At 48.8% G+C, this 115,343-nt stretch carries 114 protein-coding genes and 1 tRNA gene (2 of these 115 only partly in view); 33 read left to right on the forward strand and 82 right to left on the reverse strand.

What is annotated here, in order from left to right:
• On the reverse strand, nt 1-788 hold the 5' end (the start) of the coding sequence (locus OIR97_RS18035; RefSeq protein ID WP_169543588.1) for an autotransporter domain-containing protein. The gene continues 805 nt to the left of window position 1, outside the view; 788 of the gene's 1,593 nt are visible here — the first part of the coding sequence; the start codon lies at nt 786-788; the stop codon falls past the left edge of the window.
• A gap of 252 nt (nt 789-1,040) precedes the next feature.
• Between OIR97_RS18035 and OIR97_RS18040 the strand changes: the two genes are divergently transcribed.
• Nucleotides 1,041-1,117 (forward strand) — tRNA-Arg (locus tag OIR97_RS18040).
• Between the two features lie 88 nt (nt 1,118-1,205).
• Nucleotides 1,206-2,192, forward strand: a complete 987-nt coding sequence (locus OIR97_RS18045) for a tyrosine-type recombinase/integrase (protein WP_169543589.1) — start codon at nt 1,206-1,208, stop codon at nt 2,190-2,192.
• Between the two features lie 37 nt (nt 2,193-2,229).
• On the opposite strand, the gene OIR97_RS18840 is transcribed toward OIR97_RS18045, so the two are convergent.
• The 3 genes from OIR97_RS18840 to OIR97_RS18055 all read right to left on the reverse strand — a co-directional run bounded on the left by OIR97_RS18840 (nt 2,230) and on the right by OIR97_RS18055 (nt 4,280).
• Entirely contained in the window at nt 2,230-2,430 is a 201-nt protein-coding gene (locus tag OIR97_RS18840; protein WP_169543590.1) for a YjzC family protein, read from the reverse strand.
• A complete protein-coding gene (locus tag OIR97_RS18050) occupies nt 2,423-2,623 on the reverse strand; it encodes a hypothetical protein (RefSeq protein WP_169543591.1) in 201 nt (66 codons plus the stop codon). The genes OIR97_RS18840 and OIR97_RS18050 overlap by 8 nt, the downstream gene beginning before the upstream one ends.
• 172 nt (nt 2,624-2,795) lie before the next feature.
• Nucleotides 2,796-4,280, reverse strand: coding sequence for a DNA sulfur modification protein DndB (locus OIR97_RS18055; RefSeq protein ID WP_169543592.1), 1,485 nt, complete (start codon nt 4,278-4,280; stop codon nt 2,796-2,798).
• Between the two features lie 270 nt (nt 4,281-4,550).
• On the opposite strand from OIR97_RS18055, the gene OIR97_RS18060 reads away from it, so the two are divergent.
• A complete protein-coding gene (locus OIR97_RS18060) occupies nt 4,551-4,841 on the forward strand; it encodes a tyrosine-type recombinase/integrase (protein ID WP_169543593.1) in 291 nt (96 codons plus the stop codon).
• A 97-nt stretch (nt 4,842-4,938) separates the two neighbouring features.
• Here the strand turns inward: OIR97_RS18060 and OIR97_RS18065 are convergent, their stop codons facing one another.
• The 3 genes from OIR97_RS18065 to OIR97_RS18075 form a co-directional block, all read right to left on the reverse strand.
• Entirely contained in the window at nt 4,939-5,532 is a 594-nt protein-coding gene (locus OIR97_RS18065; RefSeq protein ID WP_169543594.1) for a plasmid pRiA4b ORF-3 family protein, read from the reverse strand.
• 101 nt (nt 5,533-5,633) lie between these two features.
• Nucleotides 5,634-6,755, reverse strand: coding sequence for a M48 family metalloprotease (locus OIR97_RS18070; RefSeq protein ID WP_169543595.1), 1,122 nt, complete (start codon nt 6,753-6,755; stop codon nt 5,634-5,636).
• A gap of 48 nt (nt 6,756-6,803) precedes the next feature.
• Nucleotides 6,804-8,105 carry an RES family NAD+ phosphorylase gene (locus tag OIR97_RS18075; protein ID WP_169543596.1) on the reverse strand — a complete coding sequence of 434 codons (1,302 nt, stop codon included), beginning with the start codon at nt 8,103-8,105 and terminating at the stop codon, nt 6,804-6,806.
• Between the two features lie 130 nt (nt 8,106-8,235).
• Here OIR97_RS18075 and OIR97_RS18080 point away from each other — a divergent pair, with 130 nt between their 5' ends.
• From OIR97_RS18080 to OIR97_RS18100, 5 genes are all read left to right on the forward strand, one after another.
• The gene (locus OIR97_RS18080) at nt 8,236-10,623 is read left to right on the forward strand and encodes an argonaute/piwi family protein (protein ID WP_219821599.1); all 2,388 of its coding nucleotides are present in this window, start codon (nt 8,236-8,238) and stop codon (nt 10,621-10,623) included.
• Entirely contained in the window at nt 10,620-11,831 is a 1,212-nt protein-coding gene (locus tag OIR97_RS18085; RefSeq protein ID WP_169543597.1) for a PD-(D/E)XK nuclease domain-containing protein, read from the forward strand. The genes OIR97_RS18080 and OIR97_RS18085 overlap by 4 nt, the downstream gene beginning before the upstream one ends.
• Before the next feature lie 90 nt (nt 11,832-11,921).
• A complete protein-coding gene (locus OIR97_RS18090; protein ID WP_169543598.1) occupies nt 11,922-12,812 on the forward strand; it encodes a DUF4365 domain-containing protein in 891 nt (296 codons plus the stop codon).
• A gap of 147 nt (nt 12,813-12,959) precedes the next feature.
• The gene (locus OIR97_RS18095) at nt 12,960-14,096 is read left to right on the forward strand and encodes a Fic family protein (protein ID WP_169543599.1); all 1,137 of its coding nucleotides are present in this window, start codon (nt 12,960-12,962) and stop codon (nt 14,094-14,096) included.
• A gap of 3 nt (nt 14,097-14,099) precedes the next feature.
• Nucleotides 14,100-14,303: a hypothetical protein gene (locus OIR97_RS18100; RefSeq protein ID WP_169543600.1), complete on the forward strand. Its 204-nt coding sequence runs from the start codon at nt 14,100-14,102 to the stop codon at nt 14,301-14,303.
• Between the two features lie 65 nt (nt 14,304-14,368).
• On the opposite strand, the gene OIR97_RS18105 is transcribed toward OIR97_RS18100, so the two are convergent.
• The gene (locus tag OIR97_RS18105) at nt 14,369-15,661 is read right to left on the reverse strand and encodes an amidohydrolase family protein (RefSeq protein WP_169543601.1); all 1,293 of its coding nucleotides are present in this window, start codon (nt 15,659-15,661) and stop codon (nt 14,369-14,371) included.
• A 391-nt stretch (nt 15,662-16,052) separates the two neighbouring features.
• Between OIR97_RS18105 and OIR97_RS18110 the strand changes: the two genes are divergently transcribed.
• Nucleotides 16,053-16,394, forward strand: a complete 342-nt coding sequence (locus OIR97_RS18110; protein WP_169543602.1) for a hypothetical protein — start codon at nt 16,053-16,055, stop codon at nt 16,392-16,394.
• Nucleotides 16,395-16,396: 2 nt separating this feature from the next.
• On the opposite strand, the gene OIR97_RS18115 is transcribed toward OIR97_RS18110, so the two are convergent.
• From OIR97_RS18115 to OIR97_RS18130, 4 genes are all read right to left on the reverse strand, one after another.
• Nucleotides 16,397-16,753 carry a plasmid mobilization protein gene (locus tag OIR97_RS18115; RefSeq protein WP_169543603.1) on the reverse strand — a complete coding sequence of 119 codons (357 nt, stop codon included), beginning with the start codon at nt 16,751-16,753 and terminating at the stop codon, nt 16,397-16,399.
• 2 nt (nt 16,754-16,755) lie between these two features.
• The gene (locus OIR97_RS18120; RefSeq protein WP_169543604.1) at nt 16,756-17,481 is read right to left on the reverse strand and encodes a nucleotide-binding protein; all 726 of its coding nucleotides are present in this window, start codon (nt 17,479-17,481) and stop codon (nt 16,756-16,758) included.
• A gap of 315 nt (nt 17,482-17,796) precedes the next feature.
• On the reverse strand, nt 17,797-18,537 hold the full coding sequence (locus OIR97_RS18125; RefSeq protein ID WP_169543605.1) for a replication protein RepA: 741 nt from the start codon (nt 18,535-18,537) through the stop codon (nt 17,797-17,799).
• On the reverse strand, nt 18,527-18,781 hold the full coding sequence (locus OIR97_RS18130; protein WP_169542756.1) for a helix-turn-helix transcriptional regulator: 255 nt from the start codon (nt 18,779-18,781) through the stop codon (nt 18,527-18,529). Before OIR97_RS18130 ends, OIR97_RS18125 begins: the two co-directional genes overlap by 11 nt.
• 994 nt (nt 18,782-19,775) lie before the next feature.
• Between OIR97_RS18130 and OIR97_RS18135 the strand changes: the two genes are divergently transcribed.
• The 6 genes from OIR97_RS18135 to OIR97_RS18160 all read left to right on the forward strand — a co-directional run bounded on the left by OIR97_RS18135 (nt 19,776) and on the right by OIR97_RS18160 (nt 25,885).
• Entirely contained in the window at nt 19,776-21,797 is a 2,022-nt protein-coding gene (locus OIR97_RS18135; RefSeq protein WP_169543606.1) for a B12-binding domain-containing radical SAM protein, read from the forward strand.
• Nucleotides 21,798-21,805: 8 nt separating this feature from the next.
• On the forward strand, nt 21,806-22,522 hold the full coding sequence (locus OIR97_RS18140; protein WP_169543607.1) for an SDR family NAD(P)-dependent oxidoreductase: 717 nt from the start codon (nt 21,806-21,808) through the stop codon (nt 22,520-22,522).
• A gap of 24 nt (nt 22,523-22,546) precedes the next feature.
• On the forward strand, nt 22,547-23,356 hold the full coding sequence (locus tag OIR97_RS18145; RefSeq protein WP_169543608.1) for an SDR family NAD(P)-dependent oxidoreductase: 810 nt from the start codon (nt 22,547-22,549) through the stop codon (nt 23,354-23,356).
• A gap of 43 nt (nt 23,357-23,399) precedes the next feature.
• A complete protein-coding gene (locus tag OIR97_RS18150; protein WP_169543609.1) occupies nt 23,400-24,308 on the forward strand; it encodes a LysR family transcriptional regulator in 909 nt (302 codons plus the stop codon).
• 126 nt (nt 24,309-24,434) lie between these two features.
• Nucleotides 24,435-25,217: an SDR family oxidoreductase gene (locus OIR97_RS18155; protein ID WP_169543610.1), complete on the forward strand. Its 783-nt coding sequence runs from the start codon at nt 24,435-24,437 to the stop codon at nt 25,215-25,217.
• Between the two features lie 125 nt (nt 25,218-25,342).
• Complete coding sequence (locus tag OIR97_RS18160) at nt 25,343-25,885, forward strand: CARDB domain-containing protein (RefSeq protein WP_169543611.1); 543 nt, start codon at nt 25,343-25,345, stop codon at nt 25,883-25,885.
• 81 nt (nt 25,886-25,966) lie between these two features.
• Here the strand turns inward: OIR97_RS18160 and OIR97_RS18165 are convergent, their stop codons facing one another.
• Together OIR97_RS18165 and OIR97_RS18170 are read right to left on the reverse strand one after the other, a co-directional pair.
• Nucleotides 25,967-27,202 (reverse strand): methyl-accepting chemotaxis protein, encoded by a 1,236-nt coding sequence (locus OIR97_RS18165; protein WP_169543612.1) that lies wholly within the window; start codon nt 27,200-27,202, stop codon nt 25,967-25,969.
• Nucleotides 27,203-27,724 carry a PAS domain-containing protein gene (locus tag OIR97_RS18170; protein ID WP_169543613.1) on the reverse strand — a complete coding sequence of 174 codons (522 nt, stop codon included), beginning with the start codon at nt 27,722-27,724 and terminating at the stop codon, nt 27,203-27,205.
• Nucleotides 27,725-28,022: 298 nt separating this feature from the next.
• On the opposite strand from OIR97_RS18170, the gene OIR97_RS18175 reads away from it, so the two are divergent.
• Nucleotides 28,023-29,756 (forward strand): ATP-binding protein, encoded by a 1,734-nt coding sequence (locus OIR97_RS18175; protein ID WP_169543614.1) that lies wholly within the window; start codon nt 28,023-28,025, stop codon nt 29,754-29,756.
• A 29-nt stretch (nt 29,757-29,785) separates the two neighbouring features.
• On the opposite strand, the gene OIR97_RS18180 is transcribed toward OIR97_RS18175, so the two are convergent.
• The 19 genes from OIR97_RS18180 to OIR97_RS18270 form a co-directional block, all read right to left on the reverse strand.
• Nucleotides 29,786-30,565 carry an enoyl-CoA hydratase/isomerase family protein gene (locus OIR97_RS18180; RefSeq protein WP_169543615.1) on the reverse strand — a complete coding sequence of 260 codons (780 nt, stop codon included), beginning with the start codon at nt 30,563-30,565 and terminating at the stop codon, nt 29,786-29,788.
• A gap of 41 nt (nt 30,566-30,606) precedes the next feature.
• Nucleotides 30,607-31,782, reverse strand: a complete 1,176-nt coding sequence (locus OIR97_RS18185) for a CaiB/BaiF CoA transferase family protein (RefSeq protein WP_169543616.1) — start codon at nt 31,780-31,782, stop codon at nt 30,607-30,609.
• A gap of 15 nt (nt 31,783-31,797) precedes the next feature.
• The gene (locus tag OIR97_RS18190; protein ID WP_169543617.1) at nt 31,798-32,691 is read right to left on the reverse strand and encodes an HpcH/HpaI aldolase/citrate lyase family protein; all 894 of its coding nucleotides are present in this window, start codon (nt 32,689-32,691) and stop codon (nt 31,798-31,800) included.
• On the reverse strand, nt 32,688-33,143 hold the full coding sequence (locus tag OIR97_RS18195; protein ID WP_169543618.1) for a MaoC family dehydratase: 456 nt from the start codon (nt 33,141-33,143) through the stop codon (nt 32,688-32,690). The genes OIR97_RS18190 and OIR97_RS18195 overlap by 4 nt, the downstream gene beginning before the upstream one ends.
• A 52-nt stretch (nt 33,144-33,195) precedes the next feature.
• Nucleotides 33,196-34,392 carry a CaiB/BaiF CoA transferase family protein gene (locus OIR97_RS18200; RefSeq protein WP_169543619.1) on the reverse strand — a complete coding sequence of 399 codons (1,197 nt, stop codon included), beginning with the start codon at nt 34,390-34,392 and terminating at the stop codon, nt 33,196-33,198.
• A 10-nt stretch (nt 34,393-34,402) separates the two neighbouring features.
• Complete coding sequence (locus OIR97_RS18205) at nt 34,403-34,795, reverse strand: Zn-ribbon domain-containing OB-fold protein (protein WP_219821600.1); 393 nt, start codon at nt 34,793-34,795, stop codon at nt 34,403-34,405.
• Nucleotides 34,792-35,964, reverse strand: a complete 1,173-nt coding sequence (locus tag OIR97_RS18210; protein WP_169543620.1) for a thiolase domain-containing protein — start codon at nt 35,962-35,964, stop codon at nt 34,792-34,794. The genes OIR97_RS18205 and OIR97_RS18210 overlap by 4 nt, the downstream gene beginning before the upstream one ends.
• Before the next feature lie 42 nt (nt 35,965-36,006).
• On the reverse strand, nt 36,007-37,173 hold the full coding sequence (locus tag OIR97_RS18215; RefSeq protein WP_169543621.1) for an acyl-CoA dehydrogenase family protein: 1,167 nt from the start codon (nt 37,171-37,173) through the stop codon (nt 36,007-36,009).
• 35 nt (nt 37,174-37,208) lie between these two features.
• A complete protein-coding gene (locus OIR97_RS18220) occupies nt 37,209-37,982 on the reverse strand; it encodes an SDR family NAD(P)-dependent oxidoreductase (protein WP_169543622.1) in 774 nt (257 codons plus the stop codon).
• A 226-nt stretch (nt 37,983-38,208) separates the two neighbouring features.
• Nucleotides 38,209-39,552, reverse strand: coding sequence for a TRAP transporter large permease (locus OIR97_RS18225; RefSeq protein WP_169543623.1), 1,344 nt, complete (start codon nt 39,550-39,552; stop codon nt 38,209-38,211).
• Nucleotides 39,552-40,106, reverse strand: coding sequence for a TRAP transporter small permease (locus OIR97_RS18230; RefSeq protein ID WP_169543624.1), 555 nt, complete (start codon nt 40,104-40,106; stop codon nt 39,552-39,554). Before OIR97_RS18230 ends, OIR97_RS18225 begins: the two co-directional genes overlap by 1 nt.
• A complete protein-coding gene (locus OIR97_RS18235; RefSeq protein ID WP_169543625.1) occupies nt 40,094-41,164 on the reverse strand; it encodes a C4-dicarboxylate TRAP transporter substrate-binding protein in 1,071 nt (356 codons plus the stop codon). Before OIR97_RS18235 ends, OIR97_RS18230 begins: the two co-directional genes overlap by 13 nt.
• Nucleotides 41,165-41,299: 135 nt before the next feature.
• Complete coding sequence (locus OIR97_RS18240; RefSeq protein ID WP_169543626.1) at nt 41,300-42,079, reverse strand: IclR family transcriptional regulator; 780 nt, start codon at nt 42,077-42,079, stop codon at nt 41,300-41,302.
• A gap of 126 nt (nt 42,080-42,205) precedes the next feature.
• On the reverse strand, nt 42,206-43,003 hold the full coding sequence (locus OIR97_RS18245) for an enoyl-CoA hydratase/isomerase family protein (RefSeq protein WP_169543627.1): 798 nt from the start codon (nt 43,001-43,003) through the stop codon (nt 42,206-42,208).
• A gap of 33 nt (nt 43,004-43,036) precedes the next feature.
• On the reverse strand, nt 43,037-43,897 hold the full coding sequence (locus OIR97_RS18250; protein WP_169543628.1) for a MaoC/PaaZ C-terminal domain-containing protein: 861 nt from the start codon (nt 43,895-43,897) through the stop codon (nt 43,037-43,039).
• Between the two features lie 930 nt (nt 43,898-44,827).
• Nucleotides 44,828-46,867, reverse strand: a complete 2,040-nt coding sequence (locus OIR97_RS18255; protein WP_169543629.1) for a hypothetical protein — start codon at nt 46,865-46,867, stop codon at nt 44,828-44,830.
• A gap of 23 nt (nt 46,868-46,890) precedes the next feature.
• Nucleotides 46,891-47,631 (reverse strand): glycosyltransferase family 2 protein, encoded by a 741-nt coding sequence (locus OIR97_RS18260; RefSeq protein WP_169543630.1) that lies wholly within the window; start codon nt 47,629-47,631, stop codon nt 46,891-46,893.
• Between the two features lie 32 nt (nt 47,632-47,663).
• Nucleotides 47,664-48,236, reverse strand: a complete 573-nt coding sequence (locus OIR97_RS18265; protein WP_169543631.1) for an SIS domain-containing protein — start codon at nt 48,234-48,236, stop codon at nt 47,664-47,666.
• 24 nt (nt 48,237-48,260) lie between these two features.
• Nucleotides 48,261-49,202, reverse strand: a complete 942-nt coding sequence (locus OIR97_RS18270; protein ID WP_169543632.1) for an NAD-dependent epimerase/dehydratase family protein — start codon at nt 49,200-49,202, stop codon at nt 48,261-48,263.
• A 200-nt stretch (nt 49,203-49,402) separates the two neighbouring features.
• Between OIR97_RS18270 and OIR97_RS18275 the strand changes: the two genes are divergently transcribed.
• From OIR97_RS18275 to OIR97_RS18285, 3 genes are read left to right on the forward strand one after another with little or no spacing between them, the layout of a single operon-like run.
• The gene (locus OIR97_RS18275; RefSeq protein ID WP_169543633.1) at nt 49,403-50,254 is read left to right on the forward strand and encodes an SDR family NAD(P)-dependent oxidoreductase; all 852 of its coding nucleotides are present in this window, start codon (nt 49,403-49,405) and stop codon (nt 50,252-50,254) included.
• Complete coding sequence (locus tag OIR97_RS18280; RefSeq protein WP_169543634.1) at nt 50,251-52,029, forward strand: thiamine pyrophosphate-binding protein; 1,779 nt, start codon at nt 50,251-50,253, stop codon at nt 52,027-52,029. Before OIR97_RS18275 ends, OIR97_RS18280 begins: the two co-directional genes overlap by 4 nt.
• Before the next feature lie 48 nt (nt 52,030-52,077).
• Nucleotides 52,078-52,938 (forward strand): FkbM family methyltransferase, encoded by an 861-nt coding sequence (locus OIR97_RS18285; RefSeq protein WP_169543635.1) that lies wholly within the window; start codon nt 52,078-52,080, stop codon nt 52,936-52,938.
• A 20-nt stretch (nt 52,939-52,958) separates the two neighbouring features.
• Here the strand turns inward: OIR97_RS18285 and OIR97_RS18290 are convergent, their stop codons facing one another.
• The 10 genes from OIR97_RS18290 to OIR97_RS18335 form a co-directional block, all read right to left on the reverse strand.
• Complete coding sequence (locus OIR97_RS18290; RefSeq protein ID WP_169543636.1) at nt 52,959-53,453, reverse strand: hypothetical protein; 495 nt, start codon at nt 53,451-53,453, stop codon at nt 52,959-52,961.
• A gap of 1 nt (nt 53,454) precedes the next feature.
• A complete protein-coding gene (locus OIR97_RS18295; protein ID WP_169543637.1) occupies nt 53,455-53,958 on the reverse strand; it encodes a hypothetical protein in 504 nt (167 codons plus the stop codon).
• Between the two features lies 1 nt (nt 53,959).
• Nucleotides 53,960-54,949, reverse strand: a complete 990-nt coding sequence (locus tag OIR97_RS18300; RefSeq protein ID WP_169543638.1) for a lysylphosphatidylglycerol synthase transmembrane domain-containing protein — start codon at nt 54,947-54,949, stop codon at nt 53,960-53,962.
• A gap of 21 nt (nt 54,950-54,970) precedes the next feature.
• A complete protein-coding gene (locus OIR97_RS18305) occupies nt 54,971-56,020 on the reverse strand; it encodes an alpha-ketoacid dehydrogenase subunit beta (protein ID WP_169543639.1) in 1,050 nt (349 codons plus the stop codon).
• Nucleotides 56,017-57,024 carry a thiamine pyrophosphate-dependent dehydrogenase E1 component subunit alpha gene (locus tag OIR97_RS18310; protein ID WP_219821601.1) on the reverse strand — a complete coding sequence of 336 codons (1,008 nt, stop codon included), beginning with the start codon at nt 57,022-57,024 and terminating at the stop codon, nt 56,017-56,019. Before OIR97_RS18310 ends, OIR97_RS18305 begins: the two co-directional genes overlap by 4 nt.
• Complete coding sequence (locus OIR97_RS18315) at nt 57,009-57,668, reverse strand: class I SAM-dependent methyltransferase (protein ID WP_169543640.1); 660 nt, start codon at nt 57,666-57,668, stop codon at nt 57,009-57,011. Before OIR97_RS18315 ends, OIR97_RS18310 begins: the two co-directional genes overlap by 16 nt.
• Nucleotides 57,669-57,701: 33 nt before the next feature.
• Entirely contained in the window at nt 57,702-58,694 is a 993-nt protein-coding gene (locus tag OIR97_RS18320) for a GDP-mannose 4,6-dehydratase (RefSeq protein ID WP_169543641.1), read from the reverse strand.
• A 95-nt stretch (nt 58,695-58,789) separates the two neighbouring features.
• Nucleotides 58,790-59,629 (reverse strand): nucleotidyltransferase family protein, encoded by an 840-nt coding sequence (locus OIR97_RS18325; RefSeq protein ID WP_169543642.1) that lies wholly within the window; start codon nt 59,627-59,629, stop codon nt 58,790-58,792.
• 7 nt (nt 59,630-59,636) lie between these two features.
• Nucleotides 59,637-61,127 (reverse strand): PfkB family carbohydrate kinase, encoded by a 1,491-nt coding sequence (locus OIR97_RS18330; RefSeq protein ID WP_169543643.1) that lies wholly within the window; start codon nt 61,125-61,127, stop codon nt 59,637-59,639.
• A 4-nt stretch (nt 61,128-61,131) separates the two neighbouring features.
• Nucleotides 61,132-62,184 carry a zinc-binding dehydrogenase gene (locus OIR97_RS18335; RefSeq protein ID WP_169543644.1) on the reverse strand — a complete coding sequence of 351 codons (1,053 nt, stop codon included), beginning with the start codon at nt 62,182-62,184 and terminating at the stop codon, nt 61,132-61,134.
• A 200-nt stretch (nt 62,185-62,384) separates the two neighbouring features.
• Here OIR97_RS18335 and OIR97_RS18340 point away from each other — a divergent pair, with 200 nt between their 5' ends.
• Nucleotides 62,385-63,512 carry a THUMP domain-containing class I SAM-dependent RNA methyltransferase gene (locus tag OIR97_RS18340; protein ID WP_169543645.1) on the forward strand — a complete coding sequence of 376 codons (1,128 nt, stop codon included), beginning with the start codon at nt 62,385-62,387 and terminating at the stop codon, nt 63,510-63,512.
• On the opposite strand, the gene OIR97_RS18345 is transcribed toward OIR97_RS18340, so the two are convergent.
• The gene (locus tag OIR97_RS18345) at nt 63,503-64,468 is read right to left on the reverse strand and encodes a GlxA family transcriptional regulator (protein ID WP_169543646.1); all 966 of its coding nucleotides are present in this window, start codon (nt 64,466-64,468) and stop codon (nt 63,503-63,505) included. The genes OIR97_RS18340 and OIR97_RS18345 overlap by 10 nt on opposite strands.
• A gap of 96 nt (nt 64,469-64,564) precedes the next feature.
• Here OIR97_RS18345 and OIR97_RS18350 point away from each other — a divergent pair, with 96 nt between their 5' ends.
• Complete coding sequence (locus tag OIR97_RS18350) at nt 64,565-64,879, forward strand: DUF1272 domain-containing protein (protein ID WP_169544348.1); 315 nt, start codon at nt 64,565-64,567, stop codon at nt 64,877-64,879.
• Nucleotides 64,880-64,939: 60 nt separating this feature from the next.
• Nucleotides 64,940-65,734 (forward strand): glycosyltransferase family protein, encoded by a 795-nt coding sequence (locus OIR97_RS18355; protein ID WP_169543647.1) that lies wholly within the window; start codon nt 64,940-64,942, stop codon nt 65,732-65,734.
• Here the strand turns inward: OIR97_RS18355 and OIR97_RS18360 are convergent.
• From OIR97_RS18360 to OIR97_RS18370, 3 genes are all read right to left on the reverse strand, one after another.
• Complete coding sequence (locus OIR97_RS18360) at nt 65,731-66,678, reverse strand: UDP-glucuronic acid decarboxylase family protein (RefSeq protein ID WP_169543648.1); 948 nt, start codon at nt 66,676-66,678, stop codon at nt 65,731-65,733. The two genes, OIR97_RS18355 and OIR97_RS18360, sit on opposite strands and share 4 nt — an antisense overlap.
• On the reverse strand, nt 66,665-66,826 hold the full coding sequence (locus tag OIR97_RS18365) for a hypothetical protein (protein WP_169543649.1): 162 nt from the start codon (nt 66,824-66,826) through the stop codon (nt 66,665-66,667). Before OIR97_RS18365 ends, OIR97_RS18360 begins: the two co-directional genes overlap by 14 nt.
• A gap of 152 nt (nt 66,827-66,978) precedes the next feature.
• Nucleotides 66,979-67,854, reverse strand: coding sequence for a LysR family transcriptional regulator (locus OIR97_RS18370; RefSeq protein WP_219821603.1), 876 nt, complete (start codon nt 67,852-67,854; stop codon nt 66,979-66,981).
• Between the two features lie 94 nt (nt 67,855-67,948).
• Here OIR97_RS18370 and OIR97_RS18375 point away from each other — a divergent pair, with 94 nt between their 5' ends.
• The 3 genes from OIR97_RS18375 (at nt 67,949) to OIR97_RS18385 (ending at nt 71,785) form a co-directional block, all read left to right on the forward strand.
• Nucleotides 67,949-68,911, forward strand: coding sequence for an NAD-dependent epimerase/dehydratase family protein (locus tag OIR97_RS18375; protein ID WP_169543651.1), 963 nt, complete (start codon nt 67,949-67,951; stop codon nt 68,909-68,911).
• 128 nt (nt 68,912-69,039) lie between these two features.
• Nucleotides 69,040-69,993 carry a TAXI family TRAP transporter solute-binding subunit gene (locus OIR97_RS18380; RefSeq protein ID WP_407696687.1) on the forward strand — a complete coding sequence of 318 codons (954 nt, stop codon included), beginning with the start codon at nt 69,040-69,042 and terminating at the stop codon, nt 69,991-69,993.
• A 25-nt stretch (nt 69,994-70,018) separates the two neighbouring features.
• Entirely contained in the window at nt 70,019-71,785 is a 1,767-nt protein-coding gene (locus OIR97_RS18385) for a TRAP transporter permease (RefSeq protein ID WP_169543653.1), read from the forward strand.
• A 66-nt stretch (nt 71,786-71,851) separates the two neighbouring features.
• Here OIR97_RS18385 and OIR97_RS18390 read toward each other — a convergent pair whose 3' ends face one another.
• A complete protein-coding gene (locus tag OIR97_RS18390) occupies nt 71,852-72,397 on the reverse strand; it encodes a CARDB domain-containing protein (protein WP_169543654.1) in 546 nt (181 codons plus the stop codon).
• 152 nt (nt 72,398-72,549) lie between these two features.
• Here OIR97_RS18390 and OIR97_RS18395 point away from each other — a divergent pair, with 152 nt between their 5' ends.
• Nucleotides 72,550-72,978 (forward strand): YqaA family protein, encoded by a 429-nt coding sequence (locus tag OIR97_RS18395; protein WP_169543655.1) that lies wholly within the window; start codon nt 72,550-72,552, stop codon nt 72,976-72,978.
• A 56-nt stretch (nt 72,979-73,034) separates the two neighbouring features.
• On the opposite strand, the gene OIR97_RS18400 is transcribed toward OIR97_RS18395, so the two are convergent.
• From OIR97_RS18400 to OIR97_RS18465, 14 genes are all read right to left on the reverse strand, one after another.
• Nucleotides 73,035-74,006: an NAD(P)H-dependent flavin oxidoreductase gene (locus tag OIR97_RS18400; protein ID WP_407696688.1), complete on the reverse strand. Its 972-nt coding sequence runs from the start codon at nt 74,004-74,006 to the stop codon at nt 73,035-73,037.
• 70 nt (nt 74,007-74,076) lie between these two features.
• Nucleotides 74,077-74,481 carry a RidA family protein gene (locus tag OIR97_RS18405; RefSeq protein WP_169543656.1) on the reverse strand — a complete coding sequence of 135 codons (405 nt, stop codon included), beginning with the start codon at nt 74,479-74,481 and terminating at the stop codon, nt 74,077-74,079.
• On the reverse strand, nt 74,478-74,897 hold the full coding sequence (locus tag OIR97_RS18410; protein WP_169543657.1) for an acyl-CoA thioesterase: 420 nt from the start codon (nt 74,895-74,897) through the stop codon (nt 74,478-74,480). Before OIR97_RS18410 ends, OIR97_RS18405 begins: the two co-directional genes overlap by 4 nt.
• Before the next feature lies 1 nt (nt 74,898).
• Nucleotides 74,899-75,588: an ABC transporter ATP-binding protein gene (locus tag OIR97_RS18415; protein WP_169543658.1), complete on the reverse strand. Its 690-nt coding sequence runs from the start codon at nt 75,586-75,588 to the stop codon at nt 74,899-74,901.
• A complete protein-coding gene (locus OIR97_RS18420) occupies nt 75,585-76,349 on the reverse strand; it encodes an ABC transporter ATP-binding protein (protein WP_169543659.1) in 765 nt (254 codons plus the stop codon). Before OIR97_RS18420 ends, OIR97_RS18415 begins: the two co-directional genes overlap by 4 nt.
• Entirely contained in the window at nt 76,342-77,331 is a 990-nt protein-coding gene (locus tag OIR97_RS18425) for a branched-chain amino acid ABC transporter permease (protein WP_169543660.1), read from the reverse strand. The genes OIR97_RS18420 and OIR97_RS18425 overlap by 8 nt, the downstream gene beginning before the upstream one ends.
• Entirely contained in the window at nt 77,324-78,244 is a 921-nt protein-coding gene (locus tag OIR97_RS18430) for a branched-chain amino acid ABC transporter permease (protein WP_169543661.1), read from the reverse strand. The genes OIR97_RS18425 and OIR97_RS18430 overlap by 8 nt, the downstream gene beginning before the upstream one ends.
• Nucleotides 78,245-78,325: 81 nt before the next feature.
• Nucleotides 78,326-79,468 carry an ABC transporter substrate-binding protein gene (locus OIR97_RS18435; RefSeq protein WP_169543662.1) on the reverse strand — a complete coding sequence of 381 codons (1,143 nt, stop codon included), beginning with the start codon at nt 79,466-79,468 and terminating at the stop codon, nt 78,326-78,328.
• 96 nt (nt 79,469-79,564) lie between these two features.
• A complete protein-coding gene (locus OIR97_RS18440; protein ID WP_169543663.1) occupies nt 79,565-81,187 on the reverse strand; it encodes an AMP-binding protein in 1,623 nt (540 codons plus the stop codon).
• A 38-nt stretch (nt 81,188-81,225) separates the two neighbouring features.
• Entirely contained in the window at nt 81,226-82,371 is a 1,146-nt protein-coding gene (locus OIR97_RS18445; protein WP_169543664.1) for an acyl-CoA dehydrogenase family protein, read from the reverse strand.
• A gap of 2 nt (nt 82,372-82,373) precedes the next feature.
• A complete protein-coding gene (locus OIR97_RS18450) occupies nt 82,374-83,186 on the reverse strand; it encodes an enoyl-CoA hydratase family protein (RefSeq protein ID WP_169543665.1) in 813 nt (270 codons plus the stop codon).
• Complete coding sequence (locus tag OIR97_RS18455; RefSeq protein WP_169543666.1) at nt 83,183-83,689, reverse strand: MarR family winged helix-turn-helix transcriptional regulator; 507 nt, start codon at nt 83,687-83,689, stop codon at nt 83,183-83,185. Before OIR97_RS18455 ends, OIR97_RS18450 begins: the two co-directional genes overlap by 4 nt.
• Complete coding sequence (locus tag OIR97_RS18460) at nt 83,686-84,447, reverse strand: SDR family NAD(P)-dependent oxidoreductase (RefSeq protein WP_169543667.1); 762 nt, start codon at nt 84,445-84,447, stop codon at nt 83,686-83,688. Before OIR97_RS18460 ends, OIR97_RS18455 begins: the two co-directional genes overlap by 4 nt.
• Before the next feature lie 3 nt (nt 84,448-84,450).
• The gene (locus OIR97_RS18465; RefSeq protein ID WP_169543668.1) at nt 84,451-86,745 is read right to left on the reverse strand and encodes a bifunctional salicylyl-CoA 5-hydroxylase/oxidoreductase; all 2,295 of its coding nucleotides are present in this window, start codon (nt 86,743-86,745) and stop codon (nt 84,451-84,453) included.
• Nucleotides 86,746-86,928: 183 nt separating this feature from the next.
• On the opposite strand from OIR97_RS18465, the gene OIR97_RS18470 reads away from it, so the two are divergent.
• The 6 genes from OIR97_RS18470 (at nt 86,929) to OIR97_RS18495 (ending at nt 92,445) form a co-directional block, all read left to right on the forward strand.
• Complete coding sequence (locus tag OIR97_RS18470; protein ID WP_169543669.1) at nt 86,929-87,420, forward strand: DUF2059 domain-containing protein; 492 nt, start codon at nt 86,929-86,931, stop codon at nt 87,418-87,420.
• 58 nt (nt 87,421-87,478) lie between these two features.
• Entirely contained in the window at nt 87,479-87,796 is a 318-nt protein-coding gene (locus OIR97_RS18475) for an ArsR/SmtB family transcription factor (RefSeq protein WP_169543670.1), read from the forward strand.
• A 53-nt stretch (nt 87,797-87,849) separates the two neighbouring features.
• Nucleotides 87,850-88,917: a permease gene (locus tag OIR97_RS18480; RefSeq protein ID WP_169543671.1), complete on the forward strand. Its 1,068-nt coding sequence runs from the start codon at nt 87,850-87,852 to the stop codon at nt 88,915-88,917.
• 137 nt (nt 88,918-89,054) lie between these two features.
• Nucleotides 89,055-90,836, forward strand: coding sequence for an acyclic terpene utilization AtuA family protein (locus tag OIR97_RS18485; RefSeq protein WP_169543672.1), 1,782 nt, complete (start codon nt 89,055-89,057; stop codon nt 90,834-90,836).
• A gap of 6 nt (nt 90,837-90,842) precedes the next feature.
• Nucleotides 90,843-91,658 (forward strand): enoyl-CoA hydratase/isomerase family protein, encoded by an 816-nt coding sequence (locus tag OIR97_RS18490; RefSeq protein ID WP_169543673.1) that lies wholly within the window; start codon nt 90,843-90,845, stop codon nt 91,656-91,658.
• A 4-nt stretch (nt 91,659-91,662) separates the two neighbouring features.
• Complete coding sequence (locus tag OIR97_RS18495) at nt 91,663-92,445, forward strand: GntR family transcriptional regulator (RefSeq protein ID WP_169543674.1); 783 nt, start codon at nt 91,663-91,665, stop codon at nt 92,443-92,445.
• A gap of 12 nt (nt 92,446-92,457) precedes the next feature.
• On the opposite strand, the gene OIR97_RS18500 is transcribed toward OIR97_RS18495, so the two are convergent.
• The 6 genes from OIR97_RS18500 to OIR97_RS18525 form a co-directional block, all read right to left on the reverse strand.
• A complete protein-coding gene (locus OIR97_RS18500; RefSeq protein ID WP_169543675.1) occupies nt 92,458-93,078 on the reverse strand; it encodes a glutathione binding-like protein in 621 nt (206 codons plus the stop codon).
• A 24-nt stretch (nt 93,079-93,102) separates the two neighbouring features.
• On the reverse strand, nt 93,103-93,588 hold the full coding sequence (locus tag OIR97_RS18505) for a PAS domain-containing protein (protein ID WP_169543676.1): 486 nt from the start codon (nt 93,586-93,588) through the stop codon (nt 93,103-93,105).
• Between the two features lie 100 nt (nt 93,589-93,688).
• Nucleotides 93,689-94,279: a hypothetical protein gene (locus OIR97_RS18510; protein ID WP_169543677.1), complete on the reverse strand. Its 591-nt coding sequence runs from the start codon at nt 94,277-94,279 to the stop codon at nt 93,689-93,691.
• Between the two features lie 143 nt (nt 94,280-94,422).
• Complete coding sequence (locus OIR97_RS18515) at nt 94,423-96,201, reverse strand: methyl-accepting chemotaxis protein (protein ID WP_169543678.1); 1,779 nt, start codon at nt 96,199-96,201, stop codon at nt 94,423-94,425.
• Between the two features lie 26 nt (nt 96,202-96,227).
• The gene (locus tag OIR97_RS18520; protein WP_169543679.1) at nt 96,228-96,680 is read right to left on the reverse strand and encodes a cache domain-containing protein; all 453 of its coding nucleotides are present in this window, start codon (nt 96,678-96,680) and stop codon (nt 96,228-96,230) included.
• A gap of 139 nt (nt 96,681-96,819) precedes the next feature.
• The gene (locus OIR97_RS18525) at nt 96,820-97,755 is read right to left on the reverse strand and encodes a tRNA dihydrouridine synthase (protein WP_169543680.1); all 936 of its coding nucleotides are present in this window, start codon (nt 97,753-97,755) and stop codon (nt 96,820-96,822) included.
• Between the two features lie 200 nt (nt 97,756-97,955).
• Here OIR97_RS18525 and OIR97_RS18530 point away from each other — a divergent pair, with 200 nt between their 5' ends.
• A complete protein-coding gene (locus OIR97_RS18530; RefSeq protein WP_169543681.1) occupies nt 97,956-99,449 on the forward strand; it encodes an AMP nucleosidase in 1,494 nt (497 codons plus the stop codon).
• On the opposite strand, the gene OIR97_RS18535 is transcribed toward OIR97_RS18530, so the two are convergent.
• The 14 genes from OIR97_RS18535 to OIR97_RS18600 form a co-directional block, all read right to left on the reverse strand.
• A complete protein-coding gene (locus OIR97_RS18535; RefSeq protein WP_169543682.1) occupies nt 99,450-100,337 on the reverse strand; it encodes an alpha/beta fold hydrolase in 888 nt (295 codons plus the stop codon).
• A gap of 108 nt (nt 100,338-100,445) precedes the next feature.
• Nucleotides 100,446-100,766, reverse strand: coding sequence for a thioredoxin TrxA (trxA, locus tag OIR97_RS18540; RefSeq protein ID WP_169544350.1), 321 nt, complete (start codon nt 100,764-100,766; stop codon nt 100,446-100,448).
• Between the two features lie 99 nt (nt 100,767-100,865).
• Nucleotides 100,866-104,282: a double-strand break repair helicase AddA gene (addA, locus tag OIR97_RS18545; RefSeq protein WP_169543683.1), complete on the reverse strand. Its 3,417-nt coding sequence runs from the start codon at nt 104,280-104,282 to the stop codon at nt 100,866-100,868.
• Nucleotides 104,275-107,271, reverse strand: a complete 2,997-nt coding sequence (gene addB, locus OIR97_RS18550) for a double-strand break repair protein AddB (RefSeq protein ID WP_219821604.1) — start codon at nt 107,269-107,271, stop codon at nt 104,275-104,277. Before addB ends, addA begins: the two co-directional genes overlap by 8 nt.
• A complete protein-coding gene (locus OIR97_RS18555) occupies nt 107,268-107,996 on the reverse strand; it encodes a nucleotidyltransferase family protein (protein ID WP_169543684.1) in 729 nt (242 codons plus the stop codon). The genes addB and OIR97_RS18555 overlap by 4 nt, the downstream gene beginning before the upstream one ends.
• On the reverse strand, nt 107,993-108,964 hold the full coding sequence (locus tag OIR97_RS18560) for an aminoglycoside phosphotransferase family protein (protein WP_169543685.1): 972 nt from the start codon (nt 108,962-108,964) through the stop codon (nt 107,993-107,995). The genes OIR97_RS18555 and OIR97_RS18560 overlap by 4 nt, the downstream gene beginning before the upstream one ends.
• Entirely contained in the window at nt 108,961-109,434 is a 474-nt protein-coding gene (gene tsaE, locus OIR97_RS18565) for a tRNA (adenosine(37)-N6)-threonylcarbamoyltransferase complex ATPase subunit type 1 TsaE (RefSeq protein ID WP_169543686.1), read from the reverse strand. The genes OIR97_RS18560 and tsaE overlap by 4 nt, the downstream gene beginning before the upstream one ends.
• Before the next feature lie 7 nt (nt 109,435-109,441).
• The gene (locus OIR97_RS18570; RefSeq protein ID WP_169543687.1) at nt 109,442-111,529 is read right to left on the reverse strand and encodes a PAS domain-containing sensor histidine kinase; all 2,088 of its coding nucleotides are present in this window, start codon (nt 111,527-111,529) and stop codon (nt 109,442-109,444) included.
• Between the two features lie 179 nt (nt 111,530-111,708).
• Nucleotides 111,709-113,004 (reverse strand): adenosylhomocysteinase, encoded by a 1,296-nt coding sequence (ahcY, locus tag OIR97_RS18575; protein ID WP_169543688.1) that lies wholly within the window; start codon nt 113,002-113,004, stop codon nt 111,709-111,711.
• A 166-nt stretch (nt 113,005-113,170) separates the two neighbouring features.
• Nucleotides 113,171-113,452, reverse strand: coding sequence for an HPr family phosphocarrier protein (locus tag OIR97_RS18580; protein ID WP_169543689.1), 282 nt, complete (start codon nt 113,450-113,452; stop codon nt 113,171-113,173).
• Between the two features lie 21 nt (nt 113,453-113,473).
• On the reverse strand, nt 113,474-113,878 hold the full coding sequence (locus OIR97_RS18585) for a PTS sugar transporter subunit IIA (RefSeq protein ID WP_169543690.1): 405 nt from the start codon (nt 113,876-113,878) through the stop codon (nt 113,474-113,476).
• Nucleotides 113,879-113,932: 54 nt separating this feature from the next.
• The gene (gene rapZ / locus OIR97_RS18590) at nt 113,933-114,835 is read right to left on the reverse strand and encodes an RNase adapter RapZ (RefSeq protein ID WP_169543691.1); all 903 of its coding nucleotides are present in this window, start codon (nt 114,833-114,835) and stop codon (nt 113,933-113,935) included.
• The gene (locus OIR97_RS18595) at nt 114,828-115,289 is read right to left on the reverse strand and encodes an HPr kinase/phosphorylase (RefSeq protein WP_169543692.1); all 462 of its coding nucleotides are present in this window, start codon (nt 115,287-115,289) and stop codon (nt 114,828-114,830) included. Before OIR97_RS18595 ends, rapZ begins: the two co-directional genes overlap by 8 nt.
• Before the next feature lie 51 nt (nt 115,290-115,340).
• Nucleotides 115,341-115,343, reverse strand: the 3' portion of a protein-coding gene (locus OIR97_RS18600; protein ID WP_169543693.1) for a sensor histidine kinase. It continues 1,722 nt past the right edge of the window; only the last 3 of its 1,725 coding nucleotides appear in the window; its start codon lies beyond the right edge, outside the window; it ends in the stop codon at nt 115,341-115,343.

Raw genomic sequence — 115,343 nt, forward strand, 5'->3', positions numbered from 1 at the left:
GCAACGCCCGTGAGCCAGGCATCGCTCAAACGATAGTCCATCCCCAGATTATAGCCCCACACATGACCATTTAACCGATTGTCCTCAGTCACGTTATTCCGATCATTCTCCAGCGAGAGATAGCCTCCCTGCCCCCAGATGGTCAACGGCTGCGAGGAGAGCAATCGACCCCTCTGGCCTGACCGGTTGAACGGATCGCCTGCACTCCCGTCTCCGCCCCCCAGCGCGAGCGAAATTTCGGATGTATCAAAGGACATCATGCGGGCAAAGTCGACGGGTGAAAGCGCGCGACTTTCAGACCTGAACGGATCGTTGAAATCGACCGCTTGAAACGGACTGTTCCTGCCTGAATTGGCCGGTGTGGTCGGAACGCCAGGGGCCACGGTTCTTGTAAACCCACCGCCTGCATTGAATTTCTGAAACCGATATCGGACCGTTTTAACATTAAAGGCTATCTGGGTATTGGACGCCGCTTGGGTAACAGCTTGTTCCTGTTTATCTTGTCTCGCCTCTTGCCCTGCGTTTGTATCGATCAAATCCAGACGGAGGGTGTCTTCCTTTGCAATACCGTAATCTTGCAATGTTTGGCCGTCGACGAGGGTTGTTCCGCCGAAGGTCAATTTTTGCTGGTCTGGGGTATATCCTTCTTTAGCCTGAACTTTACCTCTCACAATGTCGATGCTGTCAGTAGCATTCACATCCAAAGTAATTGTTTTGGTATCAAAGACATTAACGAAAATCTGGAAGGCCTGCACCTCAGACGCCGTGACAAGCATGAGGTAAAGCATAGCACAGCTGACTGTTAGAATAGAGAGCAGGTGTGATAATCGAGAAATGAAGTAACGCATAAGAGAGACTTTGCAGGTATGGTAGGGCTTTTCCCCCACTGTTATCATTTTCTGCGAGAGTGAGACAGGTTTTTTTAAAGCGGGACAGACCCGATGGACAGGTTGCAAAAAGCACCCGCGCGACCGTACGCTCCGTCCTCACTTTCCCATTGCACTTTTTACAATGATCCTTTATAGCATACCTCTCCTTAAGCACCCGTAGCTCAGCTGGATAGAGCGCTGCCCTCCGAAGGCAGAGGTCACACGTTCGAATCGTGTCGGGTGCGCCAATTTTTTCAATGACTTAGCATCTACCAATATTCCCAATTTGCTTTTTTGGGACACTGAGCTTCGGATTTAATGTTCGGAGTTACAAGAATGGCAACTATATCCAAACGCGGTGCCTATCAGTGGCAAGCAAAAGTTCGCAAACAGGGCAAGCCCTTCCAAACAAAAACTTTTGATACTAAGCGAGAAGCCGAAGCTTGGGCCACAATCATTGAGTCCGAAATGACAAGAGGTGTTCATGTCGACCGATCGCTGTCGGAGCGCGAAACCCTGGAAGATGTGATCAAACATTACAAAAAAGAAATCGCCCCTAAGCATAAGGGCGGCGATATGGAAATCACGAGGCTGGATCGGTTTCTGCGGGATGAGAAGTTCCTGTGCCAATACTCGATGGCATCGTTGAAGCCTGAGCATTTTGAGGATTATCGTGATCGCCGCCTTAAGGATGGCAAAGCACCCGGTACGGTTAAACGGGAACTTGGACTACTTCACAGCGTGATCGAAGAAAACCGTCGCCGTCTGGGCTTACTTGAAAATCCGATAGCACATGTCAAAAGACCGCGAGTGAATGATAACCGCGTCATGCGCTTCCACGGAGATGATGAACAGCGCTTAATGACTGCGTTAGATGATTGTCGCAATAGCTGGGTAAAACCAGCTGTTATTCTGGCTCTAGAAACCGCTATGAGACGCGGTGAATTGCTGAGCTTGCAATGGGAATATGTAAACCTAGATACCTGCGTCGCCCACCTCCCAGACACAAAAAACGGTGAAGCGAGAGACGTCCCTCTATCCAGCACTGCCATAAGGACCCTAAAAGCCCTTCCTCGTGCCATTAACGGGGCTGTTTTACCAACAACCCCAGAAGGCCTCAAAAATGCCTTCGAGCGTGCCCGCAAACGTGCGGACCTCGAACACTTCAATTTTCATGACCTTCGTCATGAATCGATATCTCGATTATTTGAAGCGAGTTGGAACGTAATGGAAGTGGCTGCAGTGTCGGGCCACAAGGATCTGCAGAGTTTGAAACGGTATACAAACTTAAAAGCAGCAGATTTGGCTAAGAAGATGGGATGAAATATAAAAGCCCCATAAGATACACCATATTGATATCCTATGGGACTTTAAGTCTCGTTTTACGGTGTTTGGTTAAATCCGAAAGGCGGTATTTCTGCTCCTTGCTTTCGGGAGGCGGCAATGGTTCACCCCGAGTTATAGTACGCTCCACTCCGGTCTTTCCACCTCGTGGACCGGTGATCTCATATTGGCCGGAGCGAGGAGCTTTTTCTCCTGGTTTGAAGAGCTTTTCAGGCATGATCTAGATCTCCAGTCTTTCCAATCCGTAACGCAGGCGGAACATGCTCAAATCGCTTTCCCTTCGCGATTTCACTTATCCGTCCCTGATTTAAATCATAATCAGCGGCAATTCGGTGTTGATAGTCTCCTCGCTTGAGTCGAGTCTTGATTTCCGACACATCTTCATGTGTCAGATGGGTTATAGAAGCCATTAGCTTTCTCCTTAGCGCAGAAAAAATATTGCTTCCAAACTTCATTTAAGTTAAACGTCATTCGTCAAGAAGTACGTTGGAAGTTTGGAGCTATTCCGGTATGGGTGCGCCAAACCTAGCGGAAATCATATGAACGGACCCTATTGGGTCCGTTTTTTGTTACCGTCGAATGTTACAGCAAACCATCTAACCCAACCTCAATGTGCGAATGTCGGCTGGGCAATCCCACCTGCCAGCGGATCATATCTCCCAGAATGGGGAAAATATCGTTATGCTTCGCGCCAAACCTCATCAAACCACTCTGAAATGACCCAATGTCCCTATTAGCACTACCTTCACTTGAAGGAAGCCATTGAAGCAACCCTGACAATCCAAATTCATCCCTCTCCTCGTCTGAGAGCTCATAGAAGCGCCACACAGGATTAGAATGAGAGAAATCGACATCTTCTATCTTATCCAGTAATTGATCAAACTGAACTGCACCATTGTCAGGTCGGCGATTGCTAAAATTTAGATCAAACGTAAGTTTTGCTAAAGCCTTCAAAATTACCGGTTGGGCAGCGACGGTTTGCTCTTTAGCCCGCGGACTGCCGAAGCTTTGAATTTCGGCAATCTGCGACCACAACCGTTGGACAATTTCATACCTTGGCTCAACTACAGCTGGCGTAGCCCCTGAAGCATTTGACTTGTTTAGAAACGCCAAAGAGGTTATTGCAACCACATCTTTCATCGGCAACTGACCTGTATCTTGAGCCCAGTCCCTAACTTCACTGTCACTAATTTGAACAAACCCATCAGCAACAATGTTTGATTTTATAAATTGTGTCACAGGATTAGAACTATCAAACTGAAGTGCTAGGCTTGAGTTTATTTTCTTTCCTAACTTGTTCAAGTCATGGAAGAGTTGTCGCTCCTGTGCAATATCAAGCCCTAAATGAACTTCTATAGTGAGGGTGGCATAAGATCTTGCCGCCTCAAAAGTTTCGTTCCAAACCTTCATCTCTTCGGAAGTCACTTCACGGCCTTTGTCAGGAAACAGCACTGGAGCTTTTCCAGGGTATTTTCCGGTTTGTCGCACAACTTGGAGAAAACTCATAACCATCTCAGCTGCAGCTCTACGATGTTGACCATCAACAACCCATAGAATGTGCCTTTCTGAAAGAAAGACACGAAAGGCTGCAGTCTCACCACGATCTGTTTGAAGACGAAGGCCTCTTATTCCACCATCGCCGTTGCCACCGTATGGCACATTCCGTATATTACAAACAATGGGCTGAAGTGAAAAGTAAGGCTGATTTCCGAGACTATCTAAAATGGTCTCGAACGCAACCGAGCCCTCCTTACCTTGAATGCTCCGACGAAGCATGGCTGCAGACACAAGGCCGCGCAGCATATATTTTGCTAAATTTCTGGCATGGTTTGCATCCAACGGGCGCTGGGCAACCGGACCAGCCTCCCTATCATTTGCAACATCAGACAACTCGAAAAATTGTCGAAATGGTATCGACATGGTGAAGACACGGTGACCCAGATTATGCCCAATAAAAACATTAAATGGGATCTCATTAATATTTCCAGAAGAGTCCAGATTATCCAAGTCATCAAGAGCTTCATGGCTTGTGATCGGTTGAGGTAGGCCGTCCTGTGCGGGATGCATATGTTTATTCCTATTTTCAATATCCAATAGAAATAATATATACATGAATAAACACTGAATGTAAAGTATATTTATATTCCTGGACAATTAAATATGCGCTTTAAACACTCCTGGGTGATTTTATAAACGTTTATCTAGAGAATTTTTGGCGATCATTGAACCGGCAGTCCTAAGGTGATTTGAAAATTCCTAATCTTTTTTATAAAGCCTAAGCTCTGTTGAGCACGAACAGTGTAATATCATTCCTAGCCGGAGTATTAGAGGCATTGGATGATAGTACAAATCATGAAAGCTTTCCCGGCGGTATATAAGTGGCATTTCCCCAGCCGCCAAAAGCACAGCCGAAGGCCCAAAAATATCTTCGAACGGGCCCATACACGAGTCAAATTGGAATTTTCTAATTTCCACGATCTACGCGATGAAGGCATTTCACGTGTTTTTGAAACTGGCTGGAATGTGATGAAGGTTGCCGCTGGGTCGAGACACGAGGATCTTCAAAGTTTAAAACGATATACTAACCTAAAAACAACAGATTTAGCTAAACAACAATATATCGACTGAATAGATCAATAGCACTACAATATTCTGCGTAATTTAGAGCGTTCGACATAACTCAGTGCCAGAATACAGAGTATATTTGTACTCAAAATTTGGTGCTCTAATCCAAAAAACCAAGACCTCTGTCTCGATACAAAGCGCACGTGGCGTGAATTAACAATGTACTTTGATTTACAGAAAATTCTTTTTTGTCAAAACGTCCGCACCATTCAATCAACCTTTCATGATCGGGGTGATTTTTGTTTTCCAACGCCATTAAAAACCCAGGATACTTATAACTCCCACCACTGTCTTCAGGAGGACAAGAATTCGCGCCTTCAGTACAAATTGGCCAGTGCATCCTTCTGGGTAGTATTGTGTTAGGTTCTTCAATTTCCACTAGATGCTCCCAGTCATCACCAAAATCATAGATATAGGTAAAACTCTGTAGATCAATTAGTACATCTCGAAGTGAAAAATTTCTTTCATCAAAATAATCTTCGTTTGAATCACAACTGCCGTCCTCCGGAATTTCGAATCTTTTTCCTCCAATTTCAAAAGCATGGAGATGGCTGTCTTGCCATCCCATCGCTCCTTGTAAAACGGCATGAAGTTCTACTAGAGACAAAGTGTTTGGAACAATTACTCTACGCCATATTTCCGGTTTAATATCCAGAAGTGAAATTCTCAATTGAATAAGACCAGCAACATTCATAATTTACTTCTCTCTAGAATTTAACTTGTTAAGGAAACACGAAACTTAGTCACAATAATAAAATGGGTAGCCGCGAAAACATCTACTAGCGCTGCATATACTTAATTAGACCCGAATTTGAGTGAGTTCGCAGTTTTTAAGATATCTGGAGGTAACTCGCTAAAGGAAGCAAGCAGCTCTAACCCTACTACTTCTAGAACTCTATGACAGACTAGGCGAAAGTTTTTTAGAGAAATAAATTCTTCAGGCTTCATGATGGAAACTGTATCAAAGCGATCTATTCGCGCTAGTATATTTGGATGCGTTTTTGAGCTTTTTGACGTCTCATTACCTAAGATATTTTCGATACTTTTAAGTATGTCCAAAGCCAAAAGTAATGCGACTCCACCTGCGCCAGAAGAAAGATAAGGATTTGGTGCGATTAGAGGAGAATTTTCAACCTCATAGCAGATTTTCAACGCAAATTGGTCTGCCTGGAACTCTTCGAAAAAGGGTTCGCTCAGTACTTCCTTACCATGTTCAAAGTGATGATGACCATATTCATGAGAGATAGCGAAGATCTCCATCGACCTTGCAACTTGTTCAAATGGCAGCAACTCAAATCTATTAGCAGGTAAGTATGGAACAAAAGTATTCGTTCCGGATACAGCGTAAGATAAAAATATTCTCATCCAATAACACATAATTTCTGGCGAACGTTGTAATTGGTTTCGAGCTTTATTTTTACAGTAACTTTCCGAACTCCAAAAATCGAGATTTGTATTTAGGGTCCGTGTAAATGCTCTAGCAATCAAACCACAAAATCGGAATAAATGAGAACCAACCGTAATAATGCTTTCCTCTGTCATGATTACGTTTATTTTTGAAGCAAAAGGCCCTACACGCGGCTCAATTCCCTTAGTCACTCTTTCATGAGAATTTAACTTTAGCCTTTCCATAGCCGCTTCAATATCATTGCATAAAACATCGAAAGCTGTTTCTACAAAAGGACTGACCCTTGGACTAGTGCCTGGTGCCGCTTGCAAAATTTTTCGCGTTAAATTTTTTCTAAATTGAATATCGCCATCTAACCAGCCTGCTTGCTTTAAGCCGGCGGCCATTTCAATGTCATCCTCAGAAGGGTCATAGTCAGAATTCCATATCGTAGCGTTTTCTTGCTTAGAAAGGTTTGAGAATATCTGTTCCCACAATTGAATGGCGCTATCATTCTTCTTATTTACCATTTAAGTGTTCCGCCCATTAGTCGGTATTGTGTTGAATTCATCAGAATCTCAAAAATCTGAATCCTCAGCATCAAGGTCTTGATCCCCTATTATTGAGCTTGCGAACTCAGCACTAATTACGCGATGTGCCTCTAAAGAGTTGCTGACAACACGCAGTCCGGGAGTTTTTGATTCCGACGTATCTTGTAGAAACGTCTCAATGAAATCTGGAAAATAACTACTGGAGCCTAATTTTTTTTGTTTTTTTGATATCGAGTTTGCGGGATTTTTTACGCAAGCGGCTTCCCCTAACAAGACAATATTTCGGCCTGCAGAATATTGCGCCGATTGAAAAATGATGGCTTCAATTTTTGCATCCTTTCCATTTCGTTTGAACATATGATGATGAAGAAGGTACTCCGCTACGGCTTGCGTAGGAATGTAGCCTAAATGCTCTTCATATTTCGAAATAGGCTTAGCAATTTCACGCCTAAAATCTTGCATAAAAATCCATTGCTGGAGGCGTATTAAGTGGTTTTTGGAAAATAGACTGATATGCTTAATAGGCGCTTGAAAACGAGTTGTGTCTAATACATGAATTGGGCGTGCCAATTCAAATTTAGCTCCCAAGACAGTGCTTCCTACATCTGGCCTAAGTTCAGCATTACATGTCGCTATATTATAAGCCCCATAAAAGCATGTAATACCAGAGGGGTTCATCCTTCCAGCCGTCCTCAGTTTTTCTGGAGGTGGACCTAACTCTGTTGCAGGATTGGATGCAATTTTGCTTTGCGCAGTTTGTTCATCGGCAATACGTGCTCGATAGAATTCTCCCTGAGGGTCACCTGGTTTGATTTCGTAGATCGGTGATTGTTGACTATCGTTACTCTGAAAATGAATTCCTTCGAAAATCTCAGCTATTAACGATTTTGCGCTCGCGTTAAAAAAACGTTGTCCGTGCAATATGCTTTTGCAAAACAACTGCCATAGATAGCTGTGATGATCTAAATTTGGCTGGCATTCAGAATAAACTTGATCATCTGCATAGAAAGAATCTCCATCATAGTAGTTCTGATTCTCTTCAAGCTCTCTAGCTAGGGACATAGCAATTTCGTCATCCTCGACCTCAGTTAGGGTTGCAATGCAGCCGTAAAGAGTGTCCCCCTCTTGCTCTCCTCTGTAGGAGTTCCATTCCCCAACCTCATAGTAATTTCGAAAAACTTCATCAATGATATCAGCAACATCTTTTGCAGGTATGCCTTTAAACGTTGGATGAAATGAACATTTTTCATTTGGAAAAGATGGCCTGATTTCGACGATACGTTTTTTAAGGCCTTCATCCCCAAAACAATGCGGGCACAAATAAGTCATGAATAATATTTTGTTCCTTCATCAATTTGTCGCGGAACGCAGGAATTGCTAACGACTTATTCACCATAAAGAATATTTTTATCATAAGAGAATAAAATTGTTAATATGAAATGCCTGATTGTGTATTGTCATGAAGATCGGTTCGTTAGTTGCTAATAGCATTGAATTCGATTTAGCTGCTTTGATGCTTAAAATAAACGAGTTAGAAGTTTTTATGGTTAATTCCAAATTAAGTTTGAATTTCGCGCCCGTTACGCTGACCGGAAATACTGTAACAAATGTTGGTTACCAAACATATGATGCTGACCATTTGCGTGATTTGAGAGCTGAATTTGGAAAGACGCATATATTTCGTCGTGATGGTCGTAATAATACCATTATTGACGTGCCTATTGTTAAGGGTTACGAACCAATCTCCACTAAAACTGAAGAGATTGATTTAGCGAAAGAGTATCACCTGTGGCCTGCGCTCCTAGACGCGGCTCTTATACGAGTCTTCGAGAAAAAGCGGGACATCATTCGCGATTATCCCGTTCAAATCCTTGGAAACGAGAAGCTCAACCTCATTTCTAATCCAAGCCTGCCTGACTGGATTCAAAAACGCTCGTTGCAGGAATTTTCCTCACGCACGCTGTTTAATGAAGCGGGTAAACCTGTCTTTGGGTTGGTCTGTGATGTGCGAGTAAGAAATATTCTGAATGCCTCTTGTGCTGAGCTTTTAAACAAGGGTATTCACATTGTTGGTCATTATGTTGTTATTGACAAGCCCGCGTGGGATGATCGATTGCAGCCACGGCCCCTATCAATAGGGCGCGTCAAACATGTTAATGGCGATACTCTCATCTTGGAAGACCATCGTGAGGGCTTTGAAACTGTCAAAGCGAATGAAGCTCGATTACAGCCACGCGGGGAAGTATTTGATTTATGTATCCAACAACTTCTGGGAACTCAGGCACAAAGAGTTCTAAATGATGCCAAGTCAAATGAGGCGGAACTCCATTCCGGTCCTGGACGGCTTCATGCCATTCAAAACGTCCTAACCTTCCTTCGACAACAAAATATGGAAGCCGTTCCTGGTATAGGGTTTAAAATTGAAGATCTTCTAAACAGTAGCAGCACCAGATTTCCAGTTACTGAGATAATAAAAAAGCCAGCATTGGTGTTTGACCCGGCGGGATCACGGACAGACATATGGAATCAGCGTGGAATTAAAAGCTTTGGTCCCTATGATCATCATACTTTTTCACCAAAGCGTTTAAATATTGCGGTTATCTGCCAAGCCCGCCATGAAGGCCAAGTGGAAAAATTTGTTGCAAAGTTTCTAAATGGTATGCCGGACGCTATGACTGGCTATGGAAACAAGAAGCAAGCACCATATAGTGACGGTTTCCTACGGCGCTTCAAACTTGAACGCGCGAATGTTCAAATATTTTCAGCTGAGACTCCAAAGTTTGATGATTATGTCAATGCGTGCGGCAATGCACTCAAAAAAGCTACTGAAGAAAGCATGAAGTGGGATCTCGCATTAGTTCAAATTGAGGAAAATTTTAAATCTCTGCCAGGCGATCGCAATCCTTATTATGGTACGAAAGCATTGCTACTTAAAAACCATGTAGCAGTTCAGAATATTCGACTTGAAACCATGAAACAACCAGACACAAGCCTAGTTTATTCAATGAACCAAATGAGTTTAGCGTGCTATGCCAAACTAGGAGGGCAGCCGTGGTTGTTAAGCGCTGAACAGACAGTGGCACATGAATTAGTGATTGGAATTGGGTCACACATGTCTTCTGACAGTCGGTTTGGAGGAGGACAGCGTTATGTCGGGATTACTACGGTATTTTCGAGTGACGGCGGTTATCAAATGACCGAACGTACAAATGTAGTCACGTTTGATGAATATACAGAAGCGCTAAAAGAAACACTGAAAGCAACAATTATCAGGGTTCGAGAACAGGATAATTGGCGAAATACTGACCGAGTTCGTTTAATCTTTCACATGTTCAAACCCGCAAAAGACATGGAGGCTGAAGCTGTCAAAAAAGCCGTTGACGCTCTCGAACTCGATAATGTCACATATGCCTTTTTACACATTGCCACCCAACACCCCTTACTTGTATTTGATGAAAATCAGCGAGGTATTTCAGTTTATAATCAGGAGGCCAAAAAGGGCGCTCTTGGGCCCAGTAGAGGTCTACACGTTAAACTAAATGATTATCAATCTTTAGTAGTGTTTTCTGGAGTTTCGGAATTAAAACGGGTAACCGACGGTATGCCTCGAGCATGCCTGTTGAATTTACACCGAAATTCTACGTTCAAGGATATGACCTATCTAGCACGTCAGGCATTTGATTTTACAGCACATTCATGGCGGATCATGTCACCAGAAGCATTCCCGATTACAATAAAATACTCTGATTTGATTGCTGAGCGTTTGACTGGCCTGAAACAAATCAAGTTCTGGGACATTGATGCCGTCAAGTATCGAGAAATCGGTCAGACCCCTTGGTTCCTATGATGAATATCCAGGATCTCAAAAACACTATTACTCAAAACATGAATGCTATCGAAAAAGAACCCATTCATGTGGAAGCTTTTTGTGCCTTTCTAAATTCATGCAGACGTACCCGATTGCAAGAAATTGGGACTTTAGAAATGGAATCCAATGTATCTCAAAGACCATATGTTAATGTAGCTGCTATCGGATATGCATTGGCTGGCAAAATTTATGACAATGATCTTGTCCAGCTATTTATTTCTGAAACCACCCAATTGAGTGGTAGAACTTTTTTTGGAAGAGGCCGCACACTTCGCTTTGAAATTGATGGTATTGCCCTTTTTGGTGTTGCTCTTGGCTTTTCAGAAATTGCGGCGACAAGTGATCAGACAGAATGGCTCCTCAATCTACTAAACCTTTCTGCTAACGTACTAAAATCAGACGATCAACAATTGGCTTTGGTGTTAGCTGCTACTGCAATCTTAGAGAAAGAAGATTTTGCCACCGTTCCGAATGTGGAATTACGGGTTGCCCTTTCGTCTGCTTGCGGTTTCGTTGTAAAGGAAGAAGACAAGCAGCTTGCATGGCAAAGTATTATTGAAACAGTTTCGTCAAATGCCAATGGAATTCAACTTTCTACAGCAAAAGCAGTGTTCGACTTTTCAGTATCAGCACTCGCATCGCTTTCCGTGACTGGATCTGGTGTTAACGAACTATCTAATCTGCTAGGCAACCTGTCGGCTGGAATGTCCCATTGGACCTTTGAGAACACTCCGCGGGTAAAAAACAGACCAACTCGGAAGTGGCATATCGACAACGAATATCATGTTCAGAACTTACTTTGGGCGATTCTGAAACCAATTTTTCCAGATCTAGTTGATGAAGAAGCGCTCCCTAAGATTGGGCACAAATCAACGCGATATGATCTAGGCATACCATCCCTTCAAACAATTATAGAAGTGAAGTTTATGAGGAGATCAGGCCAAGCTGCCTGTACAAAAATTATAGACGAACTAGCGGCAGATACTGCCCTCTATTTTAATAAGTCTAGTGAAACGGGTTATAAACGCATGATCGCATTTATTTGGGATGAGTGTCGCCAAACAGAAGAATACGACATGATAAAAAGAGGATTAGAAAGCCTCAATGGGCTGGAAAAAGCAATTATTTTGCCTAGACCAGAACGCATGGGCGAGCAGACTAAATCGGACAATAAATCCGCTTCGTAGAACTTCATACACTGAAAAGTAATTTGACTAATTGAAAGCTGCTATGAAACTACCAAAACGTCCAAATACCCACATTGTTGAAGCTGCTTCATGGAAGGTTTTACAGAATCTAGCCCAACAGAGTGGATTGTTCGAGAGGTCTCTGAGAGAGACTATGGAATTGATGCATATATTGAGCAAACAACCAAGGAAGGATATGTCACAGGCAACCTAATGTCTGTTCAACTAAAAGGCACCAGTTCGCTTTCCTGGAAAATGTCAAGTGATGGCATAATGACCACAAGATCACCTTCTATAAAAACGACTACTGCTAACTATTGGCTTTCTATGCCTGTCCCAGTGTTTTTGTTTGTAGCTGATCTTTCTGAAGGCAACATTTATTATCTATCTGTAAAAAGTGCCCTTAGGTCTCAATTTGATAACTTAGAGTCTCAAGACAGCATCAGCTTCCAAATGAAAAATGCATTGAACATTAAATCTACAGATGGATTGCAGATATTAACTGCTCTTTACCGCCGTGAAAGACTACATGATCATTTTTCATTCCACATAACTAATTTAATAAACCAAATAAGCGCATTTGGTGAATTTATTTCCAGCAATCAAAATCTTGACAGTTTTATGGAAGTGGATACAGAGAAGCACATACAATTTAGGGTACTTTATAAGACTTGCTTAATGGCTTCACTATGTCTTGGAGAAAATTGGCCTCTGGAATCTTTAGAAAATTTGTATAAAAAAGATAAAAAGCAATGGAAAGCCCCATACATTGATTTACATGAAATGACTTTGGATACTGCGCTCCAAGAAATCGAAAAACTATTCCCTACGTTAGTTGAAAAGGCTATTAGGCTGGTTACAGCTACTCAATCTGCCTATTGGTTCAGGAAGGATCCTATCTTTCATAGATTATGTAGCAGTGGTGACCTAGATTTCACACTAAGACAAATTAGGGCAGATTTTGATCTTCATGCAAAATGATGGTCGCTCGGAAAAAGAAGTCTAAATTCTGACACATAAGTTTATCTATATCAGAAACTACGGGTACATTTGAATTATAACTTGTACTTTGATCTGATTTTGACATAAAAAAATACATAATTCAAAAATTGGAGAGATTTCTGACATATGGATATTCAGGATTTTCAAGCCGGACAGCATGAGGACCTTTACGAGTATCGTGCCTTTGTGCCTTCCAGCATTTACCAGGAATGGGTCAGTGCGGATGCTGAGCTTGCTGAGCTTTTAGGTCGTGCAGACCGTGCCTTGGGTGAATTGAATGCTTTTTCTCAACTAATCCCGGACATCGACTTTTTTATCCGCATGTATGTGGCGAAGGAAGCCACACAATCAAGCCGCATTGAAGGCACCCAAACCAATATTGAAGATGCCTTCAAGGACGCAGATGACCTAAACCCAGAAGAAGTTGATGATTGGGCTGAAGTCCAAAATTATATTCGGGCAATTAACAGCTCCATTGACGCTTTGGAAACCCTCCCCTTCTCTAACCGCTTATTGAAGCAAACCCACGCGATTTTGATGGAAGGCGTGCGGGGGGAAAATAAAATGCCGGGTGAATTTCGGCAAAGCCAGAACTGGATAGGTGTCAGCCTTAAAAATGCGACCTTCGTACCGCCTCATCACGAGCGCGTAGCGGATTTAATGAGTGATATGGAAAAGTTCCTTCATGCCCAGGATATCCGTGTTCATCCCCTATTGCGAATTGCTATAGCTCATTATCAGTTCGAAACCATTCACCCTTTCCTGGATGGTAATGGACGGTTGGGACGACTTATGATCTCCCTCTTTCTTGCATCCGAAGGTTTACTCAGCAAACCCGCCCTCTATCTGTCAGATTATTTTGAACGTAATAAGACGGCATATATTGATCACCTCATGGCAATCCGGGGCGGGAACCACTTGCGGGCATGGTTGATCTTTTTCCTACATGGGATAGAGGAGACAGCCCGCGCCTCAGCAGGGGTCTTCCGTTCCATTCTGGAGATCAAGGGTCAGATTGATCAATCTGTCCTGCCACGGTTCAGCTCTCGCCGACAGGATAATGCCCAAAAGATCATGAGAGCCCTCTATGCCCGCCCAATCATTGATGTGAAGGCAGTAAAAGAGCTGACCAGCAGCACCACAAATACGGCTGCGGCATTGATATCGGATATGGTTGAGTATGGTGTCTTGAAAGAAGTAACAGGGCAGCGCCGCAACCGGCTTTTTGCGTTTAACGACTACATTGCACTCTTCGGGAGATAATTAATGGAAAAGTACTTTCCTTCTTTAGAGGGCATCGAAAATGATCCATCCACCCCCGCCGCCGATTTATTGGCGAAGGGTATATGCGTTTACTATGGCGATGATCGTTATCATGATCCAGATCTAATTGTTGAGGAAAGTCCAGATGCTACAAAAACTCTTCCGCGTTTCAATGGCGCCGATTTCGATATATTGAAAACACTATAAAAGCCTAATTATCTGGAACTAGAATTTCAAAAGAAATACATCTCATTGTCAATGAGTTTCCACAATCAACTTACTCCAAAAAGAGCTTTTGCGTTTTCCCTTAAAACCCCAACCTTAAATGCTCTTTCCTTCTCTTTATCCTCTAACAATTTTAATCGCTTGAAAGCTTCAATCTGCCATTGCGGTGAACCATACCAGACAGAGTCGGTCCCCCACAGGACACTACCCGGTCTAGCATCAAGGAGTGGCTCCACAAATCGTTTCAAATCAAGAGGATTATTTAACCGACAAACCAAACCCGAAAAGATCGCACCAATTTCAATGAAAACATTTTCATATCTTTTCGTTATATCCGCTAATACTGAGTGTTGATTATATCCACCGTGAAAAATTACAAAATTCATGTCTTTATTTCGTTCAGCCAAATGAACAATATTCACTACCTGCGCATATTCTGACCGTTCCAAATCGTTCCCGGAACTTCCTAACAATGTATCATCATGGTTTTTTGCCCAATGTATGCAAATTACATTCGAGATATCACCGAAACTACGCAATTTATCAAAAGCACCGCCAGTTCCATTGGGAGGTGTCCCTCCAGCCCCTAACGCACAAAGCCATTCAGTATCCGTCGCATTCCAATTTGAACCAGAATAAATTTTCCAAAACCTCATTTTCTTAGCTTTTTCTTCACTGTGTGGATCCAGCCGAAATCCATTCGTACTCCCGGAATTAGAACCGATCAATATCCGTCCCGCAGAATACAGTTTTCCATGAGATTGAATTCTATTTGCTTTTGCGCACACATCCTGAATCTCATCGGCATCAATCAACCAGTTTTCTTCAATAGGATCAGTTGAAGGAGGAGCTGATGTTAATATCGCAATATTTGTATCTTCCTTCGCTCCAAACATATCTTCAATATATTGACCACTTGTAAAAGCCGTACCTAACAATCCCTGGGTATGAGCCTGTGGAGAGATACCATTTGTCTCTTCTATAAATCTAAACCTCTCAGGGCAAAACCACCAAAACCCACCCATACGAAAATATCCAGCTCGATCCTGCATAGAATGACTATCACGTACACAATGTGTGTGAATATCGATAACTGTTCCAAATTCATGCGGCCTTTGAGCATCTTGCCAATTTTTGGATACTCTATACAGCTCACTTAAAGGGATATTGAGATGTTTTGAGAACACATGACTCAAAGCCCAAAATATGAGATCGAAGCCACCTGAACTGTGTAGAAAGGATACGATGTCTTTTGCGGCTAATTTAGTCTTATTGGCTTGGTATTCCCGATAAATCAAAGCACCAACTTCTTCTCTCAATTCAACATTGTTCAACCCCATAGTCCTCTCCTTTTTCTACAAGCTCACAACCCCAATAAGTATATTTATATATTATTTTTTTCTATTATAATGAATGAGGCTGGCACTTAATAGCCTCAAAATTCCATGAATAAAGCTGTCTCTTATTCGTGGGCTAAAACTCATGACTTATATCGTATAAGTTTTAATTCTGTTGAGCATCGAAGATGCGAATAAAGCACCGGCAGGAGGAAAGTGGGCCACTTTACATGTCCTGCCCTCCTACTAAAATGTGAACTTCGTTCAAGATCATTTATTTGATAGCATTACGTTTAGGAATTTCTCTTACCTTTAGTGGTGCCTCAAAACTTTCTTCAATCTTTGCGCTATCAATAATAGAATCTGCGTAAGAAAAATTTTCAGGAGTAGTATTATGGCGCGTTGGGGACAGACTAATATTGAGGTTATTGCCGCTGGAGATTATATCACCGAGGAGCTCAGGCAAGGTATTCCTATGCAGCGAATATATGATGCGCTTTTCGATAAGCAATGCGTCACTGTCAGCTATAACAGTTTTCGCCTGAAGGCACGTGATCTGAAAGCGCAACAATCTTCCACGGTCAATGAAAATCATCAATCTGACCCTTTGGTTCAGAAACCTCCTCCAGCAACCGAAGAATGCCCGCAAGAAGAAAAGCCCGCAAATCACTCACCGGATGAATTTGTGTTTAATCCGATCAGTGATTTGAGGCGCTTCAATCGAGGTGAAGAATAAGCCTAGATCGCCTTTTTAAACTCAAGTACCTGTTGTTTCAGTTTCTGTTGAGTTTCTCGTATCCCTTCAAACAGTTTGTCCAAGTCATCCGTGTATCGTTGCAATTGTATATTCTCCTGAGACTCATCGAGAGCAAGAAGCAATAATTTTCCAAGCCGTGCCAAGTCGGCATTTACACCAATAAGCTCTAGCAGTGACTTGGCATCGATAATAGATCTGGGAATTCGGTAATTTATGATGATATTCCGGATGTAGTCAGAATTCGTCATATTCACCGATCTCGCCCGTTTTACAATCTCTGCTTTTTCATTAACTGTCACATGCGTTTTAAGTGACTTTGTTCTGATTGGATCTGTCATAGCTAAATATTCAACTGGCTGATTTTCGTATCCAATTTACGCCACCCCATTCTAAGTCGACTTTTCGTTATTATGAAGTAGTTGGATGTCGTGGTTGCCTCCTTGAAGGTCAGACGATCAGCAAGCATTCGGTTGACATCATATTTCAACACCTCATTTCTGGATGGGCCAAACTGAACAATGCCACGTATGCGATCTACATAATCTTTAAAAAAACGAGTATGCTCAAACGTTTCACCATCAATTCTAATGTCTCCGAAATAGTCATTCAGCCATACAACTACGGGCACATTGGGAAAATTATCCATGAGTGCTTTAAAGCTGCTGAGTGTCTCTTTACATGCCGCTCCTCCCACAATTACTGAATGCAGAAACGGCATTTTTCCATATGTTACGATCTCATCCATATAGTCATTTTCTTTCAATGAACGACACATCGTTAGAAAAGAAGTATTACTGCAGTCGATAACAATTTCGCCATCTTTGTCAGTGGATTGAATAGTGTTGAAAAGTGATTTCATAGAGTTTGGACTTGTTGGATCCTCACATAATATATCAATGTGCTTTGTGCCAAGCGCGTCATATTTTACAATCCCAGTCCCCATCGGATCTGTATCGATGCACTGAACTATTTTTCCTCTGGAAAGGTAATACTGTGCCAGCAAAAATGCCGCAAAAGATTTTCCAATTCCGCCTTTGCCGCTTAAGAAAAAGTGAGTTTTCCCCATTATTAATCTCCAACTACAGGTAAGTTTTATAAAGGTGTTATAGGTATGGGCGACCAAACGACCGTGGATTTTGCGGAATAACGCGACCAAATGACCGTAGGTGCGCGACCAAACGTCTGTGGATTATTTAAAGTTATACGGTATTGGGGGCGGGCTTTTTCTGATCCGTATCCCCTGGCTCATACCCGTTTCACTGAATATCTCAGCGACAAGAGCATTTGGGTAAATTTTTTTGACCACATACAGGGCATGGAGAAATTTGCGCCTGAAATCTCTAAGCCTTTTATACCCCCGGCCAAACTGCTTCCAAAGGATCTACCAATACACAGTGTATGGCTGCGTCACCCTATGTAAACGTTGTGTCAGCCAAAGGTAGATATCCATGGCAATTGATGAATACGATATCGCTGTCAAAGCGTTCAGGTCTACTGGAACTGCCTGTTCTTGAAGAGAGGACCAATACTCATTGGACAGAACGAATTCTGATGGCCACAACACCCGCGACTTTTCCAGTTTGAGCCACATCAGATCAAAATCAGAAACAATATGGGATTGAGTTTGTCGCTCTCGCGTCGCCAACCTTATTGTTGCTGTTCCGAGGGCAGACATCTGATACTTGAACTCAGATATATCCTGGCCGTTTGGATCCCTGTTCAAGATCTTTTTTAGGAACGAAGTCATTGATCGGTTGGGCTTGATCACGGGCGATTGTTGCCTAACAGCCTCCGTGCTCAAATGGATCAATGCAAGTCTGGCTCTACTACCACTGGGAAGCGGTAATTCTCGCCACTGTCTGTTATCTGGATTAAATGCAGAACCTGCTTCAATTTGCAGTGAAGTTTGTCCATTCGAACACTCCCATACGCGCGTGCTCTCTGATAAGCGTCTGGATGGCAAAAAGGTCTGACACATAGCGCTATGAAGAAAACCGATATTGTCACCGGGCCCCGACATCATGTCATTTGCCACTCTGAGAACTCTACTCATCCGAGCGTCAAATAAACGATCCGAGTAATCCTGACCACCAATTACGACCTTTACATTCCTATTGGTCATTATCGTTCGCCACCAATGATTTTTGTCTTTTCTTGCTCTTTCTAGGACGCCCACGCCGCCCCTTGGTCGGCTCAATCACCTGCTGCTCTAACCAGGCTTCTATATCGTCAACTCTATAAACAGCGTTCTTCCCGATAATCCGATATCGGACCCCTCGTCCTTGATGGGCAAGGTGCGCCAAATTCGAAAAACTGATGGGATAACATTCTGCTACTTGCTTACGGGTTAAGTATTTACTACTCATTCAAACTTCTCCTAATCAACTGTGGCGTATGCTGATTAGGTTGAATGAACTCGAATCCCGACTGCAACAAATTTCATTTTACCCAATTTTTCAGAAAAATGGATGTTTTAAAATTGGTTGAAACAATTCTACCTATAGAGGATACTCATGACAATTTAATCAAAACTATTCAATAAGTTAGACAAAATAAAACAGTAACAGTGAAATTATCACTACTATAGAGTGCAATATTTGTTTTCCAATAAAAATTTTTCACTTTTACACAACTATGGCGAACTATGACGAACTATGGCGAAAACCATAGGTTGATATTTGGCAAATTCCGAATCAATCGAATTACCAAAAATTTTCATCCATTGAATTCAAAACTTATTATAGATTCTCATTACCATTTTTTGGGACAATTTTGGGACACTGAATATCAATTTGATAGCATTTCACTTGATTTGTATAAATCGGAATGTATAATTGAATCAAAGCACTAGATAAAATTCTCTTGCATTACAATAACTTATTTAGGCCCTCCGAAGGCAGAGGTCACACGTTCGAATCGTGTCGGGTGCGCCAATTTTTTCAAACTTTAGATAATTATCGACGCCCCCTATTTGTTAAGGGAAACGCTGTACCTTGGATATGCGCTGAATAAAAGCGCGACGGCAGATTTTTTGACTTTAAAGCAGGTATTAATCGCCTGACATTGTCTGTTGGTCCGGTTGGGCTTTGTCCATTTTTCGGGCCATCAATAAGACATGACCCAACGGGGGCCGTGGCCGTTTGTAAATGGGTTGTCTGTGCGCTCCAAAAACCCGATAGGGGCTCTGTAGGGGCTCTGTTTTTTTTGGCTAGAAAAATGTCATTTCCGAAGCAGAAACGTCGCTCATTGACACAGACTTTGACATCCGTCATGTTTGCCCTCAAAATCGAGGGGAATTAATCGGGTTAAAACGCTGGCAAAATGCCTGTTTCCGCCCTTTAAACTGGATGAATTTGATTGATGCCAAAAGCCAAAATATACCTTGCTGACCTCACTCATAACGGCCTTGTCCTATCGTCAAATGTTTTTCCCCTGTCCATTGGGCTCGTCGGTGCGTATTTACTGGATAGAAAACCGGATGAAGTCTCGCTGGAACTGTTCAAATATCCAGAAGATTTAAGTCAGGCCCTTGAAACTGAGGTGCCCGATATTGTGGGCTTTGCCAATTATTCCTGGAATTATGATCTGGCGCGGCAATATGCCAAAACCATCAAAAAGCTTTGGCCTGAAACTGTGATTGTTTTTGGCGGGCCAAATTATGGCCTGACGGATGAAGAGATTGCCGCCTTTTGGAAGCGCAATCCGGATATCGATTTCCATGTCGCCCGCGAGGGAGAAGAAGCCTTTTGCCTTCTTCTGGATGCCCTTGTCGCGGCTGACTTTGATGTGGCAGAAATTAAGGCTCAACGGCAGGAAATTGGGAATATCCATTACGCGATTGGCGATGAGGTTATTCAAGGCCCCCTATTGCCCAGATTGAACCTGGAAGATGTTCCCTCTCCCTATCTGATGGGGTTAATGGATAAGTTCTTTGATGAAAATCTCGGCCCGATGATTCACACAACACGGGGCTGCCCTTTCTCCTGCGCCTTTTGCACGGAAGGCACAAAATACTACAATCTGGTAAGCCAGCGTGAGGGCCAGTTGGAAGCTGAAATGACCTACATCTCTGAACGGGTTCGCGGCCCGCGGGATTTGTACATTTCAGATGCCAATTTTGGGATGTTCAAACAGGATTATGAAAAAGCACGCATCATCGCGCAGTGTCAGGAAAAATATAACTATCCGAAATATGTCCATGTTTCGACCGGCAAAAACCAGAAAGAACGGGTTGTCGACATTGTGAAAAGCCTGAACGGGGCCGTCAGTATGGCCGCGTCCTTGCAGTCCACTGACGCAACGGTTCTTGCAAATGTAGCGCGGTCCAACATATCCGTCGATAAATTGTCAGAAGCGGGCAAAATGGCGAATACCAACGCCACAGGCACCTATTCCGAGCTTATTCTCGGGCTGCCCGGCGATTCAATCGCGGCCCATAAACAATCTTTACGCGACACGGTCGAAATGGATTTCGATAACATCCGGATGTATCAACTTATCATGTTGCCGCAAACCGTCCTCAACACTCCCGACAACCGGGTTAAATATGACATGCGGACCAAACACCGGATCATGCCGCGCTCCTTCGGACGTTACGCACTTGCCGGCGAAGAAATTGTCTCAGTGGAATCTGAAGAAATCCTGGTCTCCAATTCCACACTACCATTCGACGATTATGTAACCTGCCGTGAAATGGACCTAACCATCGAGATCCTGCATAACGGCAAGGTCTTTGCGGAGGTTCAGGGGCTTTGCAAAGCCTATGGTCTTTCCTGGTTCGACTTCATCATGCGCTTCTTTGACCGCCGTCGGGAATTTTCTGACGATATCACGAAGATGTATGATGACTTCAGGGTCGGCACATCGGACCGTCTTTGGGACAGCGCAGAAGAGTTGGGCGATACTGTTCGGCGCGATATTGACCGTATGCTGGTTGATGAACGGGGCACGAACGAAATGTCGACCGGTAAAGCAACGGCGTTCTTCGTTCTGTTTGATCAAATGAACACGGTCATTTTTTCGGTTCTCGAAGACTGGCTTGCTGAGCTTGGCAAACTGGATAACCTCACAAGCGCTTATTTGAAAGAACTCCAGCGGTTTAGTCGGATCAGAAAACAGGCTCTGCTTTCCGAAAAAGCGGACTATAACGAAAGCTTCTCCTTTGACATGGAGAAAGCAGAGCAGAACGCTTTTCAGATCCTGCCTGAACAGCTTTCCATCAACAGCGCACAGATTTATTCGCTGACGCACAACTCGGTTCAGCGCGAGCTTATTGAAAATTATGCAGATGAATTTGGCGATAGTTTCGATGGGTTGGGAAAATTGCTGATGCGCTATCCGCATATTCATCGATTGTTTAGAAAGCCTGTTGCAGCAGCGTAAGGACCAGCATGGCCGATCAGAACCCGTCTTCATTAAACTGTGTCGTGACAGGCGGATCTGCCGGGATCGGCTTTGCAACAGCAGACCATCTGTTGGCTGAGGGACATTCCGTTTTTATCTGTGCCCGCACGGCCGCCAACCTTGAAAACGCATTGAAAACGCTACAGGATAAGCATGCGAAGGCCGTTTTGCATGGGGCCGTCTGCGACATTCGCCGCTATGAAGATGTCACGAAAATGATGGCTGAGGCCGCATCGGCCATGGGACAGATTGACGTTCTGGTCAATAATGCCGGCGTTGGGAAAATTGCCTCCATCATTGATCTGTCGATCGATGATTGGCAGGCCATGATTGATACCAATCTGACGGGCGTGTTCAATTGCAGCAAGGCGGCCCTTCCAGAACTCATGAAATCAAACAATGCCCATATCATCAATCTGGGCAGCCGTTCAGGACGGTATGCGTTTGCTGGTGGCACCGCCTATAGTGCAACAAAATCAGGGATACAGGGCTTTACAGAAGCGTTATTTCTGGATTTGGGTCAACATAGCATCAGCGTCAGTCTTGTGGCGCCCGGGACAGTGGCAACCGAATTTGCCGATGTGGAAAAACAGGACTGGCAAATCCAGCCTGAAGATATAGCTCTGGTCATCGGCAATATTCTCAACACCCCGAAACGGGCCAATATAAACTGGGTCGAGATCCGCCCGGGGCTTCCGCGGTAATGGATCAACAATAGGAACCTAATCATGCGTCATACAGGCCAAATTGCATTGGTGACCGGTGGTGCCCAGGGAATTGGACAGGGCATCGTTGAAACCCTGCATCAAAACGGCGCCAGCGTTGCCATTGTTGATATCCAAAAAGACAAAGCAGGGCAGGTTGCTCAAAAACTCTCGACGAAAGACGCGCCGGTCATAGCCATCGAGGCAGATATCATGGCGCCTGAGGGATGTAAAAAAGCCATCCAGCAGGTTGAAGCCTCTTTAGGCGGCCTTGATATCCTCGTCAACAACGCCGCCGTGGCCCGCAAAAAAGAATATATTGGAAAACTGGCAGGAACAGACTGGAATGATCACAGCAAACTGGTTCTGGAAGCGGCCGTTCATCTTGCGGATTACGCGACACCCCTGCTTAAAAAATCCGGTCATGGCGCAATCCTGAATGTATCCTCTGTAACCGCGCTTCGGATCGCCCATCAACAAACCAGTTGGGCATATCATGTCTCGAAGGCCGGTTTGGAACAGCTTACTCGGTATCTGGCGGTTAAACTGGGACCTGATAACATTCGGGTTAATGCGGTCGCTCCGGGACTGGTCAATCGAAGCGAAGGCGTCAAATTAACAGACTTTCCGGAAAATGTGCGCATTGTCGAGCAAACCGTTCCCCTTCGCCGGGTTGCATCGGCCTCTGATATTGGGAGAACGGTTTCGTTTCTTTGTTCTGACGAGGCCTCCTATATTACCGGGCAGGTGCTGACCATTGATGGCGGACTTGGGCTCACCGAAACATTTGGAACCGGCCTTGCGCTGTCACAGGCTCTGGCGTCCTCTGACTAGAATAAAGATTGCGCCCTGTTAAATACTTGCATATTTTGCATGAATGAATTTTGACAGCCTGCAGATCTTTCTGGAAGTCGCCCGAAAATTAAACTTTGCTGCGGTGGCAGCAGATCGGGATGTTAATCCATCTTCCATTTCCAGGTCAATCAGCCAACTTGAAGATGAACTGGGCATTCGCTTGCTGCAACGAACGACCCGCAGCATGTCGCTAACCGAAGCGGGTCACCATTTCTTGCAAAGAGCCATCACCCTTCTGGAAGAACTGGAACAAACGAAAGAAGAACTCCGCCCTTCGGAAAAAGGTCCCAGCGGGACCCTGCGACTAACGGCCTCAGTCGCTTTCGGTGAGATTGTTCTCATGCCCTTGATGGCCGCGTTCAAAAAACAATATCCGAATATTAAGCTTGATCTCATTTTTACCGACACCGTTGTCGATCTGATCTCGGAAGGGATCGACTTGGCCATTCGGTTGCAACCGTCGGACCATGCAGATCATATCACAACCCGATTGATGGACACCCGCTACTTCTTATGCGCGACACCAGGTTTTTCCCAGTCAATCGGCGACTTGAACACGCCTGACGCAATGAAAAATGTAAACTGCATTACCCATTCCTTGCCATCTTATCGGACAGATCTTTTTTTTCAAAACACAGAAAACCCCGCCGAAACAAGCCGAATTCCCATACAGGGCGATATGACCGTTCAATCAGCCCTTAGTGTAAAAACAGCGATCCTTGAAGGTTTGGGTGCCGGGCTTCTCGCTGACTGGCTTGTTCGGGACGATCTGAAAAAGGGAACCCTGATTGATCTTTTTCCGCATTATTCCGTGACAGCAACCAATTTTTCAACGGCCGTCTGGGCGCTTTATCCCAGTCGGCACTATGTGCCCGCTAAAGTACGGGCAATGCTCGATTTCCTGCGCAGAAAAATCGGAACGGTGACCTGACATATAATCAAGATTATTCCTATTAATGTTTCTATTGCATTAATATAATGCAGATTGGCTACTTTATTCCGCTGGGACCGATTGTTACCTGTTGCTTTCTTCAACCAATGCACAGGAAACAGCTTCATGACACAAATACGCCCGCAGGATTTCACAGGAAAAACAGCTTTGATCTTCGGCGCAAGCCGCGGGATCGGATTGGCCACGGCCTTTAAACTGGCGGAGTACGGTGCCGAAGTCATCCTGACAGCGCGCGACCAAAACGACGGAATGCAGGCAGCGGATGATATTCGTGCAAAAGGCGGAATAGCCCATTTCAAAAGATGTGACGTCAGTGACTATGAGTCGGTTTGCTCCGCTGTTCAATATTGTCAGAAGGAAACCGGACGACTCGATATCGTTGTAAACAATGCAGGGGTCATAGAACCCTTAAGTTATTTGGCTGACAGCGACCCTGAACTGTGGTCCGCGGCCGTCGACATCAATCTCAAGGGCATCTATTTTTCGATGCGTTCCGCCATACCGATCATGCGGGCGCTTGGCGGCGGTATCATTGTTAACCTGAGTTCCGGAGCAGCGAACAGCGCGTTGACCGGGTGGAGTCATTACTGCTCTACAAAAGCGGCAGGCAAAAAACTCACCGAAATTGCCCAATTGGAAGTCGCCGGGCACAATATTCGGATCGTCGGGCTATCACCGGGCACCGTATCAACCGGCATGATGGATAAAATCCGAAAGGCCCAGATCAACGCGGTCAGCAATCTTGACCCCTCTGTTCACATCCCCGCTGAATGGGCCGCCGAGGCTGTTGCGTTTCTTTGTGGGCCGGGCGGTGTTGAATTTGCAGGAAGTGATTTTTCGATCAAAACCCCGGAAGGCCGCGACCGTGTAGGTCTGCCAAGTAATTAAAATTGGCCATCCAAGAGACGCACCGCAATGGCATCGCCTGCCAGTCGAGAAAAAATTTTTATTTTTGAACCTCAGCGCATGGACCGACGACAAACAGGTATTACACTCTGAAAAAGGAACCTGTTATGAAAATCTCTACGCTTTCTACTCTATTAACCGCACTCGTAATTTCCACCGTCGCGTCCAGCGCAATGGCCAACAACCCAAACGGGCCGAAACCCAAATGTCCCCTTGGTCAATTGCCTGTTCTGGAAAATGGCGCATATCATTGCGAAGACGCGAAGATAAAAAGCAATTCAGCCCCCTCTCGGTCAATGACTGCGCCGAAACGGGTAAAAGCGAAAGTCGCATTGCCTGATTTTAAAATCATGGGCGCGAAACGGAAGCCTGGCTCTCAAAATACCTTTCAGGTGAAAATCCGGAATATGGGAGCTGGCCCCGCACCACAAGGCGTTTTATTTGGTCAGCATTTTCTGGCAAATAACCAGTCTTGGGGGGCGGATGCGATTATTCCTCCCATCGCCTCCGGGCAAACAAAGCTGGTCACGATTACGATCCCGCCTGAAAATTATACGCGGGGTGATCGTCTTCTTTTCACAGCCGATTATTTTAAAAAGATCACGGAAAGCAATGAGACAAACAACAGCTACGGCATGAATTATCAATAACCTGACCCCGTATTTGACAAAAAAGGCCCGAACTGATGGGTACGGGCCTTTTTTATTCTTCAGGAATGCTGATAATGCCTCTTATGCTACTTTGATCACCTGCAAAAATTCTGCTGATTGTTTTTTTAAAGACAGAACCGTCGCGTTCAACTGAGACGCGGCCGCATCCAGTTCATCGGCTGATTTCAATGTACTCGTCGCAGAGTCATAAACTTTACTGATATTAACCGCGACTTCATTGGTGCCCTGGGAGGCTTCCTGAATATTCCGACTGATTTCAAGGGTTGCCGAGGTTTGCTCTTCAGTAGCAGACGCGATCGACGACGTGATTTCATTCAGCTGCAGGATCGAATCTGCAATTTTCTGGACGGCCAAAACCGTACTTTCTGTACTGCCCTGAATGGATTGAACCTGCTGATCAACTTCACCCGTTGCGTTGGTGGTCTGCTGGGCAAGGCTTTTTACCTCAGAGGCCACAACCGCAAATCCTTTACCCGCTTCGCCGGCTCTTGCCGCTTCAATCGTGGCGTTCAGGGCCAGCAGGTTTGTTTGATCTGCAATGTCTTTGATCAGGCCAACCGTCATGCCAATATTTTCAGACGCGCCCTTTAATTGCTGGATGGTTTCCGAAGTTAAGGTTGCATCTTCTGATGCAGAAGAGGTTCTCGTCGAAGAAGCGGCCACCTGCCGGGCAATTTCCTGCACAGAAGCGGAAAGTTGTTCAGACGCGGCACTCACTGTCTGCACATTAACGGTCGCTTCTTCCGCCGCGGCGGCCACGGTTGAGGCAAGATTTTGATTTTCCGTTGCATATTCTTTCAGTTGCAAAGATGTACTCGCGACCTGAGAAACGGTCGCGCTTAAGATCTGAACAACTTCACCAATACTTTGCTCAAAGGCGTCACTCAGGTCATTCCGCTGGCGAATTTTATCGGCGTTCATTTGCTGCATGGTTTCAATCGTGGAATTCATCTGTCGGGCGCCATCGCCAAAACGACCCCGCATACCGGTATCCAGAAACCTGCGATAATAAATCCCGGCTGTCGCCGCAGAAAGGGAGGCCGTTGATTCCCGAATAAACGAATCCGTGAGATCAAGGGTCTGATTAAAACCGGCGAGAGTTGGCGACAGGTCACCATGACAATCCCAGTCAATAATCCTGGCTTCCATATCCCCGCGCTGCACCCGCTCAGTAACCTCCTGCAAGGACGCAAAGGCTGCTTTATAGGCCTCCAGTTCCGCTTTCAACAGGTCGATAGAAGAAGCCTCAGCTGTTTTTTCGTCAGTCTTTTCTTTTCCGCCAAATAATCCAAACATTCAGGCCACCATCTTCCAGACAAATTCATCATAATTTTCTGCCGCTGCCTGAACTTTGGCATTCAAAAATTCATACCCCGCGTCCGCTGCCGCTTTCGGGTTTGTATGCTTGTTTTCTTCTGCGAGGGCGTCTGCATATAACTTCGAAATTTCCCGAACCATTGCCGTATCCGGTGCCCGTCTGTTGGAATGATAACCAATGACGGCCCCTTCTGCATTCCAGGATGGCGTGACATGCGCAATAACCCAGTAAAATTTCCCGGTAGCAGACATATTTTTCACATAGGCGAAAATTTCTTTTTCCTGATGCAGGGTTTCCCATAGAAGCTTGAACACGCTTCTTGGCATATCCGGATGGCGGATAATATTATGTGGCTTACCGATCACATCGGCTGTTTTCATTTCCGCAACCCGGCAAAAGACATCGTTCGCATAGGTTATCCGGCCTTTCAAGTCCGTTTTGGACACAATGATTTCATCAGGCGAAAATTTAATTTCCGTATCAACAGGGGTGATGTGCATGGAAGCCTCAGGGATGTACGTGTTACGCAGGTATTTGGGTTCTCGATTAGGCGTTCTAACGTACAAATAATTAAAAAAGGAATAACTTAGACACGCACATGTTAAATTAGTTCTTTTTGTGTATTTTTTTTATTTTTTTTCTAAGACTATAGATATATAGCATGATAGTATATCATCAGGTAATTTCTATGGGTCCGGCAAGGGGGCAAAGGCTTATAAAATCCTTATCGTTTTGTGAAGCACTTTTTGATACCCTATTACTTCTTAAAGTGCCTTCTAGGTAGTATGGAGTAGTTTGTTGATCGTAGGCCTTGTTAAAGAAGTAACTCTGTTATTAACCCTTGCACTCATCCACAAGTATATCATCAGAGAATTACAAGATCGATCAAACCTGATCCTGCCTGCGCTTGGTCTCCTGTTCGGCTTAATCAGCATTATTGGTATGATGGTGCCTTTCGAAGTCGCTCCCGGCATTTTTTTTGATGGTCGGACAATCATCCTTGCCCTCAGTGGTTTATTCGGTGGCTATATCGGCGGTACCATTGCCATGGTTATGGCCGGTGGATACCGACTATGGCTTGGCGGCGACGGCGCAATGGTTGGGGTCCTTTCCATTATAATCGCAACCGGGTGCGGATGTGCGTTACGTGTTTATGTGCACGGAAAAACCGAAAAAGTGACAGTCTGGATGCTTCTTGGGCTGGGTTTTGTTGTCCATCTGGGACTGATCAGCCTCTTTCCGTTGCTGCATGCAGAAAGCTTCGAAAACATCATTGCAGATCTTTCGATCGCTATTCTGATTGTGTATCCCCCCAGCGTTGCTTTCCTGGGCCTACTGTTTTTGGACAACTATCGACGGCTGGAAGTTGAAAGAGAACTGACAAGCAAGCAGGCGGTTATCGACGCCCATTCCATCTTCAGTGAAACCAATGCAAATGGCATCATTACTAAGACTAATCCGCTGTTCTGCGAAATATCGGGCTATACCAAAGAAGAACTGGTAGGTCAGGATCACCGGATCCTGAATTCAAAAGTGCACCCACCTGAATTTTTTGAAGATATGTGGCGCACCATTTCACGTGGTGACATCTGGAAAGGCGATATTTGCAATCGCTCCAAAAACGGAAATATATACTGGGTGAAGTCAACAATCGTTCCTGTTCTGGACCAGGATGGAAAGATCGCACGCTTTGTGTCCATGCGAACCGACATAACCGAAGACCAACTTAGCCAGCAACAATTGCGGCATGCCAACCTTCGCGCAAAAGAGGCAAATCAGGCGAAATTGATGTTTCTGGCATCCATGAGCCACGAACTCAGAACGCCCCTAAACGCCATCATCGGTTTTTCAGACATGATGCGCAAAAGGATCTGGGGGCCCATGGATAACAAACATTACGAAAGCTATGTGGAAGACATTTATCAAAGCGGTGAAAGTCTTCTGAGTATGGTCAATGATGTTCTGGATATCTCTAAGTATGAAGCAACCGGATATCAGTTTTCCCTGGAAAATTATGACGTTGTGGAACACTCCGCGCGCATTGCCAGGCGGTTCGAAAATATGAACGATAACAAGGAAATCAAGATTACAGTTGAAAAAGGTCCTGATTTTCCAAACTGCATTTATTCCGACAAAACTATCCTGACGCAAATTCTGAACAACCTGATTTCAAATGCGCTGCGCTTTGTGCCAAACGAAAATGGTTGGATCAACATTCACTGGAATGTCACCGACAACAAAGAAATCATTTTAACCGTAACGGATAATGGCCCCGGTATTCCAGAAGAAGTCCTCAAACGCATTGGAGAGCCGTTCATTCTTCAAAATACAGACTATACAGCAAAGAACAAAACCTCAGGAACTGGCCTGGGCCTTTATATCTGCAAATCCCTGATTGAAACCCGTGGCGGTAAACTGGAAATAGAAAGCAGCAAAAATAATGGAACCTGTGCCAAGATCAGAATCCCACTGACACTGTGCCAGTCTTCGTCACAACAAATTTATGAAAATCTTGAATCTGTTGCCTCTTAAGGTCCGGGGTAATCCGGCTCACCCATCCTTTAAACCCCGCGAAACCGTGCTGGCCTTTTATCCATGAAAGCCTGTCCCCCTTCAGTGGCATCAAATCCGGTTTTCAAATCCATATTGACCGCGAGCTCTGCGCGGAACCGTGCTTCATATTCAGCGTCCTGCTGATCGTCCACCAATGACCGGGCCGCAACAAGGGCCCGTGTAGGCCCGGCGGCCAATCTATGAGCAAGCAAACGGGTTTCCCTCATAAGGTCTTCCGGTTCAAACTGTGCGGCAATCAATCCCCATTTTTCCGCCTGATCCGCCGAGATCGGATCGTTTGTCATCATGTATTGAAGCGCCCGATGCCGCCCGATCACCTTGGGTAACAAATATGTCGATCCTAAATCGGGGCTGAGGCCGATCCGGCTAAAAATCTGGATAAAACGGGCCGTACGCGCGGCAAGGATAATGTCGCCCGTTAAAGCTAATGAAAAACCGCCGCCTGCTGCGACCCCGTTAACCGCCATAATAACAGGAACCCGACAGGTTCGAATGGCCTGAAACGCTTTAAAATAACATTCCATAATCTGGTGGATAATATCGTCCCCTTTGGGGCGATCTTTCAAATCCTGCCCTGAACAAAAACCGCGACCCGATCCCGTGATCACCAGCGCCCGAATGTCGGGCGTGTTTTTGATCATCGCCAGAACATCCAGCACCTCATCCATCATCTGGAAGGTCAATGCATTTAAACTGTCTGGTTTGTTTAACGACAAGATCAGAACACTCTCATCCTGTTGCACCGATATCGCCTGATAGTCCGGCATCTGTCCCCTCCTCTTCGTGTTTGTTAGCCCATCTGGCCGGTTTAGGTGCACGTGGGTTCTTCATTTCCCTCGCGCTCAAAGCCCACTTCGCGCAAAATTTCTTCCGTATGCTCTCCCAATAAGGGGGGGAGGCGCCGGATCGATGACGGCGTCCCTGAAAAGCGGATCGGCGGATCCGTCATTCGAATACGCCCTTCTGTGGGATGATCCTCGAATTTCCAGAAATCCGATGCCTTCAACTGTTCATCCTCCAACAACGCCTCTTTGGTCAACACCGGCTGAACAGGAATATTCGCCTCCCGCAGCAAAGCCACCCATTCGTCGCTGGATCGGGTCGCAACGATTTCTTCTAAAAATCCATAGATTTCCTCGGAATGCTGAACCCGGGATGCCAGATTGGAAAATCGGGGATCCGCTTGCAAATCTTCGCGTCCGGCGATCTTGAACATGGCGCGCCAGTTATCATCCGTATACGGCAAAACTGCCAGATATCCGTCTGTTGTCGCATAGGGTTTGCGCATGGTATTCAGTAACCGGGCGTATCCCATCTGATCAATCGGTGGATCAAAGACAGCACCGAACAGATGCTCGACCATCACAAAATCCACCAGACTTTCAAACATCGGCACTTCAATCTCTTGACCGCCCGCGCCTCTTTCCCGCGCAAACAGAGCCGCCAGAATTGCCGACACCACATTAAAGGCGGTTGTCTTGTCGGCCATGACTGTTGGGACATAGCGAGGTTGATCCGAGGTTATCGTCTGAAGATCCGCAAGCCCGCTGGCGGCCTGGATAATATCGTCATAGGCCGGATCGTTAGCCTTGGGCCCGTCTTTACGAAACCCATAAGTTGCACAGTAAATCAGGTTGGGAAATCGGTCGCGAAACTCTGAATAGTCCAGCTTCAGTTTTTCCATCACCCTGGGCCGGAAATTATGAACAAGAACATCGGCTGTTTCGACAATCCTGAACAGGGCCTGCCGGTCCTCGGGGGAAGTTAAATCAAGAACAACGCTGCGTTTATTTCGATTTGCCGACAGGAATAAGGGTCCCATTGTCGGCGTTTTTCGGGGACCTGTATGCCGCGTTGTGTCACCAGAAGGGGTTTCGATCTTTATAACATCGGCCCCCATATCCCCCAGCATCTGAGTTGCCCATGGGCCCAGAACAACGGTTGTCAGATCAATGATGCGAATACCATCAAGGGATCCCGCCATTTTACACTCTCCCTGTTAAGACTGCGTTTTCGCCATTATTTTCTGCACGAGATCCAGAACATTCCGCGCCTGTTTCAAATGCGGCATATCAAGCATTTTTCCGTTCAAGCCCACTGTTCCTAAACCCGGATTTTCTTCAAATACCCGGATCACATTTTGGGCATGCTCGATTTCTTCATCCGTCGGGGTAAAGGCATCATTGATAATGGCGGTTTGATCCGGATGGATCGCGGCCTTACCAATGAAACCAGACCGCCGATCGCGCAAACATTCTGCTTCCAGCCCCGCTAAATCCCGGAAATTGACATACACAACGCCCACGGGCTGCGCATCGATCGCTCTGGCGGTGGCAAGGCACATGGATTTTGCATACAGAAACACATCATCATATTCGCCGGTCACTGGATGCCGATTATCACTGGCGCCCAATGCAGCGGACAGGTCTTCACCGCCCCAGGTCAACGCCACAAGCCGATCCGTCACATTTTCCAGATAAGTATGGAAGGTCAACAAAGAGGCGGCGGTTTCAGTCGCGACAGACAGGATTTTTGTGCTGCCGACAGCCAGTCCTTCCCGCACTTCCAGAATTTTCAGATATGAGGCAAGAAGGTTGAGGTCAGCCGCAGAATTTACTTTCGGCAAAACAATGCCGTCTGGTGCGCCCGGCATCACCGACGCAAGGTCTTCCAATGAAAACGCGTGATCAAGTGGATTGATCCTAACCCAGAGTTGCTGCTTTCGGTCCGTTTCCTGTTTCAAAAACGTGGCTGTCAGATCCCGCGCAAGTGCCTGGCGATCATCGGACACGGAGTCTTCCAGATCCAGAATAAGGGCATCGGCCGGGTTTCCCCGACCTTTTGTCATTTTCTTTTCACTGTCCCCTGGGACAAAAAGCCATGATCGTATCATTCTGCAGGCCTCTTTTTCATCAAACCGGTGCGCACAACATAGGTGATTTCTTCATCACGCTGATTGTAGCCAATATGCTCGAACGTCACGATGCCCTCGTTGGGGCGGGACTTGCTTTCGCGCTTGTCCTTGATCCGGGTAACAACGCGGATAGTGTCTCCATGAAATACCGGATTTTTAAACCGGATGTCGCCCATCCCCAAATTACCAAGGGTCGTTCCCAAGGTTGTATCGGCCACAGTCACACCGATCACAAGGCCCAGCGTGAACAGGCTATTGACGATACGTTGTCCATACATGGTTTGTTTGGAATATTCCTCGTCCAGATGCAGCGGTTGTGGGTTATGCGTCATTGCGCAAAACATGATGTTGTCCATCTCGGTCACGGTGCGGGTCAACGCATGATGAAATTCCTGACCAACGGAAAACTCTTCATAATATAAACCTGACATTGTAGTCCTCTCTGTTTTCGTTTTTTGTTCTTATTCTTCGCTTTTGAACGTGTTAGAGCGTGTTTGTAACACCCGCTTTTTCGAAAGTTTTAATACGCTCCGGCGAATATCCTAACTCACTTAAAACCTCCCGACTATGCTCTCCAAGCTGCGGCGCATGACGGGTGGGGGCGGGCTGAGTTTCAGACCAATGAGCCGGCACCCGCATATCCAGAAGCTGACCTTCAGTCGGATGCTCAACATTATAAAAGAAGTCTACGTCCTTCAAATGAGGGTCCTGCAAAAGACTATCTGGGGTATGAAGTGGCATGGCTGGAATATCAGCCTGATCAAATAAAGCCAGCCAATCCGCTGTTGTCCGGGTTTTCAACAGATCCGCCAATTCTTTCAGAATGGCCGAAATATTCTCGGTGCGAGTCGACATATTTTTCAGCCTTGGATCTTTAATCAGATCATCTTCCCGACCCAGCGCTTTATAAAAGGAAGCCCAATGTCGATCCGTATAGACCATCACGCAAACATACCCGTCCAGTGTCTGATAGGGACGTCTGTCTGGTGACATCATTCGCTTGTAACCAACCTCACCGATGGGTGGCTCGAAGGTTTTGCCTGCCAGGTGATCCGACAGGACAAAACTTGTCATCATCTCAAACATTGGCAAGTCGATCTGCTGCCCGCGCCCCGTTTTCAATTGATGAAACAAGGCGGCGTTGATCTGACCAACAGCCCACAAGCCAACGCCCCGGTCGACAATCGCCGTTGGGGCGTAAGTCGGCTCGCGGCCGTCAGCCATATGTTGCAGCCAGGGGATGGAAACCGCCCCTTGAATCAGATCGTCAAAGGCCGGTTTTTTTTCGTAAGTGCCCCCCTGACCATAGCCAAATAAACCCGCATAGATCAGACGTGGATTAATTTTTTTCACGGTTTCATAGGACAGATTTAACCGCGCCATAACCTGAGGGCGGCGGTTATACACCAGGACATCCGCGTCCTTGAGCATTTCAATCAGAATGTCATACCCATCCTGCGTTTTCAGATCCAGAACCACACTGCGTTTACTGCGATTGCAGTTCAGATAGATCGCCCCCATTCCCTGATGGCGATAAGGGGTAATACCGCGAACGGGATCCCCCGTTGGCGGTTCGACTTTTATAACATCTGCGCCCAGATCACCCAGTATCTGCGTTGCATAAGGCGCCATTAGCATATTGGAAAGGTCAATGACCTTCACGCCGTCGAGCGGTTTCATAATGGTCTCCTCAGGTTGGCCGGAAAACAGGTAACGCATGCCCGCTTTCAGTGCTATGAAACGTAACCTCGACCGTCTGATTGACGGAAAGCCTATCTGCATCGCAATCCACGATATTTGTGAGCATACTGACCCCTTCTTCAAGGGTCACATAGGCGATCACGTAGGGCGTTTTTGCACGGCGCATGACCGAATAACTATAAATCCTGCCCCGGCCTTTTGCAGGCACCCATTCCGTATCACTGCTTTGACAATGCGGACAAATCGCGCGTGGGAAGAAATGGATTTTTTTGCATTCCCGGCACCGCTTCAAAACAAGACGCCCTTCTTTTGCCGCGGCCCAATAGGCTTCATTTTCCATGTTCATGCTTGGGTCAGAATAAACCCGATCTGAAATCATCATGCGTCATTCCTTCCCATAATCAGGGTTGCACTACCGGCCCGTTGTGAAATCTGCCCACCTGTGCCATGGGCGAGCGCCAAAGTACAATCCGGCACCTGAACCTTTGGATGGGCTTCACCGCGCAATTGGCGCACGGCTTCAATCACTTTGGTCATGCCGCCCCGGTTGCCCGGATGGTTGTTACACAATCCGCCGCCATCCGTATTGAACGGTAATCTGCCAATCCCCGAAATTAAGGCGCCATCAGAGACAAACTTGCCGCCCTCTCCCTTTGCACAGAAGCCAAGATCCTCAAGGGTTTCCAGAACTGTGATGGTAAAGCTGTCATAGATCGACACATAATCGATGTCCGCCGGTGTCACGCCTGCTTCTTCAAAGGCACTGGGACCGGACTTAACCGCCCCGGTATAGGTTAGATCAATTTGACCCGCATTCAGATGCTTGATCGCCTCTCCCTGCCCCAGAATCTTGACTGACCGGTGACCGAGTGATTTCGCTATTTCTGGCGATACAACAACAAGCGCGCCGCCGCCGTCACTGATCACACAGCAATCCAGACGGTGCAGCGGATCCGCGACCAACGGCGAGTTTACGACATCTTCAACCGTCACCACATCGCGCAGCATGGCATTTTCATTATGCTGTGCATGATGGGATGCGGCGACCTTGATCCAGGCCAGTTGTTCACTCGTCGTGCCATATTCATACATATGACGCATGGCGGACATGGCATACAGATTGGTAACTGCGGGGCCATACGGTAATTCAAATCCCCGTTCCGGCGCATCATTACCGGTATCTCTGGCGGCAAGCGCCGTCAGGCCTTCCGCACGGGGACGACCTGCAAGGGTGATCAGGGCGACCTTACATTTACCCGCCGCGATCGCCCGCATGGCATGCCCCACATGCACCAAATAAGACGAGCCACCGGTTTCCGTGGTGTCCGTATAGGAAAGATCAAGGCCCATATATTCGGCCATTATCATGCCGCCAAGGCCCGGAACGCTGCCATCACAGAAATAGCCATCCACGTCCTGCATGGTCAATCCGGCGTCCTTCAGGGCACCAATGGCAACTTCAGTGTGAAGTTGCATAAGGGTCTTATCGACCGCCTTACGCGTGGGGTGCTCATACACCCCCGCGATATAGGCTTTGACATTTCTACTCATGAAATTCCTCTCTTCTTTTGATTATTATGAGGGTCTCAAGGCTTAGTAGGATTTTGGTAGATCCAGCGCATTTTCTGCCAAATAGTTCAAAATCATCTGAGGGCTGATCGGTGCGAGCCGGTGAATGAGACATTCCCGCAAATACCGTTCCACGTGGAATTCCTTGGCATAGCCCATGCCACCATGAGTCATGACTGCATTCGTGCAGGATTTAAACGCCGCTTCCGCCGCCAAGTATTTAGCCGCGTTCGCCTGTAATCCACATTCTTCTTTATTGTCGTACATTCGCGCGGCCGTGAAGGCCATCAGGTTCGCCGCTTCCAGTTCCGCCCAGGATTCTGCAAGGGGATGCTGGATAGACTGGTTCTGACCAATCGGGCGCCCGAAAACAACCCGCTCCCGCGCATATTTCGCGCCTTTGTTAAGCGCTGCTCGGCCAAGCCCCACCATGGACGCCGCAATCAGGATCCGCTCCGCGTTCAACCCATGCAGCAAATACCGGAACCCTTTGCCTTCTTCACCGATCAAGTCGGATTTTGGAACAGGCAGATCATCAATGAACATCTCATTTGAATCAACGCATTTACGGCCCATTTTTTCGATCGGGCGAATATCTACATACTCCCGGTTCAGGTCGGTATAAAATAAGGACAAACCATCGATGGGCCGCTTTGTTTCAGATTCAGGTTTTGTCCGGGCAATCAGCAACATTTTGTTGGCCTGAAGTGCCGTCGACGTCCAGATTTTCTCGCCGTTGACAATGTAGTGGTCCCCTTTCAGGGTTGCCTTTGTCTTGAGGCGGGTAGTGTCCAGACCCGTATTCGGTTCAGTGACCGCAAAACAGGCAACGTCCTCACGCTTGATAATGGGGGGAAGCCATTTTTTCTTCTGCTCGTCCGAACCGAAAACAACAACCGGGTTCAAGCCGAAAATACCGATAATCAAGGCTGCAAAGCCTGCGTTGGCAGCCCCCGATTCCGTGATCGCCTGCGCCAGAACAGCCGCATCCGCAATCCCCAGCCCGCTTCCGCCATATTCTTCGGGCATAGCAATGCCCATGAAGCCTTCGTCAACAATCGCGCGGCAGAAATCTTCCGGGAATTTTCCGTCCGTATCCCGCGCCAGCCAATAGTCATCGTCAAACTTCTGGCACAGCCGCAACACACTTTCCCTGATCTGATCCTGTTCAGGCGTTAGTACAACACTCATTCCATATATCCTTATTTTTAATTTCAAACCCGGGCTTAAACGCCGATTGTATAACCACCATTAACAGACAGATGCTGACCGGTGATGTAACTGGCCGCTGGGGACAGAAGGAAACACACTGGACGAGACACTTCTTCAGGATCTGAAAACCGCCCCATCGGTACTTGCGACATCACGCCATCACGAAATTTGTCGGAGCGAATGGTTTCCGTCATTTCGGTTTCAACAACCCCAAAACAGATGGAATTAACCCGAACCTGTTTTGCCGCCCATTCGCGGGCGGCGCTCATGGTCAGACCAAGAACGCCGGATTTTGCTGCGCCATAGTTGATCTGTCCCATTGTTCCGCGCCGTCCGGCATCAGAAGAGATATTAACAATCGAAGCAGGCGCCGTATCGCCATCTTTTGCCCGCTCCATCATGTGACGGCCAACAGCCTGAAGGCAGTAGAACGCCCCCGACAGGTTCACGTCGATAACTTCCTGCCATGTCTGAACCGGCATTTTGACAGCCATCGCCGCCCGGACAATCCCGGCATTATTTACCAGACCGTGAACAGCACCATTGTTGCTGACGGCATCGCTCACCATGGATTGAACGAAGGCAGGTTCTGCCACTGATCCAACATGAACTTCGGTTTTATCCTGTCCCAGATCGTTGGATAACGCTTCCAGTTTATCACGCTGCATGTCCACCATGATGGCTTTACCGCCCAGACCGACAACCAGCCGTGAAACCGCTTCACCGATCCCTTGCGCGGCTCCTGTCACGATCACATTGTGACCTTCAAGGTTCATCGGATTTTCCATTTTTAACTCCTGTTCTTTGTTATGATTTATTTATTGAGCTATTGTCTATTTGTACGAATATCAGACAACTATTCCAATATTCAAACAAAAAATATGAATTACTGCAACTTTTATAAGTCTGTTCGGATAACAGAAAAAAACCACGGGAACCGGCACTTCAGCAGGGGTTCTGGTTCGAATATGCGAAGAAAAAAGGCCCGGCGATTTACGCCGGGCCTTTGGTGATTCACCATTTGGAATTTGGCAGGAACAGCGACAATATCGGGAATATCACAATCAAGCCAAAGACCAGCAAATCAACCACCAGAAAATTCACAACGCCCCTGAAAATCGAATGCACCGGTAAAAGCTTTCCGACGACACCACTGATCACAAAGACATTAAGACCAACTGGCGGGGTAATCAGACCAATCTCAAGCAGTTTGATGACAACCACACCGAACCAGATCAGGTCCAGACCCATTCCTTCAACCAAGGGAACGACAAAAGGCAATGTCAAAAGCATAATACCAAGGGGGTCAAGGAACATGCCCATCACCAGATACAGTGCCACAATCAACAGCAGAATACCCCAATCGGCCATCTGGAAATATTCGATCAGGCTCAGAACCTCGCGGGTCAGACCGGTTAAAGAAACAAACGCCACGAACATTTTTGCACTGACCGCAATGAAGAAGATGGATGCACTCTGTATGGCTGTATCCTTCATTGCGACAATAAACTTCTGCCAGGTCAGTTTACTACTGACGACACCGTAAATAATGGCAAAAACCATACAGACAGCTGCAGCCTCAGTCGCCGTAAATATCCCGCTATAGATGCCGCCGATGATGGTCAGGAACAGCATCAATGCAGGCCATGCCTTAGCCGTTGCCCGCAACCTGTCCCGCAGGGAATAAGTCTCTTCTGATACGGGACCTTCTTCCGGTTTGAACCAGCACCAGATATAAATAACCAACATAAAACCCAACAAGGACAGTATGCCCGGCACCACCCCCGCTAAAAACAGTTTACTGACCGATGTCTCGGTAAAAAGCCCATACATGATAAACAGTACACTGGGCGGGATAAGCGACCCAAGGGTTCCGCCTACCGCGATGGTGGAAGTGGCCAGCGTTTTTCCATAACCGAAGCGCAACATTTCAGGGATGCAAATTCGGCCCATGGCGGATGCACAGGCCAGACTGGACCCTGTAATCGCAGAGAAACCGCCACATCCGATCACTGATGCCATGGCCAACCCGCCAGGAAGGCGCGACAACCAGACACGAACGGCGTAATAGATCTCAGTTGTGATCTCGGAATGATACGCGATATGCCCCAAGGCAATAAAAAGCGGCACCATACTCAACGGGTAGGAATGCAGGAATTCAAACACATTGGATGAAATCAAGGCCAATGTTGGATAAAGCGCACGGGCAAAAGTAAATTCGTCGCCGCTTTTAAAACCAAAATACAGAAAGGTACAGGAGATCGCCAGTCCCGCCATGGCAAAACCAATGGGAACTCGAAGCGCAATCAGAACCAGCGCGATCGGAAACCCGATCATCCCGATCAAGGAAGCATCCATTATACGCCTCCTTCAGTCGTTTGATGATCATCTGCCGGCAGACCTTTAACCGCATCCAGGAAATCCGTCCCGACCAAAGCAATTAAACGAAGAATAAACAACAGATATCCCAACGCAAAAACAGCCCGGCCCGGCCATTCCGGCAATTCCAGATCCCCAAAAAAATAGGCTTCGTCTTCCAGTGTACCCATCAACTCGACCACCCCACCGTAAAGAATAGGGCTTAGGGCGACAACGCCGATAACAACACTGAATAAGTTCAGCCATGGCTGAACACGATCCGGAAAAAACGAGGTCAGCACCTCCACCATAATGTGGGAGCGCGTCGCCGTGACATATGCCAGCGGAAGAACAACAGCCGCAATCATCAATTCACGGACAATAATGGTTGAATCCGGAACAGACCAGCCAAACACTGCCCGGCTAACAACAGAAACAGTGATCAGCAATCCCATCAGCAGGATCGCCAAAACGGAGAGTGTTACGAAAACACTCTCCAGGCGGCCTAGAAATTTCGGGCCGGGAATGGACTGGGCCTCATTTACCGTGTCCATGGATAGCCTCGGGTTTTCCGCTCTTCATCATATTTACGCAAAAGCGCCTGATAATCCCGGATCAACTGCTCGCCATCGATACCAAGATCCTTGGATTTGGCTTTCCAGTCATCAAGATAGGCATTGCTCGCAGAAATCAGCTTGGCGCGTTCTTTTTCAGGCAGGAAATTGACGTTGGACTTAATTCCGTCGATCCCCTTTTCCAGATCACTCAATGCTTTGGCATTTTCGCTGGATATGGTTTTCGTATAATGATCGATCATATCGATTGAAAGCGTTTCCAGAACTTTCTTATGCTCATCAGAAAGGGCTTCCCACGTGTCCTTGTTCATTGAAACGGACAATGCCATCAGCGCGCCCCAGTTCAGAACGGTCACTTCTTTGGCGACTTCATACATTTTGAACGAAGGGATCGCGTAAGAATAGGTTTGTGTGCAGTCGATCAGCCCGGTATCAAGCGCTTGATACGCCTTGTAAATAGACACGCGGACAGGCGTTGCACCCAGATCCTTGAACACCTTGCCATAAACACCAATGCCGCGAACTTTTTTGCCTTTGATATCATCGATTGAATTCACCGGTGTATCTTTACACACCAACTGAATTTCGGTGGATGTCATATTGACGATATGTTTCAGGTTCAACGCGTCGAACTCTTTTTGCATATCCTTGTTCGTTGCGACCAGCTCCTGCATGGCCCGGGTCAGAACCCATGGGTCGGAATAATCGGTTGGATAGTCCCCTAACGTGTAAGCATGTTGTAATTTAGGATTATACAAACCAATTAAAAAACCCATATCAGCGGCACCCGCACCAACACCTTTCGCCGCGGCTTTCGCTTTTAGCAGACTTCCGCCCCAATGCATTTCCATGGTCAATTCGCCATTGGTTCGCTTGTTTAACTCATCAGCAAACCAGATGACCGCTTCAGCACGCGCACCCCGGTTTGAACTGCCATCCGTATATGTCAGGACCTGTTTTGCTGCCACTGGTGCTGCCAGTCCGGCAAAAAGAACACCTGTTGCAAGAAGCTTCACTCCCTTTTGATAAATTTTCATTTCCTCACCCCTGTTTTTATTGGTTTTTTCTGTCAAATATTCGGCCAACGGCTGTAATTCGCCGTCTTCCGAATGGCTTTCCGCCGTTGACAAACTGTTCAACAGGGAAAGTGGTTTACATGTAATATTCCCTGTTCAGCCCTCCTCCGTATGTCCAAGCAATCGTGATATGGCGTTCGCTGACGCTATGGCTGCGTCTTTGAAACGCTCCGTCTCGCGCAAGGCGCGTGAAATCGGCACTTCAATGGTCAGTGCGGCGACTAAATCACCATCTGAATTGAAAATGGGGGCTGCAAACCCGCCCGCATCATGGGAGTAGTCCCCCAGCGTAATCGAAATTCCATCTGTCCGGATTTTGGTTAGCAATGCTTCCATATCATCAGGCTCAGTGATTGTTTTCTCGGTCACAGGGACCAATTTGACCTCTTTGAAATATTCGTTACGAAATTCTTTACTTTGATGGGCCAGGAATAATCGGCCGCAAGCATTTGCATACAGGGGACGGCGGGTGCCAACGGTCACTGCAAAGCGCACGGCTTTTGGCGATTCAATGCAATCAATATAGGTTGCATGGCGCATGTCAGAATCCAGAACCGCCAGCAAAACTGTCTCTTCACAGGCTTCCATGGTTTTCTTTAAATAAGGCTGGGCCACCTGACGGATCGACCGTCCTGCCAGAATTTTTGCGGACAAGGTATAGGCTTCCGGACCTAACGTATAAAGAGCGCCTTCCCGTTCCAGAAACATTTGTTCTGTAAGGGCTTTCAGGGTTGACGACAGCGAGCTTTTTGGAACGTCCAGCCGGCCCGAGATATCGGACAGGTTAAGACCGCGTGTTTCTTCTGCCAGTAACCGCAATAAGGCAAACGCACGAGGTAAGACCATCGGTCCTTCAGATTTGGTTCTTGTGTTCACAAACACATCCTCCGTTAAGTGTTCAGATATACGTAATCTGTTCCTTCTAGCGTTAAATTGCGGTCAACTTCCACAAGATTGAAACAACTGAACACGTTTTTTACCAACCTTTTGCCACGCCAACCTTCAGTAGCCTTTATACTGAGGCTGTCGTTTTTCAGTGAACGAGGTAATCCCTTCCAGCCAGTCCTGCGTGGCAGCACACCGACCCCAATTTTTCGCCTCTAGCGACAGTTGCATGGGCAGGCTGTTGGCATGAGAGGCATACATCAGTTCTTTTATGCATCCGTAGCCAGTGGTCGGTCCGTTCGCCAGCGTCTGCGCAAGGGTCTCTGTTCGTTTCTGTAGGTCCTCAGTGGGCACAACCCAGTTCACCAATCCCAGATCCTTAGCCGCCTCTGCTTTTATGATTTCAGGCATAAGCGATATTTCCATGGCTTTTCGCAGACCCACGAGCCGTGGAAGGTAATAAGAGCCCGAACCATCCGGACTGGCACCAATGGCTGCATAGGAAAATTTGAAGAACGCATTATCCGCCGCAATCGCCAGATCACAAGCCATCATAAAAGACATCCCCGCGCCAACAGCGCCGCCTTCCACACTGGCAATCACCGGTTTTGGCATCCGCTGCAAGGCGAGCAGCATTGGCTGCAACGCCGCGACACGATGCTCAAAATAAATGGCTCGTTCTTTGGCCGTCATTTCCTTGAAATCAGCAAAACCTTTAACATCACCGCCGGCCATGAAATGCCCGCCGGCCCCCTTCAGAACAACACAGCGAATTTGCGGGTCCTGCTCGACATCACCAATGGCGTCGAACATTGCCTGACGCATATCCAGTGACATGGCATTACGAACCTTTGGGCGGTTCATCACCAATTCGGCGACACCCTCATGCTTGGTTAAGAGTAAATGATCGGTCATCTGCTTTTCTTCTCGTATCATTCATTGCATTGGTTAAGAGGCGCGCTTAAGTGTCAAACGACCGCGGTCCAGCACCACTTCATCCCGGTCTTCCACCACCACCCGAAACTGAAATTCCTGACCTTCTTTCCAAATGTCGGTGCGCACCGTGTCGCCTGGAAAAACCGGCTTGCTAAACCGACAGGACATCCCGGCGAAATTTTGTGGATCACCGCCTGCGCATTCGTTCAGCAGGACATAACCGGCTAATCCCATTGTGCATAAACCATGCAAAATCGGTCGGTCATATCCGGCCTTCGCAGCAATTGGCGGTGAAATATGGATGGGGTTGTAATCCCCGCTTAAGCGATAAATCAGCGCGGCCCTTGGGTCAATCTGGCGAACATGCGAGGCATCCGCCGGCCGGGAAGGAACAGGTTGAAGGTCCGGCGGCGTCGTCCCGGCATCGCCGCATCCACCATCTCCCCGGCAGAAAACACCGGAAATCACTCGACAATATTCCTCGTCACTTCTGGCATTTTTCAGAATTTTCTCATAATACAGAATACAGCCTTTTTCCGGGCCTTTATCCTTCACGCCCAGAACCTGATAACTGGCCTTGATATCGCCGTTGGCAGGTAATGGCTTGGACAGGGCCAAATATTGTTCTGCATGCAGTATTTTGACCCAGTCAATGTTCAAGTCAGGGTCCTGTAACCAAAAACCGGGATGAGCCAGGACCATTCCCAAAGTGGGCAACGCTTCCATTCCATCTTCATACAGGTAAGTCAAATCCTGTTCGTCGGTTGGATTTTGCCCCAGATTAATGCCCAAAGCATACAAAGCGCTGTCTTTGGAAGAGAACGAGATTTCATTGCTTTTAATTTGATAATTCAGGACTTTTTCTAAGTTCATTTCCCGTGCCCATTTATCGAAGAGACCTTCCTGAAATCGAAGGCCGAGATGTCAATTTTGATCGAGGAAAAAAGGGTGAGTGTAGCGCTACACTCCACTCACCTAGATCAGCAACGCCCGAATAATCCGTTCGTCGCACCCCCGTATATTTTTTATTATCGGGTTCGCATTACCGAACCTCTTTCTTAAAACCGAATATAGAAGACTGACATTTTCCGAGTCAATATTTTTTTCTTATTTTAGAATCGATTTCGTATATCCGCAAAAATTGTATCTTTTTCTGGCTTTTTTGATGATTTCGGGGCCTTGATATAGAGTTTTCAAATAAACTCATTACTAATAAACAACCAATTCGGGAAATGACCAGAACAACCTGACGATCAACAAAGGGGGGGCTGGGGGTACGATCCACTTCGCAAATTTGTCAATAAAACCTGACCGTCCCCTATAAATCGAAAAACCGCAGGCCTGTTTCCCTTATGCCCATCAGGACGGAGAAAGACAGGTTGTTCAGAAAAACGGAATTTATCAAATGAAGAAAACGGCAACCCAAAACCCTTTCACACACCAAAGCTCTTGATTAGAAATGAGCAATGGAACAGGTGGTGTTTTTTATTGAGACCAAACAACCTAAGACATCTCGTGCCCTCTTTCTCCAGAACCATCCGGGGGTCCGCCAATGCGCAATCCTGACTGGACCCGGTTATCTGTTCAGGAAAAGTAGGATGTGCGTGAAGACCCGTTTCTTTTAGGGTCCGTTTAAAAGTGGGAAGCTGATTTATTCAGCTATAGCCTCATCGGAGCAGGGCAATATTGCAGGAGACCGGCGTCCGGCCAACCCAAAATAGGACCAGACCCCATCTAACAGACGATCAGACCTGCCAAAGGGAAAACGCACGGATATCCGATCTGTGTAAAGGAGGGCGAAGACTATTTTTTTTCAGCGAAAAGCCAATAGTCCGATTGCCCGACAATTCGGTAACCTGCATCCGCAAGCAATCTTTGTTGCCAGTCGGTAACCTGCGTGGGAATACCGGATGGATCAAGAGGCACCGGTCGATCAACCAGAATACGCGCCGGGGCAGCCTTCAGGACTTCCTCAACAATCGCGGTATGTGTCGAAGCCGTTCTCGCGTAGGCAAATGGATCGGCGTTTGAAAATGACGGCGGTATGCTCGACAATCGGGACAGAAGAAGCGGGGTTCCGCTCAACCATTTGATCTGCTCAGACGTGACCGCCTTCCGCAATTCGTCGGCTTTTTGTCCGACAAAACGACATAATGGTTCTGATGCCGCAACGCCATCCAGACAAACCTCTTCTTGTTTATACGTCCAATGGTGTTTGGATTTTTTTACGAAACGACTTGTTTGCTCCAGCATGGAAGGGGCAATCGTCACAAGAATAAGCGCAATTATTCCAAAACGCGCCGCTGCAGACCGTGAGACCAGCGCCGGAAGCACCAGTAACAGATAGAGAAGAATAGGAACCCACAAATTCTGCGCGTCAAATCGGTTCACCACATAGGGTAGGAACGCGACAATCAAGCCGATCAGGGTCAGGCTTTGCATGTCGAAACGGGTATAGGTTCTTTTCTCGCGGATATGAATAATATGTCCGACGAACAAATAAAACACATGCCCGGCAATGACGAAGAAAGGCAAATACCAGGAAAATTTCTTGCCGCCATATCCTTCGGCGAACAAGCCCATTAAATCCCCAAGACCGGTGATATCGCTGTCACCCGACCCACTGCCGGAAACCAATAACAGATAGACACATCCCAAAAAGAACGCTGCAAAGAGAACACCTGCCGAAAGTGTGACCAAAAGACCGCGTTGAAGGGTGCGGACAAATAAAGCGAAACCAAGACCCAGTGTCAGGACCAGTCCGGTTTCCAGATTATAGCTAACGGCGAAGGCAGACAGAACCGCCGCCGCCCCCCACCAAAAAAACAAGGGCCGCCCCGCAAGAGCCGGCGCAAAAATCAATCCAATGAGCAAGAAAAGGAACCGGATCGGGGATTGGTTCGGCGCTTCAATCGAAGTGCCTGAGGCGGCCATTAACGGCGCCAGAATAACCAGAATAATCAGGAAGGCGATCATCGCCAAAGGTATATTCGACCGTCCAAATCGCTGAACCAGGATCCCGAAAACAAGAGCCGCGAAGACCACGTGAATAATCTGCAAAACTGTAACAGTACCAGCAAAACTGCCAAATTCCGGGTTTGCTGTCGCCCACTCAATCAGTCGGTTCAGATAGATACCATATTCCGGCAAAGAGGCCTGAAAAGCATCTCCAAAGGTCGCCGCCAGAAGACCGTGACCAATAACACCGGTCCAGTGATGATCCAGTCCCCACAGGGTCTGATCCGCCACAGCAAAATAGGCGTGAAAGGGCAACACAAAGAAATATCCGAAGACCCCCAGCGTCACCAGACTGATGATGGCAATTCCTTTGACACTATCGGTGCTGCGCAGCAATCCATAAGCAATTGCAAGAGACCCGACGGCCATCAAGAAACTGCGCTTTTCAAAAATATTGCCCAGAAAATTGAAAAACAGGGGGAGTGCGAAAAACAGCACCAGGCCAGTTGCCACCGTCATTAACAACAAAGGATGGCGGCCTCGAAAGGACTGAAAATAAGGAAAACTGAGTTTTCTGCGGGTCAATCCAAGCCAGAGAGACAGGACAAACAGAGAAACCGTAAAAAGCAGATAAACAGTGCGCTGAAAAGCTGTGTTATCAAAGCCGTATAACGAAGAATGCTCTGGCGCATATTGAGGCGGAGTGGCGGAAAACAATGTTCCCAGTCCCCCTAACAGGCTACAGGTCACCAAGGCGGCAAAAATTAAATAGATGCGCCGTTCGTCAACAAGCTGGGCAAGGCGAAGGGCCGTATAAAAAACGGGCTGGACAACAATCAGATAGAAATTTGACGTTCTGTAATCCCGAAGGAATGAGGGTGTCATGCGTCCGTTCCTTTTTGCTTTTGTTATCGTCCGAAGTGAATTTTCACACGGTTAAGCGGCTTCTTCTCGGGCCGCCCCGGCTTCAAATTCAATTCAACAACCAGCATCATGAACACTTTGATCACTTCCAGCATATTGCGCAAGGTCACGGTCGCACGGGTTGGCTCATCTGCCTGCAGATACATCGGGACTTCGGCAAACTCGAACCCCTTCGTCAAAAGCTTAACGTTCATTTCTGAAATGATGGAAAACCGGTTTGACATCAAGTCGAGGGCCTTGACCTTTTCCGTTGGCCAGATGCCCGGGCCGTTCAGATACCCGACGGAGGTCCCAAAGAAGATGTTATGCATCATCTGGTAAATCATCGAGATAACCTGACGGCCAATAGGGCGGGCTTCCTTATTCAGGGGAACCGTCAGAATGATCTCGGCCTCATCTTTAAAATGCAGCATAAGGCTGAGCGACTCCGTACTGATGTCGTTATCCCCCGGCACAACAATAAACTGCGGATTAATTGCCTTGTGAATCCCATCCACAATCGAGCGACCCAAACCTTTGTTTTCAGGATGGTACACAGGACGAATTCTGCTGTCTTCCTGTGCCAGCTTCTCCATGATCTCTTTTGAATTATCTTCACTGCCGTCATCGATCGGAATGATTTCGTAGCCCACCAGATCATAGGTGGCCGCAACCGAACGAATGGTCTCAACGGTCAGTCGAATGGCCTCGCCTTCGTTAAAAGCTGGTACAATGAAGCTGATCATGCAAGCACCGGTTTTTTATTCAGCCACATCATTTAAGCGTTAACAGACGCTGCTTTGTCAGCGAGCCACTGCATCGCATAATGCATAACCACCAACTGCGTGTCTTCCGATATCTGCATATCATCAATCGCAAAATGCACGGAATGGGCGGCTCGCTCTTTAGCCGCGCCCCCATCATAACCCAGTATGGCAAAGGTTTCGATGCCATGATCATTCGCATAATCGATCGCCCGCAGGATATTCGCCGAATTCCCGCTGCCCGATAAAACAAGCAGCACGTCGCCCGGACGGGCATAAACCGACAGCTGTTTTGCGAAAATTTCGTCATACCCTTCATCATTGGCAAGGCAGGTCAAAATTGACGTATTGGCGGGTAGCGCATGGGCTCTCATGCCCTTGCCTGTTTTGCGGTCAATGCCATAGATCATGTCATTAGCAATATGAACCGCATTCCCGGCGCTGCCGCCATTTCCACACAAAAAGAACTGCTTTCCGTCCTTCCAGGCATTGAGAAGGGTTTCGCACAGGGCCTCGATGGCCGCTTCATCCGCACTGGCCAATGTTTTGTTCAGGCGTTCGCTATAATCCAGAAAGGAAAGTTTCATAATGTCTACAGTAACCTTAACCGATTAGGCGCTTTGGTTCATATTTTCCATCCAACGCAGATTATACCAGCGATCCTCATCCATCAGGTCGCGGCGTTGGTAGGCAGCAATTACTTCTGTTATGGCATCATCAACTGATTTTTCCGGTTTAAACCCGGCCGCCAGAATGCGGTCTGAATTCACCCGGTAAGAGCGTGGGTCGTTAGACGGTGTTACTTCGATTTCACACGGAATCTTTTCAGCAATCCGTTCTGCAATTTCAATAATTTTCAGATTTTCAAAACCGGCATTATACACGCCCGTCACCTGCGGATTATCGAGCAGGAACATATACAGACGGGCAATATCATCAATGTGGATATTGGGCCGTACCTGTTCACCACCAAAAACGGTAATCTTGCCGTTTTTTATGGCCTGCATGGTCAGCATATTGACCGACACATCCAGACGCATGCGCGGGGAAACACCACAAACGGTCGCCGGGCGCACAATCTGGACGCACATCTGATCGGCATAGCTGAGCATCACCCGCTCTGCCACCATTTTGGTTTTGTTATATTCAGAGATCGGAAGCAGCTCCAGATCCTCGGTAACCTGCTCCTCTTCTTTTACGCCGTAAACGCTACCAGAAGACGCATAAATAAAGCGTTTGATCCCGGCGCGTGCGGCGTTATCTGCCAGCTGCATTGTGGCAAGCGCACTGATTTCCCAAGTGAGTTTCGGATCAAGATCGCCGCAAGGATCATTGGCAACAGACGCCAAATGAATAATCGCATCAATTCCGTCCAGCAGCGCCACATCAAAGGACCGGACATCGCCTTGAACGACCGTGAGATTTTCATGCGCTGGCAGGAATTGGCCGAACCATTGAATGTCATAAGCCAGCACTGTATGGCCCGCTGCCAGCAATTTCGGCACCAGTACAGATCCCTTGTAGCCGCATGCTCCCGTGACGAGTAATCGCATTAGAAACTCTAAACCTTCCTAGCTATGATTGTTCGACTGAAAGACTGTCGAAAAGTCCAGCTTTGTACCCACTTGTCAAAAACCGTAAACTGTGTAACACAGGTTAAAAATATTACAAACAGCAATATGAAACTTCGCTATTACAGGGCCTTTTGACCCCCCTTGTTGCGACGCCCGATGACAGAGGAAAGGCCAGAAGAGTGAGTTCTTCAAAAACCGTTTTTATCGCCGCAATTTCAAGTGATATTGGCCTGAAACTCGCCGATCTTTATTTGCAGGCCGGGTATAAGGTAATCGGTACATACCGGCAATCCACCCAGTTGGACAGCCTGAAGAAACAGGACCGGGTTACTTTGGTGCATTGCGACTTGAACCGGGATCAGGATATCGAACAGATTGGCGCCCTGATGCAATCAAAAGGCCTGATTTGGGACGAATTCATTTCGGCCGTTGGTTTGTTGAGCCCGATCGGGAAATTCACCGAAGTCTCCGCGCAGGAATGGACCCAGTCCATAACCGTCAATTCATTGCAACAATTGGCCCTCCTTCACGCAATTACCCCGTATAAAAGGGCAGAGACATCCGGAAAGGTGGCGTTTCTTGTGGGCGGAGCGATAAACCGGGCGTTTCCTAATTATTCGGCCTATTCTCTAGGCAAGGTGATGCTGGTTAAATTCTGTGAATTGATTAGCGATGAAAATCCTCAATTACATTGTGTTGCCATCGGAACAGGCTGGGTCGCCAGCAAAATTCACCGGCAAACCCTCGACGCCGGGGCACAGGCAGGGAACAATTTCGAGACAACAAAAGACTTTGTCACCTCCGGGGAACAGGGAACGAAAATCGAAGACATTTACGCCCTGATCCAATGGTGTTTCGATCGCCCCCAAACAGCAGGGCGTAACTTCTCTGTGGTTCATGATGACTGGCGCGAAGGAGGGGAAGCCCTCAGCAATGCTCTTTGCGATGATCAGGACATGTTCCGATTGCGTCGTCACGGCAATCAGCATAAAACGGTAGAAAGCAGCACAAAAGCGAAAACCAATTCATGAAACTATCGACTTATGTAATAAATTTTTTGGCTGAAAAAGGCGTCAGCCAGGTTTTTGGGATGTCTGGCGGAGCCGCTGTCCATCTTTTGGATTCAGTTTCAAAAAATGACAAAATTGATTTTGTCTGTTCGCAGCATGAACAAAGTGCGGCCATCTCTGCCGATGGCTATGCCCGAACGACAGGCCGGCTGGGTGTTGCAATCACGACAAGTGGTCCGGGGGCGACAAACCTGCTGACCGGAACCTGCTGCTCCTTCTATGACAGTGTGCCAACATTGATGCTTACCGGTCAGGTCGCCTCGCACCGATTGAAGGGACAGCTGGATATTCGTCAACGCGGATTTCAGGAAACCGATGTAGTCTCGATTTTCGGCAGTGTCACGAAATATGCGGTTCAGCTGGAGAAGCCCGAAGACATTCGTTATTGTCTGGAAAAAGCATATTACATGGCTTTTGAAGGTCGCCCGGGCAGTGTTTTGGTCGACATACCGGATGATTTCCAACGCGCTGATATTGATCCTGACAAATTGCACGGCTTTACGCCAGATCTTACGACCCAAATGGCGGCCCAAGTGCTTGAGGGGCAGATTTCATCGGTCATGAAGGCGTTCTTTGGGGCGAAAAGGCCCGTAGTTGTTCTGGGTGGTGGTCTGAAAACCCCGGATTGCGGATTTGATTTACCGTCTTTGGTCACCGCATTGGGGGCACCGGTTGTCACCAGTTGGGCTGCTGTTGACCTGTTGCCACATGATCATCCACTGAAAATGGGCAGTTTTGGTGTCTATGCGCCGCGGCTTGGAAACTATGTTGTTCAAAATGCCGACTTTTTGCTCTGCCTTGGCACGCGCCTTTCACAAAATCTGACCGGCGGTATTTTACCTTCCTTTGCCCGAGAAGCCGAGATCGCCATGATCGATATCAGTGCGGGTGAAATGGAAAAATTTGATGGCTTTGGGATTAATATAGCGCACCGGGTTCAGGCCCGCTTGTCAGACGCCCTGCCGCATATACAGGCACGTGCCGAGAAGAGCGGCCCCTGCAAGACACCAGACTGGCAAGCGGTCTTGGAAAAATGGCAATCCCGGTTTGGTCCGGAAATTTATGATCCAGACGACAAAGATGGCTGCCTGAACGCTTATTCCTTTATTGAAAAGCTGTCTGGTTATGTGCCGGCTGAAGAAACTATTTTTGCCGATACGGGCGGAAATCTGACCTGGACCTGCAACGCTTTTCAGTTCAAGCCCGGCCAGCGCCTGCATTCCGCGTGGAATAACACCCCCATGGGATATTCGTTGCCGGCGGCGATTGGCGCCGCAGCCGCAGAGCCTGACAAACCGGTCACTTGCCTGATCGGTGACGGTGGGTTGATGATCTGTCTTGCCGAACTTGCGACCGTTGTGAAGCACAGGATGAAAATCAGAACCTTTCTGTTTAACAATCACGGGCATGGTATCCAGAAACAGACCCTGGAAACCTGGCTTGGCTCCAACTATGTCGGCGTTCATGAGCCGTCGGGCCTTGCCTTTACAGATTTTGCCGCCGTTGCAAACAGCATGGGACTGAAAACCGTCACCTTGAACAATAAAGATCGGCTGGAAGCGGATCTTGAAGAAATCTTCGCTTATGAGGGACCCGTTTTTGTGAATGTGGAAATCAATCCAGACCAAAGACTTTTCCCCGTCCTCAAATTTGGCGCGGCGCTGGAAGATCAATTACCCGCATTGGATCAATCCGACATCGAAGAACACATGGTCATCAAGCCTTTTTCAATGTAGAGAACAGGCCTAGGGTCAACACAGACGTCCAGAAAACAGGTAAAACCTATGAATATCGCTGAAAACAGTCTTTTTGAAGCTCTTCAAAGCACCCCGTCCTTACATGCACGGGACACAGCTTTCTATCAATTGCTGGACAGTTGCTGTCTGGAGTTCATCAAAAATTCCGATTTCCAATCAGAAGAGCCCACGCCTGTTCCCTTTGGGCCTTTTGGAGATCTGGTGATGCCGTTCCAGAAAATGGGCGCCATTACTTCGCTGGATCTGTTTGGATTGGATGAGTTAATCCTTTTCAGCTTTTACCTTGCCAATAAGGGCCGCATTAAGAAGGCTGTCGATATTGGGGCCAATCTGGGGCTGCATTCCATTTTGATGGCGAAATTGGGCATTTCAGTCACCAGTTACGAGCCAGACGATATCCATTTCACCTGGTTCAATGACCGGCTTGCCCTTAACGAGGTTCTGGACAACGTAACACCGGTAAAAGCGGCGGTTTCCTCTGAAAACGGTACGGCTGAATTTGTCCGGGTCGAAGGCAATACAACAGGCAGTCACCTCGCCGGTGCCAAAAGCAACCCGTACGGCGATCTTACAAAATACATGGTCGACATCAAGGCCGCTGAAGACGTGTTCAAAGACGTGGATTTCGCCAAAATCGATGCAGAAGGCCACGAAACTGTTATTTTGCAGGCCATTCCCGCCGCTTATTGGGATACGTTGGAAACCGTTGTGGAAGTGGGAACAGCGGAAAATGCCGAACAGATTTACAGCTATTTCACGGATCTGGGGGTTAATTTATTCTCCCAGAAAACGGGTTGGCAAAAAGCCGCCAGCCTCGATGATGTTCCCGTTTCCTACAAAGAGGGCAGCCTGTTTATTTCAAAACAGCCCGCGATGGTTTGGGGATAAACCGTAAGAAGGGGCCGCCCCTAATCGAACTGACTGCCTTTGCCCAGAAGGCCCTGTTTCAAGGCGGAGAAAAAACGCGCCGCCGTTTTCAGCTTGCCTGATCGCAAATGCCAGTGATTTCGGCCCTGTTCAACGGCCCCGCCTTGGACAAGCCGCTGCATTCGTAAACGGATCAGGGTTTCATCGTTATAAATTGCCCGCAGTTCATCAGCGGCCATCTGCCCGCCGTTCTTGCGGATTTCCAGCAACATCCGGATCCGCAAAGACGATTCCACGGCTTGAACAACATTAAGATAGATAAACCACCACATCAGACCCAGGCCAAGGCCCAAAACCACTTCAAAAACATCGGTTGTTTTCAAGACAAACACAAAGACCAGCGGGACCCCGATCAACGTCAGCAGAAAACTGGTTGCATACCCCCGAAGGCGCCGTCCCGTTATGCGGCTTATCAAAAGATCAACAAGCACACTGACAAAAAGCGTCGCGAAAAGGGCGATGAAAAAGTCAGTCATTTCAGCCCGTTTCCCGTTCAATTTTTAGAAATCTTTGATAAAGGCTGATCACGGCCACAATAAATCTAGACCTGGGGGTTAAGGCCAATTGCTCATTTTTTTTCACGACATCGCCTGTCGCCTGCAAAGCATCAACGCGGGAGCGAAAAAAGGGATGAGCCACAATAAAAGTATCAAAATCCGCTTTGCTTAATCCCATTGGACCAGCTTTCATCAACGCTTTTACAATCGCCAGTGTCGGCGAGTCATTCACGACCCCGATCAGGATCAACGCATACACCACAAAAAAGCTTTCCGTGAACAGGGCCATGATAAAAACCCCGGCGGCAGACAAAGTCATCCCCCCCAGAAAACCGATACCAAGCAACAGACAAAGGCATCCGTTCAGACAAATAAAGGCTGACAGATACAACCGCTGGCCCTTTGTCAGGCGCGCAATGCCCAAATGCAGGATCAAACCGGATGCCAGGGTCGCGCATAGAAGATAAAAGGCCGATTCAAACATATTATCCCTCGTTCTTTTGCAGTTGTTCTTTTTCTTCGCGAACCGCCTGAACGGCCTCACGATGGAGTAGAAAAGGGATAACCCCGAAGACCGAGGTGAATAATGTTAAAGTCCGCATCAATAAAAAGATCGAACTATAGGCCATGGTGGTGGGTTCTTTTTCCAACATATGAGCAACTTGGCCAAAGGCCGCTTCACCGATCCCCAGTCCCCCCGGAGACAGAGGAATTGCATTGGCAAACAGCCCGGCAACGCTGGAAACAACATAGCCGACCGGCGATAATCCGCTGACCCCCATGGCATCGCCCAGCAAATAAAGCGCCTCTAAGATCAGCACATACTGAAAAATTGATAGGGCAATGCCCTTAATCAAGTCCCCTCTGCTTTTCCCGTAACTTTCGAAACAGTCAACTATTGTATCGAAGATACCCATCAGAATACGCGCAACGGGCCTTGGAAAAAGGGTAATAATGGCGCGGAAAAAAGACTGAAAGCGCACGGCAATAACCGGGGCGAAAAACCCCACAACAAGACCGGAAACAACGATCACGCCGATCCAGAATTGAAACTGGTTTGGAATAAACGCCAAAACAGTGACCGCGATAAACAGCAATCCCGCAAGCCCGGTCAACCGATCCACAAGGCTGCTCATCATGATCTCGCCAATTTTGTCCTTATGCTGACGATAGGCCAAGCCACCCCGAACAAAATCACCTCCGTAGGCCCCCGGCAGGAACACGTTAAAAAACTGGCCGATAAAGGTATAATTCAAGGACTGGATAAAAGTGATGCGGACGTGTAAAGAGCCCATCAGCACTTTCCAGCGCAACGCCCCGATAAAAACAGTAGACAGAAGGCAGGCAAAAGCAACGCCCACCAGAACGGGAGAGGTGGCGGCGTTCTGCAACAAATCAAAGTCAATGAAATCGTAATAGAACAAGGCTGAGATGCAGCCCACCCCGATTAATATTTTTATCAGCAAAAAGATCAAAATTGTGTCCTAGCCAAGCCTTTAGAAAGGGCCTGTAAACCAGTTACCGGGCACATCATGAAATGGCCCTTTTTTACTCAGGATAGGTTCGACAGAAACCTCTTTACCGACCATTTTACCCACTTGCGCAGCAATATGTTCGGCCCGAATATGATAGTCTTTGGTAAGGGCCGGACTGGTTGATTCCGGATAATCAGGCGCCGTCAAACGAGCCGGTGCCGCCTTTAATTCGGACCAGCAGCGTTCCGTTACACGCGCCATGATTTCACCCGCGATACCATTTGATTGAAAGCCTGTATCCAGCACCAGTAATTTACCGGTCTTCTTGACGGATCTTTCAATCTTTTCCCAATCAATGGGGGAGACGGTGCGCAAATCAATCAAATCACAGTCAATACCCTGATCTTTGAGCACATCAACAGCATGCAGGGCCTCAATGGTCATGTAGGACACGGATACCACGGTGACCGCATCCCCTTTGCGAAGCTGATTGGCTTTGCCCAGCGGAATGGGTTCAACCGTATCCGGTGCATCTGTTTGGGCATTATGCAGCCAGCGATGTTCCAGAAAGATAACGGGATTAGGGTCCTGAATGCTGGATAATAATAATCCCTTTGCGTCAGATGCCAGGGCGGGCATCACCACCTTTAAGCCCGGAATATGCGCAAACCAGGATTGAAGATTTTGCGAGTGAGTGGGCCCCTGTCCCCAGCCCCGACCCAAAATCATGCGGATCGTAATGGGAACAGACCGCTGACCGCCAAACATAAAATGCCATTTGGCCGCATTATTCACCAACTGGTCCATGCTCAGAAGCGCAAAATCAAGCCGTTGATGGGTCAAAACCGGTTTAAAACCACCAAGGGCTGCGCCAATGGCGATACCGGTCATGGCATTTTCGGCGGTCGGCATATCGAAAACACGCTTTTCGCCATATTTTTCCTGCAGGCCAAGAGTGGTCCCAAAAACGCCTTTTGGATCAGGAACACCCAGACCAAAAACCAGAACACTGGGGTCTGTTTCCAATGCGTGATCTAATCCCGCGTTGATTTCGCTGGCAAATGTTCTCATTTCAGAAACACACTTTCTTCCATTGTCGGGGCCAGAATATGCTGCGATGCTTCTTGCAACGGCGGAAACTCTGATGCTTTGGCAAACTCAAATGCCGCCTCAACTTCCCGCTCGATCTCTGTTTGCAAACTGTCAATCTCGCCTTGGGTCAGAAGGTTGTTTTTTAACGCTTCTTTTTCGAAACTATGGATGGCGTCTCGGGATTGCCATTCTTTCAGCATCGTTTCGGGCCGGTAGCCCAAATCGTCATCATAGTTGGGGCCGCAATGTTCCCGCCAACGGAAGGTTTCAAATTCCAGAAAGGCAGGACCATTTCCGGCCCTGACATGGGCTATGGCTTTCGCCATTTTTTCATGAACCTCGATCACATTATGGCCATCACCATTATCCGTATAAACCCCAAACCCAGCGACTTTTTCGTGGATTTCTACGGTATCGTTCTGACGAACGGACAAGGGCGAATAAACTGAATAGAAATTGTTTTCACAAATGAACAGAACCGGAAGTTTCTTTAACGCCGCAAAGCTCAGGGATTCAAAGAACACGCCCGTTTCGACAACCGCATCCCCCAGAAAAACACAGGCAATATCGTCGCCGCCCTTCATCATCTGGCTATAACCCAGCCCAACGCCAACCGGAACCGTTCCGCCGACAATGGCCGTTGATCCCATAAACCCAACCGTCTCGTCAATCAGGTGCATGGAGCCACCTTTACCCCGAGCACAGCCGGTTACGCGTCCGTAAATTTCGGCAATCATTGCATTAAGGTTGCCGCCCTTGGCCAGATAATGCGCATGCGCCCGGTGACCGCTGACCGCCAGATCCGTATGCCGTAGTAATGTCCCGATTACCGCTGACACCCCTTCCTGTCCGGAAGAAAGATGGGTCGGACATCTCATCTCCTGCTCTGAATAGCGAGCCGCAATTGTTTCTTCAACACTGCGGATACGCCGCATACCCCGCGACAGATCCTGTGCCAGTTTGGCGCCTATGGAATAAACCAAAAGTAATCCCCTGTATAACCGATCTCTTTAAAGAAGGCCTTCCATTCATCCACATGCAGGATTGTCTTCGCTGTCAAATTCCATGCCTGCATGCGCTCATATTCTTCATCTGTTCGATATGCATCAACCGTGATGAAGGACTGGCCTTTCGAGACCCGCTCAATTTCCTGTAATGCTTTCCCGCAGTCCGGTTTTTCAAGATTGTGAACCGTATTAATGGAAATCACCACATCGAAACTGTTATCGCCAAATGGCAGGTCTCGTGCATCGGCAACCGAAACCTGTTCCCGGACCGTTTCCATGCTGTTTTCAATTGCATAGTCTGACACATCAACGCCCGCAACCGTGATCCCGGGGATAAGCTCTTTCAGATCGTGCAGCATGAAACCCTTTGCGCAACCCACGTCCAGAAGGCTTGAGTTTTTTGTTAGTCCGAAATGGGACTGAAAAGTCGGAATGACCGGTTGCCAGAATCTTGGAAAATAGGAAAACCCGCCATATCCATGACGCCGATCTCCATCAAAGAAGTCTTTGCCAAATTGACGCGCAATGGCCCGGTCGGCTTCTGTTTTCTCATTTCCGCGTTGCGTTAAATCCCGTTTTGTTTTCGGGTAATTCGCAAGCAGGTCGATTTCTTGTCCCATGTCACTCTCAATCGGCATCAATATAAGTATAAATTACGGTTTATGGATATAGGATTGTGGTTGCCCTTTCAGGGTCTCCAGATTTGTTTTCACCCAATCAATGGTCTCGTCAATTCCCTGATCAAGTGAGATTTGATCTGACCATCCAAGGGTCTCGCGCAGTTTGTTGTCGTTCAAACTGTAGGTTTGATCTTTTCCCTGACGCTCGCCCACAACCTCAACCAGATCAGAGGCCTCGATCCCCAGACGTTCACTGATTTTTTCCACCAGATTGCGAATACTGATCAGCTCTGGCGTGGAAATATGATAGCACTCCCCGATTTTACCTTCGAGCGCGATCTTAACGGTCGCAGCGGAGACATCTTCAATATGAATGAAAGAACGTTCAGAATGTCCCCCGCCGTGCAACTGCAATTTCTGTCCGGTCAAACCATACAGAATTGTTCGCGGAATAATCCGGTAAAGTTGCTGACCGGGACCAAACACATTGGCCGCGCGGGTAAAGACCACAGGAAAGTTGTACGCCTTAAAATAGCTCATCAGGCTCATGTCGCCAGCGGCGCGGGAAACCGCATATGGTGTGCTGGGATTAAAAGGGTGGTGCTCATCCACAAACCCGGATGTATTGCCATATACTTCCGGTGTCGAGATATGGACATAGCGTTCCAAAAAGGGAAGTTTCCGCAATTCTTCATGTAGTAAAACAGTCGACAGGGCATTGGTACGGAACCAGTCACCCGGATTATCCCAACTCTCACCTACCATACTTTGGGACGCAAAATTCACGACAAACGGAATTTCTTCCTGTTTGATCAGATCAATGATCTCGGGCAGGTTTTCATTCAGGTCCAATTGGTGAAACGAAAATTTATCCTGATTTTCTTCCCATCGATAGGGCAGAAAAGCCGAATGCGGTTCGGCCGAACGGCTTCCCCCATAAACCTGAAATCCGGCGCGCAGCAGATGGGCGCAAAAGCTGGCCCCAGAAAAGGAATTACTCCCAAGAACAAAAAACTTTTTAGACATTCACCTTCCGACCAGAACGATCTGGTACGCCCCCTTTTTTGCGGATATGCCCACCAATACAATGTTGGCGCTCAAGCGTCCATCTCAAATCATTTTTAACCCAGCATCAAACGACCGACAACCTCTTCACAAAGGTCTGTCAGGGCAAGCGTCTCGCGGAATTTCTCCGCCATCAGGCGGCGCTCGGGCGTCGGTACCCAGTAACTGTCAACCTGCGCCAGAAGTGGCGCGGCCATCGCCACACTTTCTATTTCCAGCTGGGCATTTCCAATGGCCGCGACCGTCCCAATATCCCGATGGTAAACCCCGTTATGATAGCTATTCATTCGGCCGACAAATTCGGGCAAGATCTGTGTACTGAAATCCGTAATCTGAGGATCCGCATCCAACAACTTTCTTATCACCGAAAAATCCATCATATAGACAGCACCATTTGCCAGATTGCCAATATACTCTTGCGGCTTCTCCGTAAATGCGACAACCGTACCCGCCTCGTCCAAGGACACAATTCCGCAACTTTGAGGCTGATCTGTCTCAAACGTCATCATGGTCATTGCGCAATCTGGCGTGCGCTGTTCAAAGGCGCGGATAAACGCAGTCACATCAAACAGTGTCAGGTTATCGGCATGTGCCAATAAAAGCGTATCGGAAAACTCATTTCGGAACCGGTTTAATGTACCCGCTGTGCCCAGAAGTTCGGGCTCATCAAGAAACGTCACCTGTTCCCGATAAGGGCTGTTTTCCACATAAGCGCGCACCAAGGGCGACAAGTAATGCAAATTGATAAAAACCCGATCAAAGCCCCCCTGCTTCAGCATTTCCAGCCAAATCCCCAACAACGGCCGCCCCTGCACAGGCATCAAACATTTTGGCAAGATATCGGTCAGGGGTCTCAGTCGGGTGCCAAGGCCTGCGGCAAGCAATAATGCGTCCATCGAATTCCTACCAAATACCAAGTTCGTGCCGGATCGTATCCACGCTTAAGGGTCGATTACCAACTGTGGCCACCTGACAACCGGACGCCACCGACCCGATATAGGCAGCTTCCCAGATGCTGGCACCCGCGGCGAGCGCCATAGACGCCGTCACGAGCATCGCATCCCCAGCCCCGGCAGGGTCTTTCGGCGCATCGCAAAAAGCCGGCAATCGATCTGTCATCCATTCGCTTTTGTCTGGATGCAACGTTTGTATCAGGGTGCCTTCAGCGCCCATGGTGAGCAAGATATGCGATGGATTACATTTATTGGCGAGCTTCTCAGCAGCACCAACCAAGCCGACATCATGGTCCTGAATGGCCAACCGTGCTTCAATCTCAGTGGGTTTCAACAGCAACATATCGTGAAAGCGGGAAATATCCCCGATTTGAGAGGACGACTGGCTATCCGCCACCATCAGAAGATTTTTCTCTTTTCCAAGCGCGATCATTCTGTCGACGAGCGACTGGGGCAGCACACCGTAATTGAAATCTGAAAAAACCAGCAGATCCAGAGAATCCACGCGCTCCTGAAAGGTTTCAAAAATCTCATCCTGCAAAGTCTGATCTATCGCGTGCTGTTTAAGCTTGGACACCCGCAACAGGGTCTTCCCGGACGAACGATACCGTTGTTTCAGCGTCGTCGGACGGCTGCCATCCCGACCGATAAAGGCCTGCACACCATATTCCTTGAACTTCTCAAGACTGTCTTTCGCTTCCCGGTCATCGCCGCAAACGGTGACATAGGTCGTATTTGCCCCTAAGCCATGGGCATGACTGGCGACAATCCCGGCGCCCCCGATAAATTTCTGTTCCAGAACGGGCGTGACAACAACGGTCGGATCTTCCCGTGACAACCCAAGAACATCACAGGTGATATATTCATCGACAATCAGGTCTCCGACAACAAGTACGTTAAGGTCACAGAATTTATTCAAAATGGCCGAGAAATTTTCTGTGCTGATCTGATGACGTTGTAAAAAATTGGGCGAGGCTTTCAAATTGTGGAGCGACTTCTTCGGATCACTCTCTGCCTGAATCAAATCAATCGAGGAAAAAATCGCGTCACCGGAACTAAACAGCAGTTTCCCACCATATTGAGACAATATGTCAGATTCCGGATTGGGAACGTTCTGATGCTCTTTTCCCTTGATGACCAGATCCGGACGCAGCGCATCAATGGTCGCCGTCAGATCCTCTTCCAAAAGAAAGGCATAGTCGACGAAACTGATTGCAACAATATTTTCAAGTCTTAACTGGGCCGGGACAAGGACACCGGGGTGGCGGTCATCGTTCACCACAACAACCAGGTAATCACAGCAATCCGCTGCGAATTTAAGCAGTCTCAAGTGACCGGGATGCACCACATTAAAATTACCGCTGACCATACCGATCTTGAAATCAGGGCCGTTTTCGCTCCGCAGCGCTTTAATATGGGCTGTATGCTCCTTAGGTGTCATTATCTTATCTTTCAGCCAGCGCAGGATTTATCTCGATCAAGGGCCGCATAACCCGGCCTGTCGCCAGATCATCAAGGGCGTCATTTATCGCATCAAGCGAATAGCGTTTGGTGATCATACTTTCCAGCGGCAGATCGTTCTTTTTAAACAGTTCAAAGAAACGCGGCAGATCCTGATCGGGTCGGGTTTTTCCGCCCCAGCTACCTTTCAGGTTTTTACCATTAATCAATTCGAAAGGGTCAATGGAAATCTTCTGACCAGCTTCGGGATGAGACGCAAAAACGCATTGACCGCCGTTGCGCCGGGTGACCTGAAAAGCTATTTCAATGGTTGAAATGCGGCCGGCTGCATCAATACAGAGGTCAGCACCCAGACCGTCTGTCAGCTGTACTATATCATCAATCAGCGTGTCAGACGCCCCGTCCAAAGCATGGGTTGCCCCAAGGTCCAGCGCCGTTGCTCGTTTCTCTGGATTGATATCCACCGCAATCAGGGTTTTCGGCTTCTGACAGTTTGCATACATCAACGAAATGGCACCAATACCACCTATGCCAAAAACAACGACAGAATGATGGGGCTGAATATCAAATTCATTTTGTGCCATCCCCGCCCCGGTCGGAACAGCGCACCCGAACAGAACGCCAAGATCCATTGGCAATCCTTCGGGTAACTTTGTCAGCCGGTTTTCTGAAACAACAGACCGTTCGCTAAACGTTGTAATCCCGCCGGAATTCAAGGTCGTGCCATGCCAGTCGTACAAGGCACCGGCGACATCCTGCCCGTCCCCCTTAATCCAGCCCAGAATAACCGCATCACCCGGGGCAACTTTCGTGACGCCGGATCCAATCGCCCGCACAATACCCGTTGCTTCATGGCCTAATAAATGGGGCAGATACCGATCTTCGCCGCGCTTTCCCTGAACTTCCATTAATTGACTATGACAAACACCACTAAAGGCGATCTCAACCTCGACCTGACCCGCGGCCAACGGTGGCAAGGTTACATCATCCAGAATTCGAAGTGGTTTTTGTGTCTCGAAAAGAACAGCGGCTTTCATTCGGTGTATCACTTATCCCTGTACAGGTTTGTTGCCTGATTAATATTTGAATAAGGGCCATAACATAATGAGTTACGCAGAGAATAGTAAGTTTAAACATTTCAGAATGATCAAAAAGTACGCCCCTGCTATTTGCCGATTTACCGCGGCAGACACTATTTCCTGTCGACCTTGGACAGACAACAGGATAGACAGACAGGATGAAATCAGAAAACAAAATGGAAATCCTTCTTGTTACCCCTCCGGGACTGGAAGAAGCCTTGCGTCTTGAAGCCATGGAAAAAGGCTTCAAAAAACCAGTTTCCATAACCGGGGGCGTCCAGGTACTGGGCGACTGGAAAGAGGTCTGGCGGGCCAATCTGGAACTGCGCGGCGCCAGTCGCGTGCTGGTCCGCATCGGATCTTTTCGGGTGGTTCATCTGTCTCAGGTGGATAAACGCATGCGGCAGTTTCCATGGGGCGACTATTTGCTCAAAGACCATCCGGTAAAAGTTGAGGTTACATCCAAAAAATCCCGTGTTTATCATCAGAAAGCTGCCGCCGAACGGATCGAACGGGCGTTGGTTGAGGAGATGGGCATTACGATCTCAGCCGAGGCTGACATTTGCCTGAAAATCCGCATTTTTGATGACATCTGTACCATCAGCATCGATACGTCGGGCGAAGGCCTGCACAAGCGCGGACATAAAGAAGCCGTTAATAAAGCACCTTTACGGGAAACAATGGCCGCGCTCATTTTACGGCAATGCGGCTTTAACGGCAAAGAGCCCGTCGTGGACCCCATGTGCGGATCGGGAACCTTTGTGATCGAGGCTGCCGAAATCGCAGCCCGTAAAAAACCGGGCCGTACACGCGCCTTTGCGTTTGAGAAACTGGCAACTTTTGAGAACGCTGTTTGGCAGGAAATGCGTGCCGAAAACCGTGAGCATCTTCCTGACCTTCATTTTTATGGTTTCGACCGCGATGAAGGGGCAATTAAATTCAGCACCGCAAATGCGAAACGATCCAAAGTTGATATGCTGACAACGTTTGATGCACAGCCCATCAGCACCCTTTCCTGTCCTGACGGACCGGCTGGCCTTGTGGTGATTAACCCACCCTACGGCATCCGCATCGGAGACCAGAAAAAACTACGCCCCCTCTACCAGTCTTTGGGCCAGGTTCTGACGCAAAAATTTCCGGGATGGCGGGTCGGTTTAGTCACAAATAATGCTGGTCTGGCACAAGCAACGGCTCTTCCGTTCCTGCCCGACCCTGTCAGCATCTCTCATGGCGGTATTCAGGTTAAACTCTATCAGACGGCGGCTCTTCCAATGCCTCAGGATTGAAATCTTTCACGATAGAGCTTTGGTGAAACCCCAAAAATCTTCAAAAATGCCCGGCGCATTCTTTCATATTGGCCAAACCCGGATCGATCCGCGATCCGCTTCATGGGCAGGTCCGTTTCCATCAGTAATTGCGCCGCGGCTTCCAGGCGGAACCTCTCCAGCGCTTCCGCAGGCCCCATCCCTGTCGCCTGCTTGTATCGGCGTGTAAAGGTTCGACTGCTCATACCGGTGATATTCGCAAGGTCCAAAACATTCAAACTTGCCGACAGGTTTTCCAGAACCCATTGATGCAACCTGTCAAATTCGCCTTTCCTGTCTTCGATCTGCACCTTGAGCAAGGCACTATATTGTTGCTGCCCCCCCGGCCGTTTCATGAAAACAACCAGTTCCTGAGCAATGGCCAACGCAGCCTCACGACCCAAATCCGCTTCGACCAAAGCAAGCGCCAAATCAATACCGGTTGTCACCCCTGCGGATGTCCAGATAGGCCCATCCTGAACAAAAATCGCATCCTCGCGGATCACGATATTGGGAAACTCACGCCTTAATCGGGAACAGCGACGCCAATGGGTTACTGCATTCCGGCCTTCCAGCAACCCCGCCTGTGCCAGCATAAAGGCCCCCGTACAAACACTACACACCCGTTTGCTCAAAGAAACCAGACGCTTGACGGCTGCGACTTCCTCTGGTGCCTGATAGGTTTTAAAAATGCTGATACCACCGGTCACAAAAACCGTATCAATCTGCTGATCCGGAATGGCATGCACCGGGATGGTTTCAATCCCTATACCCACATCTGTTCTGACGGTTCCGCCGGTGGCTGAACAAAATCGAAGATCATAAAACGGCGTTTTATCGGCACGGTTTATTGCACTTTTCAAAACCTGTAATGGCCCGGATATATCCAGCATCAGGGCATCTTCAAACACATAGAAATAAATAAGATGAGGGTTCATGGCAGACTTTGGGAATGATTTGGCGTAAAAGGTGGCAAGGTATTATTATACGCCATTTGTCGTTGGTCTACAATAGAGACAGAAAAGGAAATCATGATGCTTGAACTTCGCCCCAACTGTGAACTATGCAATAAAGACCTTCCGCCTGCCTCACTTGAGGCCATGATCTGCAGCTATGAATGTACCTATTGCAAGTCCTGCGTTGACAGTATTTTACATAATGTCTGTTTGAAATGCGGGGGTGGTTTTGTCCCCCGCCCCATTCGGCCCAGGAAAGCCTGGCACACAGATTATTCACTTGGGCTGGGCCATCATCCGGCATCAACAAAGCGGGTGACTGCTTCGTTCTCGGCAGAAGAAATTGCAAACCATGTTCAGCGGATTGAAAAAATACCGCCAGAAGACCGATAGCGCCGTTTGCACTGTTCCAAATTCCCCAACTAGATTATGACTATAAGGCGAGAGGGTTTTATGGGACTTGGGTTAATGGGAACAGGGAACAGTAAAAAAATCGAAGCCGTGTTTGATGTAGCTGTGGTCATGCCGACTATTGTAAGACCCAGTCTGCTAGACGCTGTGGCCTCCATTTATCAGCAAAGCTTTGACGGAACCGTACAAATCCTGATCGGCATTGATAGCCTGACCGGTGACCCGGCCATCCTTGACATGCTGGAAAAAGATATCCCGGACAGAATGACGCTTACGGTGTTTAATCCGGGATATTCCACGGCAACCCGTCACGGCGGTGTCCATACGGCGCAGGATGGCGGGGCCCTTCGGACCATTCTTTCTTTTCTGGCGAATAGCCAGTATGTGGCCTATCTGGATGATGATAATTTGTGGCACCAAAATCATCTGAAATTTCTCATGCAGGCCATTCAGGGCAAACAATGGGCCTATTCTTATCGCTGGCTGCTCGACGAAGACACCGGCGGCAAGATTACATTGGATAAATGGCATTCAGTGGGCCCGAATAAGGGGCTTATGCATGGAACGCGGGGCGGGTTTTGTGACCCCAACACCCTATTGATTGATAAACTGGCCTGTGCTGACCTTCTGCATTTATGGTCCATGGAAATTGAAGGGGCAAAAAAACTCGCCGGGGCCGACCGCCGTTTTTTTGATGGGCTCAGCGCAACGAAAAGCCATGGCGCTTCCCACCGGGCAACAGTCTATTACAAAATGCGACGAACAAACATTCTGTGGCAATATTATCAGGCAGAAAAGGCCCACCTCAAAAAAACGACGAAATCGCCTACTGACTAGTCTGCTAATAACCGGTCGAAATACGCAATTGTCTTTCTCAGACCGTCTTCCAAGGCGATTTCGGGCGTCCAGTTCATGTATTTTTTCGCACGGCCAATATCCGGGCATCGTTGCAAAGGATCATCCTGTGGTAACGGCTTATAGATCAATTCGGATTTCGATCCCGTCAGATCAATTACGAGACGTGCCAAAGAAAGGATCGTCACCTCGTCCGGATTGCCCACATTGATCGGACCGGTAACTGTGTCCGGCGTTGCCATCAGGCGAACCATGCCATCAATAAGATCATCCACATAACAAAATGACCGGGTTTGCAGGCCATTCCCATAGATGCTGATCGGTTCGTTTTTAAGGGCTTTTACAATAAAGTTGGACACAACGCGGCCATCATCCGGATGCATATTCGGACCAAATGTATTGAAGATACGCATCACCTTTATCTGTAGATCATGTTGCGTGTGATAGTCGTAAAACAGCGTTTCCGCACACCGCTTTCCTTCGTCATAACAGGCCCGGGGTCCAAAAGTATTTACCCGCCCGCGATACTCTTCAGGTTGCGGATGAATTTCTGGGTCTCCATAAATCTCGCTGGTCGACGCCTGAAGTATTCTGGCTTTCAGGCGTTTTGCGAGCCCAAGCATATTGATCGCGCCATGAACGCTTGTTTTCGTGGTTTGCACCGGATCAAACTGATAATGAACCGGGGACGCGGGACAGGCGAGGTTATAGATCTCGTCAACTTCTACAAAAAGGGGCAAGGTCACATCATGCCGCATTAATTCAAAATTGGGTTTATCCAGCAAGGACAGGATATTGACTTTCCGGCCGGTGAAAAAATTATCGACACAAAGAACCTCATTGCCCTGTTCAACCAATCGCTGGCACAGGTGAGACCCTAGAAAACCAGCCCCTCCGGTTACCAGTACTTTTTTATCGATCGTCATGCGGTCCCTCTTCTTCGTCCCCATCAGCCTTTAATTTGGCCGGTTTATCTTCTTGCAAATCCCGACCAGCATCCCAAAAACTGGCGACCCCTGTGATCCCGATCGTAGAACAGCTCCCTATCCTATCCTGCGTCTGCCCATGGCGCATCAAACCATTTCTTTTACACCGATAAACTGAAATTATACTCAGAAAAACTCACCTTTTCCGAAATATCCCTTGGCCGATCAGAAGCGCAAACATCCCTGACAGGTATCCGTCTTTCCTGTAACTGTCCGGCGACGTTCCTAATCCGTTGACTATTAAAACGGCAGTGCCTTTAACGCCTCATGCAAAAAGTCAGAGACCCGGCGGATCCGCATATTGGTCCGAAGCTCTTGATGAGAGGCGAGCCACATTGGAAGTTCAGGCAATGCTAAATCAGGAAGCAGGCGCACAAGGTTTGGGCTCTGGCTTGCCAGAAAAACACCGCCGAAACCAATCCCCGCCCCCGCCTTGACTAACTCCCAGTTCACCACCTGATCATCTGTCCGAATTGCAAAATCGCTGCGCGTGGCTGAATATCCCATACTGGACATTTGCCGAAGAATAAGATCGTTTCGATCATATCCGACAAGCTGATGGGTGAACAAATCTTCAGCATTTTTTGGAACGCCCCATCGATCCAGATAAGACCTGGCCGCAAAGCATCCGATAGAAATCTTCGTTATTTTTCGCACGATCACATCATTTTGGGTGGGCTGAACCATCCGCAAAGCGATATCCGCATCCCGGGATAAAAGATTGTCTACCTTGTTACTTGCCACAATCTCCAATTCGATCTCTGGCTCCAGACATTTCAGGTCCGCCAAGATCGGAGGCAGAATATAGGTCGCCACAACCTCACTGGCAGTAATGCGAACGCTTCCCTTCAAACCTTCAGACGTTCCAGCTGCTTTCAACAAAAACGCGTTCGCGCCCTGTGCCATTTGCCGGGCATCTTCAACCAGGGTGTAGCCCGCCTCGGTCAGTCGCATGCCGCTTCTGCCTCTAACAAATAACGACACGCCCAGCTGGCTTTCCAGCTCATTGATATGCCGACCAAGGGTGGGCTGGCTGATCTTCAGCGCGTCAGCAGCGTGGGTAAGGGTTCCTGTCTCGACGACCGCGAGAAAGGAACGAACGAGATTCCAGTCCATATCATTCATTTATGCATATTAAACATCCAATATATCGTGAATACCATTCATTAATAAACATATAAATTGGTTACATCTTGTTAGGAGACAACAAATGAAAACAATCATTATATTCGGTGCCCAGGGCAGACTGGGCTTTACAGTAACCAAACATTTCGCATCCGCCGGCTTTAACGTTGTTGCCGTCAGCCGTTCCGGCCATGTCGACGGGCTTGCATCCTCGATCGAACATCGTCAGGCCGATGCCTTAAATGAGCAAGACGTGATCCGAGCCGCGAAAGGGGCTGATTTCATCTTTAACGGTCTCAACCCTCTTTACACAGATTGGCGGACCCACGCCTTGCCGATGGCAGAAAACATCATGAAAGCGGCTGCGATAGAAAAAGCGGTCCATCTGTTCCCGGGCAATATTTACGGATATGGCGCGGACATGCCTGCGCTTCTCAACGAGCAAACCCCTGATCAGCCAACAACGGAAAAGGGAAGCATACGGTTGCAAATGGAAACACTTTTTCGGCGGTACGCAGAAAATGGGGCTGTCAGAACACGGATCATTCGTGCCGGTGATTTTTTTGGGGGTGAAAAAACGGGCTCGTGGTTTGATTTGATCGTGGTTGCCAAATTGCACAAGAACATCTTTCAATATCCGGGGGATCCCACGATCAACCATGCGTGGGCCTATCTTCCTGATCTGGCAGAGGCCTTCGTCAGTCTGGCGGGCCATGATCAAAGCTTTGGCAGTTTCGAATGTTTTACATTTGAAGGTCATACGCTGACCGGCCACCAGTTGCAGAGTGCCTTGGAACGGCTGACCCAACGATCCCTGAAACGAAAAACGGTTCCCTGGCCGGTTCTGAGACTGGGCGGCATTGTCATAAAAATGTGGGCGGAAATTGCAAAAATGTCCTACCTTTGGTTTACGCCTCATCGTCTGGATGGCACGCGCCTCTCAAAAATTACCGGTGACAAAAAGCAAACACCACTGCCCTTGGCACTAGCCCAAAGCCTGAAAGATCTTGGATATCAGGATTTGGTCGGGAAACAGACAGCGGACTAGGGGTTCTTATGTTTGTTTGATATCCACCAACTGCTTGTCTTTTTCCTGAAAATCGGGAATGATGCCGCATCATAAAGGCGATAAAGCCAAAGAAACGTACTGTTGGAGGAAGCATAATGCGTGCTCAAATGATCAAAACTCTGTCCCTCGCTGTGATCGCTGGATCCATGGCCTTTGGAACTGCGGCGCAGGCTGAAACGCGGGTCACCTATAAATCTGCGAAGAGCTCGTCTTCCTACTACCAGATGGCCGTTCAAATTGCCGAAGGCATGAAAGCAGGCTCTGACGGCGCCATTATCGTGACCGTTGAAGAGAGTCAGGGATCTGTCCAAAACGTCATGGAAGCCACTGTTCGTCCTGGCAATTATGTCTTCACTACGCCCCCTGTTCTGGTCAAACTGGCCAATGCGGGCAAAGCGATGTTCAAGGACAAACAGAACCCAAAATTTGCAGATATTCGTGCCTTGTTTCCGATCCCGTCCCTGACCATGCATTTCGTTGTGCGCAGCGACAGTGGCATTGAGAAATTTTCCGATCTGGAAGGGAAAACCATCCTGATCGGCAAAGGATCCTTCGGTGCCCGCGAAGGCGCAAAATATCTGAAACTGTTTGGCCTTGAAGGCAAGGTAACACTGGCCGATGTGGAATTATCCAATGCAGTACCAGCCCTTAAAAACAAGCAGATTGATGGCTTCGTAACGGCTGGTTCCTATCCTGCGCCCAACGTCATTGAAGCCGCAGCGGGTACAGGCGTAAAGGTTCTGTCCCTGTCAGACGATCAGATCAAAAAAACAAAACGGACGAAACTGACCATTCCGGCTGATACCTATGCAGGCGTTGGCACCGATATCAATACAACATCCCTGCCGGTTGTCGCCTATACCACGACCAATATGGATGATGCGACCGCCTATGCCCTTACAAAAACCTATTGGGAACAAAAAGCCAAACTGGGTGAGAATAACGCCTGGTGGAACGGTGTGTCTGGAAAAATGCTGAACAATATCACCGGTAAAATTCATCCGGGTGCCCTGAAATACTACAAAGAAGCTGGTATCGACGTTCCGGCATCTGCACAGTAATCTGTCCCTGTTTGGAGTTTAGAATATGTCAGCACCGGGCCGTTATTTCTGGGTGGCGCTCGGTGCTGCCTCCATTCTCTTTCATCTTGGCCTGATTTTTTCAGGCCTGGTTCCCAATCTGCTTTCCCGTCCGCTGCACATGTTGTTAGCGCTCCCGTGGATTTTCCTGTTTACCAATAGCGGCACCCTGAACCGGCTTTGGGGCCTGCTCATCACGTTTGCAGGATCGGCCGCCATCCTTTATGTGGCCCTCAATGAGGCCACCCTTTCCGATCAATACGGTTTCCTGAACAGCCCGCTTCAAACCAGCGTTGCCATCACGCTGGTGCTGGTCACCCTTGAAATGGCCCGTCGTGCCGTTGGCTGGCCGTTGCCACTGGTTGCCGCACTTGCCCTTTTATACGGCTTATTTGGTCAGCACCTGCCCGGAGAATTTGGCCATCCCGGTATCCCGCTTCAGAGTTTTCTGGGTAATCTGACCATTGCTGAAGGCGGTCTTTGGGGTAAGTTGACGGGCGTTTCGGTGTCAATTGTCGCGGTTTTCGTCATTATGGGTGCCGTCCTGAACTCGGGAGAAGCCGGTCAGGGCTTTATGAACCTTGCCACTGCCGCCGCAGGCCGATTGAAGGGCGGAGCGGCCAAAGTTTCAACCTTATCCTCTGCCCTGTTCGGATCCATTTCAGGCTCTGCCTCGGCCAATGTGGCCTCAACAGGGGCCATCACATTACCGGCCATGACACGACTTGGTTATCCCAAAGCACTGGCCGGTGCTGTCGAGGCCGTCGCCTCCTCCGGCGGTCAGATCATGCCCCCCTTAATGGGGGCGGGCGCCTTTGTTATGGTCGAACTGACCGGCATTCCCTATACCGGCATTATGGCAGCGGCAATATTCCCGGCCATTTTGTATTTTATGACGGTCTGGTTTGGAATTAATGCCTTTGCCCGCCGGTTTGAATTAAAAGGTCTGCCTGAAGATCAGCAGCCTGCCCGCAAGGAAGTACTGATCACCACGGCTTTCTTTGCAGTTCCCTTTTTGATCCTGCTGGAGCGGATGTTCATCGGGGGTTTTACACCGCAATATGCCGCGTCCGTTGCCATTCTGGCCGCTTTTCTTTTGCTTTTTATTGATGGAAAGCTGAAATTTGATATTCGCAAAACGGCAAAACGGCTGGAAGAGACCTGCCTGAATACAGGCAAACAGGTTTCCATGATCGCATCGATCATTCTCTGTGCCTCGCTGATCATTGGCGTTTTGGGGGCGACCGGACTTGGGATCAAGATCACTTCCCTTATCCTGTCAGGATCCGGGCAGATGTTATGGCCAGCCTTGCTTCTGACTGCCGGTGCGTGCCTTATTCTGGGAATGGAAGTACCAACGACGGCGGCCTATGTGATCTGCATTTCCGTTGCCGGGCCTGCGTTGCAACAACTGGGTCTGGCCCCCTTGCAAGCCCATCTTTTCGTTTTCTGGTTTGCCTTGCTTTCCACCATTACACCGCCGGTTTGCGGTGCCGTTTTCATAGCTGCGGGGATGGTCGGTGAAAATTGGCTGAAAGTATCGATTTATGCCATGGCGCTTGGTTTGGGCCTGTATATTATTCCTCTGGCGTTGATTGCAAACCCCGACTTGATTGCCATTGCCGATAATCCGGTTTCAGCAGGCATCCAGTTTATAAAAGTGGGGATCAGTCTTGGCGCGATCTCTTATGGGATGATTGCCCCGCTCAATATGATGCTGCGGGTGACTTTGGTCGCAAGCGGTTTTATTGGTATCTTTTTGCTTCCCTTCTAGAGGACACAGAAAAAGGGCCTGGCATGATCCAGACCCTTTTTTTAGCTTTTACCAGCGCGTCAAAATCTAGTAATTCACGGCATATTTATTGTTGTTTTCTTTCGATTCAGGCACATCATTTTTGTAATCCGCCATAAACAGAATACGATCACTTCGTTCAAATTTTGATGTTTTGAAATCAACAAACACAAATTTTGTTTCACCGGCTTTGAATTTCGGCATATAGGCGGTGGCACCGCCGCCGCCCTGTCCCATATTCAGGCCTTGCAACAAGCCCCCAGATGTCGCCTGAGTTCCCTGATTTTTGATCTGAACACCAAATTTCGTATCAGAACCACCAACCCGTGTGGCTGACAGAATAACGAAGTCTGCTTTCGCACGGGCGGGTTTTTTAACGGCCCCGAATTTGGCAGAACCAGCCTGGTTTTCTGTTTCCCGGCCCGGTGCTTTGATTGTCAGGTCCTTACAGGTATAAGATCCCATTTCCAAAACTGGAATTTGACCAAACGGACATTTTGGTTTTGGACCGTTTGGATTGGCAGCGGTTGCCGTTGTGGCAAAAGTAGCAAGTGTGGCAACGGCGAAGACTGAAGCAAGAAGCATATTTTTCATAATTTAGTATCCCTTAATTGAATGTGATACCAGTAGGTCGTCGGCGCGCCGTTAATCGTTCAAATTTTTTTTGATTTTTTTTACAGGGCCAAAAAAGACCGGATCTGTGCTATTGGGTAGATCTTACGCAGTAGTTCGAAAAAGGCAGGGATGTGGGCACCTATCTGGGATTGTTTTTAAGTGCTTTTTTGTCAGCCACCCTGCTTCCCGGATCCTCAGAAGCGCTTCTGACAACACTTGTTTATAATGGCGGTTATTCCGCCGCTTTATTATTGATCTTTGCAACAGCGGGAAATGTGACGGGATCTGTGTTCAACTGGATCTGCGGGACATTTTTGATGCAATTTCAGGATAGAAATTGGTTTCCAGTCTCGGCAACACAGATCGAGAAAGCCACCCGATGGTACAACAAATATGGCACATGGTCCCTTTTGTTTGCGTGGCTGCCCATTGTCGGGGATCCGCTGACAGTTGTCGCGGGCATTCTGCGGGCGCCTTTCTGGCTTTTCCTGATCCTTGTCACTGCCGGGAAACTTTTCCGCTACGGATTGATTATCGCGGGGGTTGAGTTCTTTTTCTGACATTAAAAAAACCCGGCAGGACAGCCTACCGAGTTTTTTCATTTCTTTTTGACCGATCAGGCGACGATGGAAGAAAACCGCTGCTCAATCAATTCTTCAGCTTCGGCAACTATCCGATGCACCAGTTCTTCGACGGTTGGGATGTCTTTGATCAGACCAATGCACATCCCGGCAGACCATACACCGGCTTCTTCATCCCCATTTTCATAGACAAGGCGTCCCCGTTGCCCGCTGGCAACCGGACCGATTTCCTCGATCTGTTTGCCTTCAGCTTCCATGGAAATGACCTTTGCCGCCACGCCGTTTGAGAACATCCGCGATGTATTGCGCAAGGTTCTGAAAATAAGAGACGTATCCAGTTCGCTGGCCGCGACGATCTTCTCTTTGATATTCTGATGGATCGGCGCTTCTTTTGTTGCCATAAAGCGCGTTCCCATATTAATACCGTCGGCCCCCAGTGCCAAAGCGGCGACCAGACCCCGACCGTCTGCAAAACCGCCAGAGGCGACGATGGGAATATCCAGTTGATCGACAGCACGCGGTATCAGGATCAGGCCGGGCGTATCATCTTCTCCCGGATGTCCTGCACATTCAAAACCATCAATACTGATGGCATCCACACCGACTTTTTGAGCTGAAATCGCATGGCGCACAGAGGTGCATTTATGGATCACTTTAATGCCAGCCTCTTTCAGTTTTGGCATATGCACTTTCGGGCTGTTTCCCGCCGTTTCAACGATTTTAACGCCCGATTGAACGATTGCGTCCATATATTCATCATAGGGAACGGGTTTCAGTGTCGGCAAAATTGTGAAATTGACGGCAAATGGTCTATCCGTCAGATCCTTGACCCGATTAATCTCTTTAGTGAGTTCTTCTGGCGAAGGCTGGGTAAAGGCTGTCAGGCAACCAAGGGCGCCTGAATTAGCAACGGCAGCGATTAATTCTGCTCGGCCAACCCACTGCATGCCCCCTTGAACGATAGGATGTTCGACCCCGAACATTTCCGTAAATCTTGTTTTCATTATTATTTCCTCGGAAAAAAGGTTCGTTGAAAAGCTAGATTAACCGGGGAATAATCGCAAGCCTGTTTCTGATTTAACCGGGCAGAACCGCTGTGGCCTCAATTTCAACCAGTGCTTCATCTTCCATCAGATCGGCAACCTGAACCATTGCCATTGCCGGAAAATGACGGCCCATAACCTTGCGATAAACGGCGCCCACATCCCGCTGCTTGGCGATATAGTCTTTTTTATCGGTCAGATACCATGTCAGGCGAACGATATCTTCAGCCTTGCCGCCACCGGCTTCAACAACCGCCAGAACATTTTTTAAGGTCTGTTCCATTTGTCCGATCAGGTCATGAACTTCAAAGACCTGATCTGCGTTCCAGCCGATCTGCCCGCCTACATAGATAACCCGGCCACCCGCAGGGGCCGACATTCCGTTGGCATATCCTTTTGCAGCTTTCCAGCCTTCGGGATGAATAATGTCATTGCTCATGATGCTTCTTCCATCAGTTTAGTCAAAACAGTCCGAATATCCGTGGGCCAGCCTGTTGGCTTGCCACTGTTCATATCCATATGGACAAGGGTTAAAAATGTCTCAAATCTTGTTTGTGTCTCTGCGGTTGCTGTTAGCGAAAGATCCAGACTGGCGCCTCCGATTTTTTCAACCGACAGATCAATCATCAGCACGTCCCCCAAACGACTGGGGGCCTTGAAGGTGGTCTTGATCGTCGCCGTTGGAACCGCCGAATGCCGCTTCATATGCAGATCGGCAAAGGGAACCTTCAGAACTTTTTCAAACCAGTTCTCAACTGTTGCGTTCACCATTTCAAAATATCGGGGGTAAAATACAATACCCGCCGGATCACAATGCTGGAACAGAACCTGCTGTTGATATCGAAAAGGTGCCATATCACACGCCCAGATACCGGTTTTCAATATCCCGTGTCATTTGATCAGGGGTTCCCGCCCAGACAGTCGTTCCTTTTTCCAGAATTACGCATTGATCGGCAATCGGCAACAATTCTGCCAAGGTTTTATCGACGATCAGAATGGATTGCCCGGTTGCCTTCAGGTTTCGCACCGCCTGCCAGATTTCCTGACGAATAACCGGGGCTAGCCCTTCCGTTGCTTCATCCAGTATAAGAAGTTCCGGATTGGTCATCAAAGCCCGACCGACAGCCAGCATCTGTTGTTCACCGCCGGACAGGGTATTTGCATATTGGCTATACCGTTCTTTCAGGCGCGGAAAGAGATCCGCAACCCGATCCAAAGTCCAGTCTCCTGGCCGCGCCGCGGCGATCAGGTTTTCATAGACTGTCAAATTTGGAAAACAGCGCCGTCCTTCCGGAACAAGTCCTACACCCAATCGGGCGATCTTATGAGAGGGAAGCGTCCAAAGATCCTGCCCACGAAAATGAATGCTGCCCTTGCGGTATTTTTCCAGACCGCAGATCGACGCGATTGTGGTGGTTTTACCCATGCCATTCCGGCCCATCAATGCAACAACCTGTCCTTCACCGACAGTCAAATCGACACCAAACAACGCCTGTGATGGTCCATAAAAGGTTTCGATTGCGGATACTTCAAGAAGGTTTGTCATGTGGCTTCACCTCCCAGATATGCTTCTCGCACGGCCGGATGCCCTCGTATTTCATCAACCGTACCGCTGGCAATGATCCGACCATAAACCAACACGGAAATCCGATCGGCCAGACTGAAAACAGCGTCCATGTCATGCTCCACCAAAAGGATCGGGGCCTGCTTGCGCAACCCATCAAGGAAGTTTGTCAGGTTTTTCGACCCTTCCGGTCCCATGCCTGCCATCGGCTCATCCAGAAGAAAAACCTTTGGGTCCAACGCAAGCGCGATGGCAATTTCAAGCTGGCGGCGCTCCCCATGGGAGAGTTCCGCCGCCGGAATATCGGCCCGGTCTTCAAGACCAACCTTTGCCAGCATTGCCCGAGCCTGATCCAACAGGCGTTTGTCGTTCATAACAGATTTGAAAAACCGGAAACTGGATCCGGCTTTCGACTGCACAGCCAGCATCACATTCCGCAACGCAGAAAATTCCAGCGCCAGTGACGACACCTGAAAGGTCCGGCCAAGACCAGCTTTGGCCCGTTCTGCAACCCCCATTCCAGCCATATCCTGACCAAAAAAATGAATGCTGCCGTTATCCGATTGATAGTCACCGGAAATCTGTTTGATCAGGGTGGATTTCCCCGCCCCGTTTGGCCCGATCAACGCGTGAATTTCACCCGGATACAGTTCCAGCGTTACATCATCCGTCGCCTTTAGGGCGCCAAAGGATTTATACAGGTGTTTTATCGACAGAACCGGTAGCGAAGTATCTTCAGTCATGGCGTGCCTTCCCTGCAAAGAACCCAATTAAGCCACCCCGGGCGAACAGAACCACGGTTAAGAGGACCGCCCCCAGAAACAACATCCAATGTTCGGTTAATCCACCAAAAATGGATTCAAACAAAATGAACATCGCCGCACCAGCCACCGGCCCAAACAATCGGCCAACGCCCCCCAGAATAACAAAAATCATGATTTCGCCAGACATGTGCCAGGAAAGCATCGTGGGATCAACAAACCTGTTCAGGTCGGCAAACAGGGCCCCGGCAAGACCGGTGATCATGGCGGAAATCACAAACGCCACAAGGCGGATGTTAAACGGCGCAATGCCGACTGCGGCCAGACGTTCCTCGTTCTGGCGCGCCGCTTGGAGGGCCGCGCCAAAACGTGAATTTTTCAGGATATGAACAAGACCAATCACCAGCATCAGGATCACAAAGGTGACAAGAAAGAAACTGATCGGATCAAGTGTATTGATCACCGGCAGCTTGTTTCGAACGTAAATGGAAAGACCATCTTCCCCGCCATAAGCCGGCCATGAAATCGCGAAATAATAGATCATCTGCGCGAAAGCCAGCGTAATCATAATGAAATAGACGCCCGCCGTCCGAAGACTGAAAAACCCGATCAGCAAGGCGACCAAACCACTAACCAATAGCGCAATTGGCCAAATGATCAGCATCTGGGTTGTGCCGTTCAGCTCAAAAGGTGACAGCATAATGGGTTCGTAATTCAAGGCATGACTGGCCAGAATACCCGCCGCATATCCCCCAATGCCGAAGAACGCGGCATGCCCGAAAGAAACCAGACCGCCCAATCCAAGCGCCAGGTTCAACCCCACCCCAGCAAGGGCCAAAATGGTGACCTTCGTTGCCAACGTGATATAAAATGGCTCTTCTACAGCAAGGGCCACAAAGGGAACTGACAACAACAGAACGGCCAACAGGCAATTAATGCCAATTTCTTTATTCAACTTAACCATTGGCAGGGAATAAACCTCGCGGCTTCACAATAAGAATAAAGGCCATCAATATATATATAAGCATTGAGGCCAGTGCCGATCCGATGGTCGTGGCCGGAACAGCCTCCATGAACAGCTGGAAAAAAGCGGGCAGCAAAAACCGGCCCATTGTGTCGACGATGCCAACAAGAATGGCCCCCACAAGCGCCCCTTTAATGGATCCGATCCCGCCAATGACGATCACCACAAAGGCAAGGATCAGGACCGGCTCGCCCATCCCCACCTGCACAGACTGTATTGCGCCCACCAGAGCACCTGCCAATCCGGCGAGTGCGGCGCCCAGAGCAAACACGATTGTATAAAGAAGCCGGATATCAATCCCCAACGCGGCAATCATCGCCCGATCGGACTCGCCCGCCCGGATGCGAATACCCAAACGGGTTTTTGAGATCAACAGGTAAAGCCCTAACGCTACCAGGCCGCCAATGACGATAATAGACAGGCGATAAAGTGGATATTGAATGCCGCCGGGAAGCATAACGGGACCGGCCAGCAGATCCGGTACGTTCAGGAAAAGAGGGAAAGAGCCAAATAGCCAGCGCGTACCTTCCGAAAAAATCAGAATAAGCGCAAAGGTCGCCAGGACCTGATCCAGATGATCGCGTTCATATAAACGACGGATCACGGCTATTTCAACAATGGCCCCGGCTGCTGCTGCGGCGGCAAGAGACGCCATTATTCCCAACCAGAACGATCCAGTAATGTTAGCAACCCATGCACAGGCAAATGCACCAACCATATAGAGGGACCCGTGAGCCAGGTTGATAAGGCCCATCACTCCAAATACAAGAGTAAGACCCGCTGCCATTAGAAACAGCATCACCCCGAACTGCAGGCCGTTGAGCAATTGCTCAATAAGAAGCGCTGACGACATACTTAATCCAAATCGGACATAATTTAAGGAAAGAAAGCGGGGTTGCAGCACCCACTGCAACCCCGAAATTGGCGTTAAAGCCTACATTTTACATTTTGCAGCATAGCTGTCCTGATGCTCTTCAAGAGCAACACCGACCACTTTATTTGTGTAGATGTCACCTTCCTTGATCACTTCACGCACATAGATTTTCTGAATAAGGTGTTGGTTATTTCCAAATTTCAACTTACCGCGTGGAGACTCGAAGTCTGCTTCCTTGATGGCAGCACGGAACGCATCTGTATCTTTAATACTTGCCTTTTTCATCGCTGACAAAATCAGGCTCGCAGTATCAAAACCCTGGACGGCATACAATGAAGGCAACCGGCCATATTCCTTCTGAAAGCTTTCAACAAATTTTTTGTTTCCTGGAAAATCCAGATCTTTCGACCAATGAGACGTATTCATCGCACCAACAGCGGCCTGACCCACTGCTTTCAGAATGCCCTGATCAAACGAGAAAGCAGGACCCATTACAGGGATATTAACGCCTGACTGCGCATACTGCTTCATGAACGCAATCCCCATACCGCCTGGCAGGAAGACAAAGACGCTGTCTGCACCAGACGCCCGGATCTGTGCGATTTCGGCCGCATAATCCTTCTGACCGAGTTTTGTGTAAACTTCTTTTGCCACGTCACCTTTGTAAAAGCGCTTATACCCGTTCAGAACATCGCGGCCCGCTGGATAGTTTGGCGCCATGATGAAGGTTTTTTTCAATCCCGCTTTATTGGCATGGGCGCCCATACCTTCCGGCAGGATGTCGTTCTGGAATGATGCATTGAAATAGTTTGCATGACATCCCTGACCCGCCAATTGGGACGGACCGGCATTTGGCGAAATGTAGATCTTACCTTGTGCAACGGCATTTGGAACAACTGCCATGGCAAGATTTGACCAGATAATACCGGTCAGAATATCCACTTTCTCACTTTGGATCATTTTGTCAGCAATTTGCACCGCCGTCGCAGGTTTGCGCGCATCATCTTCAATAACAACGCTCAGGTCCTTATTGCCCGCCTGTTTCACAGCCAGCATGAAACCATCACGGACATCAATTCCCAGCCCGGAACCACCACCGGATAATGTCGTGATCATCCCGACTTTAACAGGCTCTGCTAACGCCGATCCTGCAACCATGGACAGTCCGACAAGGCCCGCTCCTATCAATTTAGCTATTTTCATCTATTCTTCTCCCTGTTTTATTTCCACCGAGATTGTTTCTCCCAAAACAATCAGATTATTCGTCTGCTTTTTTTATATACGATAAGCAGAATGGTATCATCTTTCTTCTGCTCGCAACCGGAATCTTTGAATTTTACCAGTTTGTGTTTTTGGCAGACTTTCTGTGAATATGACAGATCTTGGATATTTGTAAGGCGCCAATGTCGCCTTCACATGATTTTGAAGCAGTTTTTTCTGCGCCTCATTTTTTTCAAAACCCGTATTCAACACAATATGCGCTTCCACAATTTGTCCGCGGTCTGCATCTGGCACACCAATAACAGCGCATTCGCTCACGGCGTCATGGGCAAGAAGCGCGGCCTCGACTTCCGGACCTGCGATATTATAGCCGGACGAAATGATCATATCATCTGAGCGGGCGGCAAAATGAAAGTAACCGTCTTCATCCATTGAAAAGGAATCGCCGGTCAGGTTCCACCCGTTTCGGACATAATGTTTCTGCCGTTCATCAGCCAGATACCGGCATCCTGTTGGACCCCGAACCGCCAAGCGACCGACCTCGCCAGGCGGCAATTCCTGCATCTGTTCATCCACAATCATCGCTTCGTAACCAACAACCGGCTTTCCAGTGCAGGCGGCTTTGGAATCACCAAACCGGTTTGAAATGAAGATATGCAGCATTTCTGTAGAGCCGATGCCGTCCAGCATCGGCTTTCCTGTTTTTTCAAGCCACGCATCATAAACGGGCGCGGGCAGCGTTTCGCCGGCCGACACCGCTGCGCGCAAAGACGACAGGTCTGCACCGTCATCCATTGCCTGCATCATCGCCCGATATGCTGTGGGGGCTGTAAAACAGATGGTTGCCTTGTAGGTTTCGATAATATCAATCATATCCGCCGGTGCTGCTTTTTCAAGCAGGGTTGCCGCGGCTCCAAAACGCAATGGGAAAATGGCCAGCCCTCCCAAACCGAACGTAAAAGCCAAAGGCGGAGAGCCAACAAAAATATCGTCTGGCGTTACGTTCAATACTTCACGGGCATATCCATCTGCAATGATCAATAAATCCCGGTGAAAATGCATGGTGGCTTTTGGCTCTCCGGTCGTGCCAGAGGTAAATCCAAGCAGCGCCACGTCATCCCGGCCGGTTTTTACTGCATCGAAACGAACGGGCTTGTTTAATGCAATCCGATCCAGCTCCGCGTCGAAATTAGCGGTTCCGTCAAATCCGACAACCTTATCCAGATGCGGACTTGTTTTTGCACAGGAAACCAGCTCGTCCATCAGACGGGTATCACATAGCGCAAAGGAAATTTTGGCTTTTTCAACGATTTGCAAAAGCTCTCCCGCGCGCAGCATCGGCATGGTATTGACAACAACAGCTCCCGCCTTTGTCGCAGCCAGCCAGCAAGCGACCATCGCCGGATTGTTAGCCGACCGGATCAACACTCGATTGCCCGGTTTGACCCCGTATTCATCGACCAACGCATGGGCAAGCCGGTTTGTCCAGTCGGACAGCTCTTTATAGGTTCGGCGGCGGCCATTGCCGATCAACGCAGTATGATCGCCAAAACCCCGCTCTACCATCCGATCGGTAAGTTCAACACCTACGTTCAGATGTTCAGGATAATTCAGCATTGCCAAATTAATCTCAGGCCATTGATCTTCCGGTGGCAGACTATCCCGGGTAAAAGTATCCGTATGTGCACTCGGTCCCAGCATTTTACCTCCTTATCAGCGCTCCCAAACGCTGGTTTTCACTATCCGTTCAGCGTCTGACGCGCAATAACGACTTTTTGGACATCTGATGCCCCTTCATAAATCCGCAACGCCCGTATTTCACGATACAGACCTTCCACGACTGATCCGGAACGAACACCGTCGCCACCATGCAATTGCACGGCTTTATCAATCACCACTTGGGCACGATCGGTTGCATATAATTTTGCCATCGCCGCTTCCCGTGTGACCCGATCCGCGCCGTTATCCTTGGTCCATGCCGCCCGGTACACAAGCAACGCTGCAGCATCCACATCCAGCGCCATTTCCGCCACATGCCCCTGCACCATTTGCAAATCAAACAGCGGCGCCCCAAACAGATCTCGATTTTGCACCCTGTTTACGGTTTCATCCAGTGCCCGGCGGGCAAACCCCAAGGCTGCCGCGCCAACTGTCGACCGGAAAACATCCAGAACCGCCATCGACAGCTTAAATCCCTGTCCCGACTGCCCGATCAGCGCAGAGGCGGGGATTTTGACATCCTTAAAAGACAGGGTTGCAAGCGGATGCGGCGCTATCACTTCAAGTCGCTCCTTAACCGTCAAACCCGGCGTCTCCGCTGGCACAAGAAAGGCTGAAAGACCGCGCGCACCGGGGGCTTCTCCCGTTCTTGCAAAAACACAATAAAGATCGGCAATTCCGCCGTTGGAAATCCAGGTTTTCTCCCCATTAAGAAAATAATGATCACCGTCCAGAACAGCCTGCATGTCCATATTGGCAACATCAGAACCGGAACGCGGTTCGGACAGTGCAAAGGCCGATAACGCGTGACCGGACCGGGTTTTATGCAACCACTGTTGCTGCTCAGGCGTACCAAAGAAACTAATCGCCCCTGTTCCAAGACCCTGCATGGCAAACGCAAAATCAGCCAAACCGTCATGACGGGCGAGTGTTTCGCGAATAAGACACAGGGACCGCACATCCAGTGGCTGCGGATTGTCAGGGTCGATGGCCGAATAGGTTAAAAACCCCGCCGCGCCCAGTTTTGCAACCAGGTCTTTACAGGCCTGATCCACATCGGAGTGATCGACCGGTAGGTTTTTGGTGCACCAGCCGTCCAGTTCTTCTGCCAGGCGGCGATGATGATCGTCAAAAAAGGGCCAATCAAGAAAACTGCGATCTGACATACTCAGTTCCCCTCAAAAACGGGTTTTTCTTTGGCAACAAACGCATGGTAGGCCCGGTGGAAATCCTGGGTCTGCATACAAATGGCCTGCGCCTGCGCTTCGGCCTCAATGGCCTGCTCCAAGCTCATCGACCATTCATGGTTGAGCTGCGTTTTAGTGATGGAATGGGCGAAATTCGGTCCGGCAACGATCCGGCCTGCCATCTCCATCGCAGTGTCTTCCAACTGATCCGCGGCCAACAGGCGACTGTAATATCCCCAGCGCTCCCCTTCTTCGGCGTTCATCACCCGGCCCGTATAAAGAAGATCCGCCGCGCGACCCTGCCCGATAATTCTTGGCAGCATTGCACAGGCCCCCATATCACAGCCGGCCAGACCAACCCGGGTGAACAGAAAGGCCGTTTTCGCAGCGGGCGTTGCTATGCGCATATCCGACGCCATGGTGATGATCGCCCCCGCGCCCACCGCAACACCATCAACGGCGGATATAATCGGCTTTCCGCAATTGATCATGGCTTTGACAAAGTCGCCTGTCATTCGGGTAAATTTAAGAAGATCCGCCATATCCATTCGGGTAAGCGGGCCGATAATATCATGAACATCGCCACCAGAACAAAAATTCCCGCCATTGGGCAGAAAGACCACGGCTTTTACATCGTCTGCATAATGCAAATCCCGAAAGGTATCCCTGAGTTCGGCATAGCTTTCAAACGTCAGCGGGTTTTTACGCTCTGGGTTATTCAGGCGAATAACCGCTGTCTCGCCTACCATTTCCCATAGAAAATGTTCTGGTTTAAGGTCTGCCATCTTGGTCATTGTTTGTCTCCACCACCAACGTTATTCCCGCGGTTTGTTGTAATATTAAGATCCAGAAGGCTACTGATCAGAGCGGCATCATCGGGATTAACATCTTGCAAAAGCTCGTTAATCCAGCCTTGATGGACCCGTGCCATTGCCTTGAATTCGTGACGGCCTTTTTCAGTCAGACATACCCGCATCGCGCGGCGATCGCTTGGAATAGGGGTCCGTTCCACCAGCAACTCACCAACGAGCCGCTCGATTATTCCGGTCACATTTCCATTGGACACCATAAGGGCGGCCGACAGCTCACTCATCTTAAGACCGTCTTTATGACGATACAGGGCCGACATCACATCAAAGCGCGGCAACGTCGATTTGTAGCGGGTCCTTAACCGTTCCCGCAGTTCCGCTTCAATGGCGCGAGAGACTTTCAATATCCGCAGCCACAGTCGCACACGCTGTTTTTCGCCGTCCGGGACATCTTCTGTAGAAAAGGTTTCTGATCCTAAATCAATCATACTTCCCCTCCGGACACTGAAATAGCCTGACCGGTTATCGACCCCGAATTGTCATCACACAGCCACAGCACCGTTCGGGCAATTTCTTCGGGTTGAATAAACCGCCCCATTGGGTTGGTTGCCTGCAGCGCCTTGATGGCCGCCGCTTGATCCATTCCCGTTTTCTTCATGATATTTTCGATGGATTTTTCCAGCATGGGCGTTTCTGTAAAGCCCGGGCAAACCGCATTTACCGTGATGCCCTTGGTGGCTAATTCCAAGGCAAGTGATTTGGTCAAACCGATAACCCCATGCTTGGCCGCGCAATAGGCCGACACATATGCATATCCTTTAAGCCCGGCTGTGGAGGCAATCGAAATCAACCGACCCCATCCCGACCGCTCCATCGCCGGCAATGTTGCTTGAAAACTGTTAAAAACACCGGTGAGGTTAATCATCAGGGCCTGCGTCCAGTCTTCAGTTGTCATTCTATTGAACGGTTTACTGTCGGCGGCGCCCGCATTTGCGATTGTGATGTCAATCGGCCCCTGACGTTTGGCGGCCTCCCGCACCAGGTCCGCCATAGAAGCAGGATCGGTCACATCGGCGGAAATCGCCTGAATTGCCGAATGTTGCGCCGAAACCTCGTCCAGAGGAGCCTGCCGGCGTCCTGTAACCGTTACCGCAGCCCCTGCCGCGGCAAGCTGCAACGCGATTTCGCGCCCCACACCAGTGCCGCCGCCCGTTATCAGAATATGCTTTCCTGTTAAGTCCGTCATGCCCTAGACCTTCATGCCGGTAGTTTCGCCCCGCTCTGCCAACCGTTTCAACTGGTCGGCGCCAGGTCCATAAGGGTCCGGCCAACGCGTCATCTCATCCTTTAGGCCCGCGGCCGCATGCAATGTCCAGTATGGATTGGCTAAGTGAGGTCGGGCCAGACACACAAGGTCCGCACGCCCTGCAAGCAGGATGGAATTTACATGATCTGGCTCATAGATATTCCCCACTGCCATCGTTGCCATATGGGCTTCGTTCCGGATCCGGTCTGAAAAAGGAGTTTGGAACATACGACCATAAACCGGTTCTGCCTTGATGGAGGTTTGTCCAGCGGAAACGTCACAAATATCAACGCCTGCCTCTTTAAGAAGTGCGGCCATTTCAACCGCTTCTGCAGGAGTAACCCCCTGTTCTTCCACCCAGTCATTGGCAGAAATACGAACCGATATGGGTTTTTCATGCGGCCAAACCTCCCGGACTGCGTGGAATATTTCCAAAGGATACCGCATCCGGTTTTCTAGCGATCCCCCATACGCGTCCTGCCGGTTATTGGTCAGGGGCGTAATAAAGGACGACAGCAGATATCCGTGAGCTGCATGGATTTCCAGCATATCAAAACCGGCGGCCTCCGCCCGTTTGGCGGCTGCTACAAATTGATCGCGCACCATATCCATGTCATTGCGTGTCATGGATTTCGGGGCCTGATTATTGGGGGACCACGGAATGTTCGACGCAGAAAGAAGGGGCCAGTTCCCCTCTTTTAAAGGCGCGTCCATTTCTTCCCACCCGAGTTGGGTAGAGCCTTTTGCCCCGGAATGACCAAGCTGGACACATATCTTTGCGTCCGTTTCGGCATGAACAAAATCTGTGATTCTTTTCCAGGCACCAATATGATCATCATGATAAAGACCCGGACACCCTGGTGTAATGCGGCCCTCGGCACTGACGCAGGTCATTTCGACATAGACCAGCCCGGCACCGCCTTTGGCCCGCTCTCCATAATGGATCAGATGCCAGTCTGTCGGCGCACCGTCTACCGCTTTATATTGTGCCATGGGAGAGACAACGACCCGGTTTTTAAGATGCATATCGCGCAGTTGATAAGGCGCAAACATCGGCGCGCGGGTCGGCAGATTACGATCAGCACCGGCTTGCTGTTGGAACCAGTGTTCGGCCCCTTCCAGCCAATTCGGGTCTCGCAGACGCAAATTTTCATGTGAAATACGCTGTGAACGGGTAAGCAGCGAATAATTGAACTGCACAGGATCCAGATCCAGATACCGCTCGATCTCTTCAAACCATTCCAGCGAATTCCTGGCGGCCGACTGAAGCTTTAAGACCTCAACCCGGCGGTCGTCTTCATATTTGGCAAAGGCTGCCTGCAAGGTGGGTTCAGAATGCAGATAATCAGCCAACGCAATCGCACTTTCCACCGCAAGCTTGCTGCCCGAACCAATTGAGAAATGCGCACTTGCTGCCGCGTCCCCCATCAGAACCAGATTTTCGTGGGACCAGCGCTGACAAAGAACGCGGGGGAAATTAATCCAGGCCGATCCCCGAATATGCCCGGCATTGGTCATCAACTTATGGCCGCCCAGATGTTTCGCAAAAATCTTTTCACACAGGGCGATGCTTTCCTGCTGGCTTAAATCAGCAAAGCCAAAATTGTCATAGGTTTCTTCTGAACATTCAACAATGAAAGTTGCCGTATCTTCATCAAACTGATAGGCGTGCACCCAAATCCAGCCTTTATCCGTTTTTTCAAAGATAAATGTGAAGGCATCGTCAAATTTCTGGTGCGTTCCCAACCAGACAAATTTACATTTGCGAACATCGATATCCGGCTTGAAAACATCTTCAAACCGTGTGCGGGCTTTGGAATTCAAACCATCCGACGCAATCACCAGATCGAAGTTGGCCATATAATGTTCAACGTCTTCGGCTTCTATTTCGAACTGAAGTTTGATCCCCAGTTCCTGGGCGCGCGCCTGTAACAGGATTAAGAACTGTTTTCGCCCAATACCGCAAAAGCCATGACCGCTTGAGACAGTTCGCTCGCCCTTATGGACAACCGCGATATCGTCCCAATAGGCAAAATGCTTGCGGATTTCCTCCGCACTGACAGGGTCGTTTTCCTGAAGGTTAACCAGAGTTTCATCGGAAAGAACCACGCCCCAGCCAAACGTATCATCAGGCCGGTTCCTTTCAATAACCGTAATGTCATGCGAGGGGTCTCTCAGTTTCATACTGATCGCAAAATATAGGCCAGATGGCCCGCCTCCCAAACACGCAATCTTCATGCAGCACCCATTCGGTTTTTTATTCTAGGCTTAAACCGTGGCAGATGAACGAAACTATTTCAAGTTTAAAATTTTAAACTTGAAATATATTGTTTTGATTTTGAGCTTTCGTTAACTTTTGTAAGTATTAAACTGGATTACATTCCACTTTAACTTTTGTTCAGCCGATTAAGGCAAGGATCCATGAATTTCAGATATCTAAGCGTTCTATCAATGTGCCTCGCCTCGTCCCCTCTTATGGCCGAGGAACTAACAGACGAAAAGAAAGCCGTCATTGATACCATTTTAACATTAACCAATGCTCAGAAATCCGCTTACGAAGGCATCGACCAAATGTCTGGTCAACTGACGCAAATGCTAAAGGCAGTACCGCAGCTGAAAAAGCCCGGACTTGCGGAAAAAGTGAGCGACAAATTTGTTCTTTTCGCAAAATCACGCATGAAAAAAGACAGGATGTTAAATGAAATCAGTTACCCGATTTACCATAAATATTTTACGTTAGAGGAACTGAAAGCACTGCGCGGATTTTACCAGACACCTTTGGGCAAAAAACTGGGCTCTGCAAACCCAGCAATTGTTCAGGAAAGCTCGGTCGCAGCAAAGGCATATTTTGCAGGCCTTCAACCTGAAATGCAGGTCATTGTGACTCAGGTTCTACAGAGCGAAGCCGAGTAATATTTATATAACTAGTTTTATAGTTGTTATTTTGTCTAAAGGCCGCTATGATCCCTTCATGGATACAGTTCATATTGCACAAACATTGGCTGAGCTTGGCCATCAAACCCGCCTTGAAATTTTCCGCACTCTTGTTAAAGCCGGACCTGCGGGCCTGAGCATTGGCGACATTGGAAGCAAACTTGGCGTTCCCGCGTCAACCTTGGGTTTTCATATAAAAGGGTTGGTGTCTGTTGGCTTGATCAGTCAGGAAAAACAGGGCCGCGCGGTTATTTGCCGTCCGGAACTGGCCGCTTTAACTACTGTCATTCGAAATCTGGAGGCAGAATGCTGTTCAGAAATGGCGGTTCTTGAAACAGAAAAAGAAGAGGCGTAACCGTCTCTTTTTTTGTTCATTTATAACTATAAAACTAGTGATGTGGAATTAAAATGACGTTTTCTTCTTTGCCAACAGAACCGCAATTCAGATTTCCGGTTTTACTGTCAAAATACATCCGCAAACTGGATTTCCCGCTCTCGGTCGGGTTTTTGATCCTCGCCGGGCTTGCTTTCATTCAGCAGGATCAAGCCGTCAAAAGTATCAATTTTACGCTTGATGCCTTGATCGGTATTCTGCCTTTTCTACTTTTATCCGTTGGTCTTGCCGCCGGCCTTAAAGCCACAGGCGCGGATCAGATCGTTGCGCGCGTTTTTGAAGGACGTCCCCTGCAGGCGATCGCGATGGCTTCGCTGTTTGGTGCGTTATCTCCCTTCTGTTCCTGCGGCGTAATCCCGATCGTCGCGGGATTACTGGCCGCTGGGGTTCCCATCGCTCCGGTTCTCGCCTTCTGTATCGCCTCGCCAATTATGGATCCACAGATGTTTGTTTTAACGGCGGCCAGTCTGGGGATGGAATTCACGATTGTTAAAACGGTTGCCGCCGTTGGGATGGGATTAATGACCGGTTACACCACCTTATTGATCTCCCGCTCCGGCGCCCTTGAAAATGCCTTGAAACCAATGGCTCAACCTTCTTGCGGCTCGTCTGCGTGCGGTGCACCCAGCACCAGCGAAGCCCAGATCAAATGGGCGTTTTGGCAGGAAAAACCAAGAAATCTGCTTTTCGTGCAGGAAGCCGGAAAATCCGCTTGGTTCCTTGGCCGCTGGCTGGCCTTCGCATTTTTGCTGGAAAGCCTGATGATTGCCTTCCTTCCCGGTGAAATGATCGCCACCTGGTTGGGCGACAGCTCGTTTTTTGCCCTGCCCGCCGCTGTCATTCTGGGTGTCCCCGCCTATCTGAACGGCTTCGCTGCTATTCCCCTTATTCGAGGATTGATCGATTTAGGAATGAGCCCGGCAACAGGCCTGACATTTATGCTTGCGGGCAGCGTGACCAGCATCCCCGCCGCAGTAGCCGTTTGGTCCCTTGCAAAGCCAAAACTATTTGCCCTTTACCTTTTCTTCGCCGCAAGCGGATCCTTTCTCTCTGGTTTGTTTTACATGCTCTGGCTTTCATAAGAATTTCATCAACTGCCGCCTCTATTTGACCGCCTGTTCTGATACAACCTCCTGGCAAATACAAAGCCTCTGGACAAAAGTTCTATTTATAGTACTTTTGATAAATAAGATAAAAAGGCGGCAAGCCGGGGGTGAATATGACGGCAAAAAACACAGACATTTTAAGGGTAGCCAATTGCAGTGGCTTTTACGGTGACCGGTTATCCGCCGCCAGGGAGATGGTGGAAGGAGGCCCTATTGATGTGCTGACCGGCGACTATCTGGCCGAACTGACCATGTCGATCCTGTATTCCAAAAAACGTAAAGACCCGGATCAGGGATATGTCGGGACCTTCCTGAAACAGGCTCAGGATATTTTAAAACCCTGCTTGGAAAAAGGGATTAAGATTGTCACCAATGCCGGCGGCCTGAACCCCAAAGGCATGGCGGAAGCACTGGAAAAAATGGCCGAAGATATGGGACTGTCCTGCACAGTTGCCTATATTGATGGTGATGATCTGGTTCCGCGACTTAAGGACCTCCAGGAAAAAGGGGTAACGTTCGAAAATATCGATACAGGTGCGGTATTGCGGGAAACCCACTATCAACCCGCCACGGCCAATGCCTATCTTGGCGGATGGGGCATCAAACATGCGCTTGATGAGGGCGCCGATATCGTGATCGCACCCCGTGTTACGGATGCCGCCGTCGTTTTAGGCCCTGCCGCCTGGAAATTTAATTGGGAGCGAGACGATTTTGACGCACTCGCAGGTGCCGTCGCCGCGGGCCACTTGATTGAATGCGGCGCCCAGGTTTGCGGAGGCAACTACGCGTTTTTTCAAGAAGTACCCAACTTTCATAATGTCGGATATCCCATTGCGGAAATCGAACAGGATGGCAGCTTTACAATTACCAAACATGAAGGAACGGGTGGCCTGGTCTCGGAAGGGACCGTAACCGCCCAGCTCCTCTACGAGATCAATAGTCCCGCCTATAAGAACCCCGATGTCATCGCCCATTTTGATACCCTTACCATCCAGCAGGTTGGCGAGGATCGTGTACGGGTCAGTGGATGCCGGGGAACCAACCCGCCCCCCCAACATAAAGTCTGCATGAACATTCTAGGCGGTTATCGAAACAGTATGGAATTGGTTCTGACGGGGCTGGATATTGAAGAAAAAGCCGAGATCTTTACCGATGTCCTGTTCAAACTGGTGGGTGGAAAAGACGTGTTTGATGAAGTATCCATTGATCTCATTCGAACAGACAAACCCGATGCACAGCGTACCGAAGAAGCCTTTGCCAGCTTACGGATTTCTGTAAAATCTTCTGATCCAAAGCTTGCCGGTCGAATTTTCTCGGCCAAAATCATCGAACTGGCTCTCGCCACTTTCCCCGGATTTACAGGCCGAACAGCCCCGGGTGCCGGGGGTCCTTATATCATTCATTGGCCTGCCTTGATTGACAGCCAATTTATCACCGAGAAAGTCCACTTGCGCGGTAAAAGTACTGACATTAAACCCACCAGTCAGCTTCAACTGCCGCAGATCCATTATCAAAAACCGCCTTCAAAGCGCGTACCCTCACCGGGCGGAGAAACGATGCAGATTGCGCTAGGACGAGTGTTCGGCACCCGATCTGGCGACAAAGGCGGCGCGGCGAATATTGGTCTATGGGCGAAAACCGATGCCGCCTATGCCTGGGCTCATGAAAACCTGTCGACAAACAAACTTAAAGAGTTGATGCCCGATATCGCCCCTTACCGAGTGGAACGTTTTGAACTGGAAAATATCAGATCCCTTAACTTCATGATCTATGGAATTCTGGGCGAAGGGGTCGCCGCCAATGACCGCATTGATGGTCAGGCAAAAGCCATGGGGGAATATTTACGCAGCAGGCCGATCATCCTTCCCAAATCGCTTGTCACGAAGGCGGGGTAACACATCATGACACAAGCAACAGAAAGATTGGATCTTGAAGGGCTGACCTTCGCAACGTTGAAATTGGATAAGACAGGTCATGTCTTTACCATCACCCTGAACCGGCCAAAGGCCAAAAATGCCATTAATCCGGTTATGAGTGCCGAACTTTTATATGCACTGGACTATGCTAAACAGGAACGTGCGATCCGGGTAGTTGTCCTTGCGGCTGAAGGGGATGTGTTTTGCGCAGGGGGGGATCTGCGGTCCATGAGCGGTACCGCCTCAACCGAGCCCGCCTCCAACGTTCCAAAGCGGGGCGAAACGGACGATATTTCCCTCCGTTTGCGGCATTTGAACAAACCCGTCATTGCCAAGATACAAGGACCTGTTTTGGCCGGCGCGCTTCTTCTGGTCTGCAACAGTACCCATGCTTACGCTGCTGAACACGCGCATTTTTCGGCACCGGAAATAAAACGTGGAATCTGGCCGTTTATGGTCATGGCGGGGCTGTTTCGCGTGATGAACAAACGGCAGGGGCTCGACTTCATTATGCGGGGTGAAAGAATAACAGCCTTGGCCGCGGCACAACATGGGTTAATCAATCAGGTTGTTCCCGCAGATCAATTGGACGACCATGTCGCAAAGGTTGCAAACGACCTTGCCAGTCTGGCCCCCCAGTCCATGCAGCTGGGTCTTGCCGCGTATCACGAACAGGAAGATATGGATTTTGATCCTGCATTACCGATGTTGAAGAAAAAATTGGAACAATGCCTGGAAAGCGCGGACGCAAAAGAAGGGATCACCGCGTTTCTGGAGAAAAGAACACCAAATTGGGATTAAAAACATGAACACCGTAGATGGTCCATATACGTCCCGCGTTTCCCTATATTTGAAGGTCGCCAATATTCTGCGCAGCCGGATTATCAAAGGGCTTTGGCGAAACGGCGAACGGCTTCCGACGATTTCAAGTCTCTGCCAGGAATTTCAGGTCGGCCGCATCACAGTGCGGCAGGCGCTTCACCTGTTGGCCGATGAAGGCTTAATCATCAGCAGCCGTGGACGGGGAACTTATGTGTCTGAGGAGGCCCTTTCAAAATCTGGTCGAAGTGGTCCAACGATTGAACTGGATCAATTGGATCAACTGAAGCACGTTATCAAAGTGCTTGAAATTACCGGACCGGCCCCTCTCCCGCGGGCCATGATCAGGGACAATGAAGTCTTTCCTGACTATTATTGTGTTCGCAAACTCAGGTTTCATCAAGACATACCCTACTGTTTGATGGACATCTATGTTGAACGCCATCAGTTTGAAGCCATCCCCCGCTCAGACATCTCCCTTATTCCGATTGCCAAACTTATTTCCACCCACGGACCGGAAGCGCTTGGCCATGCCCGGCAAACCCTGACCGTTGGATCGGCAGATTATGAAACCTCTCAATACTTGGAATGTGCGATGGCCGCCCCTGTAGCAGAAATCCACAGGGAGTTCCGGAACCAGTCAGGATACGTGGTTTCTTGCGGACATTACCTGTATCGGGGCGATCTATTCTTAATGGAAACAGAACATGTCGGCGATCCGGCAAACGATTTACCGGCCGGCTGGCTCCCCGATGTCCGAATAGACTGACCTGCGCAACCCCTAAAGTTCGTCTTCTATTCCTTCAGCGATCATGGCTTCGCGAACCGCCGGCCGTTGTTTGGCACGCACCATAAAATCTGCAAGAAATGGCCAGTTTTCGATCACATTATCGGTCGCAGGCAACCATCGCAGAACTGACAGTAAATACGCATCAGCGACTGAAAAATTTCGACCCATCAAATAGTCCCGGCCATCTGAAAACTCGTTGTTGATATAGTCAATTTTACGGTTCAATACTGCCTGAACCTTCTGCCGGTTTTCGGGATCAAGCGGTGGGTGCGCGAAAAACGGGCTAAAGGATTTATGGATTTCAGCCGCAACAAAATTCAGATATCCGTTCATATGCGCCCGCGCAACAGTACCAGGTTGCGGGGATAGTTTTGCCGCTGGAAAATAATCCGCAATAAAACTTAGAATTGCTGGCCCTTCCGTAATAAAAGCGCCGTTATCCAGCTCCAGTGTTGGCACATATCCCATTTTATTAATGAGAAGATAGTCTTCACCCGTGGCCGTTTTTTTACTCACGGTGTCAACGATATCAACAAAAAACCGGGCGCCCGCTTCATGCAATGCAATATGCGGCGCAAGCGAGCCGGACCGTGGTCGGATATACAGTTTCATGATAATTCAGACAAATTAATCTTATTATTCAGCGTTATAGATGAACATACTAAGAATCATATCTACTGTTTTTCCATCAGACGCAAGGGGTAAATGTACCCGTTCAAGATTAGCAAAATCTGTTCGAAACGAGAGACTGGGCTGTCCGATGCGGTGAACTGGACGACTCTCTTCGGCGACGGTTACCCGGTCCAGATAGGGGTATTGTTCTTCAATATCAGGGAAAATTTCATCGAGATATTTTCCGGTGCCTTCCAGCTCCATATTATCGGTTACCGTGCTTCCCATTACCCGAAATTTAAAGCGATAAGGATCCCGTTCCACATCAACAAGGGTCAGGTGTGATAAAAGTCTGGGCAGATGGAACGGATCGAACACTCGGCGGGACGGCATTTGGTCTTTTGGATGAATTTCAAGGTAATAGTCCAGTAACTCAACTATCCTTGGATCCCTTACTTCTTCGCGAACCTTTTTAGTCTTCTCGTAGCTATGATGCAGGACGTCATCCATAAAATACCAACACATTTCTACTCATAATTAGTGATTTCTAGAATGAGTCGGTAAATACTTCAAATTTACCTAAAATACTATATATTTTCTAAAAAAAACGTCATGAAATAGTGTGAAGACTTCGATCCCACAGTTCAAGTTGTACCCCATAGGCATCTTTGACCAGCGTCAGAAAAACGTCACCCTCCTTCCAGGAATAGGAAAGAGGCTGTTCGACAACCCGCGGGGCGCCATACAGTTTGGTAAATCGATCAACCAGTTCATTTTGCGAGGCTTGTTCCTGTTCTGAAAGGGACATAGTAATTTTCCAGGCCTTGTGCCCCTTGATCGGAGACGTGAAATTTACCCAGAATTTCTGGGAGGCCTGTTGATCTGAAGCCCCCTTGAAACAATAAAGCTGCGCTATTTTGCTGTCTGCGGCGTCGCCATATCTCATTTTTGCGGCACAAATACGCAACCCGGTTTTTTTAACATTCGAAAGGTCCCGTCCAAGAGAAAATCCGGTCAGGCCGGAGAGTGCGGTTTGCAGCGACTTGTCCGGGACAACCGCCATTGCAGGATCGGTTTTTACAACGATCACCTTCTCTTTTTTCTCACCTGAACATGACGCAAGCAGCGTGACGAGCACGCCTGCGGAAATCAATTTCAGGAACCCATTTTTTGCGAGTAAAAACCCCTGATTGGAATACATGCTAACCACTTCTACGCTCTCAAAACCAACTCGTTCGGAGAAGCTAGGGCCCAAAAATGACGAAATAATGACTGAAAAGGGTTTTCATAAAAAAAGGCAGCGTTCCGTAAAGAACGCTGCCTTTTTAGAGTATCAGTGGATGTTTAGGCTGCCCGAACTTCTTTCAGGAACGCCTCGATATCATTTTTCAACGAACCGGACAATTCATCCAGACGGGAAGACGCGGATTGCACCTGTTTGGCGGCTGTGCCGGTTTCTGATGCTTTTTCAGAAACGGTCCCGATTTTATTGGAAACTTCTGTTGTACCGTTAGAAGCTTCCTGAACATTTCGGGAAATCTCATTGGTTGCAGCGCTTTGCTCTTCAATTGCTGAAGAAATACCAACCGTGGATTCGCGAATACTGGAAATCACAGTATCGATATTGCCAATTGCAGAAACGGCAGTATCCGTCGCACTTTGCATATCAGCAATCTGACCTGCAATTTCTTCTGTTGCTTTGGCGGTCTGCGTTGCCAGACTTTTCACTTCACTGGCCACAACCGCAAAGCCTTTACCCGCATCGCCTGCGCGCGCCGCTTCAATTGTCGCGTTCAGAGCCAGCAGATTTGTCTGACCCGCAATATCACTAATCATACTGACAACTTCGCTGATCTTCCGAGCCGTATCGGCCAACGCAGAAACAGATCGGGTACTATTGTCAGCTTCAACAACCGCTTTTTCAGAAACTTTGCTCGCCTGTTGTACCTGACGGCTGATCTCGTTAATCGAGGATGTCAGTTCTTCCGCAGCAGAAGCCACTGTCTGAACGTTTCGGGAGGCATCGCTTGAGGCAACCGCCACACCTTCAGACAGGCTCAAGGATTGACCCGCTGTGTCATTCATCAGGTTTGCTGTATCATGCAGGTTCCGAGTGGCCTCAGAGACAGTTTGCAGGACATCAGAAACACGCACTTCAAACCGACTGATAAGATCAGCGATTTTTTGCGCCCGCTGTTCCTTCTCGGCAGCTTCTGCCTGTTCCCGTTCACGTTCCTGTTGAGCGCGTTTCTCTTCAGCGTCCCGTGCAGCCTGTTCCTGCTGCGCCTGCTCTTCAGCATGACGATCCGCTTCCAGTTTCATCCGTTCCTGTTCAATGGCGTTGTTCTTGAACACAAGAACGGCTTTTGCCATGGCACCAATTTCATCGTTTTGATCCTGATTTGGAATCTCGACGGTTTTATCCCCTTCAGACAGTTTCGCCATCACCTCGGTCAATGATCCGATCGGGCCTTTAATCATCCGAATAATCAGCCAGGTAACAACACTGGCGATCAGGAAAGCAATAATGCCGATAATCAGGAACTGAGTGACTGTGGCTGACGCGTCTGCTTCGGCCTCATTAAAGGCAGCCTTGCCTTCATTCTGCCAAAGGGTCGCAATTTCCTCGATGGTTTGATACATAATCGTAAAACTGTCATCCGCCGCAACCATCATAATAACGGCGGTTGCCCCATCGATTTCAGTCATATCAATAACATCACGAACTGCAACGTTATAAGCAACGAGCTGGTCGTTAACTCGATTTAGAATTTCCAGTTCGGTTTCATCGAAATTTCCGTTCGCAATGAAATCCGCGATCTGCTTTTCAGATCCGGCTGTATATTTCAAAAGACCTTCCCGCTGTGCAGCGAGTTTTTCTTCTTCAACACCTGCGTTCATCTGGGAAATTAAGCGAAACAAACTTCCGTTAAAAGCCTGCAGATCTCTTTGAAATCGGTATGCGGCACCCGTCATGGACGATTGATTGTCCAACGACACCATTTTTTCATGCCCACGCTGCAATCCTGTAATGGCAACGGCTCCTAAAACAACCAGTGCCAATGCAAAAATAGCCGGTGAGATGAATAACTTTATTGAAATACTGAGATTCCGCAAGCTCATAACATTTACTCCAACGAATATTCAGATTATTCGTAATAGCCGCTGATGAACAACACGTCACCAGAGCGGACAATATAGCTTCTTTTAGAGGCAATCTTCTTAGTCACAGGATGTGGCCATTTGTAAGAAACCCAACCAGTTTCCTGCTTATTGGCAATCTCAACCATTTCCTGAATGAACGCCTTGCCGTCGGTATCTTTTACTTTCATAAGAGATTTACCGTTCAGTTTTGGATTAACCGGGTGAGACATGATCTTGTTGGTTTTCATGGACTGTGTAACGACGTAGAATTCGCCTTTGTAGTATTCTCCGTCTTTTACAGCAAAGTCCTTCTGGGCTTGTTCAGCGCCGGCTGTTTCAAAATGCTTCACGGCTTTTGTCAGCAAAGCAACAACAGTCTCTTCTTTATTTTCGGCATGAGCAACGCCTGAGACCAGTAAAACCATCAGTGAGGTACATACGAGTAGTTTCTTCAACATATACTTGATCCTATAAGCAGTTTTATTAAACTTGCGCCTATATTGAGTACACATTGTTAAAAGAATCCTAATCGGCACAGAATAATTTGAGAAACCATAAATTAGTTTTTGGTTATTTGGGTTTTCCCGTTCTGGGCCTCTAGACTGGAACTGTCAAAGCCGCGCAAATTTCGTCTGGCGTCTTAAGCCGACGGATTTCGGTAAATAGATCCGTTGCTTCATCATAACTGCGGGCCAGCAGTTTAATCCATTGCTTCAATCGGCCGGCTTCTCTTGTATCGTGATCCATTACACGGATAAGGTCCCGGTAATAGACCAGCCATTTCTGAACATGCGCCCAATGAAACGGGGCTTGCTCCAAACCGGCAATTTCGAGGGCCAGGCTAGGCCGGGCAATCGCACCGCGACCAACCATAAAATGTGTACAGCCACTGATCTTTTTACAGGCTTCGTAATCCTGCCGTGTCCAGATTTCACCGTTCGCAACAAGAGGAATAGTCAGAGATTCGCGCAGCGGTGCCAGATATTCCCAATGGGCGGGTGCCTTGTAGCCTTCCAGCTTTGTACGGGCATGAACCGTCAACTTCATCGCGCCGCCGGACTGAATAGCCTGCGCATTTTCCATATAAAGAGACTTGTCCATAAAGCCCAGACGCATTTTGGCACTGACCGGAATGGCGGCCGGGACTGCACGGCGGACCGCTGAAACAATGTCATTCAGGCGGTGCGGCCACTGCAATAACGTGGCCCCTGCGTCATTGCGATTCACTGTCTTAGCCGGACAGCCAAAATTGATATCGATCCCCGGCGCCCCTAACTCTGCAACAAAAGCCGCGTTTTCTGCCAAAAGAGAGGGATCTCCGCCCATGAGTTGAACATGAACAGGCACGCCTGCGGCAGTTTTACCGCCGCTTTTCAATTCTGGACAATATTGGTGATAGACCGACGCGGGCAGAACATGATTGCTCACGCGCACAAATTCGGAAACGCACAGATCAAACCCGCCAATCCGGGTCAGAATATCACGCATATGGACGTCAACGACGCCTTCCATGGGGGCCAGAGTTAAAGTCATACCAACAGGATCACAACAAACAGAATCTTTCGTTTAATTCATTTTGCTAAACCTTAAATTTAGCGGCGCGACCCTATCATATTTCCACGAGGGCCCGCTTTATTTATTGAGTTGTCATAAATAAATGATAAATAGAACAGGAAAAAGAGAGAAATGAAATGAGTGATCATAGGGATCACTGTCGGAAAGGAAAGATGAGAATGAGTGGATTTCTATCCAAGACAATAACCGGTCACGGTACAGCGCGTGACTTACAGGAATTCACAGATGCCGATAAGGCCGTAGACGCTATCGAAGCGATTTATCTGGAAAACACTGAAAAAGTAAAAAAACGGTTCGAAGCCTTTTCAAAAGGCGACAAAACAAGCCCTCTGGATACCGGTTTTTACCCCTATCTGGGACTGGATATCGGCCCAAGTGACATCAATTTAAGCGGTAAACTGGCCTACGGAAACCTCCATGCTGCAGGCTCGTTTGGAACCACACTTACCCACCCTGACCTGTTTCGCAGCTATTATCACGAACAGATCGACCTGATTATCAACAATCATCAGCAACCGGTTTTGGTGGGCTTAAGCGATCGCCCCATGCCATTACCCTTTGTAATCGAAAAAGCCTCCGCCAATGTGACCGGCGACGATGTTCACCAGTTGCAATCGATCTTTCCCATGCCAGATCTGGCCAATATTCACGATAACATTGCAAATGGGACCCATGCCCTTGCCGCAGGAGAGCCGCATCCGCTGTCGCTTTTTCCGGCAGAGCGGGTGGATTATTCATTGTTGCGCCTGTCCCATTACACAGGGACGGCCCCCCGCCATTTTCAGCGGTTTATCCTGTTCACAAACTATCAGCGCTATGTCGACGAGTTTATTGAATATGGTCTGGATCAGGTGGAAAATGGCGATGAATTTCGCGCCTTTGTATCGCCGGGCAATGTGATTGTAAACAAACCCGGCACCGAGATTGAAAGCCCGCAAGGCGTTGCCCCGACCCATTTACCGCAAATGCCTGCCTATCACCTGGTTCGAAACAAACATGAAGGAATTACTTTGGTCAATATTGGGGTTGGCCCATCAAATGCCAAAACCATCACGGATCATATCGCTGTCTTGCGACCTCATTGCTGGTTGATGGTCGGCCACTGCGGCGGATTGCGCCGGACACAGCGATTGGGTGATTATGTTCTGGCCCATGCCTATGTGCGCGAAGACCACGTACTGGATGAAGATATTCATCCCTCCGTTCCATTACCAGCCATTGCAGAAATTCAGGTAGCACTCACCGAAGCTGTGGCCAAAGCCTCCGGAACGCCAGAGGATTTCGCCAACCTGAAAGAGCATTTCAGGACCGGCACCGTCTATACCACGGACGACCGGGATTGGGAGCTTCGCCACAAAGAACTAGCCATGCGGTTTAATCAAACCAAGGCAATTGCAATTGATATGGAATCCGCAACCATTGCCGCCAACGGCTTTCGCTTCCGAGTGCCTTACGGCACCTTATTGTGCGTTTCTGATAAACCGCTGCACGGCGAGATCAAACTACCCGGCATGGCCAACAAGTTCTATCAGGACAGAACCGCAAAACATTTGCGGATCGGCATTGATACGCTTCGCAGTTTGCGTAATGAGGGCGTCGAAAGTCTTCATTCCCGCAAATTGCGCAGCTTTGACGAACCGGCGTTTCGGTAACTATCCAGCTGACATCACATGCGGACGGATTAAAGCCGCCAGATGATCACATAGGGGTGGGGATAAATCATGCCCCATCCCCTCCACCAGCTCAAAGCGGGCCCCGGGAATATGATCGGCTGTATCCCGACCCGCACTGGGTGGGACCAGACGATCATCTTTTCCGTGAATAACCAGCGTTTTGAGCGCGATGGTTTTTAACAACTCCCGGCGTGACCCGGCAGAAAACACAGCGCCCATCTGCCTTAAATATCCGGAGGGGCAATATCCGCGCTCAAAACAGGCTTCAATATGAGCCTTCAGGGCGGGTCGGTCCCACCGAAATCCCGGGCTTCCGATCGTATCGTTCACCATCAGGCCAAATTCTACAATGTCGGATTTTTTCTGGCTTGCCGGCGCCTGCGTCAGCACCGCCATTGCCTCCGGGTGTGGCACAGACACACTGGGCTCACCACTGGAGGACATAATCGACGTCAGGCTTGAACATCTTTCAGAAAAATGCGCCCCAAGCAGCTGCACAATCATGCCGCCCATGGACATGCCCACCATATGCGCCTTTTCAAGGCCAAGCTGATCCAGGAGTGCAATAACATCCTCTGCCATGTCGGATAACCCATAGGGAAGCTCCGGTGCAAGGCCTCCCGCCTTGGCGGCAACCGCTTTTTCAAGATCAGGAACGCCTTTAGCCTCAAATTTTTCCGACAATCCCACGTCCCGATTATCAAAACGCAGCACCTGAAACCCACTGTCGGCAAGCTTTCTGCAAAAGGCTTCTGGCCAGTCAATCAGTTGAAAGCCAAGACCCGCGATCAGAACGAGTGCAGGATCTTCCTGCCGTCCGAACCTCTCGACTTCGAGCGTCACCCTTCCGGTATCAATCTGTACCATTCCCCCGCCTCTCTTTGCTCCATGCCAACCCGACCCGGTCACATCGGGATAATAGCGCAAAAAAAACGGGCCTTGAAAGGCCCGTTCCCATGTGTTCTCAAATCCGCTTTACGCAGTTGATTTGATCCATTCTTCGATCTGCCCTTTTGGAGAAGCCCCTACTTTCGTACCGGCAACTTCACCATCTTTAAACAGGATCATTGTTGGAATACCGCGAACACCGTATTTTGTCGGGGTGTTTGGGTTCTCATCAATGTTGATTTTGGCAATGGTGATATTCCCAGCCATTTCGTTTGAAAGCTCTTCCAAAGAAGGCGCGATGGTTTTACACGGACCGCACCATTCAGCCCAGAAATCCACCAGAACCAGGCCTTCGTTTTTTAAAACGTCCTGGTCGAAAGAAGCATCTGTTACATTTGTTGTGGCCATCATGTCCTCATTTCAGGCAAAAAATTAAGGCGAAAATCGCCCGTTTGTTAACAGATAATGACGTAAATACAGATAGCCCGTCAAGTGATCAGGCATACATCACCCGTCAGAAACAACCATCAAATGCGGACCATCTGTCCATAACAGCCCACATTTAATACGTTTTTCAGGATACATTTTTTTCAGGGCATCCTGATAAATTTTCATCTGCCGCAAATAAACCGCAGGCACCTTCTCCAGATCGGTTGGTGACGGCCGGTTGGTTTTGTAATCGATAATCTGAATTTCATCTTCCTTGATCAGCAACCTGTCAATCTGCCCTGACATCACCTGATCACCAAACAAACCGGTAAGCGGCACCTCAGCCAAACTGCCGGGGCCAAAAATCTCGGCAAAATCCGGATGGTTCAAGACGGTCAGGGTCTCTTGCAGAATTTGCTGCTGCTGTGCGTCTGACAAGGCATGAGAGGGTCGGGCCAGCCACGCCCGCGCGGTTTTCTCACGGGCATTCATTGGCACCGCTGGCAGGCTTTCCAACAAACGGTGGATCAGAATACCCCGATGAAAACGGCGCCCCTCATCCTGTCCAAGCGGCGAACGAACCGCGGGCTCTTCCTCTTCCCTTGAAGGCGTCAGGGGTTGCGGAGGAAAGGGCTCCATCTCGGGATTTTCTGTTGCCCATTTAGGCAAGGCAAGCGGTGTAACATCCGAAACCTGCTCCGTTTCAGGCTCACTCACGGGCAGACTTCCTGAACTTCGGCGCCGGGCGACATCGCCGCAAGCGAGCTGCACTTCTTCAGTTTTTTCCGAAAAATCCATCCCAAAAGCAGTATCGATCAAATTATACCAGCAATCGGACGTCCGACCATTTTTTCCCTCCCAGCCGCAAATATAAAGTCTGTCTTCTGCACGGGTTAGCGCTACATACAAAAGACGTTTTTTCTCTTCATTTTTGCGTTTTTTCTCGTCGGCCCGTGCCACGGCTGAACAGCTTTCGTCATTCTCTGTTCGGGCGGGCCATAAAGGCGCAGGAACATCATCATCAGACCAGAAGACACTGGTTACACCAGAAGCCCGGCTGGACTGACAAGTGTCGGGCAGAAAGACAATCGGGGCCTGCAATCCCTTGGAGCCATGCACTGTCAAAACCCGCACTTCGTCGCGAACCTGCTCCATATCCCTTTTGACAATGGCCCCGCCTGCTTCGACCCAATGCAGGAAAGCCTGCAGGGACGTGGCTTCTGTGCGTTGATATCCAAGGGCCAGCGACAAAAATTCATCGATCGGATCTGCGGCTTCTGCGCCCAAACGGGTCAGTAATTTGCGACGCCCGTTTTCACGGCCCAGAATATGGGCGAAAAATTCATATACCGGAACGAAATCCGCCCGGGCCAGCAGGCGTCGCAAAAAGGCGACAGCGTCGGTAAAAACCGGCAAGGCGGGGGTATTTGTCCGCAGAGCCTGCCACAAGCTGGTGCGCCGGTTATATGCCAGTTGATAAAGCTGATTGTCGTCACAGCCAACAAACGGGCCTTTCAAAATAACCGCCAGGTTCAAATCATCGTCTGGCATCAACACAAAACGCGCCAGCGCCATCAAATCCATCACGGCCAGTTGCTCCGTCAGAACCATCCGATCCGCGCCAGCGACAGGGATATCCGCTTTCTTTAATGCCCGGACCATATTTTCAAAGAAAACATTCCGGCTTTGGACAAGGATCATAACGTCTTTTGGCCGAATACGCTGTCCCGTTGACATCAGCCGTTCACCAGACTGAAGCCATGTCTTGATCTGTTCGGCAATACGGTTGGCAAGTTCCGCTGCGGGATCGGTGCTTAGTCCCTGATCCTGCGGAATTTCCCATGGATCAACCTGTTCCTGATCCGGTGGCTTTACCGTTGGCCAGATTTCCGTAAATCCTTTTTGACCCTCTCGAAAGACAAAATGCTGTATTTCCGAAAGATCTGCCGTCAGCCCCTCCCGTGCATGTCCTTTCTCAAAAATGTCATCGACCAGAGACAGAACCGCTTCCGTTGAACGAAACGAAAGATCAAGGGGGACCAGCTCCCATTCTTTTTCAGCGCCCCGGGCTTTTTTCTCAAACGACTGACGCATTTGATCAAACGCGGCCGGGTCAGCACCCTGAAACGAATAAATCGATTGTTTCTCATCCCCGACAACAAACAGTGTCCGGTGATGATCACGGGCCGCGTCCCCACCAAAGAACTCTTCCGCCAGTGCGCCGATGACATCCCATTGTTCGGGGCTGGTATCCTGTGCCTCATCCACCAGAATATGGTCAATCCCACCATCCAGTTTGAACATCACCCACGGAGCAACGTCTTCTGCCGTCAGCAAATCACGGGTGGTTAAAATCAGGTCATCATAGTCCAGCTTGCCCCGCCATGTTTTTTCGCGGTCATATTCGTCAATCAACTGACTGCCAAGCCGCATCAACGCCGCCGTGTTTGCATACACCTTAACCCGGTTTCGCCTCTCGCGAACTTCGATCAACCTTTTCGCTTCGCGCTGCATGATGTCAAGCAGGTCTGGATTTTTCTTCAAGCTGGCTTTTGTGACCAGATTACGATCTGCTTTAATGTCGCTCGTTTTTGTCAGATAGGCCAAACAATAGTTATCGAATAATTCAACCCGCTTATCCGCTAACCTCAGCCAAGGCTCCATTTTGGCGGCATTGCTGGTTTCCGTTTTGCTGCCATTGAGGAAAAGTTCAACCCCCTGACGAAGCGCCGGTCCATCAAATGCGGTTTCTGTGCAAGCCTGCTCAACAATATCCCGCTCCGTCAGGCCCGGATCAATCTGCAATAGATTGGCCAGCGCCTTCAGCGCCGCCTCAAGCCCCCCTTGCGCTTTTATGTACCGCTTCAAACGCCCTCTTTTGGCGCTTAAGTCCCGCATCAAACTGGAAAAATCCTGCTCGTTCACCTGTCGGCTGACGACAGAAAGCGCCTCCGCAAGCCGGGTTTGATCTGCCGCCCGACTATTTTCAAGCAAATGGTCCCGCGCAGCTTCCATAATCTCTGCGGCGGTCCGTTCATCCATAACATCAAAGTTGGGCGCAATCCCCGATTCCAGCGGGAACCGGCCCAAAACAGACTCGCAGAAGGAATGGATTGTCTGAATTTTCAATCCACCCGGCGCATCCAGCACATTGGCAAACAACCGCCGGGCCCGTTTCATTTCATCATCACTGGGCGCGCGGTCCATCAACTCCGTAAGGCTTTTATACAAAACCTGATCAGGCTGAACCGACCAGTCTCCCAACAGGCCGTTCAAACGGTTCGACATTTCTGCCGCCGCTGCCTTTGTAAAGGTAATACACAGAATTTTTTCCGGACGGGTGCCGCTTAGCATCAACCGCAAGGTCCGATCCACAAGAACCCGTGTTTTTCCTGATCCGGCTGAGGCCGATACCCAGACAGACCGGCGCGGATCCGCCGCCCGTTTCTGAAGTGCGATCCCCTTTTCCGCAAGGGGGGATAAGGGTTTATTCATCTTGTCCCCCGCCTGACCATTCTTTAACGCGGGCCAGGTGTTCATACTCGTTAAACCTGTCGACAAAGGCCGGTCTTGGTTTCGTCAGATATGGCGTTGCTTCTTTATCAAACTGGGCAATCAAGCGCTGTAACCCCATAAATGCCTCTTCAGCAAGGGTCTCAACGCTCAAATCCTTGCCCGCCGGGCGCACGTCCCCCGCCGGATTGCCGCCGCTCAGTTTTATGTAAAGAAGCTCAATGACACTGTGAGACACATCCCGGCCAAACGCCCCTTTTTCAACCATCGCGGCCTCAAGCGACAATTGGGGCGCCAAACCGCTTTCCACTTCTTTCGTTGAAGGCGGGCTTCCTGTTTTATAGTCGATGATGGCAATACCGCCATCCTTGTGGCGATCCATTCTGTCGGCTGTGCCAGACAAAACAAATGTGCCACCCGGTGCGGTGATGTCCAACATTCCTTTTTTCTCAAGCAGCACTGTCTTGTAATTATCCCGCCGGGTGCGTTCAAATGACACAAACCATGCGGCAATCCGTTCATAGCGGGGCCACCAAAACGCCCAGACAGCCGGATAGGAAAGCATCTGCCCAAAGGCGTCTCGGCCCATCTGCAAAAGTTCCTCTTCCGCATTGAGCGGTAAGGTATCCGGATATTTTTTGACAAACTCTTCCAGCGCTTTGTGAATAAAGTTGCCCCTGTCGGCCGCGCCGGGGTCTTCGGCAATGCCCTCCAGTGGTTTGAGCTTCAAAATCGCATCCGCAAAGATTGAATAAGGATCTTTCAGCCATTTTTCAATGCGCGTCACAGAAAGCCTTCGTGGCCGGGAGGACACGGGCGGTGTTGGACGGGGGGCAGAGACAGGTGCATATCGATCCGGCCGATCCAGCGCCATCTGCCAGCCGAGGATCTGATCAGACCCTTGGGTCACCAGGCTTTGATCAAACTTCTTGAGCAATGTCTGCAAGCGCAGTAACCAGCGGCTGGGCACCATGGGTGTGCCATCGACTTTTTCAGAGCGTGTTAAAATCACTTCTTTCGAACAGAAGGCCTGCTGAAAGTCATGCGCTGACAAACCGATTTTCTTCTCCGGAGACGGCAACTGGAAGTCCTGCCGCATAGGGCGGCTCATCCAGGGATCACTTCCCGGATCCGGCGGCCAGATACCGTCATTCATACCGCCAAGGATCACCAGATCCGCCCGTTGCAGCCGTCCCTCGATCGGTCCCCAAATCTGCAATCGGGGATGCAAGCCATACCGGGCCCGCACCATATGACCTGACATCAGATTATCCAGCAAATCAGGCCAGGTTCCGGGGGTTATCGTCTCCATCGCATCGGCAGATCGCAAAAGCTCTGCCACAAAACCGGCTGCCGCCTCACCAAAATGACCGCGCCACAGACCGGAGGCTTCCGATTGGGCGTCTTTTGCCAGTTGTTCGGCAAAATGAACATGCGCCTTGAACAAATCGATGAAGGGAACTTCTTTTTGACCAGATAGCGTTTCAAACGGGCGGGCTAATGTTTCAAAATCACTGAACCAGTCTAGAAATTCCTCTGGAAAATCCGATGTCCTGATAATGTCGCGAATCCCCGATAATCCGGGTGCAGGGCGAGGCCCGCGCAACACGTTCAATTCAAGCATGCGAATATAACGACGGAATTTATCCGCAGGCAGCCCCATGGAGGCATAAGGATGTTTTAGCGCCGCCAGAAAGGCAATTGGCGCGCATTTTTCAGCCATCATGCGGGCCGTCAGCCGTAAAAATACGCCCGGTGGTGATTGATCCAGACTGCTGCCGGCACTATCGTCTACATCAATGTCCCAACGTTTCAGTTCCGTACTCACCCGGCGGGACAAATCCCGGTCGGGCGTTATCAGAACCGCTGTTTTAGTAGGCTCTTCAAGGGTCTGCCGCATGGCAAGTGCAATGGCCTGCGCTTCGGCCTGCGGGCCCGGACAATTTATCAGACGGACATTTTCCAGCGCCCCGGCAACCGGGGCCTTGGAGAGTTGCCAAAGATCGGTTGTTTCAGCGGGTCTTAACGCATCAGATAACAAGGCCGGTCGACCCACAATACAGCTTTGAATAGCTGGGTCCGTCAAATCCGGCACATCCCTGCGCTTCAGTCCCATCCGATCCAGCAACACAGCCAATCCAAACTGCGGATGACCTGGCTCCTGGCGAACAAGCTCCCAGCTTTTTTCATCCAAATGGCGATCCAGTCCGGGCAAAATGACCCGGCCGTTCGGCAGGGACGCGATCAACGTCAGTAATTCTGCCGTTGCTGGGATGGACCCGGTTGAACCTACTGCATAGATCAGGCCTTTGGGCGGGGTTTGACGCCATTCTTCTGTTTGTGTACGGATCAGCAGATCGCGGCGTCTTGCTGGATCAATGCTTTCTTCGGCAGCCAGAATGTCGGGCCATAAATCACTGATCAATGTCAGGAATTCCAGCGTAATCTGCCAGTGTTCCGCGTAATCTTCCGGGACCAGTGCCTTCAAATCCTTAAAGTCCAGCCCTTCCGTTTGAATTTGATCCAGCAATCGCGCCAGCTCTTTCGCCAGCGCTGCACATTGGGCAAAATCCATCTTATCGCCCTGACGGCGTTCAATCATGCGTGCGAGAAGCAGTTGACGGCGCATGGGATCGATTGCTGGCGGTATATCCAGTGATGCGGCACCGTCGCCCAATGGATCAACCCCTGCCGCCCCATCCAGCAACAGTTCATCTTCATCCACATCGCCCAACGGACGCATTCTGGGCAACAATAAGGGACTGCCGCCCGTTTCTCTCAAAAACGCATTTTGCAGAGCCCGGGCGGCCCGCCGGGTTGTCGTCAGGATCGTCACCTGTCCCAATTCCTCCAGCGAACCGCCATGGCGTGCCAGTAAGTCCCGGGCAAGGCAATCCACAAACGGTATTTCGGGCGGTATCGCGGACACATTGGGCCCTAATGCATCAGTTGAGATCGATGTTTCTGTCACTGTCCCTGTATTTTCTGCTCTGCCTTTTTAATGGCAACCTCCGTTCCCACGTGAAGCCATTGCCCCTCGTGGACCAGGCCGTATAACCGACCTTTTTTCTCCGCCTGATCATAAAGGCGATTGAGCGAAAAGGCTTCTTCTTTCATCCCATCGAACAGATGCGGTTTTATAATTTGCACCCCGGTGAACAAAAAAGGCGCCACGACCCGTTCATCCCGGCGGGTCAACTTTCCCCCACTATCCATATGATAGTCGCCATGATCATGTCCCCCGACAGCCGATATTGTCGTTTGCATCAACAAGGCGATATCCATCCTGTCCGGATCCCAGAAGCGAATAAGCTTTTCCAGCGACCGGTGCGCGCCATCGCGAACAATCACATCAGAATTCAAAACCGCAAAAGGCTTGCCTCCAAGCAGAGGCAGCGCCTTCAGAACACCGCCGCCGGTTTCCAAAAGCGCATCCGTTTCATCGGACAGGGTGATATTCAAATCTTTAATAGTGCCCACATAAGCACGGATCTGATCAGCGAGATGATGACAATTCACAACAACCTTCTGAATTTGTGCCCCGCGGATCAAATCGAAACTATAATCAATGAGCCGCTGTCCCCCCACAGACACAAGCGGTTTTGGTGTCGTGTCGGTAAGCGGGCGCAACCGGGTCCCCAGCCCTGCGGCAAGTACCATCGCGCAATCCACCTTTGCCTCGTTCATATCGGTCATTCAAGTGCCTTTCCAAGCGTCAGGGCCAACCAATGTTGCAAGGGAAGCAAATCCGGATGCGCCAGATTACGGCTTAGGTGGTTTTTCACCCGCGGTACAAATTTCTGATACCGGTCTTTACCGTCCCGTTTGGACAAACGTGTAAAAATTCCAAGGATTCTAAGTGCACGATGCGCCCCAAAAATCGCATACTGGCGATAAAAGACGTTATGGTCGACACCGCTTTGTTCAATATAGTGGGTAAGCATTTCCTGCTCTAGCCCGGCCCCGACATCCCGGCGGGCATCCTGCAACAAAGACACCAGATCATAGGCCGCCGGACCGATCATGGCATCCTGATAATCAATCAGGCCCAAGGCCTTCAGCCCTGAACGCTGGTCCAGATGCATCAAATTTTCTGCATGAAAGTCCCGAAACAGAAAGACCTCTTCCATGCTTCCTAGCTCTACCATCAATTCCTGCCAGATCTGCTGATAGAACAGGCGTGCATTCTCAGGCACCGGCCGTCCATTTACATCCGATACAAACCAGTCCAGAAACAGGGCGTTTTGATTAAGAACATAACTGGGCGAAAAGTAAGGCAGATTTTCAGGGAGTTTCTGCGTGCGCAAGTCCAGCAGAAGATCAACAGCCAGCCGATACAGATCGGTTGCCGAAGCGCCCTGTTCAATGCATTGTGTAAAAAGCCGGTCCCCGAAATCCTCCAGCAACAAAAGACCTTCGTCATTCTGGTGTGTCAGGATTTCCGGGGCACTATACCCCATTTTATGCAACAAACCGGTCACCTGAACAAAACGGTCCATCGTTTCAATTGACGGATCAACCATCAGAATCGCTGTTTTATCCTTTTGGGTCAGGCGCTCATACCGGCGGCTTGACGCATCCCCGGCCAGCGCATGCCGCCAAGCATTTTTCCAACCAGCTTCTTCAATAAAAGCAATGATACGGTCTTCCGATACGAGTGTCATAAGGAAAGGGTTTCCAATCTTTCTATCCAGTTTTTAGAGCCCGAGAACCGAAACACACGCGTGTCCTCTGCCGCATCAGACGGGATGGTTATTTCGACTGTCAGAACGTCATCCGGGGCCAGATCTTCGAGTTTTTCAGCCCATTCCATCACGGTGATGCCGTCTTCATAAGCTTGCTCAATGTCCAGTTCCCAAACTTCTTCCGGGTCTTCAAGGCGGTAAAAGTCGTAATGATAAACCGTGCCTGCAGGTGTGTCATAGAGCAACAACAGATTAAAAGTCGGGCTGGGCACTTCAATTTCCTGTCCGATCAACGCGCGAATCAAGGCTCGGGCAAACGCTGTTTTCCCCGCCCCCAAAGTTCCGCTTAAGGACAGAATGTCGGATGGTCGGAGCAAAGGGCTCAATTTCGCCGCCAACTGAGCGGTTTCCTGCTCATTTTGGACAACGCATTCTAGAAAGTCTGTCATGGTGTTTTCAGGCTGCGCCTGCTTCAATTCTTAAACTGTCAGGAAGGGTGCAGGTAATGGTCGTGCCTTCAAATTCAACGGATTCAAGCGATACCGTCCCGCCATGCATTTCAACAAAGCTTTTTACCAAGGATAACCCCAGTCCGGCACCCGCATTTTCACGGGTTGTATCACCCTTGGAAAATCGTTCAAAAATACGATCCTGCATGTCCTCGGGGATACCGATACCGGTATCAATGATCTGAAAGGATAACCCCTCTGGTGATTTGCCAGCCTTCAGGGTGATTTGTCCGCCCGGTTCGGTGAATTTGATCGAATTGCTGAACAGATTAAAAATAACCTGCTTTATCCGGCGTTCATCCAGATTGGCCCAACCCAGTTCCGTATCGACTTCCAGTTCGATTGTGATCCGCCGTTTCCGGGCGCGATCATGCACCATGGTCACCACATTGGCCAAAAGCGCATGTACATCCACCGGCTCCAGATCCAGCTCGATTTTACCGGCCTGAATATTGGCCATATCCAGAATATCGTTAATCAGATGCAGCAGATGGTTGGAACTATCCAGAATACCATGGCCGTATTCGTCCTGTTTTTCGTTCAACGGGCCAAAGAACTGCTTCACCAGTATTTCTGCAAATCCAATGATCGTATTCAGCGGTGTGCGTAATTCATGGCTAACGCTTGCAACAAATTCGGTTTTCATTTTGTCGCCTGCTTCCAGCGCCTCGTTACGCTCGGTCAGGGCTCGCTGAACCTGCAAGGCATCGGTCATATCCATATAAGTAAACAGGACATTCCCATCCGGCAGTGGAACGCGGTTGAAATCGATGATCCGGCCGTCCGGCTGTTCAAGCCGGCCCGCAGAGGCATCACGGCGTGTTACATTGGCAACATACCGCTCCCGAAGGTCACCCTCGCCGGACAGGTTCCAATTGGAAAAAATCTTGTCGACCATTTTGCCGATATGAACATCTTCTTCCAGAAATTCAGGGGGCAGGTTCCAGATATCACAAAACCCGGAATTAAATAGTTTAAGGCGCGCATCGGCGCCAAAAACGGCAACACCCTCATGAAGATTATCCAGTGTCGCCCGTTGAACGGCCGTCTGGGTGTTACGCGCCCGCTCCAGCACAACTTTATCTGTCACATCTTCGAACATGAAAAACAGTCCGCCCGATGAATGAGGCGTAATAACCGTTCTGATCATTGTCTCGTCTGGTAATTGAGACAATTCTTCCTTCGTACTGATCAGGTTGGTAAACAGCGCCCGTCGCTTTGCCCGGTAAGCTGAAAAATCGGCCTGTTCAGGCAAGCGCCGCATTTCACGCTGTTTGTCCAACACCTCCAGAAGGGTTGGTTTTTCCTGAAGGAACGCATCATCCAGTTTCCACAATTTGGCGTAAGTCTGATTGTAGAAAGTTAGATGCTGATCCGGTCCATAAATAGCGATGGCCGTTGTGATATTCTCAAGGACATTGGCCTGCCCATCCACATGGTTTTTAATTTCCGCGACAATTTCTTCTTCGCGGCTAACATCCTGCGCAAAACCGGCCAGTTCGTTTTCAAATTCCATCGGAATTTCATGGATGCGGAAACTTCTGAGATCGCCGCCCACCACATAGCGGCGTGTTTCGGTCTGCGCCTGCTGGGAAACCCGCGCCTTTGCGGCCATTTTGCGGGCCTGGTCAGGCTCTCGGCTAGACGCCAGTTCCGCCATATCCCCTAATGCTGTGGGCGGTCCGACAATTTTTTCATACTGTTTATTGTGCCAGACGATGCGCGATTGCTGATCCCGCCGCCAGATCGCAAAAGGTGCTGCGTTCAGCAAGTCAATGAAATCGTCCCGTTCCGTACGGGTATCCATCAAACTGGATTTCAGGCTCAAAATTTCCCGTTGCTGATCGGTTTCTGTTTTGCGCACCGTTTCCAGTTCATCTTCCAATAACCGCAGGCGATCCACGAGCTTGTCAGAATGACTGAGCAGGGAAAGGGCTTTGCGACGCATCACATACAGCGCCATTGCCAAAGCAAGAGCGATCAAAACGATCAACCAGATCATGATCAGTTCTGTTGACGAAAAATCAGTTCCCATAGTCCCGCATTAAAAAAATGCACTCCCGCATAACAGCATATTTAAAAACGGGATCAATAGATGCCCGCCCCACACTTTAAAAAGAAAAAGCCTGAAAAGACAAGAAAAAGGCTGGCGAAGGATATTCGCCAGCCTCAACTGCACTCTTCAAGTCACAGCCCGTGGGACCGTCAACCGGATTAGTAGCGATAATGTTCTGGTTTAAACGGACCAACCTGCGGCACGCTGATATATTCAGCCTGCTTTTCAGTCAGTGTTGTCAGTTTAACACCAAGTTTAGCAAGATGCAGTGTCGCCACTTTTTCATCCAGATGTTTCGGCAACACGTAAACTTCATTGCCGTATTTTTCAGACCGTTCCCAAAGTTCGATCTGCGCCAACACCTGATTTGTAAAGGAAGCACTCATGACGAAGCTTGGGTGACCCGTTGCACAGCCAAGATTGACCAGACGACCTTCAGCCAGAACAATAATGCGTTTTCCATCCGGGAATTCGACTTCATCAACCTGTGGTTTTACATTGTGCCAGGCAAGGTTACGAAGCGCTTCGATCTGAATTTCAGAATCAAAGTGGCCAATATTACTAACAATCGCCCGGTCTTTCATGGCGCGCATGTGATCGATTGTGATCACATCCACATTACCTGTTGTTGTCACAAAGATATCCCCTAATGGGGCAGCATCTTCCATCGTGACAACTTCATAGCCTTCCATGGCCGCCTGCAACGCACAGATTGGATCAATTTCTGTAACCAGAACACGGGCACCCTGACTGCGAAGAGAGGCTGCTGAACCTTTACCCACATCACCATATCCGGCTACAACGGCAACTTTACCCGCAACCATAACATCCGTTGCCCGTTTGATACCGTCCACCAGGCTTTCCCGGCAACCATACAGGTTGTCAAACTTTGATTTTGTCACGCTGTCATTGACGTTGATGGCAGGCACTTTCAGCGTACCGGCTTTTGCCATTTCATACAGACGATGAACGCCCGTTGTTGTTTCTTCTGACAGACCTTTAACATCGTCCAGATATTGCGGGTATTTTTCATGCATAAGCTGAGTAAGGTCACCGCCATCATCCAGAATCAAGTTTGGACGCCAGCCATTTGGCCCTTCGATTGTCTGCTCGATACACCACCAGAATTCTTCTTCTGACATGCCTTTCCAAGCAAAGACAGGAATATCAGCCGCCGCCATTGCAGCCGCCGCCTGATCCTGTGTAGAGAAGATATTACAAGACGACCAGCGCACTTCCGCGCCCAATGCCGTCAGTGTTTCAATCAGAACAGCCGTCTGAATGGTCATGTGAAGACAGCCCGCGATCCGTGCGCCGGCCAAAGGTTGCGACTTGCCAAATTCTTCACGCAGCGCCATCAGGCCCGGCATTTCAGTTTCAGCAATAGTTACTTCCTTGCGTCCCCAGTCGGCAAGCGACAAGTCGGCAACTTTAAAGTCTTCCGATGTAGTCATGTGACACTCTTTTCAAGATTTGAGTAAATGGCTAGAACCTGACCTTAACCTGAACAGGCTCCCTCTTGACCGCTTATATAACAAGACGATCAGACTTTTTCAAGGTTAATATAAAGACATCTTTATATCATAATCAGTTTAATAAACAGGCGGGAGCTCTGGCGGGTTATTCTTCTGTTCGGTCTTCGCCAAATTTATCGTTCACCAAATCGATCAACGCCTTCATCGCTGCATCCGCTTCCTTCCCGGAAACGGTCACATGAATGGCGGTTCCCTTGGAGGCCGCAAGCAGCATAAGACCCATAATCGACGTACCAGAGACCTCATTTTCGTCTTTTTGGACGATAATGTCTGCGTCGAAACTCTCTGCACATTTTACAAATTTTGCCGCGGCCCGGGCATGTAGTCCGCGATTATTCTTAATAATCAGGTCTTGAGAATGGACCATTATATTATAATCCAGTCTTGCCTAATTCTTGTCATTCAATAGATGGGAAGCGACATTAATATATTTGCGACCTGATTCCTGCGCTGCCGCGACCGCTTTTTGCATATCATCCTCGCCCCGCATGCTGGCAAGCTTGATCAGCATGGGCAGATTAATACCGGCGATCACTTCCACATTGGCTTTTTCCATCACTGAGATCGCGAGATTTGACGGCGTACCGCCAAACATATCGGTCAGGAGAATAACGCCCGATCCAGATTCAACATCTCCCACCGCATTGAGAATGTCCTGACGACGCTGTTCCATATCGTCATCAGGGCCTATTGAAATAGCCCGCACCTGATCCTGAGGTCCCACCACATGTTCCGTTGCGGCGACAAATTCCTGTGCCAAACGACCGTGTGTTACCAATACCATTCCAATCATTCCAAGTGCCTCTCTGACAAAGAATCTCGTTACTATACTGTACTATACAGTGGTTTAAAGACCGGATTTCTCCATGTCCCGATGAACCAGATGGGTAAAATACCCTTTTCTCTCGATCCGGTCATGAATATTTTCGGCCACGCAGACTGAGCGGTGCCGCCCCCCCGTGCACCCGATCGCAATCGTCAGGTAGGATTTCCCCTCAGCCTGATATCGAGGCAACAGCAAATCCAGCATTTTTTCCAATTGGTCCATGAAAGGCTCAAACGCCGCATCCTGTCCGACAAAATCAGCCACCGGCTGATCTTGTCCCGTCCCCGGTCGCAATGTCAGGTCATAATAGGGGTTTTGCAAAAACCGCACATCAAAAACCAGATCTGCTTCTCGGGGCACCCCCTTCTTAAACGAAAAAGACACGACTGTCGTCGACAATGCTGGCTGATCCTCAAGGCTGAACTGACCGATCAGGATCTGACGCAATTCGGGCAAAGACAAAAGCGTACTATCAATCAGGATATCCGCTTTTTCCTTCAAGCGTTTCAAAAGGATTTTCTCTCGTTTGATACCGTCCGCAACCGGTCGGTCGGTGGCAAGCGGGTGGCGCCGACGGGTTTCGGTAAACCGGCGTTGCAACACCCCTTCATCACATTCCAGAAACAGCAATCGAACGCGGTTATTGCCCTGCGATCGATGCTCTTCGATCAAACTGTGTAATACTTCTGCTGAAAAACCGAATGTCCGACTATCAACACCAACCGCCACATTCTGCCCGCCCTGACGGGCAATTTCAGCAACCAGCCCGGAGAGCAGGGAAAGCGGAATATTATCGGCAACGTCCCACCCTAAATCTTCAAACTGCTTCAGGGCTGTTGTTTTTCCCGCGCCAGACAAGCCGGTGACCAGCACAAGGCAGGGACCGGTTTCCGGATCAAGGGGCGTTTCAGGCAGATCATTCATAGGGGCTATCCTCCGGCAGAACCGATATTCCCTGCCTTTGCAGGACCAAATCAACCATTAATTTTACGCGTGCAACAGCAGACGCTGCAGCGCCGTCCAACTGGAATAAAGGCACTGTACGGTTATCAAGAGAAAAGTGATAGGACCTTTGAGGAAATCGTTCCATCTGTTCCAGGCGCACCAGATCACAAACATATAATAGAGGTCGCCGGGTAACGATCGGCAGGCAAATAAGGCCCAAACCACGAACTTCCATCTGTCCCGCCGTTTGCGCGGGGGCAGTGACGATAATCTGATCCTGCACCGGATGCAGTTCGACATAATCGTCCGCAATCAGATGGGCCCCATCATCGATCAGGCGCAAGGCCAGATCTGATTTTCCCATACCGGAAGGGCCGCGCAATAAAATGGCGTGGTCGTCAATGGAAATTGCCGTGGCATGCATTCTGATCATGCCAGCACACTGCCGTGAAGATCCGTCTCTGTCAATGTCCGGAAAGCCAGCTTA

The organism is Sneathiella aquimaris, assembly GCF_026409565.1.
In the GTDB taxonomy this organism is placed as follows: Bacteria; Pseudomonadota; Alphaproteobacteria; order Sneathiellales; family Sneathiellaceae; genus Sneathiella; species Sneathiella aquimaris.

Coding starts and splice junctions, on each gene's coding strand:
- OIR97_RS18250 (WP_169543628.1), bottom strand. CDS start 43,897: ATGAACTTAGAAAAAGTCCTGAATTATCAAATTAAAAGCAATGAAATC.
- OIR97_RS18595 (WP_169543692.1), bottom strand. CDS start 115,289: ATGATCAGAATGCATGCCACGGCAATTTCCATTGACGACCACGCCATT.
- OIR97_RS18380 (WP_407696687.1), top strand. CDS start 69,040: ATGATCAAAACTCTGTCCCTCGCTGTGATCGCTGGATCCATGGCCTTT.
- OIR97_RS18350 (WP_169544348.1), top strand. CDS start 64,565: ATGCTTGAACTTCGCCCCAACTGTGAACTATGCAATAAAGACCTTCCG.
- OIR97_RS18335 (WP_169543644.1), bottom strand. CDS start 62,184: ATGAAAGCCGCTGTTCTTTTCGAGACACAAAAACCACTTCGAATTCTG.
- OIR97_RS18220 (WP_169543622.1), bottom strand. CDS start 37,982: ATGGAAAATCCGATGAACCTTGAAGGTCACAATGTGATCGTGACAGGA.
- OIR97_RS18235 (WP_169543625.1), bottom strand. CDS start 41,164: ATGAAAATTTATCAAAAGGGAGTGAAGCTTCTTGCAACAGGTGTTCTT.
- OIR97_RS18090 (WP_169543598.1), top strand. CDS start 11,922: ATGGAAGGTTTTACAGAATCTAGCCCAACAGAGTGGATTGTTCGAGAG.
- OIR97_RS18070 (WP_169543595.1), bottom strand. CDS start 6,755: ATGGTAAATAAGAAGAATGATAGCGCCATTCAATTGTGGGAACAGATA.
- OIR97_RS18085 (WP_169543597.1), top strand. CDS start 10,620: ATGATGAATATCCAGGATCTCAAAAACACTATTACTCAAAACATGAAT.
- OIR97_RS18215 (WP_169543621.1), bottom strand. CDS start 37,173: ATGAGTGTTGTACTAACGCCTGAACAGGATCAGATCAGGGAAAGTGTG.
- OIR97_RS18190 (WP_169543617.1), bottom strand. CDS start 32,691: ATGATACGATCATGGCTTTTTGTCCCAGGGGACAGTGAAAAGAAAATG.
- OIR97_RS18225 (WP_169543623.1), bottom strand. CDS start 39,552: ATGGATGCTTCCTTGATCGGGATGATCGGGTTTCCGATCGCGCTGGTT.
- OIR97_RS18475 (WP_169543670.1), top strand. CDS start 87,479: ATGGATACAGTTCATATTGCACAAACATTGGCTGAGCTTGGCCATCAA.
- OIR97_RS18355 (WP_169543647.1), top strand. CDS start 64,940: ATGGGACTTGGGTTAATGGGAACAGGGAACAGTAAAAAAATCGAAGCC.
- OIR97_RS18170 (WP_169543613.1), bottom strand. CDS start 27,724: ATGCACATCACCCCTGTTGATACGGAAATTAAATTTTCGCCTGATGAA.
- OIR97_RS18340 (WP_169543645.1), top strand. CDS start 62,385: ATGAAATCAGAAAACAAAATGGAAATCCTTCTTGTTACCCCTCCGGGA.
- OIR97_RS18360 (WP_169543648.1), bottom strand. CDS start 66,678: ATGACGATCGATAAAAAAGTACTGGTAACCGGAGGGGCTGGTTTTCTA.
- OIR97_RS18465 (WP_169543668.1), bottom strand. CDS start 86,745: ATGAAGATTGCGTGTTTGGGAGGCGGGCCATCTGGCCTATATTTTGCG.
- OIR97_RS18405 (WP_169543656.1), bottom strand. CDS start 74,481: ATGAGCAATGACATTATTCATCCCGAAGGCTGGAAAGCTGCAAAAGGA.
- OIR97_RS18580 (WP_169543689.1), bottom strand. CDS start 113,452: ATGGTCCATTCTCAAGACCTGATTATTAAGAATAATCGCGGACTACAT.
- OIR97_RS18115 (WP_169543603.1), bottom strand. CDS start 16,753: ATGACAGATCCAATCAGAACAAAGTCACTTAAAACGCATGTGACAGTT.
- OIR97_RS18155 (WP_169543610.1), top strand. CDS start 24,435: ATGACACAAATACGCCCGCAGGATTTCACAGGAAAAACAGCTTTGATC.
- OIR97_RS18195 (WP_169543618.1), bottom strand. CDS start 33,143: ATGTCAGGTTTATATTATGAAGAGTTTTCCGTTGGTCAGGAATTTCAT.
- OIR97_RS18060 (WP_169543593.1), top strand. CDS start 4,551: ATGATAGTACAAATCATGAAAGCTTTCCCGGCGGTATATAAGTGGCAT.
- OIR97_RS18130 (WP_169542756.1), bottom strand. CDS start 18,781: ATGAGTAGTAAATACTTAACCCGTAAGCAAGTAGCAGAATGTTATCCC.
- OIR97_RS18585 (WP_169543690.1), bottom strand. CDS start 113,878: ATGATTGGAATGGTATTGGTAACACACGGTCGTTTGGCACAGGAATTT.
- OIR97_RS18160 (WP_169543611.1), top strand. CDS start 25,343: ATGAAAATCTCTACGCTTTCTACTCTATTAACCGCACTCGTAATTTCC.
- tsaE (WP_169543686.1), bottom strand. CDS start 109,434: ATGACAGACTTTCTAGAATGCGTTGTCCAAAATGAGCAGGAAACCGCT.
- OIR97_RS18525 (WP_169543680.1), bottom strand. CDS start 97,755: ATGACTTTAACTCTGGCCCCCATGGAAGGCGTCGTTGACGTCCATATG.
- OIR97_RS18265 (WP_169543631.1), bottom strand. CDS start 48,236: ATGAAACTTTCCTTTCTGGATTATAGCGAACGCCTGAACAAAACATTG.
- OIR97_RS18180 (WP_169543615.1), bottom strand. CDS start 30,565: ATGCCGGACTATCAGGCGATATCGGTGCAACAGGATGAGAGTGTTCTG.
- OIR97_RS18370 (WP_219821603.1), bottom strand. CDS start 67,854: ATGGACTGGAATCTCGTTCGTTCCTTTCTCGCGGTCGTCGAGACAGGA.
- OIR97_RS18165 (WP_169543612.1), bottom strand. CDS start 27,202: ATGTTTGGATTATTTGGCGGAAAAGAAAAGACTGACGAAAAAACAGCT.
- OIR97_RS18490 (WP_169543673.1), top strand. CDS start 90,843: ATGACACAAGCAACAGAAAGATTGGATCTTGAAGGGCTGACCTTCGCA.
- OIR97_RS18415 (WP_169543658.1), bottom strand. CDS start 75,588: ATGACAAACCTTCTTGAAGTATCCGCAATCGAAACCTTTTATGGACCA.
- OIR97_RS18145 (WP_169543608.1), top strand. CDS start 22,547: ATGCGTCATACAGGCCAAATTGCATTGGTGACCGGTGGTGCCCAGGGA.
- OIR97_RS18840 (WP_169543590.1), bottom strand. CDS start 2,430: ATGCCTGAAAAGCTCTTCAAACCAGGAGAAAAAGCTCCTCGCTCCGGC.
- OIR97_RS18470 (WP_169543669.1), top strand. CDS start 86,929: ATGAATTTCAGATATCTAAGCGTTCTATCAATGTGCCTCGCCTCGTCC.
- OIR97_RS18560 (WP_169543685.1), bottom strand. CDS start 108,964: ATGACACTCGTATCGGAAGACCGTATCATTGCTTTTATTGAAGAAGCT.
- OIR97_RS18295 (WP_169543637.1), bottom strand. CDS start 53,958: ATGTTTGAATCGGCCTTTTATCTTCTATGCGCGACCCTGGCATCCGGT.
- OIR97_RS18420 (WP_169543659.1), bottom strand. CDS start 76,349: ATGACTGAAGATACTTCGCTACCGGTTCTGTCGATAAAACACCTGTAT.
- OIR97_RS18315 (WP_169543640.1), bottom strand. CDS start 57,668: ATGGGACAAGAAATCGACCTGCTTGCGAATTACCCGAAAACAAAACGG.
- OIR97_RS18075 (WP_169543596.1), bottom strand. CDS start 8,105: ATGACTTATTTGTGCCCGCATTGTTTTGGGGATGAAGGCCTTAAAAAA.
- trxA (WP_169544350.1), bottom strand. CDS start 100,766: ATGGCCACAACAAATGTAACAGATGCTTCTTTCGACCAGGACGTTTTA.
- OIR97_RS18505 (WP_169543676.1), bottom strand. CDS start 93,588: ATGGATGACGTCCTGCATCATAGCTACGAGAAGACTAAAAAGGTTCGC.
- OIR97_RS18270 (WP_169543632.1), bottom strand. CDS start 49,202: ATGCGATTACTCGTCACGGGAGCATGCGGCTACAAGGGATCTGTACTG.
- OIR97_RS18520 (WP_169543679.1), bottom strand. CDS start 96,680: ATGTTGAAGAAACTACTCGTATGTACCTCACTGATGGTTTTACTGGTC.
- OIR97_RS18200 (WP_169543619.1), bottom strand. CDS start 34,392: ATGAAACCGCTCGACGGCGTGAAGGTCATTGACCTTTCCAATATGCTA.
- OIR97_RS18045 (WP_169543589.1), top strand. CDS start 1,206: ATGGCAACTATATCCAAACGCGGTGCCTATCAGTGGCAAGCAAAAGTT.
- OIR97_RS18100 (WP_169543600.1), top strand. CDS start 14,100: ATGGAAAAGTACTTTCCTTCTTTAGAGGGCATCGAAAATGATCCATCC.
- OIR97_RS18425 (WP_169543660.1), bottom strand. CDS start 77,331: ATGGTTAAGTTGAATAAAGAAATTGGCATTAATTGCCTGTTGGCCGTT.
- OIR97_RS18260 (WP_169543630.1), bottom strand. CDS start 47,631: ATGATCAGCTTCATTGTACCAGCTTTTAACGAAGGCGAGGCCATTCGA.
- OIR97_RS18050 (WP_169543591.1), bottom strand. CDS start 2,623: ATGGCTTCTATAACCCATCTGACACATGAAGATGTGTCGGAAATCAAG.
- OIR97_RS18385 (WP_169543653.1), top strand. CDS start 70,019: ATGTCAGCACCGGGCCGTTATTTCTGGGTGGCGCTCGGTGCTGCCTCC.
- OIR97_RS18055 (WP_169543592.1), bottom strand. CDS start 4,280: ATGCATCCCGCACAGGACGGCCTACCTCAACCGATCACAAGCCATGAA.
- ahcY (WP_169543688.1), bottom strand. CDS start 113,004: ATGACTACATCGGAAGACTTTAAAGTTGCCGACTTGTCGCTTGCCGAC.
- OIR97_RS18530 (WP_169543681.1), top strand. CDS start 97,956: ATGAGTGGATTTCTATCCAAGACAATAACCGGTCACGGTACAGCGCGT.
- OIR97_RS18140 (WP_169543607.1), top strand. CDS start 21,806: ATGGCCGATCAGAACCCGTCTTCATTAAACTGTGTCGTGACAGGCGGA.
- OIR97_RS18080 (WP_219821599.1), top strand. CDS start 8,236: ATGAAGATCGGTTCGTTAGTTGCTAATAGCATTGAATTCGATTTAGCT.
- OIR97_RS18285 (WP_169543635.1), top strand. CDS start 52,078: ATGAATATCGCTGAAAACAGTCTTTTTGAAGCTCTTCAAAGCACCCCG.
- OIR97_RS18570 (WP_169543687.1), bottom strand. CDS start 111,529: ATGGGAACTGATTTTTCGTCAACAGAACTGATCATGATCTGGTTGATC.
- OIR97_RS18120 (WP_169543604.1), bottom strand. CDS start 17,481: ATGGGGAAAACTCACTTTTTCTTAAGCGGCAAAGGCGGAATTGGAAAA.
- OIR97_RS18290 (WP_169543636.1), bottom strand. CDS start 53,453: ATGACTGACTTTTTCATCGCCCTTTTCGCGACGCTTTTTGTCAGTGTG.
- OIR97_RS18105 (WP_169543601.1), bottom strand. CDS start 15,661: ATGGGGTTGAACAATGTTGAATTGAGAGAAGAAGTTGGTGCTTTGATT.
- OIR97_RS18555 (WP_169543684.1), bottom strand. CDS start 107,996: ATGACCGATATGAACGAGGCAAAGGTGGATTGCGCGATGGTACTTGCC.
- OIR97_RS18510 (WP_169543677.1), bottom strand. CDS start 94,279: ATGTATTCCAATCAGGGGTTTTTACTCGCAAAAAATGGGTTCCTGAAA.
- rapZ (WP_169543691.1), bottom strand. CDS start 114,835: ATGAATGATCTGCCTGAAACGCCCCTTGATCCGGAAACCGGTCCCTGC.
- OIR97_RS18410 (WP_169543657.1), bottom strand. CDS start 74,897: ATGGCACCTTTTCGATATCAACAGCAGGTTCTGTTCCAGCATTGTGAT.
- OIR97_RS18210 (WP_169543620.1), bottom strand. CDS start 35,964: ATGAGTAGAAATGTCAAAGCCTATATCGCGGGGGTGTATGAGCACCCC.
- OIR97_RS18455 (WP_169543666.1), bottom strand. CDS start 83,689: ATGATTGATTTAGGATCAGAAACCTTTTCTACAGAAGATGTCCCGGAC.
- OIR97_RS18065 (WP_169543594.1), bottom strand. CDS start 5,532: ATGAATGTTGCTGGTCTTATTCAATTGAGAATTTCACTTCTGGATATT.
- OIR97_RS18440 (WP_169543663.1), bottom strand. CDS start 81,187: ATGCTGGGACCGAGTGCACATACGGATACTTTTACCCGGGATAGTCTG.
- OIR97_RS18445 (WP_169543664.1), bottom strand. CDS start 82,371: ATGTCAGATCGCAGTTTTCTTGATTGGCCCTTTTTTGACGATCATCAT.
- OIR97_RS18430 (WP_169543661.1), bottom strand. CDS start 78,244: ATGTCGTCAGCGCTTCTTATTGAGCAATTGCTCAACGGCCTGCAGTTC.
- OIR97_RS18390 (WP_169543654.1), bottom strand. CDS start 72,397: ATGAAAAATATGCTTCTTGCTTCAGTCTTCGCCGTTGCCACACTTGCT.
- OIR97_RS18435 (WP_169543662.1), bottom strand. CDS start 79,468: ATGAAAATAGCTAAATTGATAGGAGCGGGCCTTGTCGGACTGTCCATG.
- OIR97_RS18365 (WP_169543649.1), bottom strand. CDS start 66,826: ATGCGCCATGGGCAGACGCAGGATAGGATAGGGAGCTGTTCTACGATC.
- OIR97_RS18535 (WP_169543682.1), bottom strand. CDS start 100,337: ATGGTACAGATTGATACCGGAAGGGTGACGCTCGAAGTCGAGAGGTTC.
- OIR97_RS18135 (WP_169543606.1), top strand. CDS start 19,776: ATGCCAAAAGCCAAAATATACCTTGCTGACCTCACTCATAACGGCCTT.
- OIR97_RS18095 (WP_169543599.1), top strand. CDS start 12,960: ATGGATATTCAGGATTTTCAAGCCGGACAGCATGAGGACCTTTACGAG.
- OIR97_RS18330 (WP_169543643.1), bottom strand. CDS start 61,127: ATGACACCTAAGGAGCATACAGCCCATATTAAAGCGCTGCGGAGCGAA.
- OIR97_RS18305 (WP_169543639.1), bottom strand. CDS start 56,020: ATGAGAACATTTGCCAGCGAAATCAACGCGGGATTAGATCACGCATTG.
- OIR97_RS18205 (WP_219821600.1), bottom strand. CDS start 34,795: ATGATGATTTCAGATCGGGTTTATTCTGACCCAAGCATGAACATGGAA.
- OIR97_RS18345 (WP_169543646.1), bottom strand. CDS start 64,468: ATGAACCCTCATCTTATTTATTTCTATGTGTTTGAAGATGCCCTGATG.
- OIR97_RS18280 (WP_169543634.1), top strand. CDS start 50,251: ATGAAACTATCGACTTATGTAATAAATTTTTTGGCTGAAAAAGGCGTC.
- OIR97_RS18110 (WP_169543602.1), top strand. CDS start 16,053: ATGGCGCGTTGGGGACAGACTAATATTGAGGTTATTGCCGCTGGAGAT.
- OIR97_RS18185 (WP_169543616.1), bottom strand. CDS start 31,782: ATGGCGGGATCCCTTGATGGTATTCGCATCATTGATCTGACAACCGTT.
- OIR97_RS18245 (WP_169543627.1), bottom strand. CDS start 43,003: ATGACCGATCATTTACTCTTAACCAAGCATGAGGGTGTCGCCGAATTG.
- OIR97_RS18125 (WP_169543605.1), bottom strand. CDS start 18,537: ATGACCAATAGGAATGTAAAGGTCGTAATTGGTGGTCAGGATTACTCG.
- OIR97_RS18485 (WP_169543672.1), top strand. CDS start 89,055: ATGACGGCAAAAAACACAGACATTTTAAGGGTAGCCAATTGCAGTGGC.
- OIR97_RS18460 (WP_169543667.1), bottom strand. CDS start 84,447: ATGACGGACTTAACAGGAAAGCATATTCTGATAACGGGCGGCGGCACT.
- addA (WP_169543683.1), bottom strand. CDS start 104,282: ATGAATAAACCCTTATCCCCCCTTGCGGAAAAGGGGATCGCACTTCAG.
- OIR97_RS18515 (WP_169543678.1), bottom strand. CDS start 96,201: ATGAGCTTGCGGAATCTCAGTATTTCAATAAAGTTATTCATCTCACCG.
- OIR97_RS18375 (WP_169543651.1), top strand. CDS start 67,949: ATGAAAACAATCATTATATTCGGTGCCCAGGGCAGACTGGGCTTTACA.
- OIR97_RS18230 (WP_169543624.1), bottom strand. CDS start 40,106: ATGGACACGGTAAATGAGGCCCAGTCCATTCCCGGCCCGAAATTTCTA.
- OIR97_RS18450 (WP_169543665.1), bottom strand. CDS start 83,186: ATGACCAAGATGGCAGACCTTAAACCAGAACATTTTCTATGGGAAATG.
- OIR97_RS18495 (WP_169543674.1), top strand. CDS start 91,663: ATGAACACCGTAGATGGTCCATATACGTCCCGCGTTTCCCTATATTTG.
- OIR97_RS18320 (WP_169543641.1), bottom strand. CDS start 58,694: ATGTCTAAAAAGTTTTTTGTTCTTGGGAGTAATTCCTTTTCTGGGGCC.
- OIR97_RS18500 (WP_169543675.1), bottom strand. CDS start 93,078: ATGAAACTGTATATCCGACCACGGTCCGGCTCGCTTGCGCCGCATATT.
- OIR97_RS18325 (WP_169543642.1), bottom strand. CDS start 59,629: ATGGACGCATTATTGCTTGCCGCAGGCCTTGGCACCCGACTGAGACCC.
- OIR97_RS18480 (WP_169543671.1), top strand. CDS start 87,850: ATGACGTTTTCTTCTTTGCCAACAGAACCGCAATTCAGATTTCCGGTT.
- OIR97_RS18150 (WP_169543609.1), top strand. CDS start 23,400: ATGAATTTTGACAGCCTGCAGATCTTTCTGGAAGTCGCCCGAAAATTA.
- OIR97_RS18255 (WP_169543629.1), bottom strand. CDS start 46,867: ATGACACCCTCATTCCTTCGGGATTACAGAACGTCAAATTTCTATCTG.